Annotated in this window: 87 protein-coding genes and 2 pseudogenes (1 of these 89 running past the window's edge); 21 read left to right on the forward strand and 68 right to left on the reverse strand. The window is 66.0% G+C overall.

The genetic code is table 11. The features are described 5' to 3' along the window. From tsaD to rplM, 12 genes are all read right to left on the reverse strand, one after another. Positions 1-743, reverse strand: partial view of a tRNA (adenosine(37)-N6)-threonylcarbamoyltransferase complex transferase subunit TsaD gene (gene tsaD / locus ACE37B_RS21450; protein WP_409925389.1) — the 5' portion only. The gene continues 280 nt to the left of window position 1, outside the view; the window shows 743 of its 1,023 coding nt (coding positions 1-743); the start codon lies at positions 741-743; the stop codon falls past the left edge of the window. A 23-nt stretch (positions 744-766) separates the two neighbouring features. Next, positions 767-1,324, reverse strand: coding sequence for a ribosomal protein S18-alanine N-acetyltransferase (rimI, locus tag ACE37B_RS21455; RefSeq protein WP_409925390.1), 558 nt, complete (start codon positions 1,322-1,324; stop codon positions 767-769). Further along, positions 1,321-2,016: a tRNA (adenosine(37)-N6)-threonylcarbamoyltransferase complex dimerization subunit type 1 TsaB gene (gene tsaB, locus ACE37B_RS21460; RefSeq protein WP_409925391.1), complete on the reverse strand. Its 696-nt coding sequence runs from the start codon at positions 2,014-2,016 to the stop codon at positions 1,321-1,323. The genes rimI and tsaB overlap by 4 nt, the downstream gene beginning before the upstream one ends. Next, positions 2,010-2,579: a tRNA (adenosine(37)-N6)-threonylcarbamoyltransferase complex ATPase subunit type 1 TsaE gene (tsaE, locus tag ACE37B_RS21465; RefSeq protein ID WP_409925392.1), complete on the reverse strand. Its 570-nt coding sequence runs from the start codon at positions 2,577-2,579 to the stop codon at positions 2,010-2,012. The genes tsaB and tsaE overlap by 7 nt, the downstream gene beginning before the upstream one ends. Further along, entirely contained in the window at positions 2,579-3,706 is a 1,128-nt protein-coding gene (gene alr / locus ACE37B_RS21470) for an alanine racemase (RefSeq protein ID WP_409925393.1), read from the reverse strand. Before alr ends, tsaE begins: the two co-directional genes overlap by 1 nt. Beyond that, complete coding sequence (locus tag ACE37B_RS21475) at positions 3,703-5,148, reverse strand: NAD(P)H-hydrate dehydratase (protein WP_409925394.1); 1,446 nt, start codon at positions 5,146-5,148, stop codon at positions 3,703-3,705. The genes alr and ACE37B_RS21475 overlap by 4 nt, the downstream gene beginning before the upstream one ends. A 133-nt stretch (positions 5,149-5,281) precedes the next feature. After that, positions 5,282-7,012, reverse strand: coding sequence for a class I adenylate-forming enzyme family protein (locus ACE37B_RS21480; RefSeq protein ID WP_409925395.1), 1,731 nt, complete (start codon positions 7,010-7,012; stop codon positions 5,282-5,284). A gap of 118 nt (positions 7,013-7,130) precedes the next feature. Then, a complete protein-coding gene (locus ACE37B_RS21485) occupies positions 7,131-7,514 on the reverse strand; it encodes a holo-ACP synthase (RefSeq protein ID WP_409925396.1) in 384 nt (127 codons plus the stop codon). After that, positions 7,511-10,921 (reverse strand): SIS domain-containing protein, encoded by a 3,411-nt coding sequence (locus tag ACE37B_RS21490; protein ID WP_409925397.1) that lies wholly within the window; start codon positions 10,919-10,921, stop codon positions 7,511-7,513. The genes ACE37B_RS21485 and ACE37B_RS21490 overlap by 4 nt, the downstream gene beginning before the upstream one ends. Before the next feature lie 124 nt (positions 10,922-11,045). Continuing rightward, positions 11,046-12,389: a phosphoglucosamine mutase gene (gene glmM, locus ACE37B_RS21495; protein ID WP_409925398.1), complete on the reverse strand. Its 1,344-nt coding sequence runs from the start codon at positions 12,387-12,389 to the stop codon at positions 11,046-11,048. 40 nt (positions 12,390-12,429) lie between these two features. Then, positions 12,430-12,822, reverse strand: coding sequence for a 30S ribosomal protein S9 (gene rpsI / locus ACE37B_RS21500; RefSeq protein WP_409925399.1), 393 nt, complete (start codon positions 12,820-12,822; stop codon positions 12,430-12,432). Between the two features lie 45 nt (positions 12,823-12,867). Further along, on the reverse strand, positions 12,868-13,314 hold the full coding sequence (gene rplM, locus ACE37B_RS21505) for a 50S ribosomal protein L13 (RefSeq protein ID WP_409925400.1): 447 nt from the start codon (positions 13,312-13,314) through the stop codon (positions 12,868-12,870). A 426-nt stretch (positions 13,315-13,740) separates the two neighbouring features. Between rplM and ACE37B_RS21510 the strand changes: the two genes are divergently transcribed. Next, positions 13,741-15,747, forward strand: a complete 2,007-nt coding sequence (locus ACE37B_RS21510) for an EAL domain-containing protein (RefSeq protein WP_409925401.1) — start codon at positions 13,741-13,743, stop codon at positions 15,745-15,747. Positions 15,748-15,840: 93 nt separating this feature from the next. Further along, a complete protein-coding gene (locus ACE37B_RS21515; protein WP_409925402.1) occupies positions 15,841-17,352 on the forward strand; it encodes a class I adenylate-forming enzyme family protein in 1,512 nt (503 codons plus the stop codon). Between the two features lie 106 nt (positions 17,353-17,458). Here the strand turns inward: ACE37B_RS21515 and truA are convergent, their stop codons facing one another. The 11 genes and pseudogenes from truA to ACE37B_RS21570 form a co-directional block, all read right to left on the reverse strand. Continuing rightward, on the reverse strand, positions 17,459-18,349 hold the full coding sequence (truA, locus tag ACE37B_RS21520; protein ID WP_409925403.1) for a tRNA pseudouridine(38-40) synthase TruA: 891 nt from the start codon (positions 18,347-18,349) through the stop codon (positions 17,459-17,461). Between the two features lie 13 nt (positions 18,350-18,362). Then, positions 18,363-18,728: pseudogene (gene rplQ / locus ACE37B_RS21525) on the reverse strand (50S ribosomal protein L17); the annotation flags it as partial. 181 nt (positions 18,729-18,909) lie between these two features. Continuing rightward, on the reverse strand, positions 18,910-19,842 hold the full coding sequence (locus ACE37B_RS21530) for a DNA-directed RNA polymerase subunit alpha (RefSeq protein ID WP_409925404.1): 933 nt from the start codon (positions 19,840-19,842) through the stop codon (positions 18,910-18,912). Between the two features lie 110 nt (positions 19,843-19,952). Then, positions 19,953-20,570, reverse strand: a complete 618-nt coding sequence (gene rpsD / locus ACE37B_RS21535; RefSeq protein ID WP_409925405.1) for a 30S ribosomal protein S4 — start codon at positions 20,568-20,570, stop codon at positions 19,953-19,955. 20 nt (positions 20,571-20,590) lie between these two features. Next, positions 20,591-20,986, reverse strand: coding sequence for a 30S ribosomal protein S11 (gene rpsK, locus ACE37B_RS21540; protein WP_409925406.1), 396 nt, complete (start codon positions 20,984-20,986; stop codon positions 20,591-20,593). A 24-nt stretch (positions 20,987-21,010) separates the two neighbouring features. Continuing rightward, a complete protein-coding gene (gene rpsM, locus ACE37B_RS21545) occupies positions 21,011-21,391 on the reverse strand; it encodes a 30S ribosomal protein S13 (protein ID WP_409925407.1) in 381 nt (126 codons plus the stop codon). Positions 21,392-21,417: 26 nt separating this feature from the next. Further along, positions 21,418-21,531: a 50S ribosomal protein L36 gene (gene rpmJ, locus ACE37B_RS21550; RefSeq protein ID WP_015440432.1), complete on the reverse strand. Its 114-nt coding sequence runs from the start codon at positions 21,529-21,531 to the stop codon at positions 21,418-21,420. 9 nt (positions 21,532-21,540) lie between these two features. Continuing rightward, positions 21,541-21,765 carry a translation initiation factor IF-1 gene (gene infA, locus ACE37B_RS21555; RefSeq protein WP_040493585.1) on the reverse strand — a complete coding sequence of 75 codons (225 nt, stop codon included), beginning with the start codon at positions 21,763-21,765 and terminating at the stop codon, positions 21,541-21,543. A gap of 254 nt (positions 21,766-22,019) precedes the next feature. Then, positions 22,020-22,646 (reverse strand): Crp/Fnr family transcriptional regulator, encoded by a 627-nt coding sequence (locus tag ACE37B_RS21560; protein ID WP_409925408.1) that lies wholly within the window; start codon positions 22,644-22,646, stop codon positions 22,020-22,022. 89 nt (positions 22,647-22,735) lie between these two features. After that, complete coding sequence (locus ACE37B_RS21565) at positions 22,736-23,566, reverse strand: SDR family NAD(P)-dependent oxidoreductase (RefSeq protein ID WP_409925409.1); 831 nt, start codon at positions 23,564-23,566, stop codon at positions 22,736-22,738. 94 nt (positions 23,567-23,660) lie between these two features. Beyond that, positions 23,661-24,065 (reverse strand): putative quinol monooxygenase, encoded by a 405-nt coding sequence (locus ACE37B_RS21570; protein WP_409925410.1) that lies wholly within the window; start codon positions 24,063-24,065, stop codon positions 23,661-23,663. 114 nt (positions 24,066-24,179) lie between these two features. Between ACE37B_RS21570 and ACE37B_RS21575 the strand changes: the two genes are divergently transcribed. Further along, on the forward strand, positions 24,180-24,944 hold the full coding sequence (locus tag ACE37B_RS21575; protein WP_409925411.1) for an SDR family NAD(P)-dependent oxidoreductase: 765 nt from the start codon (positions 24,180-24,182) through the stop codon (positions 24,942-24,944). 74 nt (positions 24,945-25,018) lie between these two features. Here the strand turns inward: ACE37B_RS21575 and ACE37B_RS21580 are convergent, their stop codons facing one another. Continuing rightward, positions 25,019-25,459, reverse strand: coding sequence for a hypothetical protein (locus ACE37B_RS21580; protein WP_409925412.1), 441 nt, complete (start codon positions 25,457-25,459; stop codon positions 25,019-25,021). Between the two features lie 144 nt (positions 25,460-25,603). Here ACE37B_RS21580 and ACE37B_RS21585 point away from each other — a divergent pair, with 144 nt between their 5' ends. Together ACE37B_RS21585 and ACE37B_RS21590 are read left to right on the forward strand one after the other, a co-directional pair. Continuing rightward, positions 25,604-26,959 carry a cytochrome P450 gene (locus ACE37B_RS21585; protein ID WP_409925413.1) on the forward strand — a complete coding sequence of 452 codons (1,356 nt, stop codon included), beginning with the start codon at positions 25,604-25,606 and terminating at the stop codon, positions 26,957-26,959. A 10-nt stretch (positions 26,960-26,969) separates the two neighbouring features. Next, positions 26,970-27,623, forward strand: coding sequence for a nitroreductase family protein (locus ACE37B_RS21590; protein ID WP_409925414.1), 654 nt, complete (start codon positions 26,970-26,972; stop codon positions 27,621-27,623). Positions 27,624-27,630: 7 nt separating this feature from the next. On the opposite strand, the gene ACE37B_RS21595 is transcribed toward ACE37B_RS21590, so the two are convergent. The 4 genes from ACE37B_RS21595 to ACE37B_RS21610 form a co-directional block, all read right to left on the reverse strand. Beyond that, positions 27,631-28,494, reverse strand: a complete 864-nt coding sequence (locus tag ACE37B_RS21595; protein ID WP_409925415.1) for a transposase — start codon at positions 28,492-28,494, stop codon at positions 27,631-27,633. Between the two features lie 81 nt (positions 28,495-28,575). Beyond that, on the reverse strand, positions 28,576-28,776 hold the full coding sequence (locus ACE37B_RS21600) for a hypothetical protein (protein WP_409925416.1): 201 nt from the start codon (positions 28,774-28,776) through the stop codon (positions 28,576-28,578). 8 nt (positions 28,777-28,784) lie between these two features. Further along, positions 28,785-30,221: an aromatic ring-hydroxylating oxygenase subunit alpha gene (locus ACE37B_RS21605; RefSeq protein ID WP_409925417.1), complete on the reverse strand. Its 1,437-nt coding sequence runs from the start codon at positions 30,219-30,221 to the stop codon at positions 28,785-28,787. Positions 30,222-30,296: 75 nt separating this feature from the next. Next, complete coding sequence (locus ACE37B_RS21610; RefSeq protein WP_409925418.1) at positions 30,297-30,935, reverse strand: HAD family hydrolase; 639 nt, start codon at positions 30,933-30,935, stop codon at positions 30,297-30,299. Positions 30,936-31,175: 240 nt separating this feature from the next. Here ACE37B_RS21610 and ACE37B_RS21615 point away from each other — a divergent pair, with 240 nt between their 5' ends. The 7 genes from ACE37B_RS21615 to ACE37B_RS21645 all read left to right on the forward strand — a co-directional run bounded on the left by ACE37B_RS21615 (position 31,176) and on the right by ACE37B_RS21645 (position 41,487). Further along, the gene (locus tag ACE37B_RS21615; protein WP_409925419.1) at positions 31,176-32,210 is read left to right on the forward strand and encodes a zinc-dependent alcohol dehydrogenase; all 1,035 of its coding nucleotides are present in this window, start codon (positions 31,176-31,178) and stop codon (positions 32,208-32,210) included. A gap of 159 nt (positions 32,211-32,369) precedes the next feature. Then, the gene (locus ACE37B_RS21620; protein ID WP_409925420.1) at positions 32,370-33,290 is read left to right on the forward strand and encodes an SDR family NAD(P)-dependent oxidoreductase; all 921 of its coding nucleotides are present in this window, start codon (positions 32,370-32,372) and stop codon (positions 33,288-33,290) included. 263 nt (positions 33,291-33,553) lie between these two features. Further along, complete coding sequence (locus tag ACE37B_RS21625) at positions 33,554-35,029, forward strand: ABC transporter substrate-binding protein (RefSeq protein WP_409925421.1); 1,476 nt, start codon at positions 33,554-33,556, stop codon at positions 35,027-35,029. A gap of 197 nt (positions 35,030-35,226) precedes the next feature. Beyond that, entirely contained in the window at positions 35,227-37,803 is a 2,577-nt protein-coding gene (locus ACE37B_RS21630; protein WP_409925422.1) for an ABC transporter permease, read from the forward strand. A gap of 1 nt (position 37,804) precedes the next feature. Further along, a complete protein-coding gene (locus ACE37B_RS21635) occupies positions 37,805-38,650 on the forward strand; it encodes an ABC transporter ATP-binding protein (protein WP_409925423.1) in 846 nt (281 codons plus the stop codon). Continuing rightward, positions 38,647-39,375: an ABC transporter ATP-binding protein gene (locus ACE37B_RS21640; RefSeq protein WP_409925424.1), complete on the forward strand. Its 729-nt coding sequence runs from the start codon at positions 38,647-38,649 to the stop codon at positions 39,373-39,375. Before ACE37B_RS21635 ends, ACE37B_RS21640 begins: the two co-directional genes overlap by 4 nt. A gap of 69 nt (positions 39,376-39,444) precedes the next feature. Then, a complete protein-coding gene (locus ACE37B_RS21645) occupies positions 39,445-41,487 on the forward strand; it encodes an ABC transporter permease (protein ID WP_409925425.1) in 2,043 nt (680 codons plus the stop codon). 13 nt (positions 41,488-41,500) lie between these two features. Here ACE37B_RS21645 and ACE37B_RS21650 read toward each other — a convergent pair whose 3' ends face one another. Beyond that, complete coding sequence (locus ACE37B_RS21650; protein ID WP_409925426.1) at positions 41,501-42,190, reverse strand: TetR/AcrR family transcriptional regulator; 690 nt, start codon at positions 42,188-42,190, stop codon at positions 41,501-41,503. A gap of 196 nt (positions 42,191-42,386) precedes the next feature. Between ACE37B_RS21650 and ACE37B_RS21655 the strand changes: the two genes are divergently transcribed. The 7 genes from ACE37B_RS21655 to ACE37B_RS21685 all read left to right on the forward strand — a co-directional run bounded on the left by ACE37B_RS21655 (position 42,387) and on the right by ACE37B_RS21685 (position 49,771). Continuing rightward, the gene (locus ACE37B_RS21655; RefSeq protein WP_409925427.1) at positions 42,387-43,214 is read left to right on the forward strand and encodes an SDR family NAD(P)-dependent oxidoreductase; all 828 of its coding nucleotides are present in this window, start codon (positions 42,387-42,389) and stop codon (positions 43,212-43,214) included. 40 nt (positions 43,215-43,254) lie between these two features. Further along, positions 43,255-44,034, forward strand: coding sequence for a ThuA domain-containing protein (locus ACE37B_RS21660; protein ID WP_409925428.1), 780 nt, complete (start codon positions 43,255-43,257; stop codon positions 44,032-44,034). 204 nt (positions 44,035-44,238) lie between these two features. Beyond that, positions 44,239-45,237 carry a thiamine pyrophosphate-dependent dehydrogenase E1 component subunit alpha gene (locus ACE37B_RS21665; protein ID WP_409925429.1) on the forward strand — a complete coding sequence of 333 codons (999 nt, stop codon included), beginning with the start codon at positions 44,239-44,241 and terminating at the stop codon, positions 45,235-45,237. Continuing rightward, positions 45,234-46,295, forward strand: a complete 1,062-nt coding sequence (locus tag ACE37B_RS21670) for an alpha-ketoacid dehydrogenase subunit beta (protein ID WP_409925430.1) — start codon at positions 45,234-45,236, stop codon at positions 46,293-46,295. The genes ACE37B_RS21665 and ACE37B_RS21670 overlap by 4 nt, the downstream gene beginning before the upstream one ends. Positions 46,296-46,327: 32 nt before the next feature. Beyond that, the gene (locus ACE37B_RS21675) at positions 46,328-47,503 is read left to right on the forward strand and encodes an NAD(+)/NADH kinase (protein ID WP_409925431.1); all 1,176 of its coding nucleotides are present in this window, start codon (positions 46,328-46,330) and stop codon (positions 47,501-47,503) included. Then, a complete protein-coding gene (locus ACE37B_RS21680) occupies positions 47,493-49,010 on the forward strand; it encodes a dihydrolipoamide acetyltransferase family protein (RefSeq protein WP_409925432.1) in 1,518 nt (505 codons plus the stop codon). The genes ACE37B_RS21675 and ACE37B_RS21680 overlap by 11 nt, the downstream gene beginning before the upstream one ends. A 2-nt stretch (positions 49,011-49,012) precedes the next feature. After that, positions 49,013-49,771 (forward strand): SDR family NAD(P)-dependent oxidoreductase, encoded by a 759-nt coding sequence (locus tag ACE37B_RS21685; RefSeq protein ID WP_409925433.1) that lies wholly within the window; start codon positions 49,013-49,015, stop codon positions 49,769-49,771. A gap of 6 nt (positions 49,772-49,777) precedes the next feature. On the opposite strand, the pseudogene ACE37B_RS21690 reads toward ACE37B_RS21685, so the two are convergent. The 30 genes and pseudogenes from ACE37B_RS21690 to fusA all read right to left on the reverse strand — a co-directional run. Then, positions 49,778-50,134, reverse strand: a pseudogene (locus ACE37B_RS21690) (thiol-disulfide oxidoreductase DCC family protein); the annotation flags it as partial. Between the two features lie 174 nt (positions 50,135-50,308). Further along, positions 50,309-50,974: an adenylate kinase gene (locus tag ACE37B_RS21695; RefSeq protein WP_409925434.1), complete on the reverse strand. Its 666-nt coding sequence runs from the start codon at positions 50,972-50,974 to the stop codon at positions 50,309-50,311. 19 nt (positions 50,975-50,993) lie between these two features. Further along, positions 50,994-52,313 carry a preprotein translocase subunit SecY gene (secY, locus tag ACE37B_RS21700; protein WP_409925435.1) on the reverse strand — a complete coding sequence of 440 codons (1,320 nt, stop codon included), beginning with the start codon at positions 52,311-52,313 and terminating at the stop codon, positions 50,994-50,996. A 317-nt stretch (positions 52,314-52,630) separates the two neighbouring features. Beyond that, positions 52,631-53,143 carry a 50S ribosomal protein L15 gene (gene rplO, locus ACE37B_RS21705; RefSeq protein ID WP_409925436.1) on the reverse strand — a complete coding sequence of 171 codons (513 nt, stop codon included), beginning with the start codon at positions 53,141-53,143 and terminating at the stop codon, positions 52,631-52,633. Position 53,144: 1 nt separating this feature from the next. Beyond that, positions 53,145-53,330 (reverse strand): 50S ribosomal protein L30, encoded by a 186-nt coding sequence (gene rpmD, locus ACE37B_RS21710; RefSeq protein WP_409925437.1) that lies wholly within the window; start codon positions 53,328-53,330, stop codon positions 53,145-53,147. Then, complete coding sequence (rpsE, locus tag ACE37B_RS21715; protein WP_409925438.1) at positions 53,330-53,959, reverse strand: 30S ribosomal protein S5; 630 nt, start codon at positions 53,957-53,959, stop codon at positions 53,330-53,332. The genes rpmD and rpsE overlap by 1 nt, the downstream gene beginning before the upstream one ends. Further along, the gene (gene rplR, locus ACE37B_RS21720) at positions 53,959-54,327 is read right to left on the reverse strand and encodes a 50S ribosomal protein L18 (RefSeq protein WP_409925439.1); all 369 of its coding nucleotides are present in this window, start codon (positions 54,325-54,327) and stop codon (positions 53,959-53,961) included. The genes rpsE and rplR overlap by 1 nt, the downstream gene beginning before the upstream one ends. A 29-nt stretch (positions 54,328-54,356) precedes the next feature. Continuing rightward, positions 54,357-54,899, reverse strand: a complete 543-nt coding sequence (gene rplF, locus ACE37B_RS21725) for a 50S ribosomal protein L6 (protein ID WP_409925440.1) — start codon at positions 54,897-54,899, stop codon at positions 54,357-54,359. A gap of 6 nt (positions 54,900-54,905) precedes the next feature. Continuing rightward, positions 54,906-55,307 (reverse strand): 30S ribosomal protein S8, encoded by a 402-nt coding sequence (gene rpsH / locus ACE37B_RS21730; RefSeq protein WP_409925441.1) that lies wholly within the window; start codon positions 55,305-55,307, stop codon positions 54,906-54,908. A gap of 10 nt (positions 55,308-55,317) precedes the next feature. Beyond that, positions 55,318-55,503, reverse strand: coding sequence for a type Z 30S ribosomal protein S14 (locus ACE37B_RS21735; RefSeq protein ID WP_015440399.1), 186 nt, complete (start codon positions 55,501-55,503; stop codon positions 55,318-55,320). 22 nt (positions 55,504-55,525) lie between these two features. Beyond that, positions 55,526-56,164 carry a 50S ribosomal protein L5 gene (gene rplE, locus ACE37B_RS21740; protein WP_409925442.1) on the reverse strand — a complete coding sequence of 213 codons (639 nt, stop codon included), beginning with the start codon at positions 56,162-56,164 and terminating at the stop codon, positions 55,526-55,528. Further along, positions 56,164-56,466, reverse strand: coding sequence for a 50S ribosomal protein L24 (rplX, locus tag ACE37B_RS21745; RefSeq protein WP_409925443.1), 303 nt, complete (start codon positions 56,464-56,466; stop codon positions 56,164-56,166). The genes rplE and rplX overlap by 1 nt, the downstream gene beginning before the upstream one ends. Continuing rightward, complete coding sequence (rplN, locus tag ACE37B_RS21750) at positions 56,466-56,834, reverse strand: 50S ribosomal protein L14 (RefSeq protein ID WP_040493564.1); 369 nt, start codon at positions 56,832-56,834, stop codon at positions 56,466-56,468. Before rplN ends, rplX begins: the two co-directional genes overlap by 1 nt. A 31-nt stretch (positions 56,835-56,865) precedes the next feature. Continuing rightward, positions 56,866-57,144, reverse strand: coding sequence for a 30S ribosomal protein S17 (gene rpsQ, locus ACE37B_RS21755; protein WP_409925444.1), 279 nt, complete (start codon positions 57,142-57,144; stop codon positions 56,866-56,868). Beyond that, positions 57,144-57,359 carry a 50S ribosomal protein L29 gene (gene rpmC / locus ACE37B_RS21760; protein ID WP_409925445.1) on the reverse strand — a complete coding sequence of 72 codons (216 nt, stop codon included), beginning with the start codon at positions 57,357-57,359 and terminating at the stop codon, positions 57,144-57,146. The genes rpsQ and rpmC overlap by 1 nt, the downstream gene beginning before the upstream one ends. A gap of 55 nt (positions 57,360-57,414) precedes the next feature. Continuing rightward, positions 57,415-57,831 (reverse strand): 50S ribosomal protein L16, encoded by a 417-nt coding sequence (gene rplP / locus ACE37B_RS21765; protein ID WP_409925446.1) that lies wholly within the window; start codon positions 57,829-57,831, stop codon positions 57,415-57,417. A 14-nt stretch (positions 57,832-57,845) separates the two neighbouring features. After that, positions 57,846-58,736, reverse strand: coding sequence for a 30S ribosomal protein S3 (gene rpsC, locus ACE37B_RS21770; RefSeq protein ID WP_409925447.1), 891 nt, complete (start codon positions 58,734-58,736; stop codon positions 57,846-57,848). Next, positions 58,736-59,623: a 50S ribosomal protein L22 gene (gene rplV, locus ACE37B_RS21775; protein ID WP_409925448.1), complete on the reverse strand. Its 888-nt coding sequence runs from the start codon at positions 59,621-59,623 to the stop codon at positions 58,736-58,738. The genes rpsC and rplV overlap by 1 nt, the downstream gene beginning before the upstream one ends. After that, positions 59,623-59,901: a 30S ribosomal protein S19 gene (gene rpsS, locus ACE37B_RS21780; protein WP_409925449.1), complete on the reverse strand. Its 279-nt coding sequence runs from the start codon at positions 59,899-59,901 to the stop codon at positions 59,623-59,625. The genes rplV and rpsS overlap by 1 nt, the downstream gene beginning before the upstream one ends. 32 nt (positions 59,902-59,933) lie before the next feature. Further along, a complete protein-coding gene (rplB, locus tag ACE37B_RS21785; RefSeq protein WP_409925450.1) occupies positions 59,934-60,773 on the reverse strand; it encodes a 50S ribosomal protein L2 in 840 nt (279 codons plus the stop codon). Between the two features lie 22 nt (positions 60,774-60,795). Then, positions 60,796-61,083, reverse strand: coding sequence for a 50S ribosomal protein L23 (rplW, locus tag ACE37B_RS21790; RefSeq protein WP_409925451.1), 288 nt, complete (start codon positions 61,081-61,083; stop codon positions 60,796-60,798). Further along, on the reverse strand, positions 61,083-62,030 hold the full coding sequence (gene rplD / locus ACE37B_RS21795; protein ID WP_409925452.1) for a 50S ribosomal protein L4: 948 nt from the start codon (positions 62,028-62,030) through the stop codon (positions 61,083-61,085). The genes rplW and rplD overlap by 1 nt, the downstream gene beginning before the upstream one ends. Positions 62,031-62,032: 2 nt before the next feature. Continuing rightward, positions 62,033-62,926 (reverse strand): 50S ribosomal protein L3, encoded by an 894-nt coding sequence (gene rplC, locus ACE37B_RS21800; protein ID WP_409925453.1) that lies wholly within the window; start codon positions 62,924-62,926, stop codon positions 62,033-62,035. Positions 62,927-63,057: 131 nt separating this feature from the next. Continuing rightward, complete coding sequence (locus tag ACE37B_RS21805; RefSeq protein ID WP_409925454.1) at positions 63,058-64,707, reverse strand: fused MFS/spermidine synthase; 1,650 nt, start codon at positions 64,705-64,707, stop codon at positions 63,058-63,060. Between the two features lie 193 nt (positions 64,708-64,900). Further along, complete coding sequence (locus tag ACE37B_RS21810; protein ID WP_409925455.1) at positions 64,901-66,121, reverse strand: alpha/beta hydrolase; 1,221 nt, start codon at positions 66,119-66,121, stop codon at positions 64,901-64,903. A 354-nt stretch (positions 66,122-66,475) separates the two neighbouring features. Further along, positions 66,476-67,849 (reverse strand): hypothetical protein, encoded by a 1,374-nt coding sequence (locus ACE37B_RS21815; protein ID WP_409925456.1) that lies wholly within the window; start codon positions 67,847-67,849, stop codon positions 66,476-66,478. Between the two features lie 145 nt (positions 67,850-67,994). Continuing rightward, positions 67,995-69,125: a S1C family serine protease gene (locus ACE37B_RS21820; RefSeq protein ID WP_409925457.1), complete on the reverse strand. Its 1,131-nt coding sequence runs from the start codon at positions 69,123-69,125 to the stop codon at positions 67,995-67,997. A 223-nt stretch (positions 69,126-69,348) separates the two neighbouring features. Beyond that, positions 69,349-69,660: a 30S ribosomal protein S10 gene (gene rpsJ, locus ACE37B_RS21825; protein ID WP_348478425.1), complete on the reverse strand. Its 312-nt coding sequence runs from the start codon at positions 69,658-69,660 to the stop codon at positions 69,349-69,351. A 16-nt stretch (positions 69,661-69,676) separates the two neighbouring features. Further along, positions 69,677-70,861, reverse strand: a complete 1,185-nt coding sequence (gene tuf / locus ACE37B_RS21830; protein WP_409925458.1) for an elongation factor Tu — start codon at positions 70,859-70,861, stop codon at positions 69,677-69,679. Positions 70,862-70,955: 94 nt separating this feature from the next. Continuing rightward, a complete protein-coding gene (fusA, locus tag ACE37B_RS21835) occupies positions 70,956-73,064 on the reverse strand; it encodes an elongation factor G (protein ID WP_409925459.1) in 2,109 nt (702 codons plus the stop codon). A 270-nt stretch (positions 73,065-73,334) separates the two neighbouring features. Here fusA and ACE37B_RS21840 point away from each other — a divergent pair, with 270 nt between their 5' ends. After that, entirely contained in the window at positions 73,335-74,540 is a 1,206-nt protein-coding gene (locus ACE37B_RS21840; RefSeq protein WP_409925460.1) for an amidohydrolase family protein, read from the forward strand. 10 nt (positions 74,541-74,550) lie between these two features. Here ACE37B_RS21840 and ACE37B_RS21845 read toward each other — a convergent pair whose 3' ends face one another. Together ACE37B_RS21845 and ACE37B_RS21850 are read right to left on the reverse strand one after the other, a co-directional pair. Then, entirely contained in the window at positions 74,551-75,162 is a 612-nt protein-coding gene (locus ACE37B_RS21845; RefSeq protein WP_409925461.1) for a DJ-1/PfpI family protein, read from the reverse strand. Between the two features lie 10 nt (positions 75,163-75,172). Further along, the gene (locus ACE37B_RS21850; RefSeq protein ID WP_409925462.1) at positions 75,173-75,613 is read right to left on the reverse strand and encodes a CBS domain-containing protein; all 441 of its coding nucleotides are present in this window, start codon (positions 75,611-75,613) and stop codon (positions 75,173-75,175) included. Between the two features lie 238 nt (positions 75,614-75,851). Between ACE37B_RS21850 and ACE37B_RS21855 the strand changes: the two genes are divergently transcribed. Next, entirely contained in the window at positions 75,852-79,055 is a 3,204-nt protein-coding gene (locus ACE37B_RS21855) for an ATP-binding protein (RefSeq protein WP_409925463.1), read from the forward strand. 83 nt (positions 79,056-79,138) lie between these two features. On the opposite strand, the gene rpsG is transcribed toward ACE37B_RS21855, so the two are convergent. From rpsG to ACE37B_RS21890, 7 genes are all read right to left on the reverse strand, one after another. Further along, positions 79,139-79,615 (reverse strand): 30S ribosomal protein S7, encoded by a 477-nt coding sequence (gene rpsG / locus ACE37B_RS21860; protein WP_409925464.1) that lies wholly within the window; start codon positions 79,613-79,615, stop codon positions 79,139-79,141. A gap of 3 nt (positions 79,616-79,618) precedes the next feature. Continuing rightward, positions 79,619-79,990 (reverse strand): 30S ribosomal protein S12, encoded by a 372-nt coding sequence (rpsL, locus tag ACE37B_RS21865; RefSeq protein ID WP_015440371.1) that lies wholly within the window; start codon positions 79,988-79,990, stop codon positions 79,619-79,621. 214 nt (positions 79,991-80,204) lie between these two features. Next, complete coding sequence (locus ACE37B_RS21870) at positions 80,205-80,432, reverse strand: hypothetical protein (protein ID WP_409925465.1); 228 nt, start codon at positions 80,430-80,432, stop codon at positions 80,205-80,207. A 414-nt stretch (positions 80,433-80,846) separates the two neighbouring features. Beyond that, positions 80,847-82,007, reverse strand: coding sequence for a PP2C family protein-serine/threonine phosphatase (locus ACE37B_RS21875; RefSeq protein WP_409925466.1), 1,161 nt, complete (start codon positions 82,005-82,007; stop codon positions 80,847-80,849). A gap of 105 nt (positions 82,008-82,112) precedes the next feature. Continuing rightward, positions 82,113-86,072, reverse strand: coding sequence for a DNA-directed RNA polymerase subunit beta' (locus ACE37B_RS21880; RefSeq protein ID WP_409925467.1), 3,960 nt, complete (start codon positions 86,070-86,072; stop codon positions 82,113-82,115). A gap of 145 nt (positions 86,073-86,217) precedes the next feature. Further along, a complete protein-coding gene (locus tag ACE37B_RS21885; protein ID WP_409925468.1) occupies positions 86,218-89,847 on the reverse strand; it encodes a DNA-directed RNA polymerase subunit beta in 3,630 nt (1,209 codons plus the stop codon). Positions 89,848-90,351: 504 nt separating this feature from the next. Further along, complete coding sequence (locus tag ACE37B_RS21890; protein WP_409925469.1) at positions 90,352-91,563, reverse strand: OmpA family protein; 1,212 nt, start codon at positions 91,561-91,563, stop codon at positions 90,352-90,354. Positions 91,564-91,659: the final 96 nt, after the last annotated feature.

Consider the following 91,659-nt stretch of genomic DNA (forward strand, 5'->3'; position numbering starts at 1 on the left):
ACCGCCATCTGGAACGACGCGGCGATGTCCGCGTCGCCCACATCGGGATGCTTGCGCACGTAGTTCATGACGGAGGTCTTCAGACCGGAGAAGGAGAAGTCGAGACCTTCGTCCTTCATCGCGCGCGGGAATGCAATCGCATCCGGGTCGCCGAGCAGCGCCGTCTCGTCGATCGCCGGGCCACCGGGGTATCCGAGTTCGAGGAACCGAGCCACTTTGTCGAACGCTTCACCAGCGGCGTCGTCGATCGTCTGGCCGAGCAGTCGATACTGCCCGTGGTCACGCATCTCGACGAGCATCGTGTGACCGCCCGACACCAGCAGCACCACCAGCGGAAACTCGAGCGTCGGGTCCTCGAGCGACGCCGCATAGAGGTGTGCCTCCATGTGATTCACCGCCACGAACGGCTTGTCCCAGGCGAGCGCCAACGCCTTCGCTGCCGAGACGCCGACGAGCAACGCACCGACCAGGCCGGGTCCGACCGTGCAGGCGACAGCATCGATGCGCGATTCGTCGACCCCACCTTCGACGATCGCGCGGGCGATCACCGGGTTGAGCACATCGAGATGCGCTCGCGACGCGACCTCCGGCACCACGCCGCCGAATGCCGCGTGCAGATCGATCTGGGTCGACACGACGTTCGACACGACGTCGTGGCCGCCCATCACCAGCGCCGCGGCCGTCTCGTCGCAACTCGTCTCGATGCCGAGCACCAGCGTCGACTCGTCGCAGACCGCGTTCACCGTGGTCCGATCATCCGCCGTGTTCACATCACACCTCCAGCGGCCAGCGCATCGAGTCGGGCCCGATACTCCTCGGAGTCGATGTCGTGGCACCACATCACGATCGCGTCCTCGGTGTTCTCGTAGTACTTTTGGCGAACTCCGGCCGGGACGAACCCGAACGACCGGTACAGCTCCTGTGCGCCGGTGCTCGAGACGCGCACTTCCAGCGTCCAGGAGACACACGCACGTCGCAGTGCCTCTTCCGCGAGGGCCGACATCATCGTTCGTGCGATCCCACGTCGACGAGCCGCCGGATGAACGGCCACGTTGGTGACGTGCGCCTCGTCGGCCGCGAACCAGAGCCCAGCGTGGCCGACGATGCGGCCACCGAGCCGAGCGACGAGGTAGTGCCGCGAGCCCGATTTGACCTGTTCGAGTTCGCTCTGGAACACACCCGACGACCACGGCTTCGGGTAAGCCAGGCGCTCGACCTCCAGCACTCCGGCCTTCAGATCGCGGCGACGCATCGGCGACAGCCGCACGAACTCGCCGTCGTCGGGAACGTCGTCGCGTCGGAGCATGCGTTCGATGACGCTCATCGCCGGCTCTCCCGTGTCGCCCAGTTGATCACGGCGTCGGGCGCACGCAGGTACAAGGGCTCGATCTCGCGTGCGTTCACCCACTCTTCGCGCAGCGCACGGGCATGCGCGAGCTGCACCAGCGGCGACGCCGACGGGTGGTCGTCACCGCCGATCTCGCAGTGGTACCCCTCGACGATCTCGTCCCGGTATCGACGTGCGCCGTCGCCGATGCACAGCACGTCTTGATTGCGCGCCATCAGGTCGGCGACGAGTTCGTCGACCGGACCCACCATCGGATCCGCGATCTGCTGGATTCCACCGGGAACCTGGCGGTACATGGCGTAGAAGACCTCACCCTTGCGGGCGTCGATCACCGGCACGACGACCTTGTCGGCGTGGCGACTCGAGAACGCGAGCAAGTCGAGCGAGGAGATCCCGATCATCGGCACGCGCAGCGCCTGGGCGATCGCCTTGGCCGTGGCGAGTCCGACACGCATCCCGGTGAACAGCCCGGGCCCGATGTCGACGGCGACGACGCTGATCTCGTCGAGTTCGATGTCGGCCTGCTCCATCACGAACTGGATCGCCGGGACGAGGGTCTCGGCATGGCGTCGTCCCTTGGTGATCTCGAACAGACCGATCACGCCTTCGTGGCCGCCGACGGCCACGCTGACGCGCTCGGTCGCCGTTTCGATTCCGAGGATCAGCATCGGTAGCCCTCCACGGCGTCGCTGAGCCGTTCCCATCGTCCGGCCCAGCTCGCGCCGACACCGGCGATCTCGATGATCCGACGCCCTTCGAGGCTCAAGACGTCGAGGTCGTCGTCACCTGCATCACCTGCATCACCTGCATCGAGGTCGAGAGCGTCGTCGTACGCCGTCTCGAGATACACGACGAGGTGGTCCCCGAACATGCCGTCGACGACGTCACCCCACTCGACGAGCACGATGCCGCGGAACTCGGCCAGTTCGGGCAGCGCGAGCTCAGCGACCTCGGCGGTGTGGTCGAGTCGATACAGGTCGGCGTGATGCAGGGTGATCTTGCCGGCGTGCGGACCCGACTCGATGTCGTAGCTGTGCACGAGCGTGAACGTCGGAGACGTGATGGGTCCGTCGACGCCGAGCGCCCGACCGAATCCTTGTGCGAACGCCGTCTTGCCGGCGCCCATCTCGCCGGCGAGCACGATGACGTCGCCAGCCCGTGCGAGGCCAGCGATCGCTGCGGCGACCTCGTGCGTCTCGGCGGTCGACGCCGTTCGAAGCTCGATGGACATCAGCCGTTGATGCTACGGCGAGGAACTCTCGGCACGCGCCCCGAGATGCCACACACGATCTCGTAGCCGATCGTGTCGAGTCGTCGACCCCACTCCTCCGCGGTCACCACGGCGTCGTCCTGGCGTCCGATCAGCGTCACATCGTCGCCGACGCGCACGTCGACATCGCCACAATCGACCATCAACTGGTCCATCGTGACCACCCCGACGATCGGGCACCGACGACCACCGATCAGGACGGCACCTCCAGTCGCCCACAATCGGCGTGGGACCCCGTCGGCATAGCCGATCGGGATCGTCGCGACGGTCGTGTCCTCACCGAACCGATGACGCAGACCGTAGGAGATGCGACTGCCGGCGCGTACCTGTTTGACGAACGCCACGCGGGCCCGCAGTTCGAGCGCCGGCCGCAGGTCAGCGCACAGCTCGCTGACCCCGTCGCCTGGCGAGATCCCGTACATCGCGATCCCGACGCGCACCATCGACAGGCGCGACGCAGGATGAGCGAGCGCACCCGCGGAGTTGGCCGCGTGTACCAACGGAACGTCGCCGAGTTGCTCGATCACCTTGGCGAACGTCGCCAACTGCTCTTCGGTGAACGAGACGTTGGCAGCTGCGGCGTCATCGGCAACCGCGAGGTGGGTGAAGACCCCGGCCAGGCGCAGCTCCGGTGCGCGCTGCTCGATCGCGGTCGCCATCGAGACCGCCGCGTGCGGATGCGCGCCGACGCGCTGCATCCCGGTATCGACGAGGAGGTGCACCGGAAGCCCGGTCGGCCGTTCGGCGACGAGCGCATCGAGGAACCGCCGCTGATAGACCGCCGGGGTGAGGCGGTGCTCGATGATCGTCGCGGCGAGTTCGGGTGGCGGTTCGCTCAGCAGCAGGATCGGCGCGTCGATCCCGGCCCGGCGCAGCTCGACGCCTTCTTGTACGAGCGCGACACAGAGCCCCTCGGCTCCGGCGTCCATCGCCGCTCGGGCGACCCCGATGGCACCGTGGCCGTAGCCGTTCGCCTTGACGACGGCCCAGAGCGCTGACGGCGCGACGCGACGGCGAATCGTCTCCACGTTGTGGCCGATCGCGTCGAGGTCGATCTCGGCCCATGCCCACCGGAGGTCGACACTCATGCGAGATCCTCGACGACATACGGCAACCGTTCGACCAGATCACCTGCGACCAGCCCGTGGCGAAGGCAACGATGACCGGCCTCGGCGTGCACCCACGCCGCGGCGGCGGCAGCGCGCCCCGGGTCGAGGCCAGCAGCGAGAAGCGCACCGATGATGCCGGCGAGCACGTCACCGGTCCCGGCGGTCGCCAGGCGCTGATCTCCGTGGTCGACGAACCACACCGGCCCGGCGAGGTCGGTGCGATCATCGTCATGAGCTCGGGGTGAGGCGACCAGGGTCGTCGCACCCTTCAGCAAGATCGTGGTGTCGAAGTCGTCCGCGGTGGCGCGCAGCGATGCAACTCGATCCGGTCCTGGCGCCGCACCCGTGAGATTGGCGAACTCGCCGTCGTGCGGAGTGAGGACCGTGGCGAGCTCGCGCGACCGAAGCAGCGGAGCGGCGCCCTCCGAACTCCATGCGCTCGCGAACAGGCCGTCACCATCGATCACGAGCGGCACGGTCGCGTCGGCGATGCACGCTCGTGCCGACATCAACACGGCATCGTCGCGGCCGAGACCCGGACCGATCACCAACGACCCGAAACGGTGGATGTCGACGAGCGCGTCAGTGGCGAAGTCGGTGGCCGCCACGTGACGCTGGACGACTTCGGGAGGTGTCGCCACGTCGTACCCCGGAGCCATGACGCCTGGCCCCATCGCGCCTGCCCCGAGGACGCCCGGCATCCGCGTGCCCGGGCTCGACACAGACACGAGACTGGCGCCGGCTCGCGCCGCGGCGCTCGAGCACAGCACGGCGGCGCCGGGCATCTCGGCACTCCCGGCGATGATCTTGACCGCCGCGTTCCATTTGTGCGCGTCGATCCGGCGCCGCGGCCACCATGCCGCGACGTCCGCTGGACCGACGAGGTGCTGCGTGGCGCCGGAGACGTCGAGGCCGATGTCGGCCACCTCGATCGAACCGCTCAACTCGGGCCCGCGCCGGAGCAGGAGGCCGGGCTTGAGCGCCTGGAATGTGACCGTGCGGTCGGCGGCCAGGACGCCGGGGCCCGCCGCGCCGGTCAACGCATCGAGCCCGCTGGGCACGTCGACGGCGAGCACGAGCGCATCGCCGACGTCCGGGGCGATCCATTCCCCGCGAAAACCGGTGCCGTACGCAGCGTCGACGACCAGATCGCAGCGCGCCAGGATCGGCGGACGCATCGCCGCGTCGATGAGCCGGACTCGCACGCCTCGACGTTCCAGGTGCCGGGCGGCGACACGGCCATCGGCGCCGTTGTTGCCCTTGCCGACGAGGACGTTCACCGTCCGGCCGTACGCCCCGCCGAGCAGGTCGATTGCAGCTCGCGCCACGGCACGCCCGGCGCGCTCGACGAGTTCCTCGAGCGACTCGGGCGCGGCGGCATCGATCTCTGCCATCTCGATCGGAGTGACGACCGGAGTCATGCGTGCAGCTTGCCACGCACGGGCGCGTCGGCGCCGCCGAGCCCACCGGAATGCGCATCGAACCACCGCGGCGCCGTCAGCAGCACGAAGCACGCGGACAACACGACGGGTTCGCCAGGCGTGAACGGAGCCGTCAGCCGGCCAGCGAGTCGCGCAGCTCGCGCTTCAAGAACTTGCCGTTGGCGTTGCGCGGCAGCGGCTCGTTGAGGAACCACACCCGCTCGGGGATCTTGTACTTGGCGAGTTTGTCGCCCAGGAAGGCCGAGAGCTCGGCGTGGTCGAGCGAGGCGCCAGGCGCGAGCACGATCGCCGCGACGACGATCTCGCCGAGCCGATCGTCGGGCAGCCCGAACACGGCGGCCTCAGCGACAGCGGCATGTTCGTAGATCGCCGCCTCGACTTCGGAGCAATAGACGTTCTCGCCGCCGCGCAGCACCATGTCCTTGGCGCGGTCGACGATGTAGACGAACCCGTCGTCGTCGATCTCGGCGATGTCGCCGGTGCGAAACCATCCGTCCTGGATCGCATCAGCCGTCGCTTCGGGACGGTTGAGGTACCCCTTGATCACGACCGCACCGCGAACGCACAACTCGCCGCGCGCACCGGACCCGGAGACTTCCTCGCCAGCTTCGTCGATGAGCTTGGCATCGAGACACGGTACGACGCGGCCGCACGAGGCCGGCTTGGACACGTACAGCGATCCGGAGTTGGCGGTCACGATGCCGTGCGTCTCCGTGAGCCCGTAGCCGGTGCTCGGCGAACCACCGGCGAGCGACTTGTCGATCTTCTCGACGAGGTCGGGCTGCACCGGCGCACCGCCGCCGCCCATGCCCACGAGGCTCGACGTGTCACGAGCCGCCCAGTCCGGGTGCATGAGCATCTCACGGCTCATCGTCGGCACGCCCGAGAAGTTGGTGACCCCTTCGCGTTCGATCAACTCGATCGCCCGGGCGGCATCCCACTTGTAGGTGAGGACGAGCTTCGAGCCCGAGATCGTCGCCGGATGCAGCAGACAGTTGTTGGCCGTGACGTGGAACAGCGGCGTCGGTGCCATGAAGACGTTCTGCTTCTCGCCAGCGGCACTCAGGTCGGGAAGATCCGACGCCGTCCCGGCCTTTTGTGCAGCAAGTGCACTCACCGCTGCCATGAACGCGAGGTCGACCAGGTTGTGCACCGAGCCTCGATGGGTGAGCTGGGCGCCCTTCGGGAAGCCGGTCGTGCCCGAGGTGTAGAAGATGCACGCGTCGTCGTCGGGATCGATCGTGGCGTCGGGCAACGTCGCCGGCGCCGACTCCGGGTCGATCACGTCGTTCCACCGACTGGCGTCGTCGGGAAGGTCACCGTCGTAGCGCACCGTCATGAGATGGAGGGGAGCGCCACCGTCGCCGGAACGCAACTCGTCGAGGATCGGCAGGACCCGCTCGACGCGCTCACCGTCGGCGATGAGCACCTTGGGCCGAGAGTCCGCGAGGCCGTACTTCATCTCGTCGGTGGTCCACCACGCGTTCATCCCGACACACGCTGCGCCGAGCGAGATGATCGCCCAGTAGGAAAAGACCCACTCGGGATAGTTGCGCATCGCGATCGCGACGCGATCGCCGCGCTGCACGCCGTGCACCTCGACGAGGTGATGCGCCAAGGCCTTGACGATCTTGTCGGCCTCGGCGTACGTGAAGCGCTCGTCTTCGAACACCACATAGTCCTTGTCGGCATGGAACGCGGCGAGTTCCCAGATGAAGCGCATCGACGGCGGAGCCGAGTCGAACACTCGGATCGGTACGTCGCGCACCTCGATCTCACTCATCGCGAACTGGGCTCCCGGTGCCGTCAGTTCATCCCAGGCCGCTGTGTACTCGTCGATCATGGCGACATGATCGCAGTCTGGGGCGTCCCGCTCCAATCCGTACGCGCCGAGCTCCGACGAGAGCCGCACCTGCAGCATCTCGACGTGCAGCCGACGGTCAGTCGAGCGCCGGCCCAGCTCACTCGGCGAGCACGTAGGCGCCTGCCGTCGACGCCGAATGCGTCAACGACAGATGCCACCGGGTCACCCCGGCACGGTTGGCCAGCTCGAGCGCCCGTCCCGTGATCGCGAGAGACGGCGCACCCGACTCGGCCCGCTCGACCCAGACCTCGTGAAAACCGAACGCTCCGAGGCCCAGCCCAAGCGACTTCATCACCGCTTCGCGGGCGGCGAAGCGAGCCGCAAGCGACGGCACAGGGTCGACTTTCGGGGCAACGTAGTCGAGTTCGACCTGGGTGAACAGCCGGGTTCGCATCGTCGGCGTCCGCGCCAGGGATGTCCGAAACCGCTCGATGTCGACGAGGTCGATCCCGATCCCGATCACCGACCCGGACACGTTCACGACGTCAACGGCGACGGCGACGGCGACGGCGACGGCGGACTCGATCGCCAGTGATCTGCCGTCGCCGAGATCGGGCCGATGAGCAACTCGTGCACCGGGATGGTCGCGAGCAGCGATTCGTCGAAGACCCCTTCGGTTTCCGACACCCAGTCGACGAGCCGGTCATAGCGGCGGTCGTAGCCCTGCAGGACCCCGCGCATCACCTCAGCGGGCCGAGTGTCGTGGAACGCGACGTGGAGCAAGGTGATGCCGGTGGTCTGGCCGGCCTTGACCTCCGGAACGAAGATGACAGTGCGGCCGTCGCTGCGACCCTTCGCCACGAGCACCTCGCGCTCATTGGCGACGCGATGCTTGGTGCCGCGTACGACGCTGACGCCGCGGACTCGGCTGGGCAGATCGCGCGAGATGCCGCCTCGGTCGATGATCGTCAGCGCGTCGCCGTCGATGTCGTAGCGGGTGAATCCTCGGACGTCGGCGACGGCGGGATCGAGGTCGGCGAGCACCTTGAGGGTGCGGTAACTGAGCACGTCGCGGCCTGCGCCGGCGGCGAGCACCGCCTGGACGAGCGGACGGTCGATGATGCCCTCGTCGCTGCGGGAGATTCCGACCGTGACGGTCTTCGCCTGGTGTTTGATCGTGTCGACCGGACGCGTGAGTTCCTCGATCGCCGAGGTCAGCGCGGCGACCAGGTCGTCGATCAGCGACGACGGGGTCGCGACCTTGCCCGTCGACTCCTGGTACGCCTCGACCGGCCGATCGGAGAGCAGGTCACGGAACATACCGCTGAGCCGGACGGCGGTCGACGCTTCGAGGTGACCGTCGAACAGATTGGACCGCAAGCCGTCGTGGAAGCGCTGCGACACGTGCTGCAGGTCCCGCCGCAGGCGCTCGACCGCCTCGTCGCCCGACAGGCCTTCGCCGACGAGATGCTCGATCGCCTCGCGCGCGGCGCGCAGCGGGTGGGCGGACGCGTCGATGGCGAGCGCAGCTTCGTAGCCGAACAGGTGGCCCGCCATCGCCGACAGGACGAACCCGAGTGACGGGTCGACGATCGGCACTTCGATCACGGCCGCCGCCTGATACCGGGAGTCGCCGTCGTTCGCGAACACGATCGGCGTCGCCTTGTGGGCCTTGAAGATCGCCACTTCCTTGGCGACGTCGTCGGCGGTCGACCCCTGGAGCCCTGCGGCACACACGAGGATCAGTGGCTCCGACGACAGATCGATGTGCTTCTTGTCCTCCGTCGAGTCGCACGCCATCGACTTGTAGCAGAGCTCGCTGAGCTTGATCCGAACCTCTTCGGCTGCGACCTTGTTCGGGCCGTTGCCGACCACGGCCCAGTAACGCTTGGGCGGTGCGAGACGACGCGCGGCGTCGGCGATCACGTTGCGTCGTTCGAGGGTGGCGCGCATCGCGTCGGGCAGAGCACGCAGCGAGGAGAGCACCTGTGTACGGCGACCTGCGTCGTTGCCTCCGGCCGCTTCGGCGATCGCGCAGGCGAGGAGCGCGCCGGCGGCGACCTGCGCGTAGAACGCCTTCGTCGAGGCCACGCTCATCTCCACGTCCCGGCCGTCGGAGGTGTACATCACCCCGTCGGCCTTGTCGGTGAGGTCGGAACCGCGCCGGTTGACGATACCGATCACCATGCCGCCGCGAGCGCGGATCAGATCGACCGTGCGGTTGGTGTCGGTGGTGGTGCCCGACTGGCTGACAGCGATCGCCAGCGTGTCGCTCATGTCGAGGCGCAGGTTGAAACCCGACAACTCGGTCGCGGTGATCGCGTCGACGTCGAGGGAGGCATCGGTCAGTTCGTCGAGGATCGCAGCCGTGCTCTGTCCGGCGACCGCGGCGGTGCCCTGGCCGATCACGCGGATTCGGGTGATGGTGCCATCGGCGAGCCGAGCAGCGATCACGTCGGGGAGCGCACGAGCTCCGACCACAGCCCGGAGTCCGCCGTCGTCGGTCGGAGCGATCTTGCCGCGCAGGGTTTTCGCGAAACTGTTGGGCGCCTCGCCGATCTCTTTCAACAGGTAGTGCGGGGCATCGCCGCGGTCGATGTCGCGGGTCGTGACCTCGGCAACGTGGACGTCGTCGTCACCGACGGGCAGGTCGCCACCGTCGTAGGAGATGCGGCGAATCCCGGCGAACTCGCCAGCGGTCGCCGCATCGAGGACCACGATCTCTCCGCCGTGCTCGCCATCGAGGCGGACGTAGCGCTCGGTCTCTTCGACGACGCCGTAGGGCTCCGACGCCACGATGTAGCAGTCGTCACCCAGTCCGACGTAGAGGCCTTGGCCGCTCCCTCGCAACGCCAACAACAAGGTGTCGGGCCGCTCCGCTGCCATCGCTCCGATCGCCACCGAGCCGTCGAACGACGACACCGTGCGACGGAACGACTCGATCAGGTCGACGCCGTCAGCGAGATGGCGGCTGGCGATCGTCGGGATCACCTTTGCATCGGTGGTGATCGGTCGTGCGATGTGCAGTCCGTGCTCGACTCGCAGGTCGCCGTGGTTGTCGACGTCGCCGTTCAGCGCGGCGACCACGTACGGCGCGTCGACCCCGCCCTGTTGCTCGGCCTCTTCGGAGTTGAGTGGGTGCGTGTTCGGTTCGGAGATGATGCCGACGCTCGCCCAGCGAGTGTGCCCGAGCAGCGAGACCTCGGCGCCCGGCGACGACACCGCCCGACGGAACAGCGAGTCGGCAACGAGCGCACGACGCAGCGCCGCCGTGTTGTCGCCCAGTTCACCGATCTCGGCGGCCTTCTTGTAGACGAACGAGAGCACCGGGGTGTCACCGGAGTCGATCGCAACGACCGAACCCGACTCGAAGAGCGGGTCATGGCCGCGTTGTTCGAGCAAGGTCTGCAGCGCTCCGGGCTCGATGTCGTGACCACGTACGAACAGGTGGATCCCAGCGGAATCACGACCGCGAACCTCGAGTCGGTCGAGCGCCGAGAACGCCTGCTGGGCGACGAGGTACGCGCCGAGCGCCGAGCGTGGAGCGTCGCGGCCAGCGAGTGCTTCGACCTCTCGCACCGTGCGGAACCGGTCGTTGCGGACCGCCCAGAGCGCATCCTTGAGCTGGATCAGTTCGGCGTTGGCGACTTCGAGGTCGTCGGCGTCGAGTTCGTCGACGTTCGCGTCGAGCGTGTGCTCTCGCTCGACCGCGAACGCGTCGAGGCGATCGAGACGCGACGTCAGCGACGCGACGATGTCGACGAGTCCGGAGAGCGCCAGCACGCCGGGCAGGCCGCGCAGCGCTTCGTCGACGGAGCGAACCGCAGCCGCCATCGCCGGCACGTCGGGCGTCATCTCGATCGCTGCGTCGAGACCACCGATCAGATTCTCGGCCGAGGGCACCTGACGGGTCGGTGGCCGACCGACCACGGCAATGATTCCGCACATGGCCGACCACGCTATCCACCCGGACGGGTCGCCATCGGCCAGGCCCGCACGTCGTCGTCCGGGGCGCCTGGCGACACCGCGCAGCCCGCGCTGGCTCGGATCGCGGCCGAATTCGGCGGTCGGATCAGCCGAAGCGTCGGCGGGCGACGTCGGCGAGATGGTCGGCGACCCGCTGTGCGTCATCAGCCCTCTCCGCTTCGACCATGACCCTGATCAATGGCTCGGTGCCACTCGCACGCACCAGGACACGGCCACCCGCACCCGCTCCGGAACGCAGCCGAGCTTCGACCTCGGCGATCTCGTCGGCGAGCCGTTCGGCGACATCGGGCGCCGTCGTCGCAACGCGCACGTTGACGAGCACCTGCGGCAGCGAGGTCATGGCGTCGGCAGCGATGTCGGCAAGCGGGCGACCGCTCCGCCGAACCACGTCGAGGAGTGCAATCGCGGTGAGCAGCCCGTCGCCGGTGGTCGCATGATCGGCAAAGACGACGTGACCGCTCTGCTCGCCGCCGAGCGAGAACCCGCCGGCAGCAAGCGCCTCGAGCACGTAGCGGTCACCGACCGCTGTCTCCACGACGGTGATGCCCGCGTCATCCATCGCCCGCCGGAATCCGAGGTTGGTCATCACCGTGATCACCACGGTGTCGTGAGCGAGACGGCCGCGCTCGCGCAGATCGTTCGCGCAGATGGCGATGATGTGGTCGCCGTCGACGACGTCACCACGGTGGTCGACGGCGATGAGCCGATCGGCGTCGCCGTCGAGGGCGATGCCCACATCGGCGGCGTGTTCACGCACGGCGACCGCCACGGCCTCGGGGTGCGTCGCCCCACACCGATCGTTGATGTTGCGACCATCGGGATCGACCCCGATGGCGATCACCTCGGCGCCCGCTGCTCGCAGCACCGCCGGAGCGATCGCGAAGGCCGCGCCGTTGGCGGCGTCGACCACGATGCGCATCCCGTCGAGACGACGGCCCTCGAGGAGCGCCAGAACATGCGCCTCGTAGTCGTTCACGTCGTCCGACGCCGACGCCGTACCGACGCGTACCGACTCGTGGCGGGCCTCGGTCTCGCTCGTGGCTGCCGCTCCCGCGTCGATCGCGGCTTCGATCGCGATCTGGACGTCGTCGCCGAGTTTCGTGCCGCCGACCGCGAACAGTTTGATGCCGTTGTCGTGGTACGGGTTGTGCGATGCCGACACGACGGCGCCCATCGCGCCGCGTCGCTGCGCTTCGAACGCGACCACCGGGGTCGGCACGACGCCCAACTGCACGACGGCGACGCCCGCCGACGCGAAGCCCTCGGTGAGCGCGTCGACGAAGTCGGGCGTCGAGACTCGCGTGTCGCCACCGACGACCACCGCAGAGGCCCCCAGAACGCGAGACGCCGCACGCGCGAGGCGTGCGGCGAACTCGGTGGTCAATTCGTCGTGAGCGACGCCACGCACCCCGTCGGTACCGAACTTCATGGTCCCGAGTTTCATGGGGGCGCAGCCAGCCGGCGACGGCTCAGCGCTTGGTGAACTGCGGCGCCTTGCGGGCCTTCTTGAGGCCGTACTTCTTGCGTTCCTTCTTACGCGGGTCACGCGTCAGGAGGCCGGCGCTCTTCAGGCCGTTGCGGGCTTCGGGGTCGAGTTCGACCAGCGATCGAGCGATGGCCATGCGCAGCGCGCCAGCCTGACCGCTCGATCCTCCACCGTGGATGGTGGCGGTGACGTCGTAGGACTCTCGCGTCTCGGTGACGACCATCGGCTCGGCGACGACCATCTGCGAGGCGGCCGTCGGGAAATACGCCTCGAGCGTCTTGCCGTTGATGATGAACTGTCCGGTCCCGGGGCGCAGTGCGGCGCGGGCGACCGCGCGCTTGCGGCGGCCGGTGGTCTGGGTGAGTGGCTTGGTCATGGGGTTCTCGTTCTCGTCAGTCGTTGCGTGTCGTCAGGCGCCAGCTCAACGAGCCTTGGCGTGGTCGATGGCCATCGGGGTGGGCTGCTGGGATCCGTGCGGATGCTCCGGACCGGCGTACACCTTGAGCTTGGTGAGCTGCTGACGGCCCAGCGGGCCCTTCGGCAACATCCCCCGGATCGACTGACGCACGGCCTCTTCGGGCTTGCGAGCGTGCAGCTTCGCGAACGACTCCGACTTGATGCCGCCCGGGTAGCCCGAGTGGCGGTACTTGAACGTGCGCTCGGCTTTGCCCGAGGTCATCACGATCTTGTCGGCGTTGATGATGATCACGTGATCGCCGGTGTCGATGTGCGGCGCGAAGATCGGCTTGTGCTTGCCGCGCAGGACGCGGGCGACCTCGGTGCACATACGGCCGAGGACAAGACCTTCAGCGTCGACGACGTGCCAGTCGCGGGTGATCTCTTTGGCTTTCGGTGAATAGGTCGCCATGGTGCAGGCCTCTCGATGTAGTGCCGCCCCGTGTTGGCCTTTGTGGCCGTGTTGGCCAGGCTGCTCATGGTGCGATCACGTGGTGAATCCGACTGCGACGGCGTCGCAGCACCCACCGGCGGCGGCGACGCCGGTCCGATGGGACCCGGCAAGGCTATGGCCGATCCTCATCGCGCCCAACCTCTCGACCCACGCCGCTCGAAACCACCCGGTCGTCCATCGCCATCGAATCGACGATCAGGGCCCATCGCCTGCTCCACGGCGATGGCGCAATACCGTGGAGTCGACAGCGATGTCCACCGACAGCGATGACCACCGACTCCGATGACCACCCACTCCGATGACCACGAAAAAAACGAGCGACCTGCTCAACTTCGAGGCGTCGCGCACCGAAATAGTGCTGTGAGTTCTGACAGGATCGCGCGCGTGCTTCCGAGCCCGGACGATCTACCCGACCCGCTCGTGGTCCTCGACGGTGGCGGGCATGTCCGATTCGTCAACGAGATCGCTTGCCAACTCATGAGCTGGAACGCCGCAGATCTGCTCGGCAACAGCATCTTTTCGCTGGTCCATCCCGACGACATGAACCTCGCGCTCGCCTCGTTCGAGAGCGTCGGCTCCAAGCGAACCGGTGAGCTCATCGTCAGCCGAGTTCGCACCGGGCTCGGAGCGTGGATGTCACTCGAGCTCCGTGGCAATCAGCGCGAGATCGACGGCCAGACGATGACCGTGCTGATCTGTCGAGACATCAGCAATCGCCATGCGCTCGAGTTGGATGGCGGCGAAGTCGCAGTCCTGCGTTCGGTCATGAACAACATGCACGGCATGATCGCGCTCGTCGATCCGGACGGCCGAGTTCGTTCGGTCAACGGTGCCGTCACCCGCCTGCTCGGGCACGACCCGGAACTCGTCGCGGGCCAGGCGTTCGTCTCGCTCCTCCACGACGACGATCGGGCCCAGGTCCTCGACGTGGTCAGCAACCTCGGCATCCACGAGTCAGCGCAACTCGACGCTCGATTCCGGACCATCAGCGGCGACTACCTGACCTGCGAGTTCACCGTCAACAACCTCAGCGCCGATGCAACCCTCGGCGGCTACATCGTGTCAGGGCAGGTGGCCGCGGCGCTGAGCGATGCTCGCGAGCGCGTCGACTTCCTCGCCGATCACGACCGTCGCACCGGTCTGCTCAATCGAGATGGCTTCATGAAGGGCGCACATGAACTCCTTCGACAGGGCGGCGGACTCGGCTTGATGATCCTCGACGTCGTGCAGTTCCGTTCGATCAACGAGCTGTACGGCGAGCGAGTGGGCGACGCAGTGCTCACCGCGGTCGCTCAGCGGATCGACGACGTTCGCTGGCCCGACCTGCTCACCGCCCGGTTCGGCGGCGACGAGTTCGTCCTCGCAGTGCGGTCCGCCAGCGTGTCGGCCATCGAGATGTTGCGCGAGCGGATCCGGCGCGAAGCTGCCCGCCCGATCGTGCACGACGGTCAAGAGATCAACATCGAGATCCGGACCGCCACCGCGTTCGAAGCGCGTCCGCAGGGTCTCGATTCCCTCCTCGCCAGCGCCAGCAACGAACTGATGGCGATCAAGCGCAACGCCGCACCCGAGAGCGGCGGGATCACCTTCGACGCGATCAACGAACGACGCGTCCACCTCGACCAACTGCGGGCGGCGCTCGCCAGCGGGGAGATCCAACCGTTCTTTCAGCCGATCGTCGACGCGAACGGCACGGTCATCGCCGTCGAGGCACTCGTGCGCTGGGTGCACCCGCTGCGCGGGGTGCTCGGCGTCGGCGAGATCCTGCCGATCGCACAGATGGCGGGGCTCGCGAAGGCGATCGACGACCAAGTCCTGGACTTGTCGCTCGCGTTCGCCAGTCAGCTCACCGGATCGGGCTACGGCCACGTCGAGGTCCACGTCAACGTCGATCCGAAGGTGATCTCCGAGCCGGCGTTCGCGTCGAGTTTCCTGTCCCGATGCGAGTCGCACGGAACCAACCCGGCGCAGATCGTCGTCGAACTCACCGAAACCGACCTGCTCGCACCCGGTGCGACCGCACTCAACAACATGCAAACGCTCCGGCGCGCCGGAACCCACGTCTCGATCGACGACTTCGGAACCGGCTACTCGAGCTTGTCCCACCTCCTCGAACTGCCCGTCGACGGCGTGAAGATCGATCGACGCTTCGTCGCTGGCATCGACATCGACACCGCCGCCACCAACTTGACCACCGCCATCCTCGGCTTGAGTGAAAGCCTGCAGCTCAGCTGTGTGGCCGAGGGCGTCGAGCAGCCGTACCAACTCCAACGACTCGTGTCACTCGGCTGTTCGTCCTTCCAAGGCTGGCTGTTCTCACCAGCGGTCTCCGCCACTGAGATGCTGACGTTGCTGCCGCGCCTCGACGCGGTGCCGGTCGCCGCGCACTGACCGCGGCGCTCGATGCGCCAACGGCGCCGGCCAGCACGACCGTCCGCCACGCCGTGACGAGAGCGAACGACGAGCGCGAATAATGTACGAGTCGTGTACACCCTGCGCGACTCCATCCTCCGAGCCGAGCAGTTGTTCGCTCGGCGTGAAGCCGTCGTCTGCGGCGACGTTCGCCGCGACTACGCCGAGCTCGCGGATCGGGTCAGACGAGTCGCCGGTCTTCTCGAGGCGATCACCGCACGAGGAGATCGCGTCGCACTGTTGTCGCTGAATTCGGCCGAATTCCTCGAACTGTTCATCGGGGTGCCGTGCGCCGGTCGAGCGATCGTGCCCCACAACACTCGATGGGCCGCCCCTGAGTTGGCGTACGCGACCGAGGACGCCGGCGCCCGGGTCCTCATCACCGACCGCGATCCCGGCGACCTCCATCGCGTGGTCGAACGCGTCATCCGCATCGACACCGGGGAGTACGAGGAGCTGCTCTCGGCCGCCACGCCGACCGAGCTCCAGGTGCCGGTCACGCCCGGAACCCTCGCCGGACTGTTCTACACCGGCGGCACGACCGGCACCTCCAAGGGCGTGATGCTCACCCACGCCAATCTGATGGCGAACGCGGTGCACACCCAGATGGCCCAACCGTTCGTCACCGACGACCGCTACCTCACGATGGCTCCCATGTTTCATGCGGCCGGGCTCTACGAAGCGCTCGTGCTGCCATGGATCGGCGCGTGCAACGTGATTCTGCCGGCGTTCGATCCCGAGGCCGCGCTCGACACGATCGAGCGTGAGCGGATCACGTCGGCGATCGCCGTGCCGACGATGCTCGCCGCGCTCAACGAGGCCCAGGCCGCGGCGCCGCGCGACGTCTCGTCGCTGTCGTGGATGTCCCACGGCGCGTCGCCCGCCGCACTCGAGGTGTTGCGTCGCTCCGCCGAGCTGTTCGGCTGCGAGCTGATCCACCTGTACGGCGCCACCGAGACCGCACCCATCGCCACCGTCTTCCGACACGAGGAGCAGCACCTCGACAGCGACCGAGCGAAGAGTTGCGGCGTCGCCCCGCCCGGCGTGTCGCTGCGCATCGTCGGCAACGATGGCGAAACGCTCCCGGTCGGCGAGACGGGCGAGGTCGCCATCAACGGACCGAACGTGATGGTCGGCTACTGGAACAAGCCAGAGCAGACCGCGGCCGTACTCAGCCGTGACGGGTGGTACCGCAGCGGCGACGTCGGCCGACTCGACGAGGAGGGCTACCTGTTCCTCGTCGACCGAGCCAAGGACATGATCGTCAGCGGCGGCGAGAACGTCTACTGCACCGAGGTCGAAGACGTGCTGTACACCCACCCGGCCGTGCTCGAGGCCACCGTGTTCGGCATTCCCGACGCGAAGTGGGGAGAGCGAGTCCACGCGGTGGTCGTGATTCGTGACGGACACGAGCTCACCGAGGAGGAGTTGATCGCGCACTGCGCTGGCTCGATCGGCGGGTACAAGATCCCGAAGTCGATCACCTTCCAGACCGAACCGCTGCCGAAATCCGGTCCGGGCAAAGTGCTCAAGCGTGTGCTGCGCGCCCCCTTCTGGGAAGGCCACGAGACAGCGATCATCTGAGCTGCACCGTCATCGGCGCGCTCGAGCGAACAACGCAGCCCGCCAGAGCGACGAGCAGCGTTCGACCGCACCGCCGACAGGCCGCGGTGCTGCCGACGGGCGCTGCTCAGCGGGTTCGCCAGGCGGCGTCCCAACGAACGCCGTCGTAGTCGACGTGCCAGAACGTGAGCCCGTTCGGCGGCGCGACCACCCCGGCGGCATGGCGGTCGCGGGCCTGCAGCGTGGCCGGTATCGATGACGCACTGCGGCGCCCTTCGCCGACCTCGACGAGCGTTCCGACGATGCTGCGCACCATCTGATGACAAAAGCTCGTCGCTGCGATCTCGAAGCGCAGCAGCGCTCCGTCGCCGTCGAGTCCGTCGAGCGGCACCCGTCGCCACTCGGCTCGCTGCACGATGCGCACCGTGCTCTTCTCTGGGCGACCCGGACCGACCTTGGCCCGGCGACAGAACGACGCGAAATCGTGCTCGCCGAGCAGTAACTCGCCAGCCCGGTTCATCGCCTCGACGTCGAGCGCTGCCGGGACGTGCCAACTCGATCGGGCCAGCACCGGATGCGGCACCGGCGCGGTCCAGACGTCGTAGCGATACGCCCGCGACGTCGCGGAGAATCGGGCGTCGAAGTCGTCGTCGGTCCAGTCCAGCGACCGCACGGCGATCTCCGGGCGACACATTCGGTTGATGGAGTGCTGGAGACGGGCGAGATCGACCGACGTCGGCAGACGGCCGCTGACGACCTGGCCCCAGCCGTGCACGCCGGCGTCGGTACGTCCCGCGGCCGACAGCTCGACCGGCACCCGCACGATCTGTTCGATCGTCGCTCGCAGGTCGCCCATCACCGTGCGCTGATCGTTCGCCTCGGCGAACCCATGGAAGTCGGTGCCGTCGTACGCCACGACCAGCTTGGCGTTGCGCGTGCTCGAAGACGCGCAAAGACCCTCGCTTCCGGGCGAACCGGACTCGAGGGCCTCAGCGGACGGCTCGGTGCCGTCGGTCATGATCGAACGATCAGACGAGCTCGATGCGCGCCATCTCGGCGTTGTCGCCGTGACGGGTACCGAGCTTCAGGATGCGGGTGTAGCCGCCATTGCGTTCCATGTAGCGCGGCGCGATGTCGTGGACGAGCTTGTACGTCATCTCACGGTCACCGAGCTGGCTCTGGATCTGGCGGATGCGGTGCACCTGCATCGGACCCTCCTCTTGCGCCTTCTTCGCCTTGGTGATCAGCTTCTCGGCGATCGGGCGAAGATGCTTGGCCTTCGCTTCAGACGTCGAGATCGCTTCGGCGGCGAACAGCGACGCGGCGAGGTTGGCCATCATCAGCTTCTGATGAGACGACGACGAACCGAATCGGCGGGAGCGGCGTGGGGTGGGCATGGTGTATCTCTTTCACTTGGCGTTCCAGGGCCACGCAGGCCCTGTTCACTTGGCGTTCCAGGGCCACGCAGGCCCTGTTCACTTGGCGTTCCAGGGCCACGCAGGCCCTGTTCACTTGGCGTTCCAGTGCCACGCAGGCCCTGGGTAGCTACAGACGTTCGTGTGTGTTCGAGTATCAGACTCAGCCGCGCAGCGACAGGCCGCGCTCGTCGAGCTTGGCCTTCACTTCGTCGAGGCTCTTCTGACCGAAGTTGGTGATGTTCAGCAGGTCGTCTTCGGTCTTGGTGAGCAACTCGCCCACCGTGTTGACCTGCGCCCGCTTGAGGCAGTTGTTCGGACGCTCCGACAGGTCGAGATCCTCGATCGGGAGCTCGAGGTCGGGCGAGCTGACGGCGACGTCGACGACTTCGCCGAGCTCGAGGCCCTGCGGCTCGTCCGACATCGTCGCAACCAAGTCGGTGAGGGCACGAAGCGTCGCACCGGCCGAGGCCAAAGCGTCGGCCGGGGTGATCGACCCATCGGTCTCGATCTCGATCACGAGTCGGTCGTAGTTGGTTGCCTGCTCGACACGGGTCGGCTGCACGTCGAACGACACGCGACGCACCGGGCTGAAGATGGCGTCGATCGGGATCACGCCGATCGTACGGTTGTCGTCTTCACGCTTGCTCGACAGGTAGCCGCGGCCCTGCTCGATCGTGAGATCGATGGCGAGGCGGCCCTTGCCGTTCAGCGTCGCGATATGCAGATTCGTGTTGAGAATCTCGACGTCGGCGGAAGTCTCGATGTCAGCCGCCGTCACGTCGGCGGGTCCGCGCACGTCGAGGCGAGCGGTCACCGCCTCATCCGACACGGAGGTGACGACGATGTCCTTGAGGTTCAAGATGATGTCGGTCACATCCTCGGCGACGCCGTTGATCGTGCCGAACTCGTGGAGCGCTTCGTCGAAGCGCACCATGGTGATCGCGGCACCAGGAATCGACGACAAGAGCGTACGACGGAGCGAGTTGCCGAGCGTGTGGCCGAAGCCCGGCTCGAGCGGACCGACGGCGAACTGACGCGGGTTGTCCCCCTCTTCGCCGAGGGCTTCGATGGTGGGACGCTGCATGACGAGCATGTGGTGCCTGACCTTTCCGGGAGTTGAGTCAGAGTGGATTGCGAGACGAACGAGCGGCCGGCGAACACCGACCTGGCCGTGAAGGCCGAGATGAGATGAACGAGCGACGGCTACTTGGAGTAGAGCTCGACGATGAGCGATTCGCGCACCGGCACGTCGATGTGATCGCGCTCGGGGAGGCTCCGTACGGTGACTTCCTTACCGCCATCGCCCTGCTCGAGCCATCCGACGAGCGAACGATCGAGCGTGTCGATGTTGTGCTGGATGACGATCATCTTCGCCGCCTTCGGAGCGAGGGACACCACGTCGCCCTTCTTGACGGTGTAGCTCGGAATGTCGAGGCGCTTGCCGTTGACCAACACGAGTCCGTGGTTGACGAACTGGCGGGCCTGCGGACGAGTCGAGGCCCAGCCGGCGCGGTAGGCGACGTTGTCGAGGCGCAGCTCGAGCAGACGCAGCAGGTTCTCACCCGTGGGCCCCGCGATGCGGTTCGCCTCGTTGTAGGTCTTCTTGAACTGACGCTCGAGGACACCGTAGATGTACTTCGCCTTCTGCTTCTCCTGCAGCTGGACGAGGTACTCGGAGCCGGCGTTGCGACGGCGGGTACGGCCGTGCTGGCCGGGCGGGAAGGGGCGGCGCTCCAGCGCCTGGCGGCCCTTCTCGTTCTCGAAGATGTTGGTGGACAGGCGGCGCGAGATGCGCACCTTGGGTCCGGTATAGCGAGCCATGATTCTGTGTTCCCTACTTCTCAGCCGCGCCGGCGCTTCGGCGGACGACAACCGTTGTGCGGCACCGGGGTCACGTCCTTGATGGACACGACTTCGATGCCGGTGTTCTGAATGCTGCGGACGGCGGCGTCACGACCCGAACCCGGGCCCTTGACCTGGACTTCGGCGCGGCGCAGGCCGTGCTCCTGGGCGGCGCGAGCGGCCTTCTCAGCGGCGAGCTGCGCTGCGAACGGCGTGCTCTTGCGGCTGCCCTTGTAGCCAGCGACACCGGACGATGCCCAGGCGATGACGTTGCCCTGCGGGTCGGTGATCGAGACGATGGTGTTGTTGAACGAACTCTTGATGTGGATCACACCGGTGGTGACGTTCTTGCGATCCCGCTTGCGAGGGCGACGAGTGTTGGTCTGCTTGGCCATGGTTCGTGATGCTTCCTTGCCGGATTACTTCCGGACAGCCTTCTTCTTGTTGGCAACGGTGCGCTTGGGGCCCTTGCGGGTGCGAGCGTTGGTGTGCGTGCGCTGACCACGAACGGGCAGGCCCTTGCGATGCCGGACGCCCTGGAGACAGCCGATCTCGATCTTGCGCTTGATGTCGCCCTGGACATCGCGGCGGAGGTCACCTTCGATGGTGAGGTTCGCGTCGACGTAGGCGCGGATCTTGTTGACCTCGTCCTCCGTCAGGTTGGAGACCTTCGTGTTGCGATCGAGTTCGAGCGCATCGCAGATCTTCTGCGACGTGGGCAGACCGATCCCGAAGATGTAGGTGAGCGAGATTTCCAACCGCTTTTCGCGGGGAATGTCGACGCCGGCAATACGTGCCATCAGTGAGTACCTTCTCAGTTCTTTCGTCAGCCCTGGCGCTGCTTGTGGCGGGGGTTCGTGCAGATCACCATGATGCGACGGTGACGACGAATCACCTTGCAGTTGTCGCACATCGGCTTGACACTCGGTCGTACTTTCATGGCTTCTCTCTACTTGTACCGGTAGGTGATACGACCTCGGGTGAGGTCGTAGGGGGTCAGTTCCACCTGGACTTTGTCGCCTGGAAGAATGCGGATGTAGTGCATGCGCATCTTTCCGGAGATGTGCGCGAGGACCTCATGCCCGTTGTCGAGTTCGACCTTGAACATGGCGTTCGGCAGCGACTCGAGGATCTTGCCCTCGAGAACGATCGCATCTTCCTTTGGCTTTGGCAGGGGACGTCTCCTTCACCCAACTGTGCTTCACACCATTTTCGTTTTCTCTTCGTTGTCTTCCCCTCCTGGTGGAGGGCCGAATTCGGCCGCCAGCTTGGTGCTCAGCTGGATACGACTGACGGCATCGTTCGGAACGGACTGCACGCAGACCGACAAACAATGCTAACGGTGCCCTCCACGCGTTCCACGCGCGCGTTCCACCACGTCGTTCTGGGGCAGGACGCTACGCGTCCGTCACGGTCCGTGATCGAAGGTCATCCCAGCTTGGCGACGAGGTCTCGCTGGAGGAAAGCGTGCAGCGCACGGGCGGCGACCGGGTTGAGTTGGTCGAGTGTCGCCAACCGCTCGTGTGGCCACTCCCTCATCGTCACGGTACCGACGGCTCTGCACTCCGCAGTGGCCGTCCCGCCTGCCACGAACGTCATCTCGCCGACGAGACTGCCCGGCCCGAGCCGAACGGGTTCGGCATCTGGACGGTACACGTCGACGATGCCGTCGAGCACGACTCTCATCCGACCGTGTGCCTCGTCTCGGACGATCACCGGCTCGTTCTCGTACGACACGCTCTCGCCCATCGACCACAACGACGCGAAGTCGAACGAGTCGAGGTCGGGGAACAGCCGGCGGCGGTGCTCCTCGTCGTCATGGGTCAACGCCGTCGCCCGACGAGCCAGGACGTACTTCGTCAACTGGAAGGAGTGCAGCAACGAGGTGGCGAGGTTCCAACTGACCATCGACCAGTTCCGCGTGATGAAGCCGTGGGTGATGAAACCGGTCGCCCCGACGATCAGGAAGGTCCGAAGCCAGAGAATCCGCCGGGTGAACGTCGAGGACAGCAGTGCGACGTACGCGAGATTGATGATGACGGTGCTCGTTGCCACGCCGGACACCGTACGTTCATCGGATCACCCCAGCGTGATGTCGGTCGATGCCGCGTCAGCGAGGACGTCGGGTCAACGGGGATGTCGGGTCAACGGTCGGTGCGCCGGGAGTACGCAGGAGGGCGGTTCCCGTGCTCGTCGCGCAGGTCGAACTCCTCGCCGAGATCCTCGACCCACTGGATCGAGCCGCTCCGCTCCAGCAGATCGGGCGCCATCGCGAGCGCGACGGCCGCACGACCCACGACCAACGGAGTCTGGAGGTGGCTCGTGTCGGTGTTGCGTTCGTCGACGTGGGCCATGATGAACTCGGTCCCGACCGATCCTGGATACAGCGTGCAACACCCCACGTACCTCGGCGCCAACTCGATCGCCATGTCGGCGCCCAGGCGGTCGAGGCCCGCCTTGCCGGCACCGTACGACGACGAGAAGTGGTACGACTGACCGCCCGGCGACGACACGTTGATGATGGCGCCCGGCGCCGCGGGCGTCGGGTTCGCCGCGAACAGCAACTCCGCGGCGTACCACGTAGCGACGTAGTGCGCCCGCAGCCCGATCCCGACCTGGTCGTCCCAGATCGACACCGGATGATCCCAGAATCCACCGCCCCAGGCCGGGGGATTCGGGATCTTGTAGACGTTGTTGACGAGGATGTCGAGCTTGCCCTGCTCGGCCTCGACTTGTGCGAACAACGCCGCGATCTGATCGTCGTCGCCATGATCGGTCTGCACCGCGATGGCCGATCCGCCGGCCGCTTCGACCATCTTCACCGTGGTGTCGATGCTGAGTTCGTCGTCGCCGGTCGTGCGACCGGTGACGTAGACCGTCGCTCCCTGCTCACCCAGCGCCACGGCCGTTCCGCGACCGATCCCTCGGCTCGATCCGGTCACTACGGCGATCTTCCCTGCAAGCGGTTGCGTCATGGCTGTCGAACGTAGCCAAGCACCGAGTTCCGTCACCTACCGGGCGCTCGCACCGGCGTATCGGTTTGTGTCAGACACAAACCGATACGCCTCGTCAGCGCAGCGCGAGCCACCAGTCGGCGACCTGCGCCGCGAACCGCTCGGTGTAGCTGCGGGTCAGTTCGTCGGCGTCCGCTGGCGCATCTTGTGCGTCGGTCGGCGCCAGGTCGCTCGCTCCGCTCACGGGGTCGACGAACTCGAGTCGGAACGACTCCAGGCATTGCCCGATGTGCGGCGACTCCGTCTCGTGGTGGTCGCTGACCTGATGCACGATGAACGCACGGTGGTCGTCGAAGCTCAGGTGGACGTAGTAGCTGCGCGGCGCCGAGCCGCGCCAGTACTCGTAACGCCGCATCGCCGGCTCCGACGCGTGTGTCGCTGCGTAGAGCCGCCGACAGATGGTTTCCCACCGTTCCTCCATGCCGGACTTGATGGTGACGTGGGCGAGCATCGTTGCCATATCCAACGCTGACAGAACCGGCCCATCTGCCAGGGATCGGAGCGACAGAGTGGGTCTGACCCACTCTGTCGCTCGGCTCGCTGCGACATTGCGCCGCTCGCGAGACTCGGCGGCATGGATCTGGGACTGGCAGGCGCACGGGCGATCATCACCGGAGGGTCGCGTGGGATCGGCCGGGTGATCGCGCAGACACTGATCGACGAAGGTGCCCGCGTGGCGATCTGCGCTCGCAAGCAGGAGTCACTCGACGAGGCGCTCGCGGAACTCGGCCCGAACGCCGTCGGCGCACCGCTCGACGTGGCCGATCACGCCGCGCTCGCCGCCTGGGTCGACGACTCGGCGTCCGCGATGGGCGGCATCGACATCGTCATCTCCAACGCGTCTGCGCTCGGCGGTACGCCGCGTAGCCCCGAAGGATGGAGGAAGAACTTCGACGTCGACGTGTTGTCGACCGTTGCGCTCGTCGATGCGTCGCTCCCCCATCTCGAAGCATCCGGTATGGGCTCGATCGTGCAGATCGGCACGATCACCGCCGTCGAGTACCACGGCTATCCCGGCGGCGGATTCAGCTATGGCGCCATGAAAGCAGCGGCGATCAACTACATGAGCCAACTCGCGATCGAGTACGCACCGAAGCGAATCCGGGCCAACTCGGTGTCGCCCGGCCCGATCTACATCGCGGACGGATCCTGGGGCAAGATCGAAAAGCACCTGCCCGACTACTTCGCCGAGAACGTCGCGCACCACCCGTCGGGGCGCATGGGCACGCCGCAGGAAGTTGCCAACGTCGTGGCGTTCCTGGCGAGCCCGGCCGCCAGTTGGGTCACGGGCGAGAACATCGTCGTCGACGGCGCCTTCACCCGCCGCCACGCCTTCTGAGTCCCGCCGGTCCGAGCCCCGCTGCGTCCGGACGTCGTCGATCGACGTGGGTCGCGGGGACACAGGTCCACGGATCAGGCGAACTGGTCGATTCCCCACTTGGGCTCGCCGAACGCGACGAGATCGGTTCCGTCCGCAAACGAAATCCGCACCGCGGGGTTGCGCATCCCCTTGGTCTTGGGGAGGTACTCGATCTCGACGTCACCGACGGGCCACTCGGCGACGGCGGCGACCGGGGTACCGCCGAGCGTCTTCGTCTCCTGGAACACCACTCTGGTCGCCGTGACCCCCAGCAAGCCGAACTGCTTCGGGAACTCGCCGGCGGCGCCTTCCAGGTGGTCGCCGTCGCTCTTCGACTTCACGGCGCCGATGGCGAGCGACACGGCGCCGTACCCCGACTTCCCCGACACGTTGCGGTACGCCTTGGAGCCGGGAGGCGCGACGAGCGCACCCCGTTCGATCGGTTCTCCAGCGATCGCGGAGGCCGCACTGAGGATCTTGTCCGTTCTTCCCATGCGCTCGACGGTAGAGACGCCCCGTCAGCCGCGTGTCACACGATTGCAGCGCCGACCGACGATCGGCGCTGCGCGATCGTCTGCCCGCTCGGTGCCACCGGTCCGCATCGCTCGGGCTCGCGACGAAACGCAAGACTGACGACCATGTCCGATGTCGCCACGCACGGCGCCACTCCCGAGGTTCCGTCGATCGACGATCTGGTGGAACGCAGGCAGGCCGCGATCGCGTGTCCCTATCCGGCCTTCGCCGCGCTCCGCTCCGACGACCCGATCTCGTTCAACGACACGCTCGGAGCGTGGATCGTGACCCGCTACGACGACGTGACGACGATCCTCCACGACACCGAACGGTTCTCGTCGCTGATGCCGACCGGACCGCAAGCGGTGGGAGGAGTGCTGGCCACCGCGATGGCCGAACTCGCCCAGGACCCGGAGATGGCCCAGACGTTCGAGGCCGTGATGGGCAATCGCAGTCGAGCGGCCGTGCTCCTCAACGCCGACCCGCCGGAGCATCGGCGTCAGCGGATCCTCGTCAACGGCGCATTTCGACCGAGCAACATCAAAGATCTCGAGCCTCGCATGGTCGAGGTCGCGCACGGGCTGCTCGACGACATCGTCGGTGCGGCGGGCGAGCGCGGGGCTGCTGAGATCGTCCACCGATTCTGTGTCCTGTTCCCGATGACGATCATCGCCACGGCGCTCGGCGTCGGCGACGACGACCTGGCCCGCTTCAAGCGGTGGTCGGACGACGTGGTGATGCCGGTCGGCAACCATTCACCGTCCGTCGAGCAGGTCCGGGGGTATCTCACCTCGAGCCGCGAGTTCGCCGACTACTTCCGCGAGAAGCTCGCGGCGCGCCGGCGGGAGCCGACGGGCGATGTCATCTCCGACGTCGCCAACGCCGAACTCGACGGCGAGCAGCTGTCCGAGGCCGAGATGCTGAGCATGCTGCAGCAGTTCCTCGTCGCCGGCAACGAGACGACCACCAACCTGTTGTCGAACATCGTCCGACACTTGGCCGAACGTCCCGAACTGCAACAGCGCATTCGCGACGATCGCTCGTTGATCTCGGGTCTTGTCGAGGAGGCGCTGCGCTTCGAAGCACCGGTCGGCGGACTCTTCCGGCAGGCCAAGGTCGACGTCACGATCGGCGAAACGCAGATCCGTGCCGGCCAACACTGCTGGTTGCTGTTCGCGTCGGCCAACCGCGACGAGGCTCGGTTCCCCGAGCCGGACGCCCTCGATCCGTGCCGAGCCAACCTCCGTGACCATCTCGCGTTCGGACACGGCGAACACTTCTGCATCGGCGCCTCGCTCGCTCGCGCCGAAGGACGCATCGCCACCAACGCACTCCTCGACCGGCTCGGTGACATCACGCTGGCGCCGGGCAACACGTTCCCCTTCAACGACACGTTCGTCCTGCGCGGCATGACCGAACTCCACATCGAATTCACCAGCCTCCCCTGGAAGCGAGACACCGAAATGAGCGACCCGAAATGAGCCACTGGACATGAGCGATCACCCGACTCTCGGCCTGAGCGCCGATGACGTCCTCACCACCACCCGCAGCGTTCGCAAGCGACTCGACCTGACTCGCGAGGTCCCACGTCAGGTGCTGATCGACTGCATCGACATCGCGCATCAGTCGCCGACCGGATCGAACTCGCAGCGCTGGCGCTGGGTGATCGTCGAGGATGCAGCCAAGCGCGCCAAGCTCGCCGAGATCTACAAGCGCAACTTCGACGCCTACGCGGGCGGCAACGTGTTCGAACCCGGGTCGCAGCAGGCTCGCGTCCACGAGTCCGCCGTGCATCTCGCCGAGAACCTCCAGCACGTCCCGGTACACGTGATCCCGGTGCTGGCCGACAAGATGGACGTCGGAACACCGTCGTCTCGACAAGCATCGCGGTGGGGCGGCATCCTGCCCGCAGTGTGGAGCTTCATGCTCGCGCTACGCGAGCGCGGACTCGGGTCGGCGTGGACCACGCTGCACCTGCAGGAAGAAGAGCTGGCCGCCGAGCTGTTGGGCATCCCGTTCGACACGCACAGCCAGGCGGGTCTGTTCCCGGTGGCCTACACGATCGGCACCGACTTCAAGCCGGCGAAGCGCCCACCGGCCGAGACGTTCATCAAGTGGAACGAGTGGTCCGACGAACCCACGTGACGCACCCTCACCACAGGTCATCGTGCCTGGCACGATGACCTGTGGGGCGGCTGATCTCGTCCATCACCCGGCCGTGTAGCCGGGCGAACACCTCGTCCGTTGCCAGGCGGGCTCTGGCCAATCGAACGGCGTTGCGGAGCGACTTCGGCGTCACTCCTCTCGCCGACGCCAACGACGCCTGATCGGCGGACCGCAGTTGGAGTGCCATCAGGGCGACCAGATCCCGCCCGACAGCCGTCTCGACCCACTCAGCTCCGAGAACGGCCGAGACCGCCGACTCGATTTCCGCGAGGCTTGTCGGCGTCGATGGCGCGAACTCTCCCATCGGCTGACGGTCACACGGCTGCGGTCCGATCACCTCGGCGAGGTAGCGATCTGGACGGATCATGCCGTCGAGCCGGTTCGTCGACAACCATGCCGGTGCCGTTCGCCGACCCAGGTACACGGGAAGGCTCGACCAGCGGTACGCGGCAAGGCCGCGTGGTCCGCAGATGGCGATCGGGTTGCGGTGGATGTAGCGGGCGGCCTGCACGAACTGCGCCTGTTCGACGATCGGTCGAGACCAGAAGCGCCGGGCGAACAACGGACCGGTTCGCTCCACCCGCGCATTGTGTCGCTTCGTGTACGTCGACTGCAGTTCGCCCATCGCCTGCGACAGCGAGGCATCCCCACACCACACGAGCAAGTGATAGTGGTTGCTCATCCATGCGAACGCGACCACCTCGACGACGTACCGCTCGACGGTTCGCTCGAGTTCGGCTTCGAAGGCGAACCAGTCGTCGTCGACGGCGAAGATGTCGCTGCCGTCGATGCCTCGATTGCCGACATGGAAATACGAGGAGGAACGAAGGTCTCGTGCGGGGCGGCCCATGTGCACCCCGTGGGTCCCCTTCTCCCGGGAACGGAAAGGTCATCGTGCCTGGCACCATGACCTGCCATGACCTGCGGGGGGTCAGTCGGCGGGGACGGTGCCGACGCGGTGGTTCGCGATCTGCGGGCCTCCCACCCAGCCACACAACTGCGGGTCGCACTCGCGGAGCTCGCCGGAGATCCAGTGGCCGTCGATACCGAAGATCCCCTCTTTCCCGTCCTGGGTGACCTTGATGTTGCCGTTGCCGTCCTGCTCATGCAGCGCACCGGTGAAGGGATGCACGATGCCTCTCACTTCGTCCCCCTCGATACCTCGACCGGCTGACCGGCGGCCGCGGCCTGAGCTTCGCCCCGCTCGATCCACTCGCCCAGCAGCGTGTGGAGCCAGCGGATCTTCGACTCCTGATAGTTGGAAAACGTCGCGCCGGGCTTGCTCGTGGTCTCGAGGCCCTTCTGCACCTTTGCCATGTTGAACACGTCCTGCTCGAACACCTTCGCGAGCATGCCCAGCTCGGTCGCCGTCACCCACGGGTCGTCGACACCCAACTTGACTTCGGCGGCGGGCGGCGGACGCTCACCGACGAACGGCGACAAGAAGAAGCACTCCATGATCGCGCTGCGGTGGTCGTCGCCGTTGGGGCGGAACCGATACACGATGCGGTTGAACGCACCCCACGGATGGAAATTGGGAAACGCCGTGTAGTCGATCGAGTCCATCATCTCGGAATCGCTCATCTGGTCGACCCGATCACCGGCGACCGGACGCCACCGCTCGCGGGCCGCCGCGGCAGCAGCGGCGCGCGCCGTCATGCCGTCGGCGAGCTCGAAGGGCGCTTCCTGGTCGACGCGGACGTCGAGCATCGAGCGCAGGATCTCCTGCTCCGACAGGCCGTGCTCGTCACCGAGCAGCGGGCTCGGACTTCCACCCGGCGTGATCACACGCGAGCAGTGATCCCACACGTCGACCTGCGAGTTCGTGTCGGCAAGGTAGGTCAGGATCTGCGGGTGCGTGGCGTTGACGTGGTACGCCTCGCAGAACGCCTCCTGGGCGATCTTCCAGTTCGCTTCGATCACGCGTGACACGTGCGCCTCGACGTAGCGGTTCTCGAGATCCCAGACCTCGAAGTGCTCCATCAACTCACCCAGGTGCTCCTCGATCGGACCAGCATCGGGGTCGGGGTTGATGAACACGAAGCCGGCCCACACCCCCACCCGTGCTTCGGGCAGCGTGAAATCGTCAGGGCGCTGGTCGACGTGCGGGAAGTCCCACGCCGCGGGCACGTCCTGCAATTCGCCGGTCAGCGTCCACGCGAACCCGTGGAACGCGCACCGGATCTCGGAGCAGTGGCCGTCGTACTCCTTGAGCTGGCGCCCACGGTGCAAGCAGGCGTTCGGGTAGGCCTTGATGCCTTCCTCGGTGCGCACGACGAGATACGACAGTTCGGCGATGTCGTACTTGATGTAGTCACCGACCTCGGGAATGTGCTCCTCGCGACATGCGAATTGCCACACCTTCTTCCAGAGGTGGTCGACCTCCTTGCGATGCCATTCTCGCGACGTGTAGCGCTCGATCGGAACATCGTCGCTGCCGAGATACCGCGGCGATTCCAGGCGCAACACGTCGGGAACGGGATGCGTGTCGGCGTCGAGCATCTGCTGATACGTGATGCCGGGCGAGCGGGCGCCGGTCTGCTGTCGGGTGACGTCCGTGGGTTCCGTTGTCGTCATGGCCCGATTATCGACCGCGCGATCAATTCTCGTCGTGTCGGAGCGCACACAGCTGCCGCCGACCGGCGACGAGCGTCAGCGCTGCAGGACGGCCTCGAGGTCGGCGAGCGCTCGACGATGATCACCGACGTGGACCGTTCGCCAACCACGCCGGATCGGCTCGACCAGATTCTCGGCGAAGTCGTCGAGGTACACGATCTCGTCGGCACTGCGACCGAGTTCACGCTCGACGGCGGCATAGATCGCCGGCTCGGGCTTTCGCGCCCCGACAGCGAACGATTCGATCACCGCATCGAACAGGTCGAAGTCGATGTCGCGCTGCATCGTGGGACGGAACTCGAGGAACGTGTTGGTGAGGAGGCCGGTCGCGTGACCGGCCGCACGCAACGAGGCGACACGCTCGATCATCTCCTCGACGATCGTGTACCCCCCGGGTCGAAGCAGCCGCTCGATCTCGTCGCCGGCCAATTCGACGCCGACGTCGCCAGCCCACGGCTGCAACCGATCCTGGATCTGTTCGACGGGAATCTCCCCGCGTTCGGCTCGGTGCCACGGGTGATCGCCGCTGTCGTGCGGGCCGAGCAGCACCGCCTTCATCGTCATCACGTCGACGGCATGCGTCGTCGCGATCTCCGACAGTTGGTTGGTGATCGAGGTGATCAGCACTCCTCCGAAGTCGAACACCACCGCTCGCTGTCGATCGGTCTCAGCCATCGGTGGCGCTCCCCTTCGTCGTCCGTCGCATCCGCTCGCCAGTATGTCGGTCGACGACACAACCGGCGAATCCCAACCGCCGCAGGGTGGGCGGCCGTGTCCGGCGACGGCGACGGCGCATCATCCGATCGCCGACCATCTCGCACACCCACCGCCGCACACGTCACAACACGTCGCAACAACCATCACGACGAAACCACCACGAATCACCACGACAGATCAGGACACGGAGACGACTACATGCTTGCAGCGTTGATCACGGGCAAAGAGACCATCGAGATGGTGGAGTTCGACGATCCCACGCCAGCACCCGATGGCGTCGTCGTCGACATCGCGTTCTGCGGAATCTGCGGCACCGACATTCACGCATACCAGTCCGGCCGGCCGTACAACCCGGCGATCTGTGGCCACGAATGGTCCGGCACGGTCTCCGCGATCGGCTCGAACGTGCGCGACGTCACCGAAGGCGACCGCGTCGTCGTGTCAGCGGCCCCTGCGTGCGGCAACTGCGACGCCTGCCGGGCAGGCCTCGCCGATCGCTGTCACACCGCATTCGTCGTCGCGCTGGGACGCGACCCGCTGGCGCCGAAGCACGGGGGTTTCGCTCCGCGCCTCGCGGTCGGCGCGAATCGGGTCGTCAAGACCGATCCGGGTCTCACCGACGAACAGGCAGCGCAGGTCGAACCCGCGACGGTCGCGTTCCATGCGGTCCGATGGAGCGGCTTACGACTCGGCGACACTGCGGTGATCCAAGGAGCCGGTCCGATCGGCCTCGGAACGATGCAGTGGGTGCGCGCCGCCGGCGCGGGACGCGTGATCGTCATCGAACCGAACGACCAGCGCCGCCAACTCGCGCTCGACCTCGGCGCACACGACGTGGTCGAACCTGGCGAGGCGGCAGACCGGCTGATCAAGGAACGCACTCACGGGCTCGGCGCCGACATCGTCTACGAATGCGTCGGCCGTGCGTGGGCGATCCAGACCGCGATCGATCTCGCGCGACGCGGCGGCTCCATGTGCCTGATCGGTCTCGCCGACAGCGACGCCTCCATTTCACCGGGGTCGTGGCTGATCAAGGAACTCAAGATGACCGGTGCGCTCGCCTACTTCCGCGAAGAGTTCGAGATGTCGATGGGCATGATCGCCGACGGACGCGTCCAGGTCGAGCCGCTCCACACCTCGACCGCGAGTCTCGCTGGACTCGACGAGGCGATCGCCGACCTCGCAAGCGGTACGAGCCAGCAGGCCAAAGTACTGGTCAACCCCAACTGGTGAACCTGGCTGCTCACGTCGAGCGGCGACCGCGGCCGACCGCACGGCGCTCGACGCAGCCACCACCCGCAGCCACCACCACCCATCCTGCAATCCAGCAATCCAGCAACCCAGCAACCCAGCAACCCAGCAACCCAGCAACCACCTCAGGAGATCACGATCATGAACGACTTCAGCGGCAAGACCATCCTCATCACCGGCGCGTCCTACGGACTCGGCGAAGGCTTCGCACACGGTTTGGCCCGCGCCGGAGCCAACCTCGTCCTCACCGCCCGATCGGAGGACCTCTTGAACAACGTCGCGGACGCGTGCCGAGAGTTGGGCAGTCCGAAGGTCACCGTCGCCGCCGGTGACGTGTCGGTCGAAGACGACGTCAAGCGAGTGGTCGCTGCCGGCATCGAGGAACACGGCAAGATCGATGGCCTCGTCAACAACGCCGGCGTGAACGACATGCGCGGTGTCGCGCCGGAACAGTTCGACATGGAGACCTGGAACTGGATCATGTCGATCGATCTCAATGGCGTGTTCATGTACGCACGAGAGGTCGGCCGCCACATGCTCGAGACCGGGGGCGGCTCGATCGTCAACATCTGCTCGATCATGGGCGATGGCGCCAACGAACTGAACGTGATCGCGTACACGGCGGCCAAGGGAGCCGTGCGCAACTTGTCGTTGCAACTCGGCTGCGAGTGGGCCGACCGCGGCGTGCGGGTCAACTCGGTGTCACCGGGCTTCATCATCACCGAGATGGTCCGGCCAGCCCTCGAGGGCATGGGGATGGACAAGTGGATCGCCAGCCGGACCCCCATGCGGCGCATCGGCGAACTCGAAGAGATCGTCGCCCCGGTGATGTTCCTGCTTTCGGAAGGCGCCGCCTACATCACCGGACACGACCTCGCCGTCGACGGCGGCACCAACGCTGCCCGCGGCTACTACCAGATCCCACCGATCCATCAGGAGTGGAACGCCGACACCGCGCCGCGCATCGGCAAGGGGTACGAAGGAGTGCAGCCTCGCCCCGACTGGTACGAGGCGATGTCGGCTGGCATCCCGGGCATCCACTACGACCCCACCCAGTCCTGACCGCTCACGACCCGGCAGCAAGGTCACGATGAGATCGCGATGATGCACCCGTCACCGACTCGTTCGGCGCTCGAGCGCGACGCCGTGTCCGCCGAAAAAGAAATCGTGAATCGCGACGCTCCGACTACGAGCGGGAATTGACCGATGAGTTACTTTCGTGTGAATCAGGTCACGCACATGCTGATCTGTGCGTCGCTCAGGGGATCTCGAAGCGACGGTAAAAACACTCACAAGGGGGACACACGTCCATGAAGACACGATCGATGAGCCGATCGAAGAAGGCACTCGCCTTCGCGTTCAGCTTCGGCCTCGTTGCCGCCGCGTGCGGTAGCGACGACGACGGTGCCGACGAGGCGCCGACCACCGAAGCCGAAGCACCCGCCGACGAACCAGCCGACGAACCCGCTGATGAGCCCGCCGACGAACCCGCCGACGAGCCAGCAGATGAACCCGCCGACGAACCCGCCGACGAACCAGCAGATGAACCCGCCGACGAACCCGCCGGTGAAGCCACGGGTGAGCCGATCAAGATCGGTGTCCAGAACCTCGAAGGCGACCCCAATGGGTCGTTCCCCGAGTTCAGCATTGCGATCGAGGCGGCTGCGGGGTACGTGAACACCGAACTCGGCGGCCTCGGCGGTCGTCCGATCGAGCTCGTGGTCTGCAAGTCGGTCGTCGCTCCCGACGACTCACAGCGCTGCGCCAACGAGTTGTCGGCTGACGGCGTGGAGATGGCGATCTCGACGATCAACTTCTTCGGCAACCACTTCTCGATCTACCAGGGCTCCAACATCCCGGTGATCGCCGTCACCCCGATCACCATCGCCGACTTCACCACGCCTGGCGTGTTCGCAGTCGGACCCGGCGGTGGCTGCCTCGGCGTCCACACCGGCCTCATCGAGTTCGCGACGAACCAGATCGAGGAACTCGAGGGCATCGAAGTGAGCCGCGTGGGCGTTCCGTGGGCTGACACCCCTCCCGGTGTCGTCTGCTACAACGACCTCGAAGCCAAGCCCCTCGACGTCATCCGTGGCGTCGAGCCCGGCGATGCAGCCCGTGCGGGTGAGCGTCCCGACCTCGAGTACATCGGCGTGCCGGTCGCCCCGGCGATTCCGGATGCGACCCCGCAGGCGACCGAAGTCCTCGACTTCGATCCCGACGTGATCGTGTTCTCGGGCCAGGGCGCCGACTGCTGGAACCTCGTCGACGCGCTCGGACGTCTCGGCTGGACACCGGAAGAGACTCCGCTCGTGCTCTCGGGTTCGTGCACCGACTTCGATGCCATGCGGGCAGCTGGCGACCTCGCGGTCGGCATCTACCTGACCGGCACCGAGAACGGCCTGCTCGCTCCGCTCGACACGCTCGAGGGCCAGCACCTCGACAACGCGACGGTGTATCAGACCAAGGGTCTCGAGTACGGCATGACCGAAGACGACCTGTTCAAGGGCTTCGCCGGTCAGGGCTTCTCGGCCATCATGGAACTGTGGTCAGCCGCCAACGACGTCGAGGGTGACGTCACCGGCGAGTCGATCGCTGCGGCACTCGCAGCGACCGATGGCTCACGGCCGTCGTTCGGCAACGCTCCGCTCGACTGCCAGGCAGCTCCGGCTCCCTACGTAGCCGTGTGCAGCTCGTCGATCTCCATCACCCAGTGGAACGGTGAGTTCGCCGAGGAGATCATTCCTCGCCTGAGCGGACTCGACCTGGTCGCCGGCACCGAACTCCGCCCCGGCGGCTGAACACCTGAACACCTGAACACCTGAACACCTGAACACCTGAACACCGGTTACCCGAATGCCGACCGAGGTCCTCGACCATCGGCCACGGCACATCGGCGGCGGGGCGCACGATCGTGCGTCCCGCCGCCCCGGGCGACGCTGCACACCGCAGAACGCCTCGTTGGATTCTCCGCTTCGACGCACCCAGGGGGCACTGCGTGAACGACATCATCTTCAACCTCTTGATCGGTCTCGGAATCGGCGCCTTGTACGCCATCCTCGGTGCCGGTCTCGTGGTCTCCTACAAGGGTTCCGGGGTCATCAACTTCGCCCACGGCGCCCTCGCGATGTACGGCGTGTTCACGTTCGACACCGCCTGGAACCGGGGCGAGTTCTTCTTCCCCTGGGTCGACTTCTTGCCCACCCACACCGTCAACATGCCGGTGCGGATCACGCTCAGCGACAGTGGGTCCTGGCCATTCCTCGCCTCGTTCATCCTGGCGCTCGCCATGGCGGTGGCATTGGGGCTGGCCGCCCACTTCCTCGTGTTCCGGCCGCTGCGCAACGCCGCACCGCTCGGCAAGGTCGTCGCCTCGCTCGGACTCGCGCTCTACTTGCAGGGCGTCGCGCTCCTCAACTTCGGCAACGCGTTCCCTCAACCGCGCAGCATCGTGCCGAGCGAGCCCGTCGAGAACTTCTTGTGGCTCGGCAAGACCTTCCCCCGCAACACGATCTACGTCGTCGCCTTCGCAATCCTCATGGGAGCCCTGATCTGGGGCGTGTACCGATTCACCCGGTTCGGGCTCGCCACCCGCGCCGCGGCCGGCAACGAGAAGGGCGCCATTCTTCTCGGTTACTCCCCGCAGCGGCTCGCGGCCTTCAACTGGGTGATCGCCTCGGTCACCGCCACGCTCGCCGTGATCATCGTCGGGCCGATCCAGGGCACCCTGACCCCGGTCGGACTCACCGCGCTGATCGTGCCCGCCCTGGCTGCGGCGCTGATCGGCGGCCTCCAATCCGTCCCGATCGCCGTCGCTGGCGGTCTCGCACTCGGATCCGTGCAGACGCTGCTCGACATCGAGCGGACGTCGTGGTTCACCGGTCCGCTCGAGTTCCTGCAGAACGGCGTACGCCAGACCCTGCCCTTGATCGTGATCATCGTGGTCCTGTTCGTACGAGGCAAGTCACTGCCGGTCCGCGGCGCCGTCATGGAGAAACGTCTCCCCCTCGCGCCGATACCCAAACGCATCTACGAACACGCGCTGGTGTGGGTCACGGTGGTCACCCTCCTGGCATTCGTGTTCGAGAACGCAGGCTCGCGCACCCGCTTCGCCAACTCGATCCAGACCGGCCTCGTGATCTCGATCGTGATGCTCTCGATCGTGGTGATCACGGGATACACCGGCCAGATCTCATTGGCGCAGATGACCTTCGCTGGCATCGCCGCCTTCTTCACCGCCCGCATGATGGCGGATGGCATCGGACGAGGATCCAACCTCGTCCCCGTCACCGGGCCCGGCCTTCCTTGGCCGATCGCCGGACTGATCGGGGTGATCGCCGCCGTGATCGTCGGTGTCTTGGTCGGTCTCCCAGCGGTCCGCATCCGCGGTGTCCAGTTGGCCGTCGTCACCATCGCCGCCGCGCTGGCCATCCAGTCCATCTACTTCGAGAACGCGATCATCACCCAGTTGCGCGCTGGCGTTCCGGCGTACGTGAAGGAACCCACGTTCTTCGGGATCGACATCGGGGCTCGAAGCGAACGAGCACAAAACGAGAACCCGGCGTTCGCCATCTTTGGCATGATCGTGCTCGCCGCCTGCGCCATCGGGGTAGCGAACATCCGACGCACCGGGGTCGGTCGTCGGTTCTTGGCGGTGCGAGCGAACGAACGGGCGGCAGCATCAGCCGGCATCAACGTCGCTCGCACGAAGATGCTCGCCTTCGCCATCAGCGCCGGGCTCGCCGGCATCGGTGGCGTGATGCTCGGCTTCAAGCAGGTCGAGGTGGCGTCGCAGAACTTCGCCTACGGCTTCAGCCTCTCCGTGCTCGCATTCGCCTACCTGGCCGGCATCACGTCGATCAACGGCGCGGTCATCGCTGGCATGTTGCTCAGCGGCGGGGCGCTGGCGGCGACGACCGGCAACTACTTCCTCCACGGCGCCAACCTCGAGAACTACGTCGGCATGGTCGGCGGTCTCGGCATCATCGTCACCGCCATCGTGCATCCCGAAGGCGTCGCGCCCTTCTTCAGTGCCCCGATGAGACACATGGGCAACTGGCTGGTCACCGCGATCCCCGGAGCCGAGACGATCCGCTCCGAGTACCGCGGGCCTCGCGCCAAGCTGGTCAAGGCCGTCTGTGCGACCGGTGTCGTCGGTACGGCGTTCTGGCTCTACAACGCGAAGTTCATCGAGAACGTCTATCTCTGGATCTTGTTCAGCTTTGCGCTGCTGCTGGTGGTCTCGATCGCCTTCGCCAGCGCCCTCGGATCGATCACTCCGTCGTTCGGATCGGCCGGAGGCCAGTGGGTCAGCTGGGCCAAACGGTTCGGGCCGACAGCGCTGGCCGGCTATGTGATCGGCTGGTTGATCTGGCCGATCCGACTCCCCGACATCTACTCGAAGGTGTGGATGCCGATCCTCGGAGCGCTCCTCGCGCTCTTCATTCGCTCGATCGTGCTGCAGATCATCCACGGACGAGCGCATCACGATGAGGCGCCAGCCGGACCGCGACCGCCTGAACCGCCCCCCGTTGCCGCCAAGACCGGCGACATGATCACCGCAGAGGTGGGATGACATGGCACTCCTCGAAGCCAGAGGCCTCACGGTCAGCTACGGCGGCCTCCACGCCAACGACTCGATCGATCTCGATTGCCACACCGGCAAGCTGATCGGTCTCATCGGACCCAACGGTGCCGGCAAGACGACGTTCATCGACGCGATCACCGGGTTCACTGCGGTGTCAGCCGGCTCGATCAGGTTCGACGGCGTCGATCTCGCCGGCAAGAGCCCCGACGACCGAGCGAAGATGGGGCTCACCCGAACGTTCCAGTCACTGGAACTGTTCGAGGACCTCAGTGTTCGTGACAACCTGATGGCCGCCGCCGAGCAACCGAAGTGGCATTCGTTCCTCACCGACATCGTGTTGCCCGGACGCAACGAGCGACCCTACGTCGAGCAGGTCGAGTGGGCACTCGAGATCATGAAGCTCGGCCATCTCGCCGACACGATGCCCAGCGACGTCAGCCACGGTCAGCGCAAGCTGATCAGCGTCGCCAGGGCATTGGCCGCCAAACCGAAGCTGGTACTGCTCGACGAGCCGGCAGCCGGACTCGACACCGCCGAGAGTCAGTTGCTCGGTCAGCATCTGCGCGAGTTCCTCGATCACGACATGAGCTTGTTCTTGATCGACCATGACATGGGCCTCGTGCTCAATGTCTGCGATTACATCTACGTGCTCGACTTCGGCAAGATCATCGCTCACGGCACGCCTGCCGAGGTGCGTTCCAACCCGACCGTCATCGCGGCGTATCTCGGCGACAGCGCCGGAGAAGCCCAGGCTCAAGATGGCGCCGCCTTCGGTGCCCTCGCCCATGACAAGGCCAACAACCCGGACCAGGAGAACAAGGAGACGGCGCTGTGAGCGACCACTTGATCGAGATCGACAAGCTGCACGCTGGCTACGGCGGCATCCCGGTCCTGCGCGACCTCGACCTCCACGTCGACGCTGGCGAGGTCGTCGCGCTCCTGGGCCCGAACGGCGCTGGCAAGACCACGACGCTGTTGACGATTTCCGGGTTGTTGACGCCACTCGAAGGAACGGTGACCGTCCTCGGCGAACAGGTCACCGGCGCCAAGCCGCACATGATCCCTCGGCGCGGTCTCGCACACGTCGCCGAAGACCGTTCGCTCTTCTTCGACCTCACCGTCGACGAGAACATCAAACTCGGACTCACCGGTGACCGCGCGGCGCGTCGCGACGCACACGAACGAGCGATGGAATTGCTGCCCGCACTGAAGCCGCTCGGCAGCCGCCTGGCCGGTCTGCTTTCCGGCGGCGAGCAGCAGATGCTCGCGATCGCTCGGGCCCTCGTGTCGAACCCCAAGTGCCTGCTGGTCGATGAGATGAGCCTCGGTCTCGCACCGATCATCGTCGAGCAATTGCTCCCGATCGTGCGTGACATCGCCGACCAGACCGGGTGCGGCGTGCTCGTGGTGGAACAGCACGTTCACATGGCACTCGAGGTCGCCGACCGCGGTTATGTCCTCAATCACGGCGAGGTGATGATGCAGGGTTCGGCCGCCGAGCTCTCCGCCAATCGATCGCTGCTCGAAGCGAGCTACCTCGGCGAGGCTGCGGCGCACTGACGTGCTCGCGCCGCGTTGCAGCGGCGCCAGTACGTCCCGGTCGTTCCCCGGCCACCGCCCGACGCCACGATGAGCACCTGGGCGTTCTTCGCATTGCTCGGCATCGGCACGGGCGCGCTCTACGGCGCACTCGCCTGCGGTGTCATCGTCGCCTATCGCGGGAGCGGCGTCGTCAACTTCGCAGTGGGCGCAATGGCGATGATTCCGGCGATCACCTTCGCCGAGTTGCGCGCCACCGGCGACCTGGTCCTCCCGCTGATCATCGTGCCGAGCCGCTACGACATCGGCGATCCACTCGGACTCGTTCCAGCGGGCGCGCTCGCGCTCGTCGTCGGCACCGCGGTGAGCCTCGCGATCTACTTGTGCGTGATCCGGCCCCTGCGCGGCACACCGCAGGTGACGATGCTCGTGGCGACGGTCGGTCTCACCATCGCGCTGCAGGCGTTGGCGGTCAAGAGCTTCGGGAACCGGACGATTCGCAGCGCCGGGATCCTGCCCGACGATGTCATCACGGTGCTCGGACGTCCGTATCCGGTCGACCGACTCTGGGTCGCTGGCGTCGTGGTGATGCTCACGATCGTCGTGCACATCGTCATGGTGCGCACGCGATTCGGGCTGGCGACTCGCGCCGCGTTCCTCAACGAGAAGGGAGCGGTCCTCCTCGGTTTCGATCCGATCCGCATCGGGCTCTACAACTGGATGGTGGCGGCGACGATCGGCGCCGTGATCGGCATCCTCGCGAGCTCACTCGGAGGTGTGAGCCCGTTCAACTTCAGCTTGTACGTCGTCCCGGCTCTCGGCGCCGCGCTGGCGGCGCGACTGTCGTCGTATCGGGTCGCGGTGCTCGCGGGCATCGCCATCGGTGCGTTCGAGGCCGTTGCCGTGCACATCGTGTCGCAACAGCAGGTGCCGCGTTTCTTCTTGGGTGGAATCAGTTCGCTCGTGCCGTTCGCGGTGATCGTGCTCGCCGTGGTCCTCGTCGGGCAGACGTTGCCGAACCGCGCCGCGCTCGTCGAACGAGCGAGCGTTCCTGTCGAGCGGGTCGCCTGGAAGCCGCTGCTGTGGGTCGGCGTGATCGCCGCCACGGCCGTTGCGTTGGTGTCGTCGGATGCGACCGTCCGCTTCTCCACGATTCAGTCGGTGTACGTCATGACACTGCTGTTGTCGATCGTGGTCCTCACGGGCTTCGTCGGCCAGGTCTCATTGGCACAACTCTCCTTCGCCGGATTCAGCGCCTTCATGCTCTCACGCTTCGACGAGACGCTTCCCTTCCCGTTCGGCCCGCTCGCCGCCATCGCCGTCACGACGCTGCTCGGCACGCTCGTCGGCATCCCAGCGCTACGCGTTCGCGGCATCCAGTTCGCCATCGTCACGTTCGCCGTCGCCGTCGTGCTCGACGAGTTGCTCTTCCGTAGCCCGTCATTCGTCGGCGTCGGCGGCTTGGCGACCGTCGAGCCGCCGACCATCGCTGGCGTCGATCTCGGCATCACCGGGCAGGGTTCGTTTCCCAGCCGACGATTCGGGCTACTCATGCTCGTCGTCGCCGTCGCGTGTGCCGCGCTCGTTCACAGCATTCGCCGCGGCCAACTCGGGCGCCGATTTCTCGCCGTCCGGTCGAACGAGCGCGCTGCTGCGGCATCGGGCATCAACGTCCCGCGCACCAAGGTGCTGGCCGCCGCCGTCGCGTCGTTCATCGCGGCGATCGCCGGCGTGATGTTCGCGTACAAGTCGACGACGTTCACCGGCGCCGGCCTCGACGCACAAGAAGGGCTCGAACTCCTGGCCCTGGCGTATCTCGGGGGGATCGGTTCGATTGCCGGCGCGGTCATCGGTGGCTTCCTCGCCCCCTCCGGCGCGCTCGCTGTCATCTTCCTCGGTGGCGGCTCGACGATCGATCAGTTCCTGTTCACCGGGGTCGCGCTCATGGTCGTCGCCATCCGGTTTCCGTCCGGTCTCGCCGGGGCCCCGGCCTCGCTGCGTCACCGGATCGAGCGGGCCCGATCGGACCGAGCGCCGGTGCGCCACGACCGGATCGACCACGAACGACCCCGCGACGCGGACTCAGCCGATGCACCGATCGTCTTCGACGTCGGCGATCGACCGATGCGATGACCAAGGGCTCGCGCTACACGGTGTTCGGCGTCGGGATGGGTTTCGTCTCGTCGCTGTCGTCCGGGTCGATCGGGACAGAGCGGATCAACGAGCCGCGCAGCACCGCCATCACGCTGTCGATGGCGCGACGATGCGCTTCGATCGAATCCGACGTGCCTTCGGTCAACCCGATGAGGATCAGACGGATGAACTCGCGGACCAGTCGGCGGTCCTCCTGCCGGATTTCGCCGGTTTCGATCCCGCAATCGACGATCCGCAGAAAGAACCGTTCGCGTTCGTCGTTGACGGAGTGCAACTGTTCAGCGATCTCGGGGTGGCGTCGGATGTCGGCGCGCACGACCCCGACGAACTTCGCCAGCGTCGGATCTTCGACGTTCATCTCGTGCGCCGCTTCGAGCACCGCCTCGAGCTTGCCGATGAAGGTCTGCTCGCTGGCCTCTGCTTTCTGGAACCGGTCGTAGATCCGCTCCTGCATGTCGGCGTTGACCGCCAGGTACAGGTCGAGCTTTGATTCGACGTAGTGGTACAGCGCGCCCGTGGTGATCCCGGCGGTCGCGGCCAGGTCCTTGTTGGTCACCGGGCCGTACCCGCGCTCGCCGAACAACTGGCGCGCGCCGAGCAGGATTGCTTCCTTGGTCGCTGCCGAGTCAGTCGCTGGCGGACGACCTCGGCGGCGAACACCCGGTTGCTTGGCGTTCCCCACACGATGAGTATGACGGACGACACACTTTCTTGACTCAGCGGAGGACGATTCCGCCCCTGTGGCCTGTGCCACGTCGGTTCGGCCTGTGCCACGTCGGTTCGGCCTGTGCCACGTCGGTTCGGCCTGTGCCACGTCGGTTCGGATCGTCGGACGCCTCCGGTGGCAGAAGTGATCGACTGGTCAATTACGTTGCGGAGTGCGTCGCCGCGTCACGCTGCGTTCGCTTCACCTGCACGACCACGCACCACATGGGGGCTACATCATGGATCTCGGACTCGCCGGCAAGAAGGCACTCATCACCGGCTCGACCAAGGGTCTCGGGCGGGCGATCGCCGAAACGCTGATCGCCGAAGGCGCGTCTGTCGCGATCTGCTCGCGGACCGCCGATGACGTCGACACCGCCGTCGCAGAAATGTCGAAGAACGCGACCGGCACCGTGGTCGGCTCGGTGTGCGACGCTGCTGACAGCGATGCCGTACGCGCGTGGGTCGCGGCGTCGATCGAAGCACTCGGCGGTGTCGACATCTATGTCCACAACACGTCGGGCAAGCCCGCCAAGTCGCTCGACAAGTGGCAGAACAACATGGACATCGACCTGATGTCGCTGCTCCACGGTGTCGATGCGGCATCGGCTGCGCTGGCCGACGGTGGCGGCGCACTGATCTCGATCGGCACGACCGCCACGAGCGAGCACTTCGCCTCCGGCTCCGGCAGCTACTCCGCATTCAAGGCGGCGGTGACCAACTGGACGCTCGGTCAGGCGCAGGTGCTCGGCTCGAAAGGCGTGCGCTGCAACGTCGTGTCGCCGGGACCGATCTTCGTGGAAGGCGGCGACTGGAACATGATCAAAGATCACATGCCCGATTTCTACGACGCCAGCGCGAAGACGCATCCGGGCGGTGCGCTCGGCGAACCTCAAGACGTCGCCAACGCCGTTGCCTTCCTCGCGAGCGATGCGGCGAAGCACATCAACGGTGTCAACCTGACCGTCGACGGCGGCTTCCTCAAGCGCGTCGACTTCTGAGCCGCCATCGCGCGGACGCGACCATTCGGAGCACCCTGCCATGACCGATCAGCAACCCGGTACACGTGTCGACGTCACCCTCGTCGCCGGAGGGAAGTATCACGACGTCGACTTCGCCCGACTCGAACTCCTCAAGCTTCTCGCCGAGCACGACGAGTTGCGAGTGCGGGTGCAGCCCGACTACGAGGATCACGAGGCGATCACCGCCGGATCGATCCTGGTGTCCTACACCTGCGACGTTCGTCCGTCGGTCGAGGCCCAAGAGGCCATCCGCGCCTGGGTCGACGGAGGTGGTCGGTGGGTGGCCTTGCACGGCACCAACGCTGCGCTCACGATCGGTGGGCCACACGGTGTCGAGTCGCCGAGGTGCCAACCGTTGTGGTCCGAAACGCTCGGGAGTCAGTTCGTCGCACATCCGCCGATCCAGCCATACACCGTGCAGGTGAGCGCCCCTGACCATTGGCTCGTCGAAGGCATCGAGAGCTTCGACACCGACGACGAGTTGTATCTGTCCGAGTACGCCGACCGCGACGCGCTCGAGCCGCTGCTGCACACGACCTGGTCCGGTCAGGCGACCGGCTTCGCCGAGGTCGACTGGTCACTCGATACCGCTGGTACCGATCAGCACCTCGTCATGTACCTTCGTCCGCTCGGCGATGGAGCGGTGCTCTACAACACCCTCGGCCACTGCCGCGGCCACTACGACATGGCGCCGGCCGTCGCGTACTATCCGAGAGTCGAGCGGTGCTCGTGGGAACAGCCCGCCTACTACGAGATCCTGCGTCGCTCGATCCGGTGGGCCCGCGGTGCGACGAGCTGAGGTGCAGACTCGTCGCTCGATGGCACCTCGCACCGACGGTGATGCTCGCCCCGACCGAACCCAACCATACCCCTCCATCACAGCGCCCGACATCGCAACCCCACCATCCCCGCCACCATCCCCGCCAATATCCCCGCCACCACCGAGCCGAGCCTCGGATCGAGCCCGACAGGGAACCGAGCCGCACATGGAATTGAGCTGCACATGCATCTGAACACCGACACTCAACTCGACTTGCACCGCCGTATGGTCCGCATCCGGTTGTTCGAGGAAGCCGCTGGCCGACTCGCCGAAGGCAACCGGCTGCCCGGCTTCTTGCACCTCTACGTCGGGGAGGAGGCCGTCGCCGCCGGCGTGTGCGGCAACCTGACCGACGAGGACCAGATCACCTCGACCCACCGCGGCCACGGTCACCTCGTCGCGAAAGGCGGCGACTTCAACCAGATGATGGCCGAACTCATGGGCAAGGCCACCGGCTACAACAAGGGCAAGGGCGGGTCGATGCACATCTGCGACCTCGACCTCGGCATGCTCGGCGCCAACGGTATCGTCGGCGCAGGCTCCCCGATCGCCGTCGGCGCCGCACTGGCCAACAAGTACAAGAAGAACGGCAACGTCGCCGTCGCGTTCTTCGGTGACGGAGCCACCAACATCGGAGCGTTCCACGAAGCGGCCAACATGGCGTGCGCGCTCCACCTGCCGATCGTGTTCGCCTGCGAGAACAACGAGTACGGCGAGTTCACGCCACGCGAGAAGACGATGGCGATCACCGACATCGTCGACCGTGCCGCTGGGTACGGCATGCCCGGCGTGATCTGCGACGGGATGGACGTCGTTGCGGTGTACGAGGCCGCCGGCGAAGCGATCCAACGAGCACGAGAGGGTGGCGGGCCCGCCCTCATCGAGGCGAAGACCTACCGCTTCTACAACCACCATGGGGTGCAGAACCTCGGTCTGAAGTACCGAACCGACGAAGAGGTCGCCGAGAAACGTAAACAGGATCCGATCTTCACCTTCGAAGACCGCATGATCGAGATCGGCACCGTCAACCGCGACGACATCGACGCGATCTGGGCAGAGCTCAGGGCCGACATCGAGGTCGCCATCCAATTTGCCGATGACAGCGATCTGCCGACCCCCGACCAGGTGCTCACCGGCGTCTACACCGGCAGCACCACCACCATGAGCGGAGCAGCACGATGACGATGACCGACGACTCCCCCACCATCGACGTCGACACGTCGACGTCGAGCGATCAGCGCATCTCGTCAGATCGCAAGATCGCGTACGTCGCGGCCTTCAACGAGGCGGTCGCACAGCAGATGGAAGCCGACCCCGACGTGTTCTGCGCCGGGGAGGACATCGGTGCATTCGGCGGCGTGTTCCAGACCTACGCGGGGTTGCAGAAGCGATTCGGTGAGGAACGCTGCTTCGACACCCCGATCAGTGAGCAGGCGATCGTCGGGCTCGGCATCGGCGCCGCCGTCACGGGTCTGCGACCGATCGTCGACCTCATGTTCATGGACTTCATCTGCGTGGCGATGGACCAGATCGTCAATCAGGCCGCCAAGCTCAAGTACATGTTCGGCGGCGACGCCACGCTGCCGATGACGATCACGTGCGCCGGCGGTGCTGGGCTCTCGGCTGCAGCACAACACAGCCAGAGCCTCGAAGCGATCCTGTGCCACATCCCCGGCCTGAAGGTGATCTACCCGTCGAACCCCTACGACATGAAGGGGCTGATGACCTCGTGCATTCGCGAGGACAATCCCACGATCATGATCAAGCACAAGCGGCTGCTCGGCATGTCGGGGGCTGTGCCCGAAGACCCCTACTCGATTCCGCTGGGCGTTGCCAACATCGCCCGCGCCGGCGACGACGTCACCGTCGTCGCGTGGGGCCGCATGGCCAATGAAGCCCTCGACGCTGCCGAGATTCTCGCCGGCGAAGGGATCAGCTGTGAGGTCGTCGATCCGCGCACGCTGCAACCGCTCGACACCGACACGATCGTGGCGTCGACGAAGAAGACGAACCGCGTCGTGGTGGTGCATGAAGCAGTCCGCTTCGGCGGGCTGGGCGGCGAGATCGCCGCACAGATCCAGGAGCATGCCTTCGACTACCTCGATGCGCCGGTCGCCCGAGTTGCAGCCCCGTTCACGCCGGTGCCGTTCAGCCCCGCGCTCGAGCAGCACTACGTGCCCGACGCGGCCGCCATCGCCGATGGGATCCGCGGCGTCATGGCCCGGCCCGGCGCGAACTGATCCGACTGATCGACGGACGGCCCTACTCGCCCATGCCCGACGGTTCGACGCCGACACCGGAGACGAGCAACGACGTGCTCGCCGCCACTCCTGCGCCCCGACCCGGCGTGGTCGGCGTGATCGTCAATCCGATCGCCGGCAAAGACATCCGCCGACTCTCGACAGGAGCGACGCACACACCTGACACCACGAAGATGGGGATCGTCCGGCGAATCGTCGCAGCAGCGGCCGAATCCGGTGCGACCGAGTTGCTGCTCGCCGACGACCCGCATCGGCTCGCGAGACGAGCGATCGAGCGACTCGACCTGCCATCGTCGGCCGAGGTCCGGTTGCTGTCGGACCACGTTCGTGGATCTCGGACCGACACGATCAGCGCAGCGGCCGAGATGCGATCGCTCGGCGCATCGGTGGTGCTGGTGCTCGGCGGCGACGGAACCTGTCGCGACGCTGCCACCGGGTGGCCGGACATTCCGCTGATCGCGATCTCGACCGGTACGAACAACGTGTACCCCACTGCGGTCGACGGCACCTCGGCGGGCGTCGCCGCCGGCCTCATCGCATCCGGCGCCGTCGACCTCGATCGCGTCGGTCAGCGCACCAAACGCATCGTCGTCCACATCGCGGTCGCCGGGTCGAGCACCGAGATCGACGACGTCGCACTCGTCGACCTCGCCCTCATCGACCAGACCTTCGTCGGCGCACGCGCGGTGAAGGAACCCGAGACCATCAAGGTCGTCGTCGCGGCGATCGGCGAGCCCGGCTCGACCGGCCTGTCGAGCATTGCGGGTCGCACCCACCCGATCGATCGTCACGTTCGAGGTGGCGTCGCCATCACGATGGCGCACCACGGCGATGAGAACATCGCCCGCCGGGTTCGGGTGCCGCTGTCTCCCGGAACCTTCGACACCCTCGACCTCGCCGACGTCCGCCCGATCGACGACGGCGAACCGTTCGTCCTCCGCGGTCCGGGGGTGTTGGCCTTCGATGGCGAGCGCGACGTGCCGATCGGCGCCGACGCGGTCGTCACCGCGACGATCGGGCGCAGCGGTCCGATTCTCATCGACGTGATGAAGACCCTGATGCTCGCAGCGAACCACGAACGCTTCGATGTCGCGTCCGAGATCGAAACGCTGTCCGAAGCCGACTCGGCGACATCCACGTCCACGTCCACCAACGTCTCACCCGAAAGGGCCCCCGATGCCAACTGAATTCCAGATGCCCAAGCTCGGACTCACGATGGAGGAGGGCACGATCCTCGAGTGGCTCGTCGAGGACGGTGCCGAGATCACCGTTGGCGCGCCGGTGCTGGTGATCGAAACCGACAAGACCGAAACCGAAGTCGAGGCCGCTGCGTCCGGCACGCTGCAGCGGGTCGGTGCCGCTGGCGACACGTTCCCGTGTGGAGCGACCATCGCGTACGTCTACGGTCCCGGCGAGTCGCCGACGAGCGCGCCGAGTGCAGCCGCTGCACCCTCAGCTTCCCCAGCGCCTGCGGAGACGGCCGATCCCGTCGCGGTCGCGCCAGCTGCAGTCGGCACGACCGTGGCGGTTCCTGCGGCCGCCACCGGCCGGGTGATCGCGTCACCCAACGCCCGCCGCGTCGCAGCCGAGCGCGGCATCGCGATCCAGACGGTGCGCGGCACCGGTCCGGGCGGTCGGATCACCTCCGACGACGTCGTCGACGTGGCCGACGGCCGCGTCGCCGGCATGCCGCCCCCTGCCACCCCGTCAACGCTCAGCGCGTCCGCACCCAGCTCGATGGCAGCGCCGACCGCCGCGTCGGTCCCGAGCCGCCCACAGGTGGCACCGGCGGCATCGGCGGCAGCCCCGGGTTCGTCAGCGCCCGCCTCGGTCGCCGCTCGCCAGCTCGCCGACCTGCTCGGCGTCGATCTCGCCGCGGTCGCCCCCGACCCCACCGACGGCCGGGTCACGAGAGACGGGGTCGCCGCCCACGTGCGCTCACTGCTGGCCGGCTCGACCGGAGGGCCGACGACATCCGGATCGCGCGGCACGACCGGAGGCTCCGCACCGACCACGCAGGAACCGACCCAGACCATCCGGCTCTCCGGCATGCGAGGCACCATCGCCAAGCGGATGTACAGCTCCCTGCAGGAGATGGCCCAACTGACGCTCACGATGGACGCCGACATGGACGCGGTGGTCCTCGACCGCAACGCCCGAAAGGACGCGGGCAACGCGCCGGGCTTCACCGACTACGTCATCGCTGCGTCGGCTCGCGCCCTGCGCGATCACCCGAACGTCAACGCCCAGGTGACCGACGACGGCATCGCCCTGCTCCCCGATGTGCACGTCGGCCTCGCCGTGGCGCTCGACGGCGGCCTCATCGTGCCGGTCGTCAAGCACGCCGATCGTTTGTCGCTCGGCCAACTCGGCCCCGAGACCAGCCGCCTCGCCGACGGCGCCCGCGCCGGTTCGCTCGGCCCCGACGACGTTCAGGGTGGCACCTTCTCCGTCACGGCGCTCGGCATGTTCGGCGTCGATGCCTTCACGCCGGTGATCAACCCGCCCAACGCGGCGATCCTCGGTGTCGGACGGCTGCGCGACGACCTCATCTTGGTCGACGGGCAGGTTCGCACCACCAAGCGCTTGACCCTGAGCCTCACCTGGGACCATCGAGTCGTCGACGGCGCACCGGCCGCCGAGTTCACCCAGACCATCTGCGAGTATCTCGCCGACCCGTCACGGCTCGTCTGAGCATGGCCACGCGGTTCGATTTCACCGGCCGTCGCGCCGTCGTCACCGGCGCCAGTCGGGGGATCGGCGAGGCGATCGCACGGCGCCTCGACGCCGGCGGTGCACGCGTCGCGCTGGTCGCTCGAAGTGCGGACCGGCTCCACACCATCGCCGCCGGCCTGGCCAACGACCCGCTCGTCATCGTCGCCGACCTCGCCGATCCCGATGCGCCACAACGAATCGCCGACGAGGTGTTGGCGGCGTTCGAGGGCATCGACATCGTCGTCAACAATGCAGCGGTCGAACGTAACCAGCCGGCGCATCGAGCATCGGGGGATGCCATCGACGAGACCCTCTTCGTCAATCTTCGCCAGCCCTTCCTGTTGTGCGCAGCATTCGCCAAGCCGCTCTTCGCGAGTCGGGGTGCCATCGTCAACATCTCCTCGACGGCGGCAACCGGTGCCGGCGGTACGCAAGGCGCATATGCCGCGTCGAAGGGCGGACTCAACACGCTGACCAAGAACCTCGCCAACGAATGGGCCGACAAAGGCGTCCGCGTCAACGGCGTCGCTCCCGGTCTGGTCGACACCGAAATGTGGGACTCGACGTTCGAGCAACTCGGTGAAGACGCCGTTCGCTCCAGCTTCGTGAAACGCGTGCCGATGCAGCGTTGGGGCACCGCGGAGGAGATCGCCGACGTCGCCTGCTTCCTGGCCTCCGATGCGGCGAGCTACGTCACCGGACAGACCATCAAGGTCGACGGGGGCATGACCAACAACTGAGTGGCGTCACCCCTCGACGGCGTCGATCGGCTCACACTCGCCGGGGTTCGCTCGGCACCAGGGGATCTCACCGGGAAAGCGTCGACGATGTCGGGCGATCCACTCGTAGATCCGGTCGAGCAACCACGGTGCGCCGGGCACACGCCACAGCCACAGGGGCCACCGACGCTGCCACGCGATTGCGATCATCAGGCCGACCGCCTTCGGGCCCCCGACCGCGATGTCACCGTCGGCAGCCACCGTCCACGCCGCAGCCTCGGTTTGGGCCACCGTCAGCGCGGACCGCTCACGAACTCCCCTCGCCTGCCCGGCGACGATCTCGACCCGGTGATGTCGATCGAACTTGCCGAGCCACCTGGCCGACCTGGTGCAGAAGCCTCAATAGCCATCGAAGACGAGCAGCGCAGACTCGGGAACCTCGCGAGGAAGGACGCCGTAGTCCATCGGGGCAGTCGCCATGCCGTCAGTCTACGGAAACGACGGATTCCGCCAGGCCGTGCTCGGCTCCGGCAGCCTGGGAGTCTGCTGTCGTGTCGCTCAGCGCCGGTTGTTGTCGACCGCTTTGACCAGTCGCTCGAAGACCGCATCGGGATGGCCGACGCCGTTCACGACGGCGAGCCGGTTCTGATCGCCGTAGTGCTTGATGAGCGGGAACGTCTGCTCCTCGTAGAGGTCCAGGCGTCGATTGACCGACTCGGGCGTGTCGTCGTCACGCTGGAGCACGTCGCCACCACACACGTCGCAGATCCACGTCTGCGGGTCGTTGCCGGTCGAGGTGTAATTCGTGCCGCAGTCCCGGCACACACGACGCGACGAGATGCGCTCGAGGACGATCTCGCGCGGCACGTTGAGATCGAGCACCACGTCGACCGGCTTGCGCAGGGAGTGCGCGATCTCGTCGAGCGCCTCGGCCTGTTCGATCGTGCGCGGAAAGCCGTCGAGGATGTACCCGCGAGTGTCGGCATCAGGGGCTTGGAGCCGGTCACGAACGATGCCGATCATGATGTCATCCGACACCAAGCCGCCGGCATCCATCACCTTCTTGGCTTCAAGACCGAGCGGCGTCGCCTCGCGCACCGCGGCACGCAGCATGTCACCGGTCGAGATGTGCGGCACGACGAAGTGCCGGCTCAGCCGCACACACTGTGTGCCCTTGCCAGCACCCTGCCGTCCGAGAATGATGAGGCGGGCACCCGGGATCATCGGCGTCGATCTCCTGCGGTCAGGACAGGAATCCCTCGTAGTTGCGCAGCGTGAGCTGGCTGTCGATCTGACGCATGAGTTCGAGTGCGACGCCGACCGAGATGAGCACCGACGTTCCGGCGAAGCCGAACGTCGACACGTCGGCGGCGAGGAGCAAGATGTACGGCAGGATCGCGATGATCGCGATGAACACCGCGCCGGGCAACGTGATGCGGTTGACGGCCTTGCCGAGGTAGCGCTCGGTCTGCGGCCCGGGGCGGATACCGGGAATGAACCCGCCCTGACGGCGCAGCTGGTCGGCCTGACGAACCGGGTCGAACGCGATCGAGTTGTAGAAGTACGCGAACGCGATGATCATCAGTGCGAACAGCGTGATGTACACCACGTTCGACGGGTTGACGATGTACTCGTCGACGAATCGCGCCACGTCGCCACGCCACCCTTCGCCGGAGCCCAACACGTTCGACATGATCACCGGCAGCAGCAGGATCGAGCTCGCGAAGATGATCGGGATGACGCCCGACTGGTTCACCTTCAACGGGATGTAGGTGTTCTGGCCGCCCATCATCCGGCGCCCGACCACACGTTTGGCGAACTGCACCGGGATGCGCCGTTGCCCGAGTTCGACGAACACCACGGCGACGATGATGAAGATCGTCAGCAGGACCATCGCGATGAACCAGAACACCTTGTTCAGCTGCAGGATGCTCCAGAAACCACCGGGCAGCGAGGCCACCACCGACGCGAAGATCACCATCGACATGCCGTTGCCGATGCCACGCTGTGAGATCAACTCGCCCAGCCACATGAGCACCGCGGTGCCGGCGACGAGCGTCGGGATGATCAGGTACCCGCGAGGCCAGAGCCCATCGGGCAGCAGGACCACGTCGGGCACGTTGCCAGCGCCGAAGAACGCCTGACCGTTACCGGTTCCGAAGATGAACACCAGGCCGGTCGCCTGCAGGGTGGCCAAGCCGATGGTGACGTAACGGGTGTACTGGGTGATCTTGCGCTGGCCGATCGCACCCTCCTGCTGGAGTTGTTCGAGCTTGGGGATGACCACGCCGAGGACCTGCATGATGATGCTGGCCGTGATGTAGGGCATGATGCCGAGCGCGAAGATCGAGAACGACTCGAAGGCCCCGCCGGAGAAGAGGTTCAAGAAACCGAGCGCGCCTTGCTGGTCAGCCGAGGCCCGAAGTTGCTCGATCGCGAACGGGTCGACACCAGGGACGCGGATCGCCACGCCGAGGCGGTACACGGCGACCATGGCGACCACGAACAGCAACTTGTTGCGCAAGTCGCTGATCTTGAACACGTTCAGCAGGTTGGAAAGCATGAAGTCCTCTGGATTCCCTCGAGCGAGGGGTCGAAAGCGATGCGCGACCAGTGGCGCAGACCGGCCCGAGGCTACCAGCGAGACCGTCGCGATTCCCAGTGGCAGCGGGTTCGGGAAAGGAGCAGATTACGGCCACACGAGCCATCGCTTCTGCGCCGAAAAAGACCGACGGCCCGCACCAAGGGTGCGAGCCACCGATCAACATCATCACGCTGATTCGGGATCAGATCGTTCGAGTGCAAGGAAGCACGAGCCGAGTTGGCTTCCGCCAACGAGCAGCGATGTGCTGACGCAGCAATCGGGCGATCTGGCCCGAATCAGCGGTTCATGAATTGGTTGCCGGATGAGGCCGGGCGACCAGCCTTGCCCTCTTCCTTGAACGGAAGGGTGATCAGCGTGACGGAGCCGCCAGCGGCTTCGATCGCGGACACGGCGGCTGCCGAGGCACCATGCGCCGACACGTCGAGCTTGGTCGACACTTCGCCACGAGCGAGGATCTTCACGAACGCGCCCTTGCGGACGACGCCGTGCGCCACGAGCACGTCGGGGTCGATGTCGGCGCTGCCGATCTTCTCTGCGAGGTCGGCGAGCGTGTGCAGGTTGACCGCCTGGTACTCGACGCGGAACGGGTTCTTGAACCCGCGCAGCTTCGGCACGCGCTGCTTGAGCGGCATCTGGCCACCCTCGAAACCGCGAGCGACGGTGTTGCGGGCGCGCTGGCCCTTGGTGCCGCGGCCTGCGGTCTTTCCGCCCTTGCCGCCGGTACCGCGAGCGACGCGCTTGCGGCTCTTGGTCGAGCCCGGTGCGGGCTTGAGGTCATGGACCTTCATGTCAGCTCTCCTCTTCCGACACTTCGATCAGATGCGGGACCCGGGCGATCATGCCGCGGATCTCCGGTCGATCGGGAAGCGTGTTGGTCTGGCCGATCTTGCCGATCCCGAGGGCGCGCAGCGTGCCTCGGTGCTTGGGCTTGGTGCCGATCGCCGACTTGATCTGGGTGACGGTGATCTGACCCATCAGGCAGTTCCTTCGGATGCGTCGGCGGCCACTGCGGCCACCGGCTTCTTGTTGGACTCGTTGTACGCGTTGAGCAGCCCCTTCGGGACGAACTCGTCCGGGTTCAGACCACGCCGCTTGGCGACATCGTCCGGACGCTGCAGCGACTTGAGACCATCGACGGTCGCGCGTGCCACGTTGATGTGGTTCGCCGAGCCGAGGGACTTGCAGAGCACGTCGTGGACACCCGCCTCTTCGAGGATGACGCGAGCAGCACCGCCCGCGATGACACCGGTACCGGCCGATGCCGGCTTGATCATCACGCGACCGCCACCGGTACGACCGAGGACCTCGTGGATGATGGTTCCGCCCGCCATCGGGACGGTGAACAGGTTGCGGCGTGCTTCCTCCGTGCCCTTCTGGATCGCCAGGGGAACTTCCTTCGCCTTGCCGTAGCCGAGACCGACGCGGCCGTTGCCGTCGCCGATCACCACGAGCGCGGTGAACGAGAACCGTCGACCACCCTTGACGACCTTGGCCACGCGGTTGATCGTGATGACGCGCGACTCGCGCAGGCCATCGGGATCGGGGGCCCGCTCGCGACCACCGTCACGACCGCCGCCACCTCGGGGATTGTCTCCGAATGCCATCAGAACTCCAGACCTGCGTCACGTGCAGCAGACGCCACGGCAGCGATACGGCCGTGGTAGGCGAATCCACCTCGGTCGAAGACGACCTGGGTGATACCGGCAGCCTTGGCGCGCTCGGCGACGAGCTGACCGACCTTGGTGGCCGCTTCGACGGAAGCCGTCGAGCCGGATGCACGAAGATCGGCTTCGGTGGTCGAGGCGGCGGCCAGGGTGACACCCAGGTCGTCGTCGATCACTTGCACCGACAGATGCTTGTTGGAACGGAACACGGCGAGACGCGGACGCGCCGCCGTTCCGTAGATCTTCTTGCGGACTCGGCGGTGACGCCGGATCCGGCCGCTGCGGCGGGCTTGTGCAATCTTCGTCATGGCTTACTTCTTTCCCTGCCTGACCGACGTCACTTCTTGCCGGCTTTGCCGGCCTTGCGGATGATGCGTTCGCCGGCGTAGCGCACGCCCTTGCCCTTGTACGGCTCGGGCTTGCGGAGGCTGCGGATGTTGGCCGCGACCTGTCCGACGATCTCGTTGTCGATGCCCGTCACGATGATCGAAGTCTGTTGCGGCACTTCGAAGACGATGCCTTCGGGCGCCTCCACGTCGATCGTATGGCTGAACCCGAGGTTCATGCGCAGCTTGTTGGGGCCCTGCTGCTCGGCGCGGTAACCGACGCCGTGGATCTGCAGTTCCTTGCGGAACCCTTCCGTCACGCCGATGACCATGTTGTTCAAGAGGCTCCGTGTGAGCCCGTGCAACGCCTTGGTCTTGTTCTCGTCGTTGGGCCGGGTGACGGTGAGCGTGTCGCCGTCTTGCTCGATCGAGATGTTGCCGGGGATGACGCGCTCGAGGTTGCCCTTGGGGCCCTTGACCGAGACTCGACCATTGGCGACGGTGACGTCGACGCCGGCCGGGACCGTGATGGGTGCTTTACCAATTCGAGACATCTCAGATCACCAGACGTAACAGAGGACCTCGCCGCCCACCTTGCGCTTGCGCGCTTCGCGGTCGGACATGAGGCCGTTCGAGGTGGACAGGACAGCGACGCCGAGACCACCGAGCACACGAGGCACATTGGTGGACTTGCGGTAGACCCGCAGGCCGGGCGTCGAGATTCGACGAATACCCGAGATCGTGCGTTCACGCTCTTCGGAGTACTTCATCGCGATGGTCAGCACCTCACCGACGCCACGCGGCGACGGCGCGGTGTCAAAACCGGCGATGTAGCCCTCGGCGAGGAGAACCTTCGCGAGGGCGACCTTCTGCTTGGACGACGGCATCGTCACCTCGTCGTGCATCGCCGTGTTGGCGTTGCGGACGCGGGTGAGCATGTCGGCGATGGGATCGGTCAGCATGGTTCTCTCCTCACCAGCTCGACTTCGTCAGGCCAGGGATCTCACCGGCGTGAGCAAGCTCACGCAGGCAGATACGACACAGGCCGAACTTGCGGTAGACGGAACGGGCGCGACCGCAGCGACGGCAACGCGTGTAGGCGCGCACCTTGAACTTCGGCTTCGCGTTGGCTTTGTTGATCAGTGCTTTCTTTGCCATGACAATCCTCGGTCAGCTCAGTTCACTTGCTCTTCTTGCCGTACAGCGGACGCTTGCGGCGCTTCTTGCGAGGGGCGTTGGCCGCTTCCTCGCCCTTCTTGAAGGGGAACCCGAACGCATCGAGGAGCGCGTAGCCGGCCTCGTCGTTGTCGGCCGTGGTGACGATGGTGATGTCCATGCCTCGCTGGTGGTCGATCTTGTCCGGGTCGATCTCGGCGAACATCGACTGCTCGTTGAGTCCGAAGGTGTAGTTGCCCTGCCCGTCCCACGAGTGAGCCGGCAGGCCACGGAAGTCACGAATACGGGGAATCGCCACCGACACGAGACGGTCGAGGAACTCCCACATACGATCGCCGCGAAGGGTGACCTTCGCACCGATGGCCTGGCCTTCGCGCAGTTTGAAGTTCGCGATCGACTTCTTCGCCTTGGTGACGATCGGCTTCTGACCGGAGATGACGGTGAGGTCGCTGATCGCGCCTTCCATCAACGACGGCTGGCCAGCGGCGCGGCCCATGCCCATGTTGATGACGATCTTCTCGAGCTTGGGCACTTGCATCACGTTCTCGATGCCGAGCTGGTCCTTCAGCGCTGCAGCGATGTCGTTGTTGTACTTCGCCTTGAGGCGAGGAATCTCGCCCGTGACGGTTGCGGTCTCAGCCATCAGATCTGTTCTCCAGACGGGCGGGCGATGCGCACCTTGGTGCCATCATCGTTGATCTTGTAGCCGACGCGGACCTTCTTGCCGCCGTGCACGAGCATCACGTTGCTCGCGTCGATCGGCATGTCCTTGTCGATGATGCCACCCTGCTCATTGGCACGGCTCGGCTTCGAATGCTTGGACGCCGTGTTGACGCCCTGCACGATGATCTGGTTCTTCTTGGGAAAGACGTGCTCGATCTCGCCCTGCTTACCCTTGTCTTTGCCGGTGATCACCTCGACGGTGTCACCCTTCTTGAGCTTCATCACAACACCTCCGGAGCGAGCGACACGATGCGCATGAACTTGCGGTCACGCAGTTCACGGCCGACGGGGCCGAAGATGCGGGTGCCGCGAGGCGTCATGTCGTCTTTGATCAGCACGGCAGCGTTCTCGTCGAAGCGGATGTAGCTGCCGTCGGGACGACGCTTTTCCTTCTTCGTGCGGACGACGACGCACTTGACGACCTCGCCCTTCTTGACGCCAGCTCCAGGCATGGCGTCTTTGACGGTCGCGACGAACACGTCACCGATCGACGCATAACGGCGACGTGTGCCGCCGAGCACCTTGATGCACAGGACTTCTTTGGCGCCGCTGTTGTCGGCGACACGAAGTCGGGATTCTTGCTGGATCACTGTGATACCTCGAACTTCTCGCTACACATGCTCACTTGGCGCGTTCCAGCACGTCGGTGATGCGCCAGCGCTTGGTCTTGCTGAGCGGACGGGTCTCCATCACGCGAACCTTGTCGCCGATGTTGACGTCGTTGTTCTCGTCGTGAGCGTGCAGCTTGGTGGTCTGCAAGATCATCTTGTTGTACTTCGCGTGCGGAACACGCGACACGATCGCCACCACGGCGGTCTTGTCCATCTTGTTCGACACCACGGTGCCTTCACGGACCTTGCGAGCAGCCCGCTCGCTGGTGGCTTCGGTTGCTTCAGTCATCACTGTCCTGCCTCGGCTGCCGCGATTTCCTTGTCGCGGATGAGCGTGTTGATGCGGGCGATCTGCTTGCGAACCTTGCCGATCTCGGCGGTGTTCTCCAGCTGTCCCGTTGCGTTGCGGAAGCGCAGGTTGAGCGCTTCCTGCTTGGTGGCCTTCAACTCGTCGACGAGTTCACCCATCGACAGGTCGGCCAGGTCGTTCTTCTTGCCGGCCATCAGACGATCTCCATCTCTCTCGTGGCCACCTGGACCTCACACGTGAACAACGCCATCAGACGATTTCCTCTCGCGTGATGATGCGGGCCTTGATCGGGAGCTTCTGGATCGCCTTGTTGAGGGCGATGCGCGCCGTGTCCTCGTCGGGGAACGACAGCTCGAAGAGCGTGCGACCCGGCTTGACGACGGCGACCCAGAACTCGGGGTTGCCCTTGCCGGAACCCATGCGGGTCTCGGCCGGCTTCTTCGTGACCGGCTTGTCCGGGAAGACGTTGATCCAGACCTTGCCACCACGCTTGATGGCTCGGGTCATGGCGATACGAGCGGCTTCGATCTGGCGAGCGGTCAGCCAGCCGGGCTCGAGTGCCTGAATGCCGTACTCACCGAAGCTGAGGCCGGAGCCTCCCTTCGTCAGACCGCGGGTGCGACCACGATGGTGCTTACGGTGGGCGACTTTGCGGGGCATCAACATGTCGTGTCTGCCTTTCAGTCCTCGCCGCTCGCCGGCGACGTGTCGGTGGTCTCGCCGGCAGCGGTGCGCTGGGCGATCGTTTCTTCTTCGACGAGCAACTTCTCCAGCTCGGGATCGGCTGCCGAGACGAGCGGCTGCGGCGCTGCCGGAGCGGCCTCGGCGACCGGACGGCTCGACGACACGACCTTGCGCGGCGCATCAGCGGTGGTCTGGCCGGAGGTCTCACCGACCGCCATGGCAGCTTCACGCTGGATCTTGTCGTCGTTGGCCTTCTTGTACGGGGTGATGTCGCCCTTGTAGAGCCACACCTTGACGCCGACGCGACCGGAGGTGGTCTTGGCTTCACGCATGCCGTAGTCGATGTCGGCACGCAGCGTGTGCAGCGGCACTCGACCTTCGCGGTACCACTCGGTGCGGCTCATCTCGGCACCACCCAAGCGACCCGAGCACTGCACCCGAATGCCGAGGGCACCGGCGCGCTGCGCATTCTGGACGGCGCGCTTCATCGCACGGCGGAAAGCGATGCGGTTGACGAGCTGGTCGGCCACACCCTGTGCGATCAACGCTGCATCGAGCTCGGGCGCCTTGATCTCGACGATGTTGAGCTGGATCTTCGGGTTGCCGGTGATCTCGGTGATGGCCTTACGAAGCTCATCGGCCTGCGCACCCCGACGACCGATCACGATGCCCGGACGGGCAGTGTGCACGTCGACACGAAGCTTGTCACGAGTGCGCTCGATCTCGATTCGCGAGATCGCGGCAGACTCCAGCAGGTCCATGATGTGATCACGGATCTTCCAGTCCTCGGTGAGGTAGTCCTTGTACTCGCGCTCAGAGAACCACCGCGACTTCCAGTCGGTGGTGATTCCCAGTCGGAACCCGTACGGATTGATCTTCTGACCCATCAGCTCTCCTCCGCCTCGTCAGCGGCGACGTTGTCTTCAGTGGTGGTCGACTCGGTGTCAGCCGCTTCTTCCTTTTTCGCGCCCGGCTTGCTGAAACCGGCAGCTTCGGCGGATTCGACGGAGTCGAACCACACTTCGGCCTTCGTGGCGGCGTAGTACCGCGACTCGGGCTCGTGGTAGAGCATCGACTGTGCGTTGCCCTTGATCGAAAAGCCCTCGGGGGCCTCGTCGACGTCGTCGAGCGGCGCATGCGAGCCCTCGCCGTGCGGCGACGCGTCGACGGCATTGACCTCACCGTCACTGTCGGCGTCGCCGGCTGCATACTCAGCGGCCGCATCGGCGTCGAGCGTGTCGGCGTCGGTCGAGTCGGACTCGGTGGCGGCGTCCTTGGCCTGCGACCGGGCGACCCGAGCCGCACGGCTCGAGGCGGGGCGCTTCGGACGGCCGCTTGCGGCGGATCCACCCTGACGCTCCTGACGAGCCTGGACGATGGCGATGCGATCATCGCTCATTCGAGCCACGACGATCGTGATGTGGCACGTCCGCTTGTTGATGCGCGTGGCACGTCCACGGGCACGCGGACGGAACCGGCGCAACGTCGGGCCTTCGTCGGCGAAGCAGGCGATGACGAACAACTCGCTCGCGTCTTGGCCGTCGTTGTTGATCGCGTTGGCAACTGCGCTGGCGAGCACCTTGCGAACATCGTGGGCGATGTGGCGATCGGTGAAACGCAGGACTTCGTCAGCAGACGTGACGTCGAGGCCACGGATGAGATCCAGGACGGCACGCGCCTTGGACGCCGACGAGCGGACGTACTTGGCCTGGGCCTTGGTGCCGGAGCGTTCGCCGGCGACGAACGACTTCTCGTTGAGCTTGGGACCGGTCATCAGCGCCTCGCGTTCTTTTCCATACCGGCGTGGTACTTGAAGGTGCGGGTCGGGCTGAACTCGCCGAGCTTGTGGCCGACCATCGACTCGGTCACGTAGACCGGGACGTGCTTGCGTCCGTCATGCACCGCGAGGGTGTGACCGACCATGTCGGGGATGATGGTGGAGCGACGCGACCAGGTCTTGATGACCTTGCGCTCGCCGACTGCGTTCTGTGCGTCGATCTTCTTGAGCAGATGATCGTCGACGAACGGGCCTTTTTTGAGACTGCGTGCCATGAGTGTTTCCTCTTTACCTGCGAGCAATCGCCTCAGCGACGCCCGCCCTTTCCGGTGCGACGACGGCGGACGATGAGCTGCTGCGAGCCCTTCTTCTTGTTGCGAGTGCGGCTCTCGGGCTTGCCCCACGGGGACACGGCCGGGCGGCCACCAGAGGTACGGCCTTCGCCACCACCGAGCGGGTGGTCGACGGGGTTCATCGCCACACCACGGGTCTGTGGGCGCTTGCCCTTCCAGCGGTTGCGGCCAGCCTTGCCGATCTTGATCAGTTCGTGCTCGGAGTTGCCGACTTCACCGACGGTCGCGCGACAGTCGATCAACACACGGCGCATTTCGGTCGACGGGAGGCGCAGGGTGGCGTAGGCGCCTTCCTTCGCGACCAGACGAACAGCCATGCCGGCCGAGCGACCGATCTTGCCGCCGCCACCTGGGCGCAGTTCGACGTTGTGGACGGTGGTACCGACCGGGATGTAGCGCAGCGGAAGCGCACAACCCGGCTTGATGTCGGCGCCCTGGCCCGACGAGATGCGATCGCCGACGTTGAGACCCTTCGGCGCCAGGATGTACGCCTTCTCACCGTCGAGGTAGTGGAGCAGCGCGATCCGGCAGGTGCGGTTCGGGTCGTACTCGATGGCGGCGACCTTGGCCACGACGCCATCTTTCACACGACGGAAGTCGATGATGCGGTACTGCTGCTTGTGACCGCCGCCGCGGTGGCGGGAGGTCTTGCGCCCGTAGGCGTTGCGGCCGCCGGACTTCGACTTCTTGGCGAGCAGCGACTTCTCGGGCGAGGACTTGGTGATCTCGCTGAAGTCGTGACTCGTCTGGAAGCGACGGCCGGGGCTGGTGGGCTTGCGTGAACGAATGGCCATGATCGGTGATTCCTTCCCTGGCTCAGTTCTCGAACAACGGGATCTCGCCCGCTGCCAGGGTGACGATGGCCCGCTTGGTGTCGGACTTCTTGCCGACGCGGTTGGTGCCCCGGGTGCGCTTGCGCTTGCCGACACGGTTGAGCGTGTTGACCTTGAGCACTTCGACGCCCCAGATCGACTCGACGGCGTCGCGGATCTCCGGCTTGCTCGCCGAGGTGTGCACCTGGAACGTGTACACGCCGGACTCGATGAGCGAGTAGCTCTTCTCCGAGACGATCGGCGCGATGATGATGTCGCGAGGATCCTTCATCAGGCGTCCTCCCCTTCGGTGTCGGCAGCGGAATCGTCCGCTGCGTCGTCGGACTCTGACTTCTGGCTGCCCGGCTTGCTGAATCCAGCGGCTTCGGCGGCGTCTTCGCTGGCGAACCACACTTCGGCGATCGTCTGCTTGTAGAAGCGGCTGCCGGGAACGTGGTAGAGCATCGAATCGGCGTTGCCCTTGATCGGGAAGCCAGCCGGTTCGGAGCCATCGTCGAGCGCAGCGTGGCTACCCGCGCCGTGAGGCCCTTCGTGATCGGCGGCATCGGCAGCGAGTTCCGCGGCCGCAGCGTTCTTCGGGGCCGGCGTCGGGCTCGAGTCACCGAGGGCGGTGCCGGTCGGCAGCGTCGCCTTGGTGAACACGATCCAGTCACAGCACAAGATGTCGTAGGCGTTGAGCTCGCTGGCCTTGATCACCTGCACGGTCGGCAGGTTGCGGAAGCTCATGTAGGCGGCATCGTCGTCGGCGCCGAGCACGACGAGCACCTGGCCGTCGAGCTGCAATGCGTCGAGCGCCTGCTTGGCGGTCTTGGTCTTCGGGGTGTCGATGCCCCAACTGTCGACCACCACGACCTTGCCTTCGGCTGCACGATCGGACAGCGCCGATCGCGTCGCCAGCTTGATCATCTTCTTGGGGGTCTTCTGGTCGTACTTGCGGGGCTTCGGGCCGAGCGCCACGCCACCGCCGGTGAAGTGCGGTGCACGGATCGAGCCCTGGCGAGCGTTGCCGGTGCCCTTCTGGCGGAACGGCTTGGCGCCACCACCACGCACGTCGGCGCGGGTCTTGGTGCTCTGCGTGCCCGCACGACGTGCGGCGAGTTGGGCGGTGACGACCTGGTGCATCACCGGAACGTTCGGCACGAGGCCGAAGACGTCATCGTCGAGTTCGACGGTGCCGGCGTCGGTGCCGCTGGCGGACTTCATCGTGAGCGTTGCCATGATCAGGCTCCCTTTCCGGCCATCTTCACGGCGCTGCGCACGGTGACGACACCGCCGGCAGGGCCAGGAACGGCACCCTTGATGAGCAACACGTTGCGCTCGACGTCGGCTTCGACGACCTCGAGGTTCTGCGTGGTGACCTGCTCGTGACCCATGTGACCTGCCATCTTCATGCCCTTGAAGACACGAGCCGGGAAGGCGCACTGGCCGATCGAGCCGGGCTTGCGGTGGTTCTTGTGGGCGCCGTGCGAGGCTGGCGCGCCCTTGAAGTTGTGGCGCTTCATGACACCGGCGAAGCCCTTACCGCGGCTGGTGCCGGTGACGTCGACCCGGCTACCGACGGGGATCTGCTCCACCGTCAGTTCCTGACCGACCTCGAGCCCATCGACGGAGTCGAGACGGAGTTCGATGAGCCGCTTGCCCGGCGCGACGCCGGCCTTGGCGAAGTGACCGGCCTGAGGCTGGTTCAGCTTCTTCGGGTCCTTGTTGCCATAGGTGACCTGGATGGCGGTGTAGCCATCACGCTCGTTCGTCTTGATCTGAACGATGCGCATCGGGTCGACCTTGACGACAGTGACGGGTACGACTTTGTCGTCGACCCACTTCTGTGTCATGCCGACTTTTTCGCCGACGATCGCTTGCTGTGCCATGTGGCGCTTTTCCTTCTCGTTGTCCAAACCCATCCTCCGGAAAAGAGGGGGCTCTCCACGTAAAAGCTCCGTTGCACGAGGTATTGCGACGTGCAGACGGAGCTGAAGAACTCGGTTTGCCGGCTGGTTCCGTTCCCAATCGATGCGGGAGGCCTTGCCGGACGTCAGTTTGCGGGATGTAGTGGTGGTCGAAACGCCTTCCGGCCACGGCCATGCAATGCTACGGAAACACAACGACGCTTCCAACCCGCGTGGTGTCCTCGTTCGTCGCCGCCCGAGGTGACTCACGCCACAGATGGCAGCGGCCGCGGGAACACGATGGTCGGGCTTCGCTCCCGGGCCCATTCCCACACGGAGACAGGCGCCGAAGCAGGTCCTCAGCCAGCCCGCAGCAGCAGTTGATCCACCGGTGCGAAGTCGTCGGTGAGAATCCGTACGCCATCCAGATAGTCGTCGAGCCGGTCAGCGGCCAGCACGTCCCCGTTCACCGTCTCGTCCTGGTCCGTCTCGTCCTGGTCCGTCTCGTCCTGGTCGTCGGCGATCTCCGCTCGTAATCGATCGGCGAGCGCCTCCGCGTCGAGTGGCCGCTGGCTGGCGACGATCACCGAGTTCCCACGACGACCTCTCACGGCGAGCGGACCCCGAACGACCACGACGTGGGCGAACACGTCGCTCACCGTTGCCGCATGGGCTCGGAGGAACTGCTCACCGCCGCCGTCGATCACGTTCACCGCGTAGATCCCGTCGTCGCGGAGCACGGCGTCGATGTCATCGACGAAGTCGCGGGTGGTGAGGTGGAACGGCACGGCTCGCCCGCCGAAGGCATCACCGATGACGACATCGGCGGAATCGTTCGGAAGGTCGCGCAACAAGAGCCGTCCATCGCCGATCACGACATCGATGTCGGCCCCTGAGACGAAGCCCAATCGGTCGACGACGAGGTCGACGAGGTCGCCATCGATCTCGAAGACGACCTGCTCGCTGCCGGGCCTCGTCGCTCGCACATGACGCGGCAGCGTGAGCGCTCCACCACCGAGGTACACGGCATCGATCGCGCGCTCCTCGGCAGGTGTCGTTGTTTGGGCGGCTGCGTCGCTCGACGATGCCCAGAGGTCGATGGCATCGACGAGACGGCGCACGTACCAGAACTCCAGGTGGGTCGGGTCGTCGAGATCGACATAGCTGTGGCGCAGGTCGTCGAGGACCAACGTGCGACCCGACGCCAGCTCCGCATCGGACACGATCGAGACGCAGTAATACGCTGTCTGGGTTTCGCAGGGTGTGCCGACCCCTGCAGCGGTGGCCGTGGTGACTGCCACGACGACGACCGAAGCGAGCAGTTCTCGACGCTGTCGGACGCCGAACGCGAGCTGGAGCGCGATCCCGGCGAGCACCAGGACGAGACCGACCGAGATGATCAGCGTGGTGACGGCGGCGCTCGCGACCAGGACGTAGCCGGTGAAGAACGTCCCGAAGATCGCCCCGGCCGTGCCCCACGCCGACAGGCTGCCGACCGTGGCGCCGGTCGTGGCGAGCTCTCGCAACTGCAACTTGACGACCGCTGGCGGCACGGCGCTCAGCACCGTCGCCGACGGGAGGAACCCGAACGTGGTGAGGAACAGGATCCGCGGGCCGCCCCCGCTGCCGCTCGCCTCTCCGAGGAGTCGCACCACGGGGATCGTGGCGATCGCCAACGCGCCACCGAGGATCAGCAGCGGCGCCAGCAGGCGTCGGGGATCGACTCGGTCGGCCAGGACCCCGCCCGCCCACGCTCCGAGCGCGATCCCGGCGAGGATCACCCCGATGATGCCCGTGAAGGTCTCGAGGCTGACACCGACATACGGTGCGAGCAATCGACCGGCCAGGATCTCGAGGACGAGCACCGCTGCCGACGTGCCCGTGACGAGCGCGATCGCCAGCCACCCCGAGAGCGGCTGGGCGTCCCTGCGACCCGCAGCGCCATCGGACTCGCGGCCGATCGGCTCGGGAGCGGAATCGTCGCGGTCACCCGCGCCGTGTTCGATCACCAGCACGAGGATACGGGGATGCCCGCGATCCGAGATCGAAGCGAGCCGCCGAGCGATGTCGACGGGCATCGGTCATCCGGTGTCGTGGCGACCTCCCCCACGTCGGACCGCGGCGAGGGCGCCGGGGGTTCGTCGGTTCCGATGCGGAGGCAACGGAGGGACGTCCCCCCGGGGCGGATGGAGGCGTGCCGGTTCAGGGGAAACGGGCGGAGAGCCAGTCGGCGACGTGTTGGAGCGCTTCGGGGCGGTCGCCCTCCAGATAGTGGAGCGCCCCCTGCATCTCGATGTAGGTCACGTCCTCCGCTCCCGCAGCATCGACGATCTCCTTGGCCTGCCAGACGCGGATCTCCGTGTCGGCCGTGGGATGGATGAGCAGGGTCGGCACGGTCACGTGCGGCATCGTGTCGGCCAGCTTCGCTCCGCTCGACAAACCCGACCAGGTGCTCAGCCAACCACGTGCGGTCATCGTTCGAGCGAGGCCTCCTCGACCGTAGTTCGCGTCGAAGGGGTCGGGGAATGCGAACAGCGAACCCATCGCACGGTCGTCCGGATCGATCGTCAGGTCGAGATAGGCCGGATCGGCAAGTGTTCGATAGATCGTCAGGTACTTCGTGAACACGGCTCGCCGTCGCAGCTCCCGATAGCCCGTCGGGTCGGCGGCGGGATCGATCGACCGCAGTGCGGGGACCACGGCGCGGGAATCGGCGATCGACGCCTTGGCGATCGCATCGATCCGAGCCACCCGTTCCACCTGCGCTGCACGGTACCGCTCGACCCAGGCCGGATCGTACGAACACGGCTCCGGCCACGGCCGCCAGCCGTTGTCGGGGTGATACATGTCGAGTTCGGGCACCGTCGAGAACGGATCGTGCTCATCGGCGACCGACGGATCGATCACCTGGAGCATGAACACGCCCTCGCCGGGGTGCGCCGCCATGCCGACCCACCCGTCGCCGATGCCGAGTTCCGCGTTCGCCATCGCCATCAACGACCCGCCGCCGGAGTTCCCCAGCAGCACGACCGCCTCGGCGCCGCGTCGGATCATCTCGTCGTGGGCGGTCTTGACGTCGACGATGCACGACTCGTGCAGACAGTCGGTGTCGTTGTTCATGTAGCGGGTCCCGAAGCCGAACACGGCGTACCCGGCAGCGGCGAGCAGCGGGCACGCGTAGTGCACGCTGAAGTCGCCGCGCGGGTGCGACAAGATCACGGCCGTCTTCCAGGGCGTTCCGACGGGCGGCGTCCACAGCACGCCCCGGACGAGCGCCCCATCGGGAGAGACGAGTCGGATTGCCTCGCGCTGCACGGCGACGCCTGGGTCGTCCTCGGGCAACGGCCAGTATCCGAGGCCGAATGGTCGCTGGGCTCCGAGCATTGCGCCGTCCATCCCCGGACCTTTCACCACGTCGTTCATGGCGCAACCGTACGTTCCACAGCCACGGTCCGGAGACCTCGACGTCTCACCGACGAGTTGCCAGCGCCGACGGCTCCATCAGCCCCCTCGACGCGCTGTGTCCTTGCGACGCTCGCAGCGGGAGAGGGGGAGGATCCCGCCACGAGCGTCGAAGGGGGTCGGGTCCGGTCCGACGACGGCGCGGACTCGACGATCAACGTTCACTCGACGGATCAGGGAGAGCAGGTCCCGGGCGGCCGCGAACGTCACGTGCACCGTTGTAGCTCCCCAGGGTGACGAGCAGATGGCCGCCACATGACGAGGATCCGTCGGCCGAACGAACTCTTCGAGGTCAGGGGTCCGGGCATCGGTGACTCAGCGCGGCGCCCGCTCGACCACGGCAATCGATTCGATCAACGTTCGGAACGTGTCGAGTGACGGCGTGGGTGCCCCCGGCTCGATGGCTGCGGCGTCCCAGTGACGCAACCGAAGCGCATCGAGCCAGCCGTCGGCCGCCTCGAACGCGAGCATCTCTGCCACGCTCATCGGCTCACCGGAGAGATCCGTCCTACTCCGCTGCGCTGCACGATCGAACGACGACGGCGCTTCGAGATCGGCAGCAGCCGCGGCCAGATACCGCTGGGCAGCGACGTGCAACCGAATCGGTTGGGTGACGCCGCTGGTGAACCATCGCTCGAGCAACTCGGCACCGCGAACACCATGGTCGAACGAGGCATCATGGTCACTCGACGCGTCATGGTCGAAGGAGGCATCATGGTCGGCTCCGGTACACATCGACCCGGAACCCGCCGACCGCGTGGGCCCTCGGGGATCAGCGCCGATCAGCCGACCGATGTCGTGCAGGAAGGCGGCAACGATCATCGACACGGAAGCACCAGCCGCCATGGCGTGAGCCCCCGCTTGGAGCGCGTGGGAAGCATGATCGACGCCCTGCTGATAGGGCGTCGAGCCGCGCGAGTCGTACAACTGCACGATGGCGTCGGCGACCGCGGCAGCGTTCGTGGGAGCCAACGACATGATCGGCGCCGGTTCGGCACGCGAGGTCGTGGCGGCATCCTGCGGTGTCGGTGGCGTCACCGCACGGATGAGGTGCAACAGGACGAGCCGCGCAGACGAGGTACCGGCACCGTGCCCGATGCGAACCGGCGCCAGCGGATGAATCCAGAGCGGATGAGCGAACGACAGCTCGAGCGGGCGCCAGGCCAATGCCCGCTCAGCGCTCTGCGGCAACAACCCGCCCTCATCGGAAATCAACAGATCCTGGTGACGAGCCGGAGACATCTCGACAGTCCGCGGGTTCGGGTCGGGACTCGCGAGGATCGCACAGGTCGCCAGCAGTTCGAGCGCCTGCGCCTGGTGAACCAACTGCTGCGCAGGCAGCCCGACGACATCGCCCCCGGCGTCGATGACCCGAGCGACGCCGACCTCAGCCTCGTAGCCGGTCAACCGGCGTGCCGTCTCGACCAGCGAGTCCATCAGCCTCGCCAACGACGTGGCCGTCGAGGGTCTGACCGGTCTGTTCGCAAGCCCCACCGAGCGCAACCTGGCAGCCACATCGGAACCGAGGTCGCTGCAGCCGTCGACTCCGCCGCGCAGCATCGGCTCGGCCAGGTCCACGAGTTGGTCGATGCAGTCGGCGTCCACCGGTTGCCGAACGAGGACGAACCCGTCACGCCTCCAACTCGCCACGTCACTGCTGGTTCGCTGACGAACCGACGCGTCCGTCATCGAAACAGCTCACTCGGAAACGTGTCGGCGGGCACCATCAGATCCTGCTCGGACCAACGGTGACCTGTGGCTCATCACGGCGAACGGCAGATGCACACTCGCTGAATTCTCAGCGACGGATCGGGGTGAAAACACCCCGTCAGGGTCAGTTCTCGGGGCGACTGGTGAGTTCGACGTCGAACTCGAGCCCGTTGTCGTCGCGCACGACCGCCACCGTCACTGTGTCGCCGGGCGACTTGTCACGAATCGCTGCGATCAACGCCGCCGAGCCTGCTGTCGTGCTGCCGTCGACCGCGACGATCAGATCGCCGACCATGACGCCGACCGTTTCGGCGGGGGTCCCGGGCTGCACGCCGGACACGATGACGCCTTGGCCTCCATCACGACGATCTTCGAGGCCGATTCCGAGGAATGCCTCTTCACGAACCTCGCCGCGAGCTTCCTCGCGCAACGACTCGATCACCGGCAACGCCTCGCCCACGGAGATCGCGAATCCGACGTTGGTCGCCGTGAAGATCGACGTGTCGCGGGCAACGGCGGTGTTGACGCCGACCACCTCGCCGGCTGCGTTGACGAGCGGTCCGCCCGAGTTGCCCGACGAGATCGCCGCGTCGGTCTGCAGGAGTCCGTTCAAGAAGACGTTCTGTTGGCCGACACTGCGGTCGAGCGCCGAGACGATGCCGAGCGTGACCGACGGATCCCCATCGAGTCCCAGCGCGGCTCCGATTGCGACGACCTGGTCGCCGAGGCGCACACTGCCGGGGTCGGCGAAGCGCACCGGTTCGAAGCCATCGCCCGACATACGAAGGATCGCGAGGTCGTTGCCGACGTCTTCGGCGAGGAGCGTCACCTCTCGCGGCTCGGACTCGCCCGCGAGTCGCACCCGGATTTCGCTTGCTCCGCTGACGACGTGAGAGTTGGTGAGAATCTCGCCGTCTTCGGTGATGATCATGCCGGTGCCGATTCCGACGCCGTTGTCGATGTCGGCCGAGATCGTGACCACCGAGGGCGCGAGGAATTCGGCGACCGAGGCCACGTCGATCCGGCCTTCGAAACCATCGCGAGCGTCGGCGATGTCGACCGGCTGGCTCGACGGGCGCTGTGGTGGCCGATCGAGCCAATCGCTCAGCTCGCTGCCGACCAGCGCACCGAGGAGTCCACCCGTCCACGCGATGCAACCGATGCCGAGCGCCAGCATCCACGAGCGCGTTCGCGATCGTTTGGCCGTCGGCAAGACCGGCGTGGCATCGGGAGGTGGTGGTGGCAGTGCTGCCATGGCCCTGTTCTATCTGCCATCGGATGGTCCTGCGTCGTCAGGCACGTGATCGTTCGTCTCTGTTCACCGACTGCTCGGCGCCGGAGATCAGGCATCAGGGGCCAGGCGTTGGGCTTCGACGCTGCACACGCGCGACACAGATCGGAGGCGTACACGCGACACAGGCGGGCCCGAAAGCCCGCCCGTGTCGTTGATCAGTGCGACGAAGGTGTGCCCTCGCCGATCAGCTCTGGATCTTGATCTCGATGTCGACGCCGGCTGGCAGCTCGATGCGCTGCAGGCTGTCGATGGTCTTGTTGTTCGGGTTCACGATGTCGATGAGGCGCTTGTGTACCCGCATCTCGAAGTGTTCCCGGCTGTCCTTGTCGACGTGCGGGCCACGGATGACCGTGTACCGGTGCTTGTCGGTCGGGAGTGGAATCGGGCCGCGCACGGTGGCGTCGGTCCGGGTGACCGTCTCGACGATCTTCTTCGTCGATTGGTCGATGATCTCGTGGTCGAATGCCTTGAGACGGATACGGATGCTCTGTGCCATGTCAATCAGCTCCGGGTCACTTCAGGATCTTGGTGACGCGGCCAGCACCAACCGTGCGGCCACCCTCACGAATCGCGAAACGCAAACCCTCATCCATCGCGATCGGCTTCCCCAACTCCACCGTCATCTCCACATTGTCACCAGGCATCACCATCTCCGTACCCGACGGCAACTCGATCGTCCCCGTCACATCCGTCGTACGGAAAAAGAACTGCGGACGATAATTGTTGAAGAACGGCTTATGACGACCACCCTCCTCCTTCGTCAAAATGTACACCTGACCCTCGAAATTCGTATGCGGCGTAATCGAACCAGGCTTACACAACACCTGACCCCGCTCCACATCATCTTTCCCAGTACCACGCAACAACGCACCAATATTGTCCCCAGCCTGCCCCTCATCCAGCAACTTCCGGAACATCTCCACACCAGTACACGTCGTCTTCTGCGTATCACGCAACCCAACGATCTCAATCTCATCACCCGTATGAATGATGCCCTGCTCCACCTTGCCCGTCACGACCGTCCCACGACCCGTAATCGTGAACACATCCTCGATCGGCATCAAGAACGGCTTATCCAGATCACGCTCCGGCTCCGGAATCGCCTCATCACACGCAGCCATCAACTCCATGATCTTCTCCTGAGCAGCCTCATCACCCTCAAGAGCCTTCAACGCCGACACATGCACCACCGGCGCATCATCACCAGGGAACTCATACTCCGTCAACAACTCACGAACCTCGAGCTCCACCAGCTCCAACAGCTCCTCATCATCAACCATGTCCGACTTGTTCAACGCACACACGATGTACGGAACACCCACCTGACGAGCCAACAACACATGCTCACGCGTCTGCGGCATCGGACCATCCGTCGCAGCCACCACCAAAATCGCGCCATCAACCTGCGCAGCACCCGTAATCATGTTCTTGATGTAGTCAGCATGACCCGGCATATCAATATGCGCATAATGACGATTCTCCGTCTCATACTCAATATGAGAAATCGAAATCGTAATACCACGCGCCTTCTCCTCCGGCGCCTTGTCAATCCCATCAAAATCCGTGAAATCCGCCAACCCACGCATCGACAACGTCTTCGAAATCGCAGCCGTCAGGGTCGTCTTCCCATGATCGATATGACCCATGGTACCGATGTTCACGTGCGGCTTGTTCCGCTCGAACTTTGCTTTGCTCATTGCACTACTTCTCTCTGTGTCGTGTTGACGTGTCGGCCGCCCGGTATCGGGAGACGCTGGTGGGATTTCAAGGAACCTTGCTCGATGGCAGCGATCACTCGCCGCGCACCCGCTTGATGATCTCTTCGGCGATGTTCGTCGGTACCTCTTGGTACTTGTCGAACTGCATGGTGTAGGTCGCTCGCCCCTGGGTCCGCGAACGGAGGTCGGTACTGTAACCGAACATCTCCGACAGCGGAACCTCGGCGTTGACGACCTGGGTGTTTCCACGGGCTTCCATGCCACCGACGCGGCCGCGGCGGCTGGAGAGGTCGCCCATCACATCGCCCATGTAGTCCTCGGGGGTCACGACTTCGACGGCCATGATCGGCTCCATCAGCACGGGCTTGGCCATCTCGGCAGCCTTGCGGAATGCCTGCTGGCCGGCCAGCTTGAAGGCCATTTCTGACGAGTCCACGTCGTGGTACTGACCATCGACGAGTTGCACCTTGACGTCGACGGTGGTGTAGCCGGCGAGCACGCCGTTGTCCATCGCCGCTTCGAGGCCCTGCGCGGTCGGGTTGATGTACTCCTTGGGGATCTTGCCGCCGGTGATCTTGTCTTCGAACTCGAAGCCGCCACCCGGGTTGGGCAACATGTTGATCTTCACGACGGCGAACTGACCCGAGCCACCCGACTGCTTGATGTGGCGGTACTCGACGCTGGTGACTTCCTTGGTGATCGTCTCGCGATACGCGACCTGGGGCTTGCCCACGGTGGCTTCGACGCCGAACTCACGCTGCATGCGGTCGACGAGCACTTCGAGGTGCAACTCGCCCATGCCCGAGATGACGGTCTGGCCGGTCTCGTGGTCGGTGCGGATGCGGAACGTCGGGTCCTCGTCGGAGAGCGACTTGAGCGCCTTGCCCAGCTTCTCCTGGTCGGACTTCGTCTTCGGCTCGATCGCCACGTGGATGACCGGCTCCGGGAACTCCATGCGTTCGAGGATCACCGGGTTGTCGCGGTCACACAACGTGTCACCGGTGGTGACGTTCTTGAAGCCGAGACCGGCGACGATGTCTCCGGCCATGGCGACGTCGAGGTCTTCGCGCTGGTTGGCGTGCATCAGCAGGATGCGACCGAGGCGCTCGCGGTCTTCCTTGACCGAGTTGTAGACCTCTTCGCCCTTGCTGATCTCGCCGGAGTACACGCGGAAGTAGGTGAGCTTGCCGAAGGGGTCGGCGACGATCTTGAACGCCAGCGCAGCGAACTCGGAGTCTTCCGGCCCGCGGGTCACGTCGATCTCCTCGCCACCCTTGGTGACGATGCCGTGCGCGGGCTCGATGTCGAGCGGGCTCGGGAGGAAGTCGATGACGGCATCGAGCATCGGCTGGACGCCCTTGTTCTTGAACGCCGAGCCACACAGGATCGGCACGAACTCGTTGGCGAGGGTGCCCTTGCGGATCGCTGCCTTGATCGCGTCTTCGGAGAGCTCTTCGCCGCCGAGGTAGGCGTCCATCAGGGCTTCGTCCTGGGTGGCGATGGTCTCGAGCAGCTCCTCGCGGTACTCGTTGGCCTGGTCGACCATGTCGGCCGGGATGTCTTCGATGTCGTACTTCGCGCCGAGGTCCTTCTCGTCGACATCGCGCCAGACGAGCGCCTTCATCCGCACCAGGTCGACGAGGCCCTCGAAGGCCTTGACGGCCTCGGGGCCGCCGGCGCCGATCGGGAGTTGCACGACGAGGGCGTTGGCCTGCAGACGGTCCTTGACCATCTCGACGGTGCGGTAGAAGTCGGCACCGATGCGGTCCATCTTGTTGACGAAGCACATGCGCGGGACGTTGTACTTGTTGGCCTGACGCCAGACGGTCTCGGTCTGTGGCTCGACGCCAGCGACCGAGTCAAACACCGTCACGGCACCGTCGAGGACGCGCAGCGAGCGCTCGACCTCGATGGTGAAGTCGACGTGGCCGGGGGTGTCGATGATGTTGATGCGGTTGTTGTTCCACACGCACGTGGTCGCAGCAGACGTGATCGTGATGCCGCGCTCCTGCTCCTGGGCCATGTGGTCCATGGTCGCCGCGCCGTCGTGAACTTCGCCGATCTTGTAGCTCTTGCCCGTGTAGAAGAGGATGCGCTCGGTCGTGGTGGTCTTACCGGCATCGATGTGCGCCATGATCCCGATGTTCCGGGTGCGCTCCAGGGGAAACTCTCGCTTGGCCATACTTCTCACTACTTCCGCTACGTCTCGGACTCTCAAGGGGCTACTGATCCGGGCAATCCGGGTCTCGTCGTGCCGGTGCGACTTCGCACGAGCACGGCGTTCGAGTGTACCGGCGGTTTGCTCACCGCAACGCTGGTCGATGGGTGTTTACGTCACGTACACCACCGTCTGGTCGATCGCCGACGACCTGGGAGATCGTCGCTGCGATCGTCGCCATGCCCGTCGTGGTCCGACTCCGATCACGACCCCGGTGTGCGACAGCATGGAGAGATGACGACGACGTTCATCGAGTCACGCAAACCGCTGCACGAGACGCACCGCATCGAGGTCGACGGGGCGGTCGACGCCGACGGTCACATCCTGGAGCCGCCGACGTTGTGGGAGGACTACATCGATCCGAAGTTTCGCGACCGCGCCCTGCGCATCGTCGTCGACGAGCACGGCCTCGAGGAACTCGAGATCGACGGTCGCCGATCGCAGATGAGCCGGCGCGGATTCCCCTCGACGCTCGGCGCGATGGGAGATCCCGATCTCGCAGCGATGCAGAAGGACCCCGAACGCACCTACCTGGCCGAAGCGCCGTACGGGACGATGCACGCGGGCGAACGACTGGAGATGCTCGACGCGGAGAACATCGACATCGCGATCCTCTATACGACGGTGGGGCTCTTGTGGGAGGCTGAGGTCACCGACCCCGAACTCGCCCAGGCCTACACGAAGGCCTACAACCGATGGATCACCGAGTTCTGCGCCGATTCCCCGCGGCTCGTGCCGACGGCGCACATCTCGCTGAGCGATCCGGTCGCCGCGGCGCTCGAACTCGAGCGGGCCGTCGATGACGGGGCGAAAGGCGCCTACGTGTGCCCGTTCACCCACGCCGGACTCCCGCTCGGACACCCGGATCACGACCCGGTGTTCGCTGCGGCGCAGGATCTCGGCGTACCGTTCGCCATCCACCCGACCTTCGAGCCGCAGTGGACGAAGGGCACCCGGATGGGCGACTGGCAACACGTCAAACAACTCCGCCTGCTGGCGTCGGTCCAGGCGTCGGATGGCGTGCGCCATCAGTTCACGACCCTGTTCGACTACGGCGTGTTCGACAAGTTCCCGGACCTCAAGGTGCTGGTGCTCGAATCCGGAGGCGGATGGATCGGCTACTGGCTCGACCGCATGGATGCGGTGTACGGCCACACGTTCATCGGTGAACGCGTGCCACTCGAACACAAGCCGAGCGACTACTTCCGCGAACGGATCTGGATCAGTTGCGACCCCGACGAACGCACGATCCCGGCACTCGCCGAGCGCTACGGCGTCGACCGGTTCCTCTGGGCGTCGGACTTCCCCCACGCCGACCACACGCCCGAGTACGTGCACGACCTCAACGAACTGGTCGCTGCGTTCCCGCAAGCCGACCGCCGAGCCTTCATCGGCGACAATGCGCGGGCGCTGTTCGATCTCCCCGCCGGTCGCGCCTGAGACCCGCTGTTCACGGCTGCCACTGTGACCACTGCGCACGCTCGACCAACTCGTCGATGGTCGACGCCGCGGCGAGCGCACCCGAGGCCGTGACCACGCGCCCCATGTCGTCCGCAGCGATGCGAGTGGTCTCGACCACTGCGCCGAGCGCCGCCAAGTCGTCTTCGGCCAACCAGTGGCCGGTTGCGTGTTTGCCGGTCAGGCGACCCACCGACGCGAGGAGCAGGCTCCCCGTCGAGATCGCGAGGATGCCACGAGCATCTCGCGCCGCCATCCGGAGCCACGAGCGCACGGCGTCGTCGTCGAGCACCCGCTTCCAGCCGAGTCCGCCCGGCACCACGAGGTAGTCGACCGTCGGTGCTGTCGACGGATCACAGCCCGCCACCACCGACCGGGCCGGTTCCACGCCGTGCACCGGCCCGACCTCTGCGCCCACCAAGACCACGGTCGCACCCAAGCGTTCTGCGAGCCGCGTGACGGGAACGTCGACCTCAGCGCTCGACACCCCGCGATACACCAGCACCGCGACCACGAGAGCGTCGCTGCCACCGTCGACCCCACGGATCGGGTCGAGTTCCCACGCCTTGCGGACGGGAATCGCACGACGCCACGGACCTCTCACACGTTCAGGTCTACTGGACGTTGCCCTGGATGTAGTTGTGAAGCTGATCGTTCTCCCGCTCGAGTTCGCCCAGACGGAACTTGACGACGTCGCCGATCGAGATCATGCCGGCGACCTGTCCGGATGCGTCGACCACCGGAAGGTGTCGGATCCGCCGCTCGGTCATCATCGACATCAGCGCGTCGATCGTGTCCGACACCGTGCAGGTGAGCACGTTGCCCGACATGCAACTCGACACCGACCGGCCCAACGTCGACGCACCGTGTGCAGCGAGCGCCCGAACGATGTCTCGCTCGGAGATGATGCCGTCGATCGTGGAGCCCGATGCGCTCACGACGAGCGCTCCGAACCCGCGATCGCGAAGTGTCGCCGTGGCTTCGGCCAACGACGCGGTCGGCGAGATCGTTGCGACCTGCGTCCCCTTGACCGACAAGATGGATTGAACGTTCATCTCTGATCCCCTCGTGCGTGATTCCCCGTTGCTCACGGTAGCCCACCGGCAACAGCCTCTCGAGCGGCCGTTGCGCCGCGCCGTCCTCCGCGTCATCGCGCCGCCCTCCGCGCCATCCTCCACGCCATCCTCCGCGTCATCCTCCACGCCATCCTCCGCGCCGTCCTCCGCGTCATCCTCCAGGCCGTCGTCGACAACCGCCAGCGTGGCCCAGCGGCACACCACTAGTGTCGGAGACATGGGTGCGGGAGAGCTCACGACTCTCGAGGACGAACTCGTGCTACTCACGACCCGCGGCCGAACGCGCCTGGAGATCGGCGGCGAGGAGGTACCGCTACGACCGAGAGAACGCGGGGTCCTCGCTGCCATCGCGCTGAGTCACCCTCGTTCGGTCACGGTCGACGAAATCGTACTGCGAGTGTGGGGCGACGCCGCTCCTGCCAACGCTCGCAAGTCGCTCCACAACCACATCAGCCGGATCCGGCAGTCGATTCCCGGACTCGTCGCGACCGGGGATGATGGCTACGTCCTCGCCCGGCCGACCGAGGTGGATCACGCCTCCGGCAACGCGAGTGACACACCCCTCGGCGATCTCGCCGACATCGAAGAGGTCCGACACCTCCGCGCCGAAGTCGACGACGTGACCGACCACGACCTCGAACGACACGTCCGTCGTCGGCTTCACGACCCAGACCCTCAGCTGCTGTCGCTGACCCAGCAACTCCTCGAACGACACCCTGACCGCGAGTCCCTCTGGCACCTGCACGCCGAACTCCAGGCGCTGCTCGGCCAGCGACGTCAAGCCCTCGCCAGCCTGCGCACCGCCCGGATGAGGCTGCGCGAGTACGGGCTCGATCTCAGTAGCGAACTCGAGGCACTGGAACGATCCCTGTTGCTCGGCCGACCGTCGAGCGTTGCCGCGCAACCGACGATCGAGCCACCGGCGCGCATTCATCCGCACCGCGACGACCCCTTCGTCGGCCGTGTCGGCGAACTCGACGACCTCGCCCGATGCTGGAAACAGGTGCTGCAGGCGCGGTCGCCCCATCTCGCCGTCGTGCGCGGTCCCGCCGGCATGGGCAAGACACGCTTGGTCGACGAGTTCGTCCAGGCGGTCTCGGCATCACTCGACGAACTACCCCGCATCGCGCTCTCCCGCGAACGGCGCAACGACGATCGTCCGCTCGGGTCGATCGGCGACCTGCTGCCGCTGCTGGCACCGGAGCAGGCGGTGACGTCGATGTCTGACGACGAACGCGCCGTCGACGCTCGCCAGCGCTTTCACGAGGTCGTACGCGGCCTGGCGTCGACTCCCACCATCTGGTGCATCGACGACCTCCAATGGATGCCGACCGACTCGCTCGACCTCCTGTCAGGAGCGCTCGAAGTCGTCGACGGTCCACTGCTGCTCGTCGCCACCTACCGCACGGGCGAGCTCGACGATCCTCAGGTCGTCGACCGTCGTGTTGCGACGACGATCATCGACCTCGATGCGATGGGGATCGGCGAACTCCGAGAACTCGTCGAGGCGTGGGCACTCCCCATCGATCTCGACACCGATCTGGAGCTCCTCCGAGCTCGAACGGCAGGGTTGCCACTCTTCGCGACCGAGGTCGCACGATCCGCGATCCGGAGGGGTGAGCGCATCGATCCGTCGAGCGTGCCCGCAGCACTCCGCGACTGGGTCCGCATCCGATTTGAAGAACTCGGTGAGATCGATCCGGCGATGACCAACGTCATCCAGTTCGCCGCATTGGTCGGCGTCGAGTTCGACGTCGACGTCCTCGCAGCGAGCGCTGACCTCGACGTCGACACCACCGATCGGCTCCTCGACGAACTCGTCGAACGCGGCGTGCTCGGTTCCGGACGGCGGCCCGGGGAGTTGCAGTTCTCCCATGCGCTCCTGCGCGATGTGGTCGTGGAGATGATCGGTCCAGCCCGTGCTCGGCGAAGGCACCAGCGCGTTGCCGCAGCGATCGCGGAGCGTCCTCGCACCGACCGGATCGCCGAATGGCACTCGGCGCTCGCTCACCACCTGTCACTCGGCGGCGCCGAGGCAACAGAGGTCCGGCGTCACGCCGTTGCCGCCTGCGATCTACAACTCGCTGACGGCGCCTGGTCGGCAGCGAGCCGATCGATCGAACTCGCACTCGGGACCGGACCAGATCGTTCCGAGCGCGCAGCGCTGCTCGCTCGGCACGGCCGAGTGCTGCTGCGGGTGCAGCGCTTCGCCGACGCTGCAGCGAGCTTGCGGGACGCGATCGAGATCGCCGCGCCGCTCGGCCTGCGCGAGGTCCAGGGTCGAGCCACACTCGATCTCGTGGGACGTGCCGGGCGAGGCGCAGCGACCGACTCGACCGATGCCGAGCGGATCTCGCTCGTTCGTTCCGCGCTCGACGCGCTCGGAGACGAAAGCGACGACACGACCGAGCTCACGGTGTTGCGCAGCGAACTCGAACGCGAATTGGCGCTCGCTCTGTTGCTCACCGGCGCGGCAACGGAGCGCAACGATCTCCTCGAACGGTCGGTGGCCCGCGTCGAGGAGCTCGAACCGGTGCCGGTCGACGCGCTGGCTTCGGCGATCCTCGGTCGGCGGTACGCGCGCCTCGACCCGACGGCACTCGACCAACGCATCGACGACCTCGATCGGGTCCTGCAGCTCGACCCCCGTCATGTACGGCGGGAGTCGCTCGTGCTCGCCCATCTGTACCGGGCTGAAGAGGAGCTGCGCCGCGGCCGTGTTGACGCGTGCCGGCGGTTCCTCGACGGCGCCCAGATCGCGCTCGATTCGTATCCCGATCCGTATCTGACCTGGGCGGCGTCAGGGTGGAGGGTGCTGCTCAGCCTCCACGACGGCGACCTCGACGCGGCCGAGCAGTTGGCGTCGGCGACGCTGCAGCTCGGTCGAGGGTCGAGCGGGAGCGTTGCGGGCTTCGGGGTGAACCTGACCAACATCCGGCTGCTGCAGCGCCGCGCCGGCGAAGTGATCCCGGTACTCAACAGCGCGGTCGAGCAGCATCCGGAGATCCCGGCGTACCGTGCGGTCCTGGCATTGTGCGCCTCCGAGAGCGGCGAGACCGACCTCGCTCGAGCCAGCATCGACGTGTTCCAGCAAGCCGGATACGAAAATCTGTCCTACGACACGAGCCGCTCGTTGGCGTTGATCACGCTGTCGCATGCCGCCGCCGACATCGGGCACGCCGACGCTGCCCGATCACTGCTCCCGCTGGTGTCCCCTCAGGCCGGCCAGCATGCGGTGATCTCCGCGTACGGCAGCGGGGGCGCCTATTGGGGGCCGGTCAGCTACGCGCTGGCCCGACTGGCGCTGACCTCGGGCGACCCAGCGACCGCAGCCGCATGGTTCGAAGACGCCGTTCGCGAGGTCGGGAACGCACCGCTGTTCGCGGAGCGCATCGCACGACACGCTGCCGAACTCGGCTGAAAACGACACTCGCCCGAGCCAAACGGCTCGGGCGAGGTGTGTTCGTGCGCTTCGAGGTGAAGGAGTCGCCGCAGCGACTCGGGTCACCAGCGATAGTGGGCGAACGCCTTGTTGGATTCGGCCATCTTCTGCATGTCGTCGCGACGCTTCATCGCGGCGCCGAGGCCATTGGCAGCGTCCATCAGTTCGTTGGCGAGGCACAGTGCCATCGACTTCTCACGACGGTTGCGAGCGAAGTCGACAAGCCAGCGGATCGACAGCGTGGTCGCACGTCGGGGGCGCACTTCGACCGGCACCTGGTAGGTGGCGCCACCGACGCGGCGGCTGCGGACCTCGAGCGGCGGCTTGACGTTGTCGATCGCACGCTTGACCGTGTCGATCGCCATCTCGTCGCCTTCGAGCTTGCTCTGGATGATCTCCATCGCGTCGTACACGATCTTCTCGGCGACGCTGCGCTTGCCATGCAGCATCACCTTGTTGATCAACTGCGTCACGACGACGGAGTGGTGGATCGGGTCGGCGACCAGATCGCGGCGGGGAGCGGGACCTTTACGAGGCATTGGTCACTTCTCCTTCTTGGCGCCGTAACGGCTGCGGGCCTGCTTGCGGTTCTTGACGCCGACGGCGTCGAGGGTACCGCGGATGATCTTGTAGCGAACGCCGGGGAGGTCACGGACACGACCGCCGCGCACGAGCACGATCGAGTGCTCCTGCAGGTTGTGGCCTTCGCCCGGGATGTAGGCGGTGACTTCGATACCGGAGTTCAGACGGACACGCGCGACCTTGCGCAGCGCCGAGTTCGGCTTCTTCGGGGTGGTCGTGTAGACGCGCGTGCAGACGCCACGGCGCTGCGGCGACCCCTTGAGGGCCGGCGTCTTCGACTTGGTGACTTTCGAGCTACGCCCCTGACGGACGAGCTGCTGGATGGTTGGCATGTACGAAACCTCGTTCGTTCAGGTCGTTTCTCGGCGAGGCCCCGCACGGGCGAGAGCTTCTGCAAGAAATGGGGTGGATTGAGCGCACCGGGTGTGCGCCCGCCATACAACGGCCGACTGACGGATTCCCCGTTGAGAGGACCAGACAATGCTACGAGTGCTTCCGACATCGCGCAACGCGTCGAGCGGCGACGCAGCGGTATCGCCGACCGGGTCACGCAGTGCGTCGACCGGAGTACCCCTCGTGCTCGTCGAGCGGGAACTCTGAGTGACGAGGACGAGGGGTATCGGTCACGATCGCAGTGCCGACGCGAGTGAGCGGAGGCGCCGGCGGAGCGTTCCACAGCGTGCTGCGACGGTGCGGCAACAAGGAGTGCACCACGGCGGCGGCGAAGGTCGCGGCAAACATCGTGAAGACACCGAAGGCGGCGAGATCAGCCATGGCTGCACCGCGTCCCCGGCTCGGGCGTCGCTGGTTCGGGCGTCGCTGGTTCTGGCTTCCCTGGTTCGGATGCGGCTGGTTCGATGCGAGCAACCGCATGGCGTTCGAGGTCGAAATGCGACACCGCACGGCTGATGACCAGCGGAGCGGGGTATCCCCACCCGAGCAAGACTTCCGTGCGCACGTAGCGAGAAGGCGGCATCGGCGGCGCCGGCATCGAGATCGAACCGGGGCGCGTCTTGCCGGTTCGATCCCGGCGACACATCCTGGCAAACGCCTCACGCATGACATTCCCTCCTTGGAACTGCGCACCACGTGCCCAGCGGGAGGGAATCCAAACCTCAAGAGTTCGTCAGTCAGAAGAGTTCGTCAGTCAGAAGAGTTCGTCAGCAGCCGAGCGCGCGGCCGACCGCGTCAGAGGACTTCGCAGGCGAGGATCGCCGCGTCGTCCTGATGCACGGCGTCCGACGGGAGCCCGACGCGAAGCAGCCGATGCACCATCTCGTCCAGGGTCCCGTCGGTCGGCACCGAGGCGAGGAACTGGTCTTCATCGGGGCGTGGCCGAGCCCCGTGGATCACACCGTCGGTGTGGAAGATCAGGCGATCGCCGGAAAGAAGTTCGATCTCGAAATCGGGCCGGGGAGCGTCGGCCAGCATGCCCACCAGTTGTCCGGCACGACCGACGCGACGCGTCTCGCCGTCGCGAACGAGGATCGGCAACGGATGCCCACCGCTCGACGCGCGCAAGTGAGTCGAGCTCGGGGTCTGTTCGATCGAGCCCACGAGCGCCGTGAGGAACGTGTCGGGTCGTTCCATCTCGACGACGGCATGCAACTCGCGCAGACGCAGGCTCGGCGAGTCGAGGATCCGCCCCACGCTGCGCAGCGTGCTGCGGGCGAGCGCACTCAGCGACGCCGACGCGACACCGTGGCCGCACACATCGCCGATGAAGAAGTCGTGGCGAACGGTGCTCGCCGGATACACGCCGTAGAAGTCGCCACCGAGGAGATTGCCGACGCCGACCGAGCGATACTCCCCGACGAACCTGACGCCGGCCGCGTCAGGGAACTCCCGTTGGATGAGCAGGTCCTGCATCTCGTGCAGTGTCTGGTCGAAGTCGCGGCGGCCATCGATCTCGGCCGTGACGTCGCTGAACACCGTGATGACCAAGCGTTCGTCGGCCAGGTCGAGTGGGGACGAGTCGACCAAGAGCCAGCGCTGTGAGAGGTCACCGGCCCGCACCCCGATGACGACGCGTTCCACTCGTTCCCCGGTTCGTCGCGCCACCACGGCGGGGTGCTCGATCTCGGGGAGTGACGACCCGTCGGCTCGAACCGGCTGCCATTCGGCGCCGATCGAGGTGGTGCCGAGCAGCTCGGTGCCCGATACTCGCAGCAAGCGTGCGGCGGTCGCGTTGCTCCACACGATGCGCCCGTCACCATCCTGGATGACGACGCCGTCGCGCAGCGCCAACGAGACCTCCTGGGCGATGTGCTGAACGACCTCGATGGGATAGTGATCGGCCAAGCTCGGCGGCGCCATCGGCACCACGCCCGCGGCGATCACATCGGTCATGCCGGTTCATCGGCAGCAACCGCTCGGCGCTTGATCCCCCGAAAACGCGACGAGCGAACCACAGCCGGGGCTGTGGTTCGCTCGTCGACGCGGGATGGCTCGGGATCAGCCGATCGGTTCGGCGCTGGCGCCGACCGGGGCGGGCTCGCCCTGGTAGGAGCCGTGCAACCCGGCGAGGAACGCTGCCGGGTCTTCTTCGCCATCAGAGCTGTAGTAGCTCATCGGCTCGTAGTCGGGCGCCTCGATACCGAACTCGCGGTACTTGGCCATCCCGGTACCGGCAGGGATCAGCTTGCCGAGGATGATGTTCTCCTTGAGCCCGATCAGGTCGTCGCCACGGCCGTCGATGGCCGCCTCGGTGAGGACCCGGGTCGTCTCCTGGAACGACGCCGCCGACAGCCACGACTCGGTCGCGAGCGACGCCTTGGTGATGCCCATCAGCTCCGGACGGCCCTCAGCGGGGCGAGCCGACTCCTCGACCATGCGACGGTTGGTGTCACGGAAGCGCTTCGAGTCGACACGTTCGCCGGGAAGGAAACCGGAGTCGCCGGGCTCCTGCACGCCGATACGACGCGTCATCTGACGCACGATCAGCTCGATGTGCTTGTCGTGGATCGACACGCCCTGGTCGCGGTAGACGCGCTGCACTTCTTCGACGAGGTAGAGCTGCGTCTCGCGGATGCCCTTGATCTCCATGATCTCCTTCGGGTCGAAGGGTCCATCGACGAGGGGATCGCCGGCGCGGACGTCTTGACCGTCGGTGACGATCGGACGAGCGCCGAGCGGCAGCAGCGTCTCGTGCTCCTCGCCCTGATCATCGATCACGACGACCGGGATGCCCTTGCCTTCGTCTTCGCGCAGGTGGAGCACACCGGTCGCACGAGCGAGTCGTGCCGAGCCCTTCGGCGTACGAGCCTCGAACAGCTCGACGACGCGGGGCAGACCACCGGCGATGTCCTTACCGGCCACACCACCGGTGTGGAAGGTACGCATCGTCAACTGCGTGCCGGGCTCACCGATCGACTGGGCGGCGATGACGCCGACGGCCTCGCCGAGTTCGATCATCTTGCCCGTGGCGAGCGAGCGGCCGTAGCACATCGCACAGACGCCGAGCTCGGCGTCGCAGGTGAGCACCGAACGAACGCGGAGTCGCTCGATGTTCGGATCGTCGCGCAGAGCTTCCATCTCCTCGTCGCCGATGACGGTGTTGCGCGGCAGCATCGTGCGGCCGTCTTCCATCGGACCAGCGAGCTCGGTGTCGTTGAGCAGCGCACGGCCGTACAGCTTCGTCTCGAGATACGAGCGACGGTTCGCGGTGTCGGCGCTGACGTTCTCGATCCAGACGCCGAGCGTCGAACCGCAGTCGTCCTCGCGGACGATGAGTTCCTGGGCGACGTCGACGAGACGCCGGGTCAGGTAGCCCGAGTCGGCGGTGCGCAGCGCCGTGTCGACGAGGCCCTTACGGGCGCCGGGTGTGGCGATGAAGTACTCGAGGGTCTCGAGGCCTTCACGGAAGTTCGACTTGATCGGACGAGGGATCATGTCGCCACGAGGGTTGGCGACGAGGCCGCGCATGCCGGCGATCTGACGCATCTGCGTCATGTTGCCGCGAGCACCCGAGCCGACCATCATGTCGATCGGGTTGAACTGCTGCGCCTTGAACTCGAGCTCCATCGCCGCCTGGACGTCCGCAGTTGCGTCGGTCCAGATGCGAACCTCCTGCTGACGCCGTTCGCCGTCGGTGATGATGCCGCGCTTGAACTGGTTCTCGACCTTCTCGGCCTGTGCCTCGTAGTCGTCGAGCATCGCCCGCTTCGCCTTGGGCGTGCGGACGTCGTCGATCGACACCGTGATACCGGACTGCGACGCGAACCGGTAGCAGAGGTTCTTGATGTTGTCGAGCGACCGGGCGACGGTCGACTTGTCGTAGTTGTCCGACAGGTGCTCGACGATGACGCCCATCTCCTTCTTCGTGACGAGGAAGTCGATGTGGCCGAACTTGGCCGGGTAGTCCTTCGGGAGCGCCTCTTCGAAGAGGGCACGGCCGGGTGTCGTCGCGAACGGAGCGTTGGCGCGCTCGCGTTCCTCGTCGGTCATGTGGAGGCCGTCTTCGTCGAGACGCGGCGGACGAATCTGGATCTCGGCGTGGAGGTCGAGTTCGCCTTCGTCGTAGGCCCGCAGCACTTCCCAGAGGTGACGGAACACTCGGCCGGAGCCCGGAGCATCTTCGATCGCCTCGGTGAGGTAGTAGCCACCGATGATCATGTCCTGCGACGGCACCGTGATCGGACGGCCCGAGGCCGGCGACAAGATGTTGTTGGCCGACAGCATCAGCACGCGTGCCTCTGCCTGCGCCTCGGCCGACAGCGGGACGTGGATGGCCATCTGGTCGCCGTCGAAGTCGGCGTTGAAGGCCGTACAGACGAGCGGATGGATCTGGAGCGCCTTGCCCTCCACCAGGATGGGTTCGAACGCCTGGATGCCGAGACGGTGCAGCGTCGGTGCACGGTTGAGCATCACCGGGTGCTCCTTGATGACGTCTTCGAGGACGTCCCACACCTGCGGACGACGACGCTCGACCATGCGCTTGGCGGTCTTGATGTTCTGCGCGAGTTCGAGATCGACGAGGCGCTTCATGACGAACGGCTTGAACAGCTCGAGCGCCATCAGCTTCGGCAGGCCGCACTGGTGCAGCTTGAGCGTCGGGCCGACCACGATGACCGAACGGCCCGAGTAGTCGACGCGCTTGCCGAGCAGGTTCTGGCGGAACCGGCCCTGCTTGCCCTTGAGCATGTCGGACAACGACTTCAGCGGACGGTTGCCCGGCCCGGTGACCGGGCGGCCGCGACGGCCGTTGTCGAACAACGCGTCGACGGCTTCCTGCAGCATGCGCTTTTCGTTGTTGACGATGATCTCGGGCGCACCCAGGTTGAGGAGGCGCTCGAGGCGGTTGTTGCGGTTGATGACGCGGCGGTACAGGTCGTTGAGGTCGGACGTGGCGAAGCGGCCACCGTCGAGCTGCACCATCGGACGCAGTTCCGGCGGGATCACCGGGACGGCATCGAGGATCATCGCCTTGGGATCGTTGATCCGCCGGCCGTTCTCGTCGCGACGGTTGAACGACGTGACGATCTTGAGGCGCTTGATCGCCTTCTGCTTGCGCTGGGCGCTGAGCGGCTTGCGGCCGGAGTCGCCGACGTCGATGGCCTCGCGCAGCTTCACTTCTTCTTCGTCGAAGTCGATTCGGTCGATGAGCTGCTTGATGGCCTCGGCGCCCGTGCCACCTTCGAAGTACTCGCCGTACTTGTCGCGCATTTCACGCCACAACAGTTCGTCTTCGATGATCTTGCGAGCGTGGAGGCTCTTGAATTCGTCCCACGTGCGCGAGATCAGATCGAGTTCGATGTCGTAGCGCTCCCGGATCGCTTCGAGCTCCTTGTCGGCTTCCTTCTGGAGCTTCTTCAGGTCGGCAGCCTTCGCATCGGCCTTCTCTGCCTCGGCGACGTCGGCCTCGAGCTGCTTGAAGCGCTCGTCGATCTCGAGGTCGAGTTCTTTCTGCACGACATCGCGCTCTTCGAGGTACTCGGCTTCGAGGTTCGAGAGCGCCTCGTGGCGGCCGTCTTCGTCGACCCAGCTGACCAGGTGGGCAGCGAAGTAGATGACCTTCTCCAGCTGCTTGGCTTTGAGCTCTTCTTTCGGCTCGATGCCGGCGAGCAGGTAGGCGAGCCACGAGCGGGTGCCGCGCAGGTACCAGATGTGCACGGCGGGTGCGGCGAGCTCGATGTGGCCCATGCGGTCACGGCGCACCTTGGAGCGCGTCACCTCGACGCCGCAGCGCTCGCAGATGATGCCCTTGAAGCGCACCCGCTTGTACTTGCCGCAGTAGCACTCCCAGTCGCGGGTCGGGCCGAAGATCTTCTCGCAGAAGAGCCCGTCCTTCTCGGGACGCAGCGTGCGGTAGTTGATCGTCTCCGGCTTCTTCACTTCACCGTGTGACCAGGTGCGGATCTGATCCGCCGTTGCCAGCCCGATCTTGAGCTGGTCGAACATGTTGACGTCGAGCATGTTGGGTTGTCCTTGCTGGTTGCTCTTGCTGTGTCAGTCGTTCATCGAGCGACAGAGCGGGTCAGGCCCACGCTGTCGCCCGGAGATGTCGAGCCGTTGCCAGGCGACAGAGTGGGTCTGACCCACTCTGTCGCTCGGCGATGGCTCAGTACCGGGCGGTGCGCTCCGCTTTTTCGCGTTCGCGGCGGGCATCGTCTTCGTCGGTGCCACGTTCCGGGCGGGAAATGTCGATACCGAGTTCTTCGGCGGCGCGGAAGACCTCGTCGTCGAGGTCACGCATCTCGATCTCCTGGCCGTCTTCGGTGAGCACTTCGACGTTGATGCAGAGCGCCTGCATCTCCTTCATGAGCACCTTGAACGACTCGGGGACTCCCGGCTCGGGGATGTTGTCGCCCTTGACGATCGACTCGTACACCCGGACACGGCCCAACACGTCGTCAGACTTGATCGTCAACAGCTCCTGCAAGCAGTAGGCCGCGCCGTACGCCTCGAGCGCCCACACTTCCATCTCGCCGAAGCGCTGACCGCCGAACTGGGCCTTACCGCCGAGCGGCTGCTGGGTGATCATCGAGTACGGGCCCGTCGAGCGAGCGTGGATCTTGTCGTCGACGAGGTGCGCCAACTTCAAGATGTACATGTACCCGCAGGTGATCGGGTTGTCGTAGGGCTCGCCGGTGCGACCGTTGAACAGCGTCATCTTGCCGTCGAGGCCGACGAGGCGCTCGCCGCTGTGTGACTCAGGGTTCAGCTTCTCGAGGATCTCCTGGATCGTCGGGTGGTCGATCGACTTCTCCTTCTCGTCCCAGTTCGCACCGTCGAACACCGGCGTGGCGACGAAGGTGGCCGGCTTGGTGTTCGGCCGGGTCTTGGTCTCGGTTCCGCGGATCGGCTCGTCACCGATCTTGGTGCCGTCCGGGTTCGTCCAGCCCCAGCGAGCGCAGTAGCCGAGGTGCGCTTCGAGCACCTGGCCCACGTTCATTCGGGACGGGACGCCGAGCGGGTTGAGAATGATGTCGACCGGCTGGCCGTCCTTCGTGTACGGCATGTCTTCGATCGGGAGGATCTTGGAGATGACACCCTTGTTGCCGTGACGGCCGGCGAGCTTGTCACCCACGCTGATCTTGCGCTTCTGGGCGACGTACACGCGCACGAGCTGGTTGACGCCGGGCGGCAGTTCGTCGCCGTCGTCGCGGTTGAAGACCTTGACGTCGATGACCTTGCCGACCTCGCCGTGCGGGACCTTGAGGCTCGTGTCACGGACCTCGCGGGCCTTTTCACCGAAGATGGCGCGCAGCAGGCGCTCTTCGGGGGTCAGCTCCGTCTCGCCCTTCGGGGTGACCTTGCCGACGAGGACGTCGCCCGGACCGACCTCGGCGCCGACGCGGATGATCCCGCGGTCGTCGAGGTCGGCGAGGATGTCGTCGCTCAGGTTCGGGATGTCACGGCTGATCTCTTCCGGGCCGAGCTTCGTGTCACGAGCGTCGACCTCGTGCTCCTTGATGTGGATCGACGTGAGCACGTCATCTTTCACCAGACGCTCCGAGAGGATGATCGCGTCTTCGAAGTTGTAGCCCTCCCACGGCATGAAGGCGACCAGCAGGTTCTTGCCGAGCGCCAGTTCACCGTCGTCGGTCGACGGGCCGTCGGCGATGACGGAGCCCTTCTGCAACGTGTCGCCTTCGACGACCCGCGGCTTCTGGTTGATGCACGTGTCCTGGTTCGAGCGGGTGAACTTGTTCAGGCGGTAGACGCGTTTGCCGAGCGTCTTGTACTGGACGGTGATCGAGTCGCCGGTGACCTCGACGACGTGACCGTCGTCTTCGGCCTGGATCAGATCGGCAGCGTCGCGCGCTGCACGGTTCTCGATGCCGGTCCCGATGTAGGGCGCCTCGGCCCGCAGCAACGGCACGGCCTGGCGCTGCATGTTGGCACCCATCAGCGCACGGTTCGCGTCGTCGTGCTCGAGGAACGGGATCAGCGCCGTCGCGACCGACACGATCTGCTTGGGCGACACGTCGATGAAGTCGACCTCGGCCGGGGGCACGTAGCCGATGTCGGTGGTTGCACCGAAGAAGCTCTCCGCTTCGAGCATCTTGCGGAGGTCTTCGAGGCTGGCCGCCTGCGGCGAACGACGCACGAGGGTCTTGGCGTCGCGGATGGAGCCGTCTTCCATGAGCGGCGTGTTCGCCTGGGCGACCACGTAGTTCTCTTCTTCGTCAGCCGCCATGTAGACGATCTTGCCGGTGACCTTGCCGTCCTTCACCTCGCGGTACGGCGACTCGATGAAGCCGAACTCGTTGACGCGGGCGTAGGTCGACAGACCACCGATCAGGCCGATGTTGGGGCCTTCTGGTGTTTCGATCGGACACATACGGCCGTAGTGGCTGAAGTGCACGTCGCGGACTTCGAAGCCCGCACGCTCGCGTGACAGACCGCCCGGCCCGAGCGCCGACAGACGGCGACGGTGGGTGAGGCCCGACAGCGGGTTGACCTGGTCCATGAACTGCGACAACTGCGACGTTCCGAAGAACTCCTTGATCGCGGCCACGACCGGGCGGATGTTGATCAGCGTCTGCGGCGTGATCGATTCGACGTCCTGGGTCGTCATGCGCTCACGAACGACGCGCTCCATGCGGCTGAGGCCGATGCGAACCTGGTTCTGGATCAGCTCGCCGACGCTGCGGATGCGGCGGTTGGCGAAATGGTCCTGGTCGTCGAGGCGGTAGCCCGGCTCCTGCTTGACGAGGTGCAGCATGTAGCTGATCGACGCGAGCACCTCGCAGCGCGAGAGCACGTTCTGCCCCTCTTCGGGGTAGTCGAGCAGCGGCTCGCCCTCGGCGTTGGTGAGGCCACCGAGCCCGAACAGCTCGTCGAGGCGTGCGACCTCGTCACCGAGCTTGCGGTTCAGCTTGTATCGACCGACCCGGCTGAGGTCGTAGCGACGGCTCTCGAAGAACGCGTTGCGGAAGTAGGCCTTGGCCGACTCGACCGTGGGCGGCTCGCCCGGGCGGGCCCGCTTGTAGATCTCGACGAGCGCCTCGTCCTGGGTCGGAGCGGTCTCGCGCTCCTTTTCCCACTGGCCTTCGAGGAAGTCGAAGTGCGCCACGAAACGGTCGAGGAAGCCGGGTGCGTTCTCCTCGTCGTAGCCGAGCGCGCGCAGCATCGTGAAGATGCCGAGGCGACGCTTGCGGGCGACGCGGGTGCCGGCGGTGACGTCCTTGCCGGGCTTGTGCTCGACGTCGAACTCCATCCACTCACCGCGGTACGGGTGGATCGTTCCCTTGACGAGTTGGTGCTTGGTGAGGTTGCGGAGACGGAACCGCTCGCCCGGCTCGAAGATGACGCCCGGCGAACGAACGAGCTGCGACACGACGACGCGCTCGGTGCCGTTCACGATGAACGTGCCCTTCTCGGTCTGCATCGGGAAGTCGCCCATGAAGACGACCTGCTCCTTGATCTCGCCCGTGTTGCGGTTCATGAACCGTGCGCGGACGAACACCGGAGCGGAGTACGTCATGTCCTTTTCCTTGCACTCCTCCACCGAGAACTTCGGCGGCGGACGCAGGTCGGGATCGAACGGGTCGAACTCCAGCTCGAGTTGGAGGTTCTCCGAGAAGTCCTTGATCGGCGAAATGCTGCGGAACGTCTCGGCCAGACCCTCATCGAGGAAGTGCTGGAAGCTCTCCCGCTGGATGGCGATCAGGTCGGGCAGCTCAAGCGGTTCCTTGAGGTTGCCGAACGAATAACGTTCACGAGACACGGGACGAGTCGCCACGGATCACTCTCCAAATTTCTCGACCCGGGCGTCGCGAGCGACGACCGCAGTCAGGGTGGGTGCTGCCAGAGGCCGAGCGCGCCAGATCACACCGATGGATGGGTGCAAGGGAAGGAACGACACGGCAACGTACGATCCTATCGGTGCCGAACACGCGATATCAACCGCCCTCGGAGCATGCTCGACGAGATCGGTTCGAAGTTGTCCACAGGCTCGAATCACTCGTCCTGCGCTCGATTGCGGCACAAGCTAAAGAAGCGCGGCCGTCCTGTCAAGCATTGCGTTGGCACCGCGACGTGACTGCAATGTGCAGCGACGCCCCACACGACGGCATCGCCCCGGCTCGCGGCGGACATCGTGGCAGCCCTCGCAGCACCGATCGCAGCACCCATCGCAGCACCCATCGCAGCCCACATCGTGGCGGACAGCATGGCGGCCAGGGCGGCCGCCGCGATGTGGGCGATGCGCGTCGCACCCGGCGCTCGGCGCGTCCGTTCGGGGCGGTCAGCCGAGGATGTTCTCGAGGAAGAACTGGATGCGTCGATTCAGACGACGACCCTCGGCGGTGTGGTTCTCGGCGATCGGCTCGTCTTCGCCCACACCCTCGGTCGTGAGTCGTGAGGGATCGACGCCGCGCTCGACGAACCAGTCCTTGACCGCCTCGGCACGCCGCGTCGACAGTTCGTGATTCGACTCTGCTGTCCCCCGATCATCGGTGTGACCGACGATGTGGATCGTCATCGCAGGCCGCAGAGTCAGCAGTGCCAGGCCTTGGTTGAGCAGCGTCTCGGCCTCCGGGAGCACGACGGCACTGTCGGTGGCGAAGTTGATGGTGTCTTCGACCGTGATGTTGCCGAGGTTGGGATCGCCCGCCCGGGGGTCGACGACGTAGTCGTTGAAGACGTTGTCGGGTCCGAGGATCTCGGCGGCGAGCGCTTCGATCGCGACTCCCGCCTCGGCGGTCGGGACGGCACCTTCGAGGAAGATCTGCCCGTCGCGGACGACGGCCTTGGATTCGGCGACGGGGTCACCCTGCGCGTCACCAGCATCTCCGTCGTCGGCACCAGACCGGTCGCTGCCGTTCTGGTCCGCCCCCGCCCGCTCGGCGTCTGCCCGATCGGCGTCTGCCCGATCGGCGTCTGCCTGATCGGTGTCTGCCTGATCGGTGTCTGCCTGATCAGCGTCTGCCTGATCAGTGTCGGCCGAGCCCGCGCCCGTCCGGGCGACATCGGCCGACTCGGTGTCGGTCGGGTCTGACGCACCGACCGGAGCATCGTCGGGGTCGCCCTGCGCGACGGGGTCGCCCGACGTCGCGCCGCCGAGGTCGGCCGCGTCCTTGGTTCGTTCGTCCGCGTTCGCCTCCGACTCCGTGCCGTCACCGGTGTCGACGTCGTCCGACGAGTCTGGCAACTCTTCGGCGGCTGCGGCCTCCGCTGCCATTGCGGCGTCGTCGGCGCCGGTCGATCCTGACGGCTCCTCGACCCGCACGCGAAGTTCGAGCGGCGGCGTCACGGTGGTCACGACCGCAGCGGACGATTCGTTGGCCGCCTGCGCGTCGGCATCGTCACCGTCGGTCAGCGCGAGCGCGACGAGCGCGCCAGCCGCGCCAGCCAGAGCGAGCGCTCCGACGACGGCGAACGCGATCAGCCATCGAGGGCTGCCGCCGCTCGGGGGCGTATCCCCCGAACCGCTCGACGGAACCACCGCGGGAGGCATCGGCGGCGGCGCAACCGTAGGGGTTGCAGCGGCCGGTGAGCCCTGTGGTGGTGGAGGAGGCGTGGGTGGAGGAGGCGGGGGTGGGGGTGGGGGTGG

The sequence above is a fragment of the Ilumatobacter sp. genome (assembly GCF_046290335.1).
Lineage (GTDB): Bacteria > Actinomycetota > Acidimicrobiia > Acidimicrobiales > Ilumatobacteraceae > Ilumatobacter_A.

Bases quoted from the DNA above. Each gene is read 5' to 3' on its own strand.
- rimI (WP_409925390.1), bottom strand. From the start codon at position 1,324: ATGAGCGTCATCGAACGCATGCTCCGACGCGACGACGTTCCCGACGAC.
- tsaB (WP_409925391.1), bottom strand. From the start codon at position 2,016: ATGCTGATCCTCGGAATCGAAACGGCGACCGAGCGCGTCAGCGTGGCC.
- tsaE (WP_409925392.1), bottom strand. From the start codon at position 2,579: ATGTCCATCGAGCTTCGAACGGCGTCGACCGCCGAGACGCACGAGGTC.
- alr (WP_409925393.1), bottom strand. From the start codon at position 3,706: ATGAGTGTCGACCTCCGGTGGGCATGGGCCGAGATCGACCTCGACGCG.
- ACE37B_RS21475 (WP_409925394.1), bottom strand. From the start codon at position 5,148: ATGACTCCGGTCGTCACTCCGATCGAGATGGCAGAGATCGATGCCGCC.
- ACE37B_RS21480 (WP_409925395.1), bottom strand. From the start codon at position 7,012: ATGATCGACGAGTACACAGCGGCCTGGGATGAACTGACGGCACCGGGA.
- ACE37B_RS21490 (WP_409925397.1), bottom strand. From the start codon at position 10,921: ATGTGCGGAATCATTGCCGTGGTCGGTCGGCCACCGACCCGTCAGGTG.
- glmM (WP_409925398.1), bottom strand. From the start codon at position 12,389: ATGAAGTTCGGTACCGACGGGGTGCGTGGCGTCGCTCACGACGAATTG.
- rpsI (WP_409925399.1), bottom strand. From the start codon at position 12,822: ATGACCAAGCCACTCACCCAGACCACCGGCCGCCGCAAGCGCGCGGTC.
- rplM (WP_409925400.1), bottom strand. From the start codon at position 13,314: ATGGCGACCTATTCACCGAAAGCCAAAGAGATCACCCGCGACTGGCAC.
- truA (WP_409925403.1), bottom strand. From the start codon at position 18,349: ATGACCGACGGCACCGAGCCGTCCGCTGAGGCCCTCGAGTCCGGTTCG.
- ACE37B_RS21530 (WP_409925404.1), bottom strand. From the start codon at position 19,842: ATGCTCGTCATGCAGCGTCCCACCATCGAAGCCCTCGGCGAAGAGGGG.
- rpsD (WP_409925405.1), bottom strand. From the start codon at position 20,570: ATGGCTCGCTATACCGGACCCAAGGTGCGCATCTCGCGCCGCCTGTCC.
- rpsK (WP_409925406.1), bottom strand. From the start codon at position 20,986: ATGGCCAAGCAGACCAACACTCGTCGCCCTCGCAAGCGGGATCGCAAG.
- rpsM (WP_409925407.1), bottom strand. From the start codon at position 21,391: ATGGCACGTATTGCCGGCGTCGACATTCCCCGCGAAAAGCGGTTGGAA.
- rpmJ (WP_015440432.1), bottom strand. From the start codon at position 21,531: ATGAAAGTACGACCGAGTGTCAAGCCGATGTGCGACAACTGCAAGGTG.
- ACE37B_RS21565 (WP_409925409.1), bottom strand. From the start codon at position 23,566: ATGACGCAACCGCTTGCAGGGAAGATCGCCGTAGTGACCGGATCGAGC.
- ACE37B_RS21570 (WP_409925410.1), bottom strand. From the start codon at position 24,065: ATGGCAACGATGCTCGCCCACGTCACCATCAAGTCCGGCATGGAGGAA.
- ACE37B_RS21575 (WP_409925411.1), top strand. From the start codon at position 24,180: ATGGATCTGGGACTGGCAGGCGCACGGGCGATCATCACCGGAGGGTCG.
- ACE37B_RS21580 (WP_409925412.1), bottom strand. From the start codon at position 25,459: ATGGGAAGAACGGACAAGATCCTCAGTGCGGCCTCCGCGATCGCTGGA.
- ACE37B_RS21585 (WP_409925413.1), top strand. From the start codon at position 25,604: ATGTCCGATGTCGCCACGCACGGCGCCACTCCCGAGGTTCCGTCGATC.
- ACE37B_RS21590 (WP_409925414.1), top strand. From the start codon at position 26,970: ATGAGCGATCACCCGACTCTCGGCCTGAGCGCCGATGACGTCCTCACC.
- ACE37B_RS21595 (WP_409925415.1), bottom strand. From the start codon at position 28,494: ATGGGCCGCCCCGCACGAGACCTTCGTTCCTCCTCGTATTTCCATGTC.
- ACE37B_RS21605 (WP_409925417.1), bottom strand. From the start codon at position 30,221: ATGACGACAACGGAACCCACGGACGTCACCCGACAGCAGACCGGCGCC.
- ACE37B_RS21610 (WP_409925418.1), bottom strand. From the start codon at position 30,935: ATGGCTGAGACCGATCGACAGCGAGCGGTGGTGTTCGACTTCGGAGGA.
- ACE37B_RS21615 (WP_409925419.1), top strand. From the start codon at position 31,176: ATGCTTGCAGCGTTGATCACGGGCAAAGAGACCATCGAGATGGTGGAG.
- ACE37B_RS21620 (WP_409925420.1), top strand. From the start codon at position 32,370: ATGAACGACTTCAGCGGCAAGACCATCCTCATCACCGGCGCGTCCTAC.
- ACE37B_RS21625 (WP_409925421.1), top strand. From the start codon at position 33,554: ATGAGCCGATCGAAGAAGGCACTCGCCTTCGCGTTCAGCTTCGGCCTC.
- ACE37B_RS21635 (WP_409925423.1), top strand. From the start codon at position 37,805: ATGGCACTCCTCGAAGCCAGAGGCCTCACGGTCAGCTACGGCGGCCTC.
- ACE37B_RS21645 (WP_409925425.1), top strand. From the start codon at position 39,445: ATGAGCACCTGGGCGTTCTTCGCATTGCTCGGCATCGGCACGGGCGCG.
- ACE37B_RS21660 (WP_409925428.1), top strand. From the start codon at position 43,255: ATGACCGATCAGCAACCCGGTACACGTGTCGACGTCACCCTCGTCGCC.
- ACE37B_RS21665 (WP_409925429.1), top strand. From the start codon at position 44,239: ATGCATCTGAACACCGACACTCAACTCGACTTGCACCGCCGTATGGTC.
- ACE37B_RS21670 (WP_409925430.1), top strand. From the start codon at position 45,234: ATGACGATGACCGACGACTCCCCCACCATCGACGTCGACACGTCGACG.
- ACE37B_RS21675 (WP_409925431.1), top strand. From the start codon at position 46,328: ATGCCCGACGGTTCGACGCCGACACCGGAGACGAGCAACGACGTGCTC.
- ACE37B_RS21680 (WP_409925432.1), top strand. From the start codon at position 47,493: ATGCCAACTGAATTCCAGATGCCCAAGCTCGGACTCACGATGGAGGAG.
- ACE37B_RS21685 (WP_409925433.1), top strand. From the start codon at position 49,013: ATGGCCACGCGGTTCGATTTCACCGGCCGTCGCGCCGTCGTCACCGGC.
- ACE37B_RS21695 (WP_409925434.1), bottom strand. From the start codon at position 50,974: ATGATCCCGGGTGCCCGCCTCATCATTCTCGGACGGCAGGGTGCTGGC.
- secY (WP_409925435.1), bottom strand. From the start codon at position 52,313: ATGCTTTCCAACCTGCTGAACGTGTTCAAGATCAGCGACTTGCGCAAC.
- rplO (WP_409925436.1), bottom strand. From the start codon at position 53,143: ATGAAGGTCCATGACCTCAAGCCCGCACCGGGCTCGACCAAGAGCCGC.
- rpmD (WP_409925437.1), bottom strand. From the start codon at position 53,330: ATGGGTCAGATCACCGTCACCCAGATCAAGTCGGCGATCGGCACCAAG.
- rpsE (WP_409925438.1), bottom strand. From the start codon at position 53,959: ATGGCATTCGGAGACAATCCCCGAGGTGGCGGCGGTCGTGACGGTGGT.
- rplR (WP_409925439.1), bottom strand. From the start codon at position 54,327: ATGACGAAGATTGCACAAGCCCGCCGCAGCGGCCGGATCCGGCGTCAC.
- rplF (WP_409925440.1), bottom strand. From the start codon at position 54,899: ATGTCTCGAATTGGTAAAGCACCCATCACGGTCCCGGCCGGCGTCGAC.
- rpsH (WP_409925441.1), bottom strand. From the start codon at position 55,307: ATGCTGACCGATCCCATCGCCGACATGCTCACCCGCGTCCGCAACGCC.
- ACE37B_RS21735 (WP_015440399.1), bottom strand. From the start codon at position 55,503: ATGGCAAAGAAAGCACTGATCAACAAAGCCAACGCGAAGCCGAAGTTC.
- rplE (WP_409925442.1), bottom strand. From the start codon at position 56,164: ATGGCTGAGACCGCAACCGTCACGGGCGAGATTCCTCGCCTCAAGGCG.
- rplX (WP_409925443.1), bottom strand. From the start codon at position 56,466: ATGAAGCTCAAGAAGGGTGACACCGTCGAGGTGATCACCGGCAAAGAC.
- rpsQ (WP_409925444.1), bottom strand. From the start codon at position 57,144: ATGACTGAAGCAACCGAAGCCACCAGCGAGCGGGCTGCTCGCAAGGTC.
- rpmC (WP_409925445.1), bottom strand. From the start codon at position 57,359: ATGGCCGGCAAGAAGAACGACCTGGCCGACCTGTCGATGGGTGAACTC.
- rplP (WP_409925446.1), bottom strand. From the start codon at position 57,831: ATGTTGATGCCCCGCAAAGTCGCCCACCGTAAGCACCATCGTGGTCGC.
- rpsC (WP_409925447.1), bottom strand. From the start codon at position 58,736: ATGGGTCAGAAGATCAATCCGTACGGGTTCCGACTGGGAATCACCACC.
- rplV (WP_409925448.1), bottom strand. From the start codon at position 59,623: ATGACCGGTCCCAAGCTCAACGAGAAGTCGTTCGTCGCCGGCGAACGC.
- rpsS (WP_409925449.1), bottom strand. From the start codon at position 59,901: ATGGCACGCAGTCTCAAAAAAGGCCCGTTCGTCGACGATCATCTGCTC.
- rplB (WP_409925450.1), bottom strand. From the start codon at position 60,773: ATGGCCATTCGTTCACGCAAGCCCACCAGCCCCGGCCGTCGCTTCCAG.
- rplW (WP_409925451.1), bottom strand. From the start codon at position 61,083: ATGAAGGATCCTCGCGACATCATCATCGCGCCGATCGTCTCGGAGAAG.
- rplD (WP_409925452.1), bottom strand. From the start codon at position 62,030: ATGGCAACGCTCACGATGAAGTCCGCCAGCGGCACCGACGCCGGCACC.
- ACE37B_RS21810 (WP_409925455.1), bottom strand. From the start codon at position 66,121: ATGAACGACGTGGTGAAAGGTCCGGGGATGGACGGCGCAATGCTCGGA.
- ACE37B_RS21815 (WP_409925456.1), bottom strand. From the start codon at position 67,849: ATGACGGACGCGTCGGTTCGTCAGCGAACCAGCAGTGACGTGGCGAGT.
- ACE37B_RS21820 (WP_409925457.1), bottom strand. From the start codon at position 69,125: ATGGCAGCACTGCCACCACCACCTCCCGATGCCACGCCGGTCTTGCCG.
- rpsJ (WP_348478425.1), bottom strand. From the start codon at position 69,660: ATGGCACAGAGCATCCGTATCCGTCTCAAGGCATTCGACCACGAGATC.
- tuf (WP_409925458.1), bottom strand. From the start codon at position 70,861: ATGAGCAAAGCAAAGTTCGAGCGGAACAAGCCGCACGTGAACATCGGT.
- fusA (WP_409925459.1), bottom strand. From the start codon at position 73,064: ATGGCCAAGCGAGAGTTTCCCCTGGAGCGCACCCGGAACATCGGGATC.
- ACE37B_RS21840 (WP_409925460.1), top strand. From the start codon at position 73,335: ATGACGACGACGTTCATCGAGTCACGCAAACCGCTGCACGAGACGCAC.
- ACE37B_RS21850 (WP_409925462.1), bottom strand. From the start codon at position 75,613: ATGAACGTTCAATCCATCTTGTCGGTCAAGGGGACGCAGGTCGCAACG.
- ACE37B_RS21855 (WP_409925463.1), top strand. From the start codon at position 75,852: ATGGGTGCGGGAGAGCTCACGACTCTCGAGGACGAACTCGTGCTACTC.
- rpsG (WP_409925464.1), bottom strand. From the start codon at position 79,615: ATGCCTCGTAAAGGTCCCGCTCCCCGCCGCGATCTGGTCGCCGACCCG.
- rpsL (WP_015440371.1), bottom strand. From the start codon at position 79,990: ATGCCAACCATCCAGCAGCTCGTCCGTCAGGGGCGTAGCTCGAAAGTC.
- ACE37B_RS21870 (WP_409925465.1), bottom strand. From the start codon at position 80,432: ATGGCTGATCTCGCCGCCTTCGGTGTCTTCACGATGTTTGCCGCGACC.
- ACE37B_RS21875 (WP_409925466.1), bottom strand. From the start codon at position 82,007: ATGACCGATGTGATCGCCGCGGGCGTGGTGCCGATGGCGCCGCCGAGC.
- ACE37B_RS21880 (WP_409925467.1), bottom strand. From the start codon at position 86,072: ATGCTCGACGTCAACATGTTCGACCAGCTCAAGATCGGGCTGGCAACG.
- ACE37B_RS21890 (WP_409925469.1), bottom strand. From the start codon at position 91,563: ATGCCTCCCGCGGTGGTTCCGTCGAGCGGTTCGGGGGATACGCCCCCG.